Origin of the sequence: Dyella caseinilytica (assembly GCF_016865235.1) — a bacterium.
GTDB lineage: Bacteria > Pseudomonadota > Gammaproteobacteria > Xanthomonadales > Rhodanobacteraceae > Dyella_B > Dyella_B caseinilytica.
The window spans coordinates 57,672-173,014 of record NZ_CP064030.1; the positions used below are offsets into that span (position 1 = coordinate 57,672).

General features: G+C 60.0%; 98 protein-coding genes, 2 tRNA genes, 3 rRNA genes and 2 pseudogenes (1 of these 105 only partly in view). 54 read left to right on the top strand and 51 right to left on the bottom strand.

Going from position 1 to position 115,343, the window contains the following annotated elements:
• The first annotated feature begins 33 nt into the window (after positions 1-33).
• On the top strand, positions 34-1,188 hold the full coding sequence (locus ISN74_RS00235) for an aldose epimerase family protein (RefSeq protein ID WP_188796223.1): 1,155 nt from the start codon (positions 34-36) through the stop codon (positions 1,186-1,188).
• An 82-nt stretch (positions 1,189-1,270) separates the two neighbouring features.
• Here ISN74_RS00235 and ISN74_RS00240 read toward each other — a convergent pair whose 3' ends face one another.
• The 3 genes from ISN74_RS00240 to ISN74_RS00250 form a co-directional block, all read right to left on the bottom strand.
• Positions 1,271-2,065, bottom strand: coding sequence for a FadR/GntR family transcriptional regulator (locus ISN74_RS00240; RefSeq protein WP_229678907.1), 795 nt, complete (start codon positions 2,063-2,065; stop codon positions 1,271-1,273).
• A gap of 508 nt (positions 2,066-2,573) precedes the next feature.
• Entirely contained in the window at positions 2,574-2,816 is a 243-nt protein-coding gene (locus ISN74_RS00245) for a hypothetical protein (RefSeq protein WP_188796225.1), read from the bottom strand.
• Between the two features lie 17 nt (positions 2,817-2,833).
• Positions 2,834-3,610, bottom strand: coding sequence for a MipA/OmpV family protein (locus ISN74_RS00250; protein WP_188796227.1), 777 nt, complete (start codon positions 3,608-3,610; stop codon positions 2,834-2,836).
• A gap of 141 nt (positions 3,611-3,751) precedes the next feature.
• Here ISN74_RS00250 and ISN74_RS00255 point away from each other — a divergent pair, with 141 nt between their 5' ends.
• Complete coding sequence (locus ISN74_RS00255; protein ID WP_188796229.1) at positions 3,752-4,441, top strand: response regulator; 690 nt, start codon at positions 3,752-3,754, stop codon at positions 4,439-4,441.
• The gene (locus tag ISN74_RS00260; RefSeq protein WP_188796230.1) at positions 4,425-5,762 is read left to right on the top strand and encodes a sensor histidine kinase; all 1,338 of its coding nucleotides are present in this window, start codon (positions 4,425-4,427) and stop codon (positions 5,760-5,762) included. The genes ISN74_RS00255 and ISN74_RS00260 overlap by 17 nt, the downstream gene beginning before the upstream one ends.
• 32 nt (positions 5,763-5,794) lie before the next feature.
• Here the strand turns inward: ISN74_RS00260 and ISN74_RS00265 are convergent, their stop codons facing one another.
• The 3 genes from ISN74_RS00265 to ISN74_RS00275 all read right to left on the bottom strand — a co-directional run bounded on the left by ISN74_RS00265 (position 5,795) and on the right by ISN74_RS00275 (position 8,013).
• Positions 5,795-6,547: a class I SAM-dependent methyltransferase gene (locus ISN74_RS00265; RefSeq protein ID WP_188796232.1), complete on the bottom strand. Its 753-nt coding sequence runs from the start codon at positions 6,545-6,547 to the stop codon at positions 5,795-5,797.
• A gap of 40 nt (positions 6,548-6,587) precedes the next feature.
• Positions 6,588-7,106, bottom strand: coding sequence for a YbhB/YbcL family Raf kinase inhibitor-like protein (locus ISN74_RS00270; protein WP_203546674.1), 519 nt, complete (start codon positions 7,104-7,106; stop codon positions 6,588-6,590).
• A 97-nt stretch (positions 7,107-7,203) separates the two neighbouring features.
• A complete protein-coding gene (locus tag ISN74_RS00275) occupies positions 7,204-8,013 on the bottom strand; it encodes a helix-turn-helix transcriptional regulator (RefSeq protein WP_188796236.1) in 810 nt (269 codons plus the stop codon).
• A 463-nt stretch (positions 8,014-8,476) separates the two neighbouring features.
• Here ISN74_RS00275 and ISN74_RS00280 point away from each other — a divergent pair, with 463 nt between their 5' ends.
• Complete coding sequence (locus ISN74_RS00280; protein WP_229678909.1) at positions 8,477-9,991, top strand: carbohydrate-binding protein; 1,515 nt, start codon at positions 8,477-8,479, stop codon at positions 9,989-9,991.
• Between the two features lie 127 nt (positions 9,992-10,118).
• Here ISN74_RS00280 and ISN74_RS00285 read toward each other — a convergent pair whose 3' ends face one another.
• Positions 10,119-11,303: a LysR substrate-binding domain-containing protein gene (locus ISN74_RS00285; RefSeq protein WP_268235696.1), complete on the bottom strand. Its 1,185-nt coding sequence runs from the start codon at positions 11,301-11,303 to the stop codon at positions 10,119-10,121.
• Positions 11,298-11,474, bottom strand: a pseudogene (locus ISN74_RS21205) (helix-turn-helix domain-containing protein); the annotation flags it as partial. The gene ISN74_RS00285 and the pseudogene ISN74_RS21205, both read right to left, overlap by 6 nt.
• Positions 11,475-11,569: 95 nt before the next feature.
• On the opposite strand from ISN74_RS21205, the gene ISN74_RS00290 reads away from it, so the two are divergent.
• On the top strand, positions 11,570-12,451 hold the full coding sequence (locus ISN74_RS00290) for an aldo/keto reductase family oxidoreductase (protein ID WP_188796241.1): 882 nt from the start codon (positions 11,570-11,572) through the stop codon (positions 12,449-12,451).
• A 108-nt stretch (positions 12,452-12,559) separates the two neighbouring features.
• Here the strand turns inward: ISN74_RS00290 and ISN74_RS00295 are convergent, their stop codons facing one another.
• Genes ISN74_RS00295 through ISN74_RS00305 form a run of 3 tightly spaced genes read right to left on the bottom strand, consistent with a single transcriptional unit; the run spans position 12,560 to position 14,958 of the window.
• Positions 12,560-13,330: an SDR family oxidoreductase gene (locus ISN74_RS00295; RefSeq protein ID WP_188796243.1), complete on the bottom strand. Its 771-nt coding sequence runs from the start codon at positions 13,328-13,330 to the stop codon at positions 12,560-12,562.
• Between the two features lie 31 nt (positions 13,331-13,361).
• Positions 13,362-14,231: an alpha/beta fold hydrolase gene (locus tag ISN74_RS00300; RefSeq protein ID WP_425488823.1), complete on the bottom strand. Its 870-nt coding sequence runs from the start codon at positions 14,229-14,231 to the stop codon at positions 13,362-13,364.
• Positions 14,232-14,265: 34 nt separating this feature from the next.
• Entirely contained in the window at positions 14,266-14,958 is a 693-nt protein-coding gene (locus tag ISN74_RS00305; protein WP_188796247.1) for an alpha/beta fold hydrolase, read from the bottom strand.
• Positions 14,959-15,114: 156 nt separating this feature from the next.
• Here ISN74_RS00305 and ISN74_RS00310 point away from each other — a divergent pair, with 156 nt between their 5' ends.
• Together ISN74_RS00310 and ISN74_RS00315 are read left to right on the top strand one after the other, a co-directional pair.
• Positions 15,115-15,747, top strand: a complete 633-nt coding sequence (locus ISN74_RS00310; RefSeq protein WP_188796257.1) for a CGNR zinc finger domain-containing protein — start codon at positions 15,115-15,117, stop codon at positions 15,745-15,747.
• A 184-nt stretch (positions 15,748-15,931) separates the two neighbouring features.
• Positions 15,932-16,699: a DoxX family membrane protein gene (locus tag ISN74_RS00315; protein ID WP_188796259.1), complete on the top strand. Its 768-nt coding sequence runs from the start codon at positions 15,932-15,934 to the stop codon at positions 16,697-16,699.
• A 19-nt stretch (positions 16,700-16,718) separates the two neighbouring features.
• Here ISN74_RS00315 and ISN74_RS00320 read toward each other — a convergent pair whose 3' ends face one another.
• Positions 16,719-17,234 carry a hypothetical protein gene (locus ISN74_RS00320; protein WP_188796262.1) on the bottom strand — a complete coding sequence of 172 codons (516 nt, stop codon included), beginning with the start codon at positions 17,232-17,234 and terminating at the stop codon, positions 16,719-16,721.
• Between the two features lie 243 nt (positions 17,235-17,477).
• Positions 17,478-18,035, bottom strand: coding sequence for a hypothetical protein (locus ISN74_RS00325; RefSeq protein ID WP_188796264.1), 558 nt, complete (start codon positions 18,033-18,035; stop codon positions 17,478-17,480).
• A 175-nt stretch (positions 18,036-18,210) separates the two neighbouring features.
• On the opposite strand from ISN74_RS00325, the gene ISN74_RS00330 reads away from it, so the two are divergent.
• Complete coding sequence (locus ISN74_RS00330) at positions 18,211-18,591, top strand: VOC family protein (RefSeq protein WP_188796266.1); 381 nt, start codon at positions 18,211-18,213, stop codon at positions 18,589-18,591.
• 129 nt (positions 18,592-18,720) lie between these two features.
• Positions 18,721-19,596, top strand: a complete 876-nt coding sequence (locus ISN74_RS00335) for a hypothetical protein (RefSeq protein WP_188796268.1) — start codon at positions 18,721-18,723, stop codon at positions 19,594-19,596.
• Between the two features lie 19 nt (positions 19,597-19,615).
• Here ISN74_RS00335 and ISN74_RS00340 read toward each other — a convergent pair whose 3' ends face one another.
• Both ISN74_RS00340 and ISN74_RS00345 read right to left on the bottom strand, forming a co-directional pair.
• Complete coding sequence (locus ISN74_RS00340) at positions 19,616-20,230, bottom strand: dihydrofolate reductase family protein (RefSeq protein WP_188796270.1); 615 nt, start codon at positions 20,228-20,230, stop codon at positions 19,616-19,618.
• Positions 20,231-20,361: 131 nt separating this feature from the next.
• Positions 20,362-20,709 (bottom strand): YciI family protein, encoded by a 348-nt coding sequence (locus ISN74_RS00345; protein ID WP_188796272.1) that lies wholly within the window; start codon positions 20,707-20,709, stop codon positions 20,362-20,364.
• 428 nt (positions 20,710-21,137) lie between these two features.
• Here ISN74_RS00345 and ISN74_RS00350 point away from each other — a divergent pair, with 428 nt between their 5' ends.
• Entirely contained in the window at positions 21,138-21,485 is a 348-nt protein-coding gene (locus tag ISN74_RS00350) for a hypothetical protein (RefSeq protein ID WP_188796274.1), read from the top strand.
• Between the two features lie 35 nt (positions 21,486-21,520).
• On the opposite strand, the gene ISN74_RS00355 is transcribed toward ISN74_RS00350, so the two are convergent.
• The 6 genes and pseudogenes from ISN74_RS00355 to ISN74_RS00380 all read right to left on the bottom strand — a co-directional run bounded on the left by ISN74_RS00355 (position 21,521) and on the right by ISN74_RS00380 (position 31,918).
• Positions 21,521-22,354 carry a cyclase family protein gene (locus ISN74_RS00355; protein WP_203546676.1) on the bottom strand — a complete coding sequence of 278 codons (834 nt, stop codon included), beginning with the start codon at positions 22,352-22,354 and terminating at the stop codon, positions 21,521-21,523.
• A gap of 235 nt (positions 22,355-22,589) precedes the next feature.
• Positions 22,590-28,568 (bottom strand): annotated as a pseudogene (locus ISN74_RS00360) (autotransporter-associated beta strand repeat-containing protein); the annotation flags it as partial.
• 276 nt (positions 28,569-28,844) lie between these two features.
• Complete coding sequence (locus ISN74_RS00365; RefSeq protein ID WP_188796284.1) at positions 28,845-29,657, bottom strand: sulfotransferase family protein; 813 nt, start codon at positions 29,655-29,657, stop codon at positions 28,845-28,847.
• Between the two features lie 209 nt (positions 29,658-29,866).
• The gene (locus ISN74_RS00370; RefSeq protein WP_188796286.1) at positions 29,867-30,355 is read right to left on the bottom strand and encodes a DoxX family protein; all 489 of its coding nucleotides are present in this window, start codon (positions 30,353-30,355) and stop codon (positions 29,867-29,869) included.
• A 136-nt stretch (positions 30,356-30,491) separates the two neighbouring features.
• Positions 30,492-31,187 carry an NADPH-dependent F420 reductase gene (locus tag ISN74_RS00375; protein ID WP_308420759.1) on the bottom strand — a complete coding sequence of 232 codons (696 nt, stop codon included), beginning with the start codon at positions 31,185-31,187 and terminating at the stop codon, positions 30,492-30,494.
• Entirely contained in the window at positions 31,184-31,918 is a 735-nt protein-coding gene (locus ISN74_RS00380) for an SDR family NAD(P)-dependent oxidoreductase (RefSeq protein ID WP_188796290.1), read from the bottom strand. The genes ISN74_RS00375 and ISN74_RS00380 overlap by 4 nt, the downstream gene beginning before the upstream one ends.
• Between ISN74_RS00380 and ISN74_RS00385 the strand changes: the two genes are divergently transcribed.
• The 7 genes from ISN74_RS00385 to ISN74_RS00415 all read left to right on the top strand — a co-directional run bounded on the left by ISN74_RS00385 (position 31,917) and on the right by ISN74_RS00415 (position 37,278).
• Positions 31,917-32,651, top strand: a complete 735-nt coding sequence (locus tag ISN74_RS00385) for a TetR/AcrR family transcriptional regulator (protein WP_229678911.1) — start codon at positions 31,917-31,919, stop codon at positions 32,649-32,651. The two genes, ISN74_RS00380 and ISN74_RS00385, sit on opposite strands and share 2 nt — an antisense overlap.
• Positions 32,652-32,975: 324 nt before the next feature.
• Positions 32,976-33,536 (top strand): RNA polymerase sigma factor, encoded by a 561-nt coding sequence (locus ISN74_RS00390; RefSeq protein WP_203546677.1) that lies wholly within the window; start codon positions 32,976-32,978, stop codon positions 33,534-33,536.
• A gap of 11 nt (positions 33,537-33,547) precedes the next feature.
• Positions 33,548-33,856, top strand: a complete 309-nt coding sequence (locus ISN74_RS00395) for a hypothetical protein (RefSeq protein ID WP_188796293.1) — start codon at positions 33,548-33,550, stop codon at positions 33,854-33,856.
• Positions 33,853-34,149, top strand: coding sequence for a 4Fe-4S dicluster domain-containing protein (locus tag ISN74_RS00400; protein WP_188796296.1), 297 nt, complete (start codon positions 33,853-33,855; stop codon positions 34,147-34,149). The genes ISN74_RS00395 and ISN74_RS00400 overlap by 4 nt, the downstream gene beginning before the upstream one ends.
• A 226-nt stretch (positions 34,150-34,375) precedes the next feature.
• Positions 34,376-35,419: a two-component system sensor histidine kinase NtrB gene (locus ISN74_RS00405; RefSeq protein WP_188796298.1), complete on the top strand. Its 1,044-nt coding sequence runs from the start codon at positions 34,376-34,378 to the stop codon at positions 35,417-35,419.
• Positions 35,412-36,803, top strand: coding sequence for a nitrogen regulation protein NR(I) (gene ntrC / locus ISN74_RS00410; protein ID WP_188796300.1), 1,392 nt, complete (start codon positions 35,412-35,414; stop codon positions 36,801-36,803). The genes ISN74_RS00405 and ntrC overlap by 8 nt, the downstream gene beginning before the upstream one ends.
• Before the next feature lie 25 nt (positions 36,804-36,828).
• Positions 36,829-37,278 carry a GNAT family N-acetyltransferase gene (locus tag ISN74_RS00415; protein WP_188796302.1) on the top strand — a complete coding sequence of 150 codons (450 nt, stop codon included), beginning with the start codon at positions 36,829-36,831 and terminating at the stop codon, positions 37,276-37,278.
• A gap of 45 nt (positions 37,279-37,323) precedes the next feature.
• Here the strand turns inward: ISN74_RS00415 and ISN74_RS00420 are convergent, their stop codons facing one another.
• A complete protein-coding gene (locus ISN74_RS00420) occupies positions 37,324-39,810 on the bottom strand; it encodes a sensor domain-containing protein (RefSeq protein ID WP_188796304.1) in 2,487 nt (828 codons plus the stop codon).
• Positions 39,811-39,915: 105 nt separating this feature from the next.
• Positions 39,916-41,058, bottom strand: a complete 1,143-nt coding sequence (locus ISN74_RS00425) for a hypothetical protein (RefSeq protein WP_188796306.1) — start codon at positions 41,056-41,058, stop codon at positions 39,916-39,918.
• 258 nt (positions 41,059-41,316) lie between these two features.
• Between ISN74_RS00425 and ISN74_RS00430 the strand changes: the two genes are divergently transcribed.
• Positions 41,317-42,603, top strand: coding sequence for an acetyl-CoA C-acetyltransferase (locus tag ISN74_RS00430; RefSeq protein WP_188796308.1), 1,287 nt, complete (start codon positions 41,317-41,319; stop codon positions 42,601-42,603).
• Between the two features lie 24 nt (positions 42,604-42,627).
• Positions 42,628-43,185: an energy transducer TonB gene (locus ISN74_RS00435; protein WP_188796310.1), complete on the top strand. Its 558-nt coding sequence runs from the start codon at positions 42,628-42,630 to the stop codon at positions 43,183-43,185.
• 175 nt (positions 43,186-43,360) lie between these two features.
• On the opposite strand, the gene ISN74_RS00440 is transcribed toward ISN74_RS00435, so the two are convergent.
• The 5 genes from ISN74_RS00440 to ISN74_RS00460 all read right to left on the bottom strand — a co-directional run bounded on the left by ISN74_RS00440 (position 43,361) and on the right by ISN74_RS00460 (position 48,209).
• On the bottom strand, positions 43,361-45,259 hold the full coding sequence (locus tag ISN74_RS00440) for a phospholipase D-like domain-containing protein (protein WP_188796312.1): 1,899 nt from the start codon (positions 45,257-45,259) through the stop codon (positions 43,361-43,363).
• 20 nt (positions 45,260-45,279) lie between these two features.
• Positions 45,280-45,843, bottom strand: coding sequence for a YceI family protein (locus ISN74_RS00445; RefSeq protein WP_188796314.1), 564 nt, complete (start codon positions 45,841-45,843; stop codon positions 45,280-45,282).
• Positions 45,840-46,313, bottom strand: coding sequence for a SixA phosphatase family protein (locus tag ISN74_RS00450; protein ID WP_188796316.1), 474 nt, complete (start codon positions 46,311-46,313; stop codon positions 45,840-45,842). Before ISN74_RS00450 ends, ISN74_RS00445 begins: the two co-directional genes overlap by 4 nt.
• Positions 46,314-46,422: 109 nt before the next feature.
• On the bottom strand, positions 46,423-47,055 hold the full coding sequence (locus ISN74_RS00455; protein ID WP_188796318.1) for a nucleotide-binding protein: 633 nt from the start codon (positions 47,053-47,055) through the stop codon (positions 46,423-46,425).
• 131 nt (positions 47,056-47,186) lie between these two features.
• Positions 47,187-48,209: a hypothetical protein gene (locus ISN74_RS00460; protein WP_188796320.1), complete on the bottom strand. Its 1,023-nt coding sequence runs from the start codon at positions 48,207-48,209 to the stop codon at positions 47,187-47,189.
• 172 nt (positions 48,210-48,381) lie between these two features.
• On the opposite strand from ISN74_RS00460, the gene ISN74_RS00465 reads away from it, so the two are divergent.
• The gene (locus tag ISN74_RS00465; RefSeq protein WP_188799423.1) at positions 48,382-48,564 is read left to right on the top strand and encodes an antitermination protein NusB; all 183 of its coding nucleotides are present in this window, start codon (positions 48,382-48,384) and stop codon (positions 48,562-48,564) included.
• A 94-nt stretch (positions 48,565-48,658) separates the two neighbouring features.
• Here ISN74_RS00465 and speE read toward each other — a convergent pair whose 3' ends face one another.
• Positions 48,659-49,513 (bottom strand): polyamine aminopropyltransferase, encoded by an 855-nt coding sequence (gene speE / locus ISN74_RS00470; RefSeq protein ID WP_188796322.1) that lies wholly within the window; start codon positions 49,511-49,513, stop codon positions 48,659-48,661.
• Between the two features lie 269 nt (positions 49,514-49,782).
• On the opposite strand from speE, the gene speA reads away from it, so the two are divergent.
• The 7 genes from speA to ISN74_RS00505 all read left to right on the top strand — a co-directional run bounded on the left by speA (position 49,783) and on the right by ISN74_RS00505 (position 57,483).
• On the top strand, positions 49,783-51,672 hold the full coding sequence (gene speA / locus ISN74_RS00475; protein WP_188796324.1) for a biosynthetic arginine decarboxylase: 1,890 nt from the start codon (positions 49,783-49,785) through the stop codon (positions 51,670-51,672).
• Positions 51,673-51,769: 97 nt separating this feature from the next.
• Positions 51,770-52,555 (top strand): 3-hydroxybutyrate dehydrogenase, encoded by a 786-nt coding sequence (locus ISN74_RS00480; protein ID WP_188796327.1) that lies wholly within the window; start codon positions 51,770-51,772, stop codon positions 52,553-52,555.
• A 190-nt stretch (positions 52,556-52,745) separates the two neighbouring features.
• A complete protein-coding gene (locus ISN74_RS00485) occupies positions 52,746-53,495 on the top strand; it encodes an acetoacetate decarboxylase (protein ID WP_188796329.1) in 750 nt (249 codons plus the stop codon).
• 10 nt (positions 53,496-53,505) lie between these two features.
• On the top strand, positions 53,506-54,687 hold the full coding sequence (locus ISN74_RS00490) for a DUF3734 domain-containing protein (RefSeq protein ID WP_188796331.1): 1,182 nt from the start codon (positions 53,506-53,508) through the stop codon (positions 54,685-54,687).
• Between the two features lie 26 nt (positions 54,688-54,713).
• On the top strand, positions 54,714-56,066 hold the full coding sequence (locus ISN74_RS00495; RefSeq protein WP_188796333.1) for an NCS2 family permease: 1,353 nt from the start codon (positions 54,714-54,716) through the stop codon (positions 56,064-56,066).
• 104 nt (positions 56,067-56,170) lie between these two features.
• Positions 56,171-57,034: an NAD(P)-dependent oxidoreductase gene (locus tag ISN74_RS00500; RefSeq protein ID WP_188796335.1), complete on the top strand. Its 864-nt coding sequence runs from the start codon at positions 56,171-56,173 to the stop codon at positions 57,032-57,034.
• Between the two features lie 134 nt (positions 57,035-57,168).
• On the top strand, positions 57,169-57,483 hold the full coding sequence (locus ISN74_RS00505) for a hypothetical protein (RefSeq protein ID WP_188796338.1): 315 nt from the start codon (positions 57,169-57,171) through the stop codon (positions 57,481-57,483).
• A 62-nt stretch (positions 57,484-57,545) separates the two neighbouring features.
• On the opposite strand, the gene ISN74_RS00510 is transcribed toward ISN74_RS00505, so the two are convergent.
• From ISN74_RS00510 to radC, 3 genes are all read right to left on the bottom strand, one after another.
• On the bottom strand, positions 57,546-58,265 hold the full coding sequence (locus ISN74_RS00510; RefSeq protein WP_188796340.1) for an SPOR domain-containing protein: 720 nt from the start codon (positions 58,263-58,265) through the stop codon (positions 57,546-57,548).
• Complete coding sequence (gene argS, locus ISN74_RS00515) at positions 58,265-59,953, bottom strand: arginine--tRNA ligase (protein WP_188799424.1); 1,689 nt, start codon at positions 59,951-59,953, stop codon at positions 58,265-58,267. Before argS ends, ISN74_RS00510 begins: the two co-directional genes overlap by 1 nt.
• 509 nt (positions 59,954-60,462) lie before the next feature.
• Positions 60,463-61,134, bottom strand: coding sequence for a RadC family protein (gene radC, locus ISN74_RS00520; RefSeq protein WP_188796342.1), 672 nt, complete (start codon positions 61,132-61,134; stop codon positions 60,463-60,465).
• Between the two features lie 100 nt (positions 61,135-61,234).
• Between radC and coaBC the strand changes: the two genes are divergently transcribed.
• The 3 genes from coaBC to ISN74_RS00535 are packed head-to-tail and all read left to right on the top strand — an operon-like array spanning position 61,235 to position 65,242.
• Positions 61,235-62,440 carry a bifunctional phosphopantothenoylcysteine decarboxylase/phosphopantothenate--cysteine ligase CoaBC gene (coaBC, locus tag ISN74_RS00525; RefSeq protein WP_188796344.1) on the top strand — a complete coding sequence of 402 codons (1,206 nt, stop codon included), beginning with the start codon at positions 61,235-61,237 and terminating at the stop codon, positions 62,438-62,440.
• Positions 62,437-62,892, top strand: coding sequence for a dUTP diphosphatase (gene dut, locus ISN74_RS00530; protein ID WP_188796346.1), 456 nt, complete (start codon positions 62,437-62,439; stop codon positions 62,890-62,892). Before coaBC ends, dut begins: the two co-directional genes overlap by 4 nt.
• 19 nt (positions 62,893-62,911) lie before the next feature.
• Positions 62,912-65,242 (top strand): phosphomannomutase/phosphoglucomutase, encoded by a 2,331-nt coding sequence (locus tag ISN74_RS00535; RefSeq protein WP_188796348.1) that lies wholly within the window; start codon positions 62,912-62,914, stop codon positions 65,240-65,242.
• A gap of 54 nt (positions 65,243-65,296) precedes the next feature.
• On the opposite strand, the gene ISN74_RS00540 is transcribed toward ISN74_RS00535, so the two are convergent.
• Both ISN74_RS00540 and pyrE read right to left on the bottom strand, forming a co-directional pair.
• Positions 65,297-65,947, bottom strand: coding sequence for a DUF4124 domain-containing protein (locus ISN74_RS00540; protein ID WP_188796350.1), 651 nt, complete (start codon positions 65,945-65,947; stop codon positions 65,297-65,299).
• A gap of 93 nt (positions 65,948-66,040) precedes the next feature.
• A complete protein-coding gene (gene pyrE / locus ISN74_RS00545) occupies positions 66,041-66,688 on the bottom strand; it encodes an orotate phosphoribosyltransferase (RefSeq protein WP_188796352.1) in 648 nt (215 codons plus the stop codon).
• Between the two features lie 195 nt (positions 66,689-66,883).
• Between pyrE and ISN74_RS00550 the strand changes: the two genes are divergently transcribed.
• From ISN74_RS00550 to ISN74_RS00560, 3 genes are all read left to right on the top strand, one after another.
• Positions 66,884-67,654 carry an exodeoxyribonuclease III gene (locus tag ISN74_RS00550; protein WP_188796354.1) on the top strand — a complete coding sequence of 257 codons (771 nt, stop codon included), beginning with the start codon at positions 66,884-66,886 and terminating at the stop codon, positions 67,652-67,654.
• The gene (locus tag ISN74_RS00555; protein ID WP_229678914.1) at positions 67,644-68,945 is read left to right on the top strand and encodes an AmpG family muropeptide MFS transporter; all 1,302 of its coding nucleotides are present in this window, start codon (positions 67,644-67,646) and stop codon (positions 68,943-68,945) included. Before ISN74_RS00550 ends, ISN74_RS00555 begins: the two co-directional genes overlap by 11 nt.
• 135 nt (positions 68,946-69,080) lie before the next feature.
• Positions 69,081-69,386: a hypothetical protein gene (locus tag ISN74_RS00560; RefSeq protein ID WP_188796356.1), complete on the top strand. Its 306-nt coding sequence runs from the start codon at positions 69,081-69,083 to the stop codon at positions 69,384-69,386.
• Here ISN74_RS00560 and ISN74_RS00565 read toward each other — a convergent pair whose 3' ends face one another.
• Both ISN74_RS00565 and ISN74_RS00570 read right to left on the bottom strand, forming a co-directional pair.
• Positions 69,387-70,514, bottom strand: coding sequence for an anhydro-N-acetylmuramic acid kinase (locus ISN74_RS00565; protein WP_188796359.1), 1,128 nt, complete (start codon positions 70,512-70,514; stop codon positions 69,387-69,389). It abuts the gene before it with no gap.
• A gap of 8 nt (positions 70,515-70,522) precedes the next feature.
• Positions 70,523-71,974: an OapA family protein gene (locus tag ISN74_RS00570; protein WP_188796361.1), complete on the bottom strand. Its 1,452-nt coding sequence runs from the start codon at positions 71,972-71,974 to the stop codon at positions 70,523-70,525.
• A 210-nt stretch (positions 71,975-72,184) separates the two neighbouring features.
• Here ISN74_RS00570 and tyrS point away from each other — a divergent pair, with 210 nt between their 5' ends.
• From tyrS to ISN74_RS00610, 8 genes are all read left to right on the top strand, one after another.
• Complete coding sequence (gene tyrS, locus ISN74_RS00575; RefSeq protein ID WP_188796363.1) at positions 72,185-73,396, top strand: tyrosine--tRNA ligase; 1,212 nt, start codon at positions 72,185-72,187, stop codon at positions 73,394-73,396.
• 456 nt (positions 73,397-73,852) lie between these two features.
• A 16S ribosomal RNA gene (locus ISN74_RS00580) occupies positions 73,853-75,399 on the top strand.
• Positions 75,400-75,510: 111 nt separating this feature from the next.
• Positions 75,511-75,587: transfer RNA gene (locus ISN74_RS00585), tRNA-Ile, on the top strand.
• A gap of 26 nt (positions 75,588-75,613) precedes the next feature.
• Positions 75,614-75,689 (top strand) — tRNA-Ala (locus tag ISN74_RS00590).
• Between the two features lie 219 nt (positions 75,690-75,908).
• A 23S ribosomal RNA gene (locus ISN74_RS00595) occupies positions 75,909-78,787 on the top strand.
• A 119-nt stretch (positions 78,788-78,906) separates the two neighbouring features.
• Positions 78,907-79,019 (top strand): 5S ribosomal RNA (gene rrf / locus ISN74_RS00600).
• The 16S, 23S and 5S rRNA genes sit together here with 2 tRNA genes alongside, the layout of an rRNA operon.
• 407 nt (positions 79,020-79,426) lie before the next feature.
• Positions 79,427-80,110: a rhomboid family intramembrane serine protease gene (locus ISN74_RS00605; protein WP_229678916.1), complete on the top strand. Its 684-nt coding sequence runs from the start codon at positions 79,427-79,429 to the stop codon at positions 80,108-80,110.
• A 9-nt stretch (positions 80,111-80,119) separates the two neighbouring features.
• The gene (locus tag ISN74_RS00610; protein WP_188796365.1) at positions 80,120-80,443 is read left to right on the top strand and encodes a DUF1820 family protein; all 324 of its coding nucleotides are present in this window, start codon (positions 80,120-80,122) and stop codon (positions 80,441-80,443) included.
• A 20-nt stretch (positions 80,444-80,463) separates the two neighbouring features.
• On the opposite strand, the gene ISN74_RS00615 is transcribed toward ISN74_RS00610, so the two are convergent.
• Both ISN74_RS00615 and tfpB read right to left on the bottom strand, forming a co-directional pair.
• Positions 80,464-81,195, bottom strand: a complete 732-nt coding sequence (locus ISN74_RS00615) for a glutamine amidotransferase (RefSeq protein ID WP_188796367.1) — start codon at positions 81,193-81,195, stop codon at positions 80,464-80,466.
• A gap of 28 nt (positions 81,196-81,223) precedes the next feature.
• The gene (gene tfpB, locus ISN74_RS00620) at positions 81,224-83,047 is read right to left on the bottom strand and encodes a type IV pilus assembly ATPase TfpB (RefSeq protein ID WP_188796369.1); all 1,824 of its coding nucleotides are present in this window, start codon (positions 83,045-83,047) and stop codon (positions 81,224-81,226) included.
• Positions 83,048-83,146: 99 nt separating this feature from the next.
• Here tfpB and glyQ point away from each other — a divergent pair, with 99 nt between their 5' ends.
• Positions 83,147-84,058, top strand: coding sequence for a glycine--tRNA ligase subunit alpha (gene glyQ / locus ISN74_RS00625; protein WP_188796371.1), 912 nt, complete (start codon positions 83,147-83,149; stop codon positions 84,056-84,058).
• The gene (gene glyS, locus ISN74_RS00630) at positions 84,055-86,202 is read left to right on the top strand and encodes a glycine--tRNA ligase subunit beta (protein WP_188796373.1); all 2,148 of its coding nucleotides are present in this window, start codon (positions 84,055-84,057) and stop codon (positions 86,200-86,202) included. The genes glyQ and glyS overlap by 4 nt, the downstream gene beginning before the upstream one ends.
• 171 nt (positions 86,203-86,373) lie before the next feature.
• On the opposite strand, the gene ISN74_RS00635 is transcribed toward glyS, so the two are convergent.
• Together ISN74_RS00635 and ISN74_RS00640 are read right to left on the bottom strand one after the other, a co-directional pair.
• Positions 86,374-89,226, bottom strand: coding sequence for a TonB-dependent receptor domain-containing protein (locus tag ISN74_RS00635; protein ID WP_188796375.1), 2,853 nt, complete (start codon positions 89,224-89,226; stop codon positions 86,374-86,376).
• A gap of 377 nt (positions 89,227-89,603) precedes the next feature.
• A complete protein-coding gene (locus ISN74_RS00640) occupies positions 89,604-90,191 on the bottom strand; it encodes a helix-turn-helix domain-containing protein (RefSeq protein WP_188796377.1) in 588 nt (195 codons plus the stop codon).
• A gap of 630 nt (positions 90,192-90,821) precedes the next feature.
• On the opposite strand from ISN74_RS00640, the gene ISN74_RS00645 reads away from it, so the two are divergent.
• Complete coding sequence (locus ISN74_RS00645; protein ID WP_188796379.1) at positions 90,822-91,685, top strand: YbaY family lipoprotein; 864 nt, start codon at positions 90,822-90,824, stop codon at positions 91,683-91,685.
• Between the two features lie 178 nt (positions 91,686-91,863).
• On the opposite strand, the gene ISN74_RS00650 is transcribed toward ISN74_RS00645, so the two are convergent.
• The 4 genes from ISN74_RS00650 to mnmG all read right to left on the bottom strand — a co-directional run bounded on the left by ISN74_RS00650 (position 91,864) and on the right by mnmG (position 99,368).
• Positions 91,864-93,909 carry an autotransporter outer membrane beta-barrel domain-containing protein gene (locus tag ISN74_RS00650; RefSeq protein ID WP_188796388.1) on the bottom strand — a complete coding sequence of 682 codons (2,046 nt, stop codon included), beginning with the start codon at positions 93,907-93,909 and terminating at the stop codon, positions 91,864-91,866.
• A 174-nt stretch (positions 93,910-94,083) separates the two neighbouring features.
• Positions 94,084-96,411, bottom strand: a complete 2,328-nt coding sequence (locus ISN74_RS00655) for a Tex family protein (RefSeq protein WP_188796390.1) — start codon at positions 96,409-96,411, stop codon at positions 94,084-94,086.
• A 179-nt stretch (positions 96,412-96,590) separates the two neighbouring features.
• Complete coding sequence (locus tag ISN74_RS00660; RefSeq protein WP_188796392.1) at positions 96,591-97,364, bottom strand: RDD family protein; 774 nt, start codon at positions 97,362-97,364, stop codon at positions 96,591-96,593.
• Positions 97,365-97,490: 126 nt separating this feature from the next.
• Positions 97,491-99,368: a tRNA uridine-5-carboxymethylaminomethyl(34) synthesis enzyme MnmG gene (mnmG, locus tag ISN74_RS00665; RefSeq protein ID WP_188796394.1), complete on the bottom strand. Its 1,878-nt coding sequence runs from the start codon at positions 99,366-99,368 to the stop codon at positions 97,491-97,493.
• 545 nt (positions 99,369-99,913) lie between these two features.
• Between mnmG and ISN74_RS00670 the strand changes: the two genes are divergently transcribed.
• Positions 99,914-100,099, top strand: coding sequence for a hypothetical protein (locus ISN74_RS00670; RefSeq protein WP_188796396.1), 186 nt, complete (start codon positions 99,914-99,916; stop codon positions 100,097-100,099).
• A gap of 75 nt (positions 100,100-100,174) precedes the next feature.
• Here ISN74_RS00670 and pepN read toward each other — a convergent pair whose 3' ends face one another.
• The gene (gene pepN, locus ISN74_RS00675; protein ID WP_188796398.1) at positions 100,175-102,823 is read right to left on the bottom strand and encodes an aminopeptidase N; all 2,649 of its coding nucleotides are present in this window, start codon (positions 102,821-102,823) and stop codon (positions 100,175-100,177) included.
• A gap of 65 nt (positions 102,824-102,888) precedes the next feature.
• Between pepN and ISN74_RS00680 the strand changes: the two genes are divergently transcribed.
• From ISN74_RS00680 to lptA, 7 genes are all read left to right on the top strand, one after another.
• The gene (locus ISN74_RS00680; RefSeq protein WP_188796400.1) at positions 102,889-103,896 is read left to right on the top strand and encodes an aldose 1-epimerase; all 1,008 of its coding nucleotides are present in this window, start codon (positions 102,889-102,891) and stop codon (positions 103,894-103,896) included.
• A complete protein-coding gene (locus ISN74_RS00685; RefSeq protein WP_188796402.1) occupies positions 103,893-104,843 on the top strand; it encodes a pyridoxal-phosphate dependent enzyme in 951 nt (316 codons plus the stop codon). Before ISN74_RS00680 ends, ISN74_RS00685 begins: the two co-directional genes overlap by 4 nt.
• A 224-nt stretch (positions 104,844-105,067) precedes the next feature.
• A complete protein-coding gene (locus ISN74_RS00690) occupies positions 105,068-105,985 on the top strand; it encodes a heme oxygenase-like domain-containing protein (RefSeq protein WP_203546678.1) in 918 nt (305 codons plus the stop codon).
• A gap of 200 nt (positions 105,986-106,185) precedes the next feature.
• A complete protein-coding gene (locus ISN74_RS00695; protein ID WP_188796404.1) occupies positions 106,186-106,953 on the top strand; it encodes a hypothetical protein in 768 nt (255 codons plus the stop codon).
• Positions 106,954-106,974: 21 nt separating this feature from the next.
• Positions 106,975-107,718, top strand: a complete 744-nt coding sequence (locus ISN74_RS00700) for an MHYT domain-containing protein (protein WP_188796406.1) — start codon at positions 106,975-106,977, stop codon at positions 107,716-107,718.
• A gap of 74 nt (positions 107,719-107,792) precedes the next feature.
• Positions 107,793-108,371: a DNA-3-methyladenine glycosylase I gene (locus ISN74_RS00705; protein WP_188796407.1), complete on the top strand. Its 579-nt coding sequence runs from the start codon at positions 107,793-107,795 to the stop codon at positions 108,369-108,371.
• An 88-nt stretch (positions 108,372-108,459) separates the two neighbouring features.
• On the top strand, positions 108,460-109,062 hold the full coding sequence (gene lptA, locus ISN74_RS00710; protein ID WP_188796409.1) for a lipopolysaccharide transport periplasmic protein LptA: 603 nt from the start codon (positions 108,460-108,462) through the stop codon (positions 109,060-109,062).
• Positions 109,063-109,074: 12 nt separating this feature from the next.
• Here the strand turns inward: lptA and bioC are convergent, their stop codons facing one another.
• The 5 genes from bioC to bioB are packed head-to-tail and all read right to left on the bottom strand — an operon-like array spanning position 109,075 to position 113,847.
• Positions 109,075-109,956 carry a malonyl-ACP O-methyltransferase BioC gene (gene bioC / locus ISN74_RS00715; RefSeq protein WP_188796411.1) on the bottom strand — a complete coding sequence of 294 codons (882 nt, stop codon included), beginning with the start codon at positions 109,954-109,956 and terminating at the stop codon, positions 109,075-109,077.
• Positions 109,953-110,726, bottom strand: a complete 774-nt coding sequence (gene bioH, locus ISN74_RS00720) for a pimeloyl-ACP methyl ester esterase BioH (RefSeq protein ID WP_188796413.1) — start codon at positions 110,724-110,726, stop codon at positions 109,953-109,955. The genes bioC and bioH overlap by 4 nt, the downstream gene beginning before the upstream one ends.
• Positions 110,723-111,601, bottom strand: a complete 879-nt coding sequence (locus tag ISN74_RS00725; RefSeq protein WP_188796415.1) for a sulfurtransferase — start codon at positions 111,599-111,601, stop codon at positions 110,723-110,725. Before ISN74_RS00725 ends, bioH begins: the two co-directional genes overlap by 4 nt.
• 28 nt (positions 111,602-111,629) lie before the next feature.
• Positions 111,630-112,814, bottom strand: coding sequence for an 8-amino-7-oxononanoate synthase (gene bioF / locus ISN74_RS00730; protein WP_188799427.1), 1,185 nt, complete (start codon positions 112,812-112,814; stop codon positions 111,630-111,632).
• A complete protein-coding gene (gene bioB / locus ISN74_RS00735; RefSeq protein ID WP_188796417.1) occupies positions 112,801-113,847 on the bottom strand; it encodes a biotin synthase BioB in 1,047 nt (348 codons plus the stop codon). The genes bioF and bioB overlap by 14 nt, the downstream gene beginning before the upstream one ends.
• A 142-nt stretch (positions 113,848-113,989) precedes the next feature.
• On the opposite strand from bioB, the gene ISN74_RS00740 reads away from it, so the two are divergent.
• Together ISN74_RS00740 and ISN74_RS00745 are read left to right on the top strand one after the other, a co-directional pair.
• Positions 113,990-114,196, top strand: coding sequence for a hypothetical protein (locus ISN74_RS00740; protein WP_188796419.1), 207 nt, complete (start codon positions 113,990-113,992; stop codon positions 114,194-114,196).
• A gap of 20 nt (positions 114,197-114,216) precedes the next feature.
• Complete coding sequence (locus ISN74_RS00745) at positions 114,217-114,930, top strand: ComF family protein (RefSeq protein ID WP_188796421.1); 714 nt, start codon at positions 114,217-114,219, stop codon at positions 114,928-114,930.
• 16 nt (positions 114,931-114,946) lie between these two features.
• Here the strand turns inward: ISN74_RS00745 and ubiA are convergent, their stop codons facing one another.
• On the bottom strand, positions 114,947-115,343 hold the end of the coding sequence (gene ubiA / locus ISN74_RS00750; protein WP_229679183.1) for a 4-hydroxybenzoate octaprenyltransferase. It continues 497 nt past the right edge of the window; the window shows 397 of its 894 coding nt (coding positions 498-894); the start codon falls outside the window, past its right edge — the gene reads right to left on this strand; the stop codon is at positions 114,947-114,949.

Below are 115,343 nucleotides of genomic sequence, written 5' to 3' on the forward strand. Positions count from 1 at the left end.
CTTCATGCTTGGTCTTTTAGGGGATGCATTTAGATGAAGCGCACTGTTCTGTCGGGTTCTTTCTGTATGGTCATGACGGTGTTGCCCGCGGCCAGCGTGCAGGCAGCCCAGGCCACCCGTGCATCGTTTGGCCATACGGCCGACGGCCAGGATGTCGAGATCGTGACATTGACCAACGACCGCGGACTGCAGGCGCGGGTGATGAGCTACGGCGCTTCGCTGCAATCCCTGCTGGTGCCGGACCGCAACGGCAAGCTTGCCGACATCGTGCTCGGCTACGACGCTTTGCAAGGCTATCTGGATCATCGGCAGTACTTCGGCGCCACGGTTGGCCGCTATGCAAATCGCATCGCGCACGGCAAGTTCACGCTGGATGGCAAGAACTACAGCCTGACGCTCAACGACGGGCCGAATTCACTGCACGGTGGCGCCAAGGGCCTGGATATGCAGGTCTGGAAAGTGACCGACGTCAAACAGGGGCCCAATGCGAGCGTGACCCTGGAATACGTGAGTCCCGATGGCGATCAGGGATATCCCGGTACGTTGACGGTCAAGGCGACCTACACCTTGAGCAACGACAACGAGCTCAAGATTGCCTACGTTGCCACCACTGACAAGCCGACCATCGTCAATCTTTCCAATCACACCTATTGGAACCTTGCCGGCGAAGGCAGCGGCACCGCGATGGACCAGGTGCTGACGATTCCTGGTAATGCCATCACCACGGTGGATGCGCAATCGATACCGGACGGGCACGTCGTACCGGTAGCAGGAACGCCCTACGATTTCCGCGTGGGTAAACCGATTGGCCGTGATATCGGCGATGGTCATTCGCAGCAACTGCTCTTCGGCCATGGCTACGACATGAATTGGGTGCTCAGCCACAAGGAAATCGAGGCGCGCATGGTGGCGCGCGTGATGGATCCGCATTCCGGGCGTGTGATGAGTCTGTGGTCGAGCAAGCCGGGCCTGCAGTTCTACTCAGGCAACTTCCTCGATGGCACCACTGTCGGCAAGGATCACCATATTTATCGTCAGGGCGACGCCTTCGTGCTGGAGCCGCAACTGTTTCCGGATACGCCCAATCATCCGGATTTCGGTTCCGCGCGACTGGCGCCCGGCGAGACGTATAGAAACACCATCGTCTACCGCTTCGGCACCGACAGCGGGCGCAATGACATCAAGTGAGCGCCGAGGTGCTGCGCCTATCAGTTGAGGCCGTCTCGTGTGCACGTCATGCTCAAGCGTCATGGTGGCGTGCGGGACATCCTCAGCGCGCTTTGTTACTCCGTCGCTTATGGCTCAAATTCGCCCGCGTATCTACAATCACCTTCAGCATGGCCTTCTGCGCAGCGGCTGCATCCTTGTCGCGGATCGCAGACAGCACCATGCGATGTTGCGGCAAGGAATATTTGAAATTGCTTGCCGTGTGCGCTGACATGGTGAAGTAGCTGCTGAGCGCCGACTCGATCACCGAAAACAGCGAGATCAGCAGTTCGTTCTGGGTGGCAGCGAGAATGGCTTCGTGAAAATCCAGATCGGCGCTGGTCCAGGATTCCGGATCGGGCGCCGCTTCCATGGCATCGAAGGCCGCTTGCATCCGCTTGAGCTGGACCGCCGTGCGATGGCGTGCTGCGCTGGCCGCGGCCGCCGGTTCGATGATCTCGCGCATTTCGGAAAGTTTTTCGACGAAATCCATGGTGGGCATGGAGCTGCAACGCCAGGCCAGTACATCGGCATCCAGCTGGCTCCAGAATCGTGCATCGCGCACCCGCGTGCCGACCTTCGGTCGCGCCTCCACCAAACCTTTGGCCGAAAGGACTTTCATCGCTTCGCGCAGCGACGTGCGGCTGACTTCCATCTCTTCGGCCATGCTTGCTTCGGGAGGCAGCACTTCGCCCGGCTTCAATTCCCCACTGACAATGCGCTGGCCCAGAAGCTGGACGACATGCCCATGCAGATTGCGAGCCGTCATCGGCCCAACGCCATTGCGAACCCGTCGTGCGAGCACGGAACGCACGGGCTTCACGCCATCGTCATCCCGACCGCCTCGAAAAGATGCCATCCCGTTGATCTCCTGCTGATTTCCATACCCACACGGCGAGCCAGACCGGCAAGTCGCATTGCCCATTCACGGCCTTATATAAAGCCGTTTGCCGCATGGCGACCCCGTCTGTGAGTCATGATGCCATGAATCCCGTTGGGCGACTTTTCTGCCGGGCGAGGTCAGTTTCACCCTGCCTGCGTTGTGATGGGGCGTCTGGGTCTGATTTCAGCCACTGAGTGAGGAGTTGAAGTTGGCGCATGGGCCGTCCGCGCCGCATGCGAGGTCGTGCGTCCCGACACGAAGAGGTCAGTAGGGGCCAGCGAGATGCCGACCGTTCGGCGATCGCGACGAGCGGCCGGACGCCATGGTTCCGGCAGGGAGCACCGAGCGGATCAGTTCTGCTTGATAGTCCACCGGCGCGACGCATGCCAACACGTCAGCGTTCGATCAGGCGAGGTCAGGACGGGATTTGAATAAAAACCGGCGGCGCCTTGCGCAAGAACGCAGGGCGCGGCTTTTCATCTCGTCAATGCAGGCGGGCCAACAGATCAGGTTGCTGGGGCAACAACTTTTTCGACGCCTCATCGTGCAAGGCCGCTTCCAGCAAACTGATGACCTGTTCACCCTGATCGGCGAAGACCAGTTCCAACGCTGTATGTCCGCCCAAGGTTTCGATATGGGTGTGAAACAGCCAGTCCCAAATCAACTTGCGATCGGGTTCCAGCTGCGCGGCCAAATTGAAGATGCGGCGGATGATGCCTTGGCTCATGGCTCGGAACTCTTGGTTCAGAAGATATAGCTCAGCGAGACGAAGTAACTTTCGGTGTGATCGGTGTCGACCATCGGGCTGTCTTTCACGGCATTTGGCAGAACCGTGTAACGGATACCCGCCATGGTCAGCCAGGATTGCGAAAGCTTGAAAATGGCGGTGATGCCGAAGTAGGGCGAGGAGCCGCCGCCGGCGTGATAGAAGGGCAATCCGCTACGGAATGCATCGCTGCCGCTGATCCCGTAGTAATAATTATTGATCGCGCTGGTGTTATACGTGACCCCCGCTGTCGGCGTCAGCGTCAGGCGGCCTTCTTTGATCGGGTAGCTGTAATTGGCGTCGAACACTTCACCGCCGCCATGGCCCGTGAATTCTTTTTGCGCGCTGGCCTGCAGCACGCCCCAGTCGGCGCTGTGTTTCCACGCCGCACCGGCAAGGCCGGAAATGTCGCGGTCGGAAAGTTGGCGCAGACGTGGATTGTCGGTGTCGTCGTGCTGAAAGCGATTGCCCAGTGGCGAGGCGATGATGGAAAACTCATCCGAACCGGTGTTGATCAGGCGGAAGCCCAAGGTGGCACCACGCACGTAGAACGACTTGCCTTCGTAATTGACCAGCGGCAGTGGCCAAGCCTTGTTGTTGTAATCGCGATAGGGGCTGGGGCTCCAGAAGGCGCCGATACCGAGCGTCCAGGTGCTGTTTTGCGCAGAAGTGGACTGCGCCATGGCTGCCGTGCTGAAAACCGTGCAGATCGAAGCCGCCGTCAGGCTGGCGAAACACAATGAAACTTTTGGCATGGGGATGCAGGGGAAGGGTAGTTTAAACGGTGCCCATGCTGTGGAACGCACATTGCCCCAACATTGCGTCGGCCCATGCAGGGTGGATGCTAAAGTCGGTTTTTGCCGCAGCTAAGGGGTGCCAGGAGTACCCGATTCATCATGCGCATTTTGCTGGTTGAAGACGAACCGGAAATGGCCGTTGCATTGCGTGCAGCATTGCAACGTCACGGCATGCTGACGGATATCGCGCCCAATCTGGCACAGGCAAGCGAAGCCTTACGCCAGAACGTTCACGATCTGCTGCTGCTCGATCGCCAGCTTCCCGATGGCGATGGCGCCACGCTGATCCAGCTGGCGCGCAAATGCCGCGCCGATTTGCCGGTGATCATGCTGACGGCGCGCGGTGCACTCGCCGATCGCATCGCTGGCCTTGACTTAGGTGCTGACGACTACCTCGTCAAGCCGTTTGCAGTCGAGGAATTGCTGGCACGCATTCGCGCGATATCGCGACGACCGTCGCAACTGGTACTGCCCACGGCAACCGTGGGCAATCTCACGTTCGATTTCTCCACCCACGAAGCGTTTGTCGACGACGTCTTGCTGCCACTGCCGCGGCGACAGTTGCTGGTGCTGGAAGCCCTGTTTCTGCGGCACGGCCGAACCGTCCGTCGGGAAGTACTGCAGGAGTCGGTGTATGACTTCAACGACGAAATTCAATCGAATGCCCTGGATGCACATGTGTCCAAGCTGCGTCGCGCGCTGACGGAAGCGCATGCGCGTGCAGACATTCACGTGATCCGCGGCATCGGCTATCTGCTGAAGGAACGTACCGATGATCGCGAAGAGTAAATCGCTCACCAAACAGCTGGCCTTGCGTCTGATCATCTTGCAGGCGTTGATCATCCTCGTTTTCTCCGTCGTGCTCACGTTTACGGTCTTCAGTGGAAACGTTTCCTATATTGACGAACCGGTGTCGCACACGATCCTTGACGCCGTGCATGTCAATCAGAGCGGCAATCTCGAGCTTCATGCCGACAAAAAAATGCAGAAGCTGCTGCGCGAATCACCCGAGTTGTGGTTTGTGGTGGAAGACGCGCAAGGGCATCGCCTGGAGCACGGGCAGGTGCCGGAGGTGTATCGCCCGCTGCTGCCATCGCTATACCGTTTGGTGCCGTCGGAAATCCACGAAGGCATCGCGCCGTACGACCTCACCATGCGCGTTTTTGTCGGCCCGGCATCGACAGGAAGTTTGCGTGTCATCTGTGGCGGCGCGCCTTCGACCGATATGATCGCCGTGTTCTTCGGCCTCCTCTACTATTTCGGTTGGCGCATCATCCTGCCGATGACGCTGCTGACGTTGATCATGGTGCCGTGGCTGATTCGCCGCGGCATGTCGGGGATGGCCGAGGTAGCCGCGCAGGCACAGGCGATCGATATCGATGTGCAGGGCGCACGGCTCGCCGACCAGGCGGTACCGCGCGAATTGCAGCCGCTCGTGCAGGCATTCAATGCTGCATTGGAGCGCCTCAACGAAGGTTATGATGCGCGCGATCGTTTTCTGGCCGGTGCGGCACATGAGCTGCGCGCACCGATCGCCATTCTGGAGGCACGCATTGAGACGCTGGAATCCGGCGCCACCCGAACCCGACTGCTTGCTGACGTGGCACGGCTATCCAATCTTGCCGAACAGTTGCTCGATCTGCAGCGCCTTGGCAAGCAGCAAACGGCGTTCGAGCCGCTCGATCTGGTGGCGTTGTCACGCGAAGTCACCGCCGACGTCGCGCCGCTGGTGGTGGATGCCGGTTACGAACTGGCCCTGGATGCTCCTGAAACACACGTGATGGTGATGGGTGATCGCCAGTCGCTGTCGCGCGCCTTGACCAACTTGATCCAGAACGCCATCGCGCATGGCGGTGGCTGCGGCCTGATTACGGTCGATGTAAAACGAGACGGTACGCTTGGGGTGAGCGACCAGGGCCCTGGCATTCCCGCCGAGGAACGGCTTCGCATCTTCGAGCCTTTTTATCGCCTGCGTCCCAGTAGCATGGGCGCGGGACTCGGATTGCATCTGGTGCGGGAAATCGTTGCGCTACACGGTGGATGGATCAACGTGACCGAAGCGGACGGCGGCGGCGCATACTTTCGCATGCGGCTTACGCCTGTGCCGTAGCCGCATACGCCCGTCGCAAATCCTCAAACCTTTCAAGCTTTGCTGGCGTGACAGCGAATCCGCATGTAGTCGGCCCACCACTTGCCATCGGCATCGCACATGGATGCGCGCAAAGTGTCCGCCAATGCAGCGAGACATGCAGGCCGTTCTTCTTCCGCTACCGCAGATAGCAAAGGTTGAGCAAAGGTGGTCAGCCAGGCGCGAACGTCGCCGGGTAGCAAGGTTGGCCGGGGCAGCAGCGCCACAAAGTGAACCTGAAAACCCTGCTTTTCCAGCAACGCGCGGTAGTGCTCAGGTGTGGGGAAAAACCACGGATTGGGGATGTCGACATGCCGCGCAGCAAGGGCCGCGTGCAACGCATTGACGATGGTTGCGACATTGCCGTGTCCGCCGAACTCCGCTACGAAGCGTCCGCCAGGTTTCAGTGCGCGCCAAACACCCGCGAGCACGTGCTCGGCATGCGGCATCCAGTGAAGCGCAGCATTGCTGAAAACGGCATCGAATTCGCCATGGAAGTCGAGTGACTGACCATCCATCATCCTTGCCTCGACACCAAGTGCTCTGGTGGCTTCCACCATCGGCGTGCTGCTGTCGACGCCCAGCACATCGCAGCCCATGTCCACGAGTTTGCGTGTCAGCGCGCCATCGCCGCAGCCGAGATCAAGAATTCGCTCGCCCGTGCGGGCTTCGAGCAGATCAAGAATGGACGCGCCGAGATCGGATACAAAGCGGCCGTGCTGCTGGTATGCAATGGGATCCCATTGCTGCTCGTTGTGTGAGGTCATCCCAATCCTGTGTCGCTTGAAAAAGTAAGGCGGAGGTCGTTTATCGCTGATAGCCTGCCTGAATCGAGGTGCTTCCCAATGTGTTGCCATGGATCACATAGCCGATCATGGCGGCCGAAGCATCGGTGGGCACCTCAATGTGTGCAACTTTCAGTGCGTAGACAGTGAAAACATAGCGGTGGGCCTTGTCGCCAGCGGACGGGCAGGGGCCGCCATAAGCATGCGTGCCAAAATCTGTGCGAGCCTGGATGGCGGTAGCCGGAAGTGCCTTACTGTCAACGGTGCCCGCGCCCTCGACCACGTTGTGAACAGAGGCCGGGATATCAAAAACGACCCAATGCCACCAGCCTGAACCGGTCGGTGCGTCGGGATCATAAACGGTTATCGCAAAACTCCGGGTGCCCTGCGGCTCGCCTTTCCACATCAATGCGGGTGAGATGTTCTGGCCGGAGCATCCAAAGCCATGAAGCACCTGGGCGTCCTTCAGGATTCCGTTCGGGCTGAAGGCAGGGCTGGAAACGATGAAATCCGTGGCATGCGCTGCGAAGGCAAAGGCCATGCATAACAAGGCACCAGCCAGGCGAATAAGTTTCATGAGTGGTTCCGCTCGATCACAAGGATTGAAGCGGATGGTGTCAAAACGTCGGAAGAGCGTGTTAGCCGGTTCCCGTCAAACCCTGTCCGTTTTCCTTCATCCGCGCTCTCACCACGGAGGGCGCGACTCCCCAACGTTGCTGGAAAAGAGCGGTAAAGCGGCTATGCGAATCCCAGCCACAACGCCGGGCCACCTCACCCACGGACCAATCGGTGGTCTGCAACATCGATAGTGCGGTCTCCAACCTCACTTCACGCACCAGCGCGGCGAGCGTGGTGTCGCTGGATTCGAGTCGCCGCCGCAAAGTCGATTCGCTTACATGGAATGCATCGGCCAGCGTGGCGACGCTCCAGTCACCGTGCGGGCGTTGAGCGACCAGTCGGCGAACCTTGTCGGGCCAGCTCAGTGCCCGCCCTGGTTCAAAGCGCCAACTGCGCTCCGCGAGCAAGATCAGGACCTCCATGATCCGATGGTGTAACAGTGCGGCGGAAACGCGCTTGCCGCTCGCTGGCGGCAACGTTCTCTGCATCGCTTCCAGCAGTTCGCCGTCGACGGTCACTGCCAGCGCGGCCTTGATCCGTGCGCTGCTATCTGACGCCGGTGACGCGCTGAATTCCCGGACGATGTCGTCGCCAAAGGAGAGTGCCAAAGCTTCGTACGGATGCGCGCCTTCAGGCGCATTGATGACGTCCCATTGCGTACCTTGCGCAATGAGCACGCCCTCCTGACGCCCGGCACTGAGTATGTGGTGCGCTGCCTGCAGGGTTTTCCGGCCCTTAAGCACGGCGACAAACAGGTCACCGCGTACCGTCAAGGTGCGGATCCGGTAACGCTGGGTGGCGACGATGCGAGCGCCGTGTTGAGATTCCATGTTGCGATGATGCAGTGATCAAGACGCAGAATAAAGCGGGGACAGCCATATGGCGTCTTGCGGCGCGCGAATGAGTCTTCCTTCGCGATATGCGGGCACGATAAATCCCCCGTTCACGTGCATACACATTGTGTTGATCTTTTCCGCGCAACAACATCTGTTTCTCATTCGCAAAAGTAATAAGCGCTTCCTGCGATACGCATCACGTTTCGGCGTGGGCTTTGCGGCCAGATTCACTGGACAACGTTGTCATGACGCTCGGATACTCGCCGAACATTGAGATATCGCAAACGTGTAGCACGTGATGACGTGCCTGCATGCGCGATCGTGACCGCTCTTACATGGCTTTATGAACACGCCTGCGCCGTTGCGGGCGCGGCGGACTTTTGCGCCTTACTTTCACGGGAGAAAGCATATGCCTGGAACGAATTCGACGAAGTGGTCTGCTCTGACTTTGAGTTCCTTGAGCACGGCTGTAGGTGCCGTGCTATCCACTGCTGTGCTTACAGCGGCTCCGGTGCAAGCGGTGCACGCTGAAACGGCATGTGCAGCGGCGTGGAGTTCGACTGCGATCTACACCGCGGGCAACGTCGCCAGCGAGAACGGGATCAATTACGAGGCAAATTGGTGGACGCAAGGCAACGATCCGGCTACCAACAACGGTGGGTCCGGTAGCGGTCAACCGTGGACATCGCAGGGTGCGTGCGGCGCGTCGCCGACACCGACACCGACACCAACACCAACACCAACACCAACACCAACACCAACACCAACACCAACACCAACACCAACACCAACACCAACACCAACGCCGACGCCGAGTCCGACACCAGTCACCACCGGCACGATCAACTTCCACCTGCTGCTGGGTGCAGGCACCGCGCAAGACCAACTCATGCTTGCGGGCGACAATTACACCGATCTGGTGATGTCCAACGTCATTGCTGGCGTGATGTATGGCCACCTGGTGGAGGAGTATTACCCAGGCATGCAGTTCGACAAGGATTATCTGTACGGCTCGATCCTCGGACAGTTGCTGCAGGAAAACATTGCGACGGAGTACTACGTCGATACCAGCGACTTGATCGATCCTTCGCCTGATCAGGCGGCCGTCATGGGCGTGGGTCAGGGTGGTCCCTATCAGATCAACAACTACGCCACGGATATGGTGGCTGGGTCGTATGCGCCGGCTGGTCATTCGCTGATCAATTACGTCGCGATCCAAAAAAACATCGGCTATACCATGGCGACTGCGGCCACGCAGTACAGCCAGCCGACACCGGCTTCGTTCAACAACAAGTATTACGGGCCGATGCTCACGGCGTACTTCCACTACAACGACTTCGTATCGCTGATCGTCACCGGTACCGGTGCGGATGGCTGGACCACCCCGTGGCAGCCTCAGTACGACAACGCACTGGCAAACTTCAAGACACTGCCGAACAACTTCCTCGATGTGGTGTTGAACGTCGCTTACAACCAGGGTTACTACGGTGGCCTTGTCAGCAGTTACAGCACGTTGGGAGCTACGGCGACAGCCGCCACGGTGGCGACGGTCAATTCCTATAGTTCGGTGTGGGGTGTTCAGGATACCTATCAGCAGTATCCCTATCAGGTTCGCTATTACCTGGATCAGTTCTACGACAACCCCATTCCCACCACCAGCCTGACCACGATCGTCACGCCAACGAATCACGTGGCGTTCAATGTCGCGTCACTGGAAAACACGTTCTCCAATGTCTTCCAGACCTTGGATTACGTAAACAGCTCGGGTTCTTCCGCGTATATCACGGCAACGCAAGCGCAAACGGCGTTCAACACGGCGCTGACACAAGCGGGTGTGGCAAGCACGGATACGCTGGATCTGAGCAATGCCAGCGATCGCGCCAAGATCTTCGGCTTATTGGAATACGCCATTGGCGATCTGGAAACCAACCTGGGCACGCAATTCAACGCGACAACGACTTCCCAGCTTTAAGCGAGGCGCATCGGCGGTATCGCATGTCGGCGCCATGATTTCGGTGAAATCGTGGCGCCGATATGTGCAACGTCCACCTTGAGCAAGATGTCAGGCGATAAAGGTGTGCAAGCCAGCGGTGGTGCAGCTAGGGCTCGCTGGAGAGGTTCTTGATGAAATCGACGAATGCCCGTAACGGCGCGGGCATCAGGCGCCGTTCGGGAAAATAGAGAAACGGTCCTGTAAAGCGCGGCCACCACGGTTCAAGCATGGGTTCCAGCGCGCCGCTATCCAAAAGCGGGCGAAGCCAGTCCTCAAACAGATAGATAACGCCGGTGCCAGCCACCGCCGCATCGATGATCAATTCAGTGGCGCCACCTATGCGTACGATCAAAGGACCGACGGGCTCGATTCTGATCAGCTCGCCATCACGTTCGAATTCCCATGGGGGCATCACGCCGCTGCCGAAGCGGCCACGCAGGCAAGCATGCGCGAGCAGATCGCGTGGATGTTCCGGACGGCCGTGGCGATCGAGGTAGGAGGGGGCGGCGGCCGTTGCGAATCGTTGGAACCGAGGCCCGATCGGAATCGCGATCATGTCCTGTTCCAGCCGTTCGTCGTAGCGAATGCCCGCATCGCATCCGGCCGCAAGCATGTCGACGAAGCTGTCTTCGGCAACGATTTCGACCTGAATGTCCGGATAGGCAGCGAGAAAGCGGGGCAGGATTTGCGGCAATACCAAACGTGCCGCGCTGACCGGCACGTTGAGCCGCAAGATGCCCACTGGTTTGTCACGCGCGCTGTTGACGACATCGAGCGCTGATTCCACTTCGGCCAAGGCCGGGCCAAGCCGGTCGAGCAGGCGCTTGCCAACTTCGGTCGGCACAACGCTGCGCGTGTTGCGATTGAGCAACCTCACGCCAAGCTGGCTTTCCAACCGCCGAACCGCTTCGCTCAGACCGGATGGACTCATGTTGCCTGCGCGCGCGGCATCACGAAAACCTCCGGCACGGGCGACTGCTATGAAGGCATTAAGATCACTGAGATCCGTTTCCAGCCGTTCGTCGTAGCGAATGCCCGCATCGCATCCGGCCGCAAGCATGTCGACGAAGCTGTCTTCGGCAACGATTTCGACCTGAATGTCCGGATAGGCAGCGAGAAAGCGGGGCAGGATTTGCGGCAATACCAAACGTGCCGCGCTGACCGGCACGTTGAGCCGCAAGATGCCCACTGGTTTGTCACGCGCGCTGTTGACGACATCGAGCGCTGATTCCACTTCGGCCAAGGCCGGGCCAAGCCGGTCGAGCAGGCGCTTGCCAACTTCGGTCGGCACAACGCTGCGCGTGTTGCGATTGAGCAACCTCACGCCAAGCTGGCTTTCCAACCGCCGAACCGCTTCGCTCAGACCGGATGGACTCATGTTGCCTGCGCGCGCGGCATCACGAAAACCTCCGGCACGGGCGACTGCTATGAAGGCATTAAGATCACTGAGATCCGTCGTCATTGTTCGCCATTCCGCACGGCCCGTGCGAATTGTGCTCTCTTATCGCGCGATCGAACAGCACCTACTCTTGCGGACGTCCTGTAAGGAGATCAGAAATGTCCAACATCAAACCGACCAGCACCTTTGTCCTGGGCGATCGCACGGTGAAACGGCTCGGCTATGGCGCCATGCAGCTTGCCGGTCCCGGCGTATTCGGCCCGCCCCGGGATCACGCGGCGGCCCTGGCCGTGTTGCGCCACGTTGTTGCATCCGGCGTGAACCACATCGATACCAGCGACTTCTACGGTCCGCATGTCACCAACCAGGTGATCCGCGAGGCGCTGGCTCCTTATCCGGACAACATGGTTATCGTCACGAAAATCGGTGCACGACGCGGCAGCGATGGTGCGTGGATTCCTGCCTTCGCGCGCGAGGAACTGACTCAGGCCGTGCACGACAATTTGCGCAATCTCGCACTGGATGTGCTGGAGGTGGTGAACCTGCGCATCATGATCAATCCGCATGGACCTGCTGAAGGTTCCATTGAAGCAGCGCTCACGGTGCTCGCCGATCTGCAGCGGCAAGGATTGGTGCGCCATATCGGTCTCAGCAACGTCACGGCAACCCAGATTGCAGAAGGGCGCAAGATCTGCCCGATCGTCTGCGTGCAGAATCACTACAACCTTGTGCACCGGCACGATGACGCTTTGATCGATGATCTCGCCCGCGATGGCATCGCCTACGTACCGTACTTCCCGCTTGGCGGCTTCACGCCACTGCAATCATCCGTGCTTTCCGAGGTGGCCAGCCAGCTGCATGCCACGCCGATGCAAGTAGCCATTGCATGGTTGCTGCATCGGGCGCCGAACATGCTGCTGATCCCGGGCACATCGTCCATGACTCATCTCGATGAAAATATCGCCGCTGCGAAGCTGATGCTGCCTGATGATGCGATGACTGCCTTGAACGAGCTGGGTTCTGCTGTGGCGGCACACTGATCCCTCTGCCACCTTGTTTGTGTGGCAATTGGACCTGAGCATGCTGTGCGCCCACATCCGGCGTGCAGCATGCAAGCAGGGCGAATCTGTACGTGCCATGCCGACAGGCTAGACGGATTTAACCTCTCCGCCATCCATGCGAAGCATCGATCCGGTCATCCAGCGGGCCGCAGGCGATACCAGGAAAGCCATCAGCTCAGCAATTTCCTCGGGTTGGCCGTAGCGTGCGATACCGGCGTCGCGAGGAAAGCGCTCGGTTGCTTCGGCAACCGTCATGTCATGCAAGGGCGCCCAATGCTCGAGATAGGAGCGGCGGCGTCCAGTCATGACGGGACCCGGCAGCACGCTGTTGACTTGTACGCCGTCGGTAATACCGCGATCCGAGAATGCCTTCGCCAACGCAGCAATGGCTGCGTTGATGGTACCGACCGCGGCATAAGGCGCTTTCGGAAAGATGGCCGAATTGCCCGATGTAAACACCACCGAACCTTTGGTCTGCTTGAGCGCGGGCCACGCCTGGATCGTCAATCGCCGTGCACCATGCAGCTTGAGCGCCATGCCGTCATCCCATTGCTCATCGGTCATGTCGAAAAGATCCACTTGCGGCACCGCCCCGGCGATATTGAGCAACGCATCGATGCGGCCGAATGTCGACAATGTCTTTTCAACGACGATGCTAGCCGACGATTTTTCCGCCAGGTCGAGTTCGATGATCAACGTCTTCGCGCCACCTGCCTCGACGGATTTTGCCGTCTCCAACAAGTGCTCGCGGCTCCTGGCGACAAGCACCACCGAGCTGAAATCCTTTGCCAGGCGAATCGCAGTGGCCTGACCGATACCTTGGCTTGCCCCCGTCACGATGGCAATTGACTCGGACATGTTGGTCTCCTCACGCGTGAATGGATTGACATCAATCCTGGAAAAATTCGCGGATGACGCCTGCGATCTCTTGCGCATGGGTTTCCAGCGCGAAGTGCCCGGTATCGAAGAAACGAACCTGCGCTTCGGGAATATCGCGCTTGAAGGCTTCCGCACCCGGCGGCAGGAAGAACGGGTCGTTCTTGCCCCACACGGCCAGGAAGCGCGGATGATGGCGACGGAAATACGCCTGGAAAGTCGGGTAAAGCGCGATGTTGCTCTGGTAATTCAGAAATAGATCGAGCTGAACTTCGTCCGCGCCCTTGCGCGATAGATAGTAGTTGTCGAGCGCAATGCCGTCGGGCGAAACGAGCGCCTCGTCACTGACACCATGCGTGTACTGCCAACGCGTCGATTCTGGCGCTAGAAAACCGCGCAACGCTTCACGATTCGCAGCCGAAGGGTCTTGCCAATAGGCGCGGATAGGATTCCAGCCGTCGCTCAAGCCTTCTTCGTAAGCATTGCCATTCTGCGAGATGATCCCGGTGATGCGCTCCGGATGTTTCACGGCAAGACGAAAGCCGGTTGGCGCGCCGTAATCGAAGACATAGACGGCAAACCGGTCAAAACCGACGACTTCTGTAAAGCGGTCGATGACGTTCGCGATGTTGTCAAAGCTGTAGGTGAATTGATCACGCGATGGCATGTCCGACTGACCGAATCCCGGCAGATCAGGCGCGATGATGTGGAAGTCATCGCTGAGCAACGGGATCAGGTCGCGAAACATGTGGCCGGAACTCGGAAAGCCATGCAGCAGCAATAACTTTGGTTTGTCGGGCGTGCCGGCCTCGCGGTAGAAAATGTTCAGGCCGTCGACATTGGCGTGACCATAGCGGATGGTGGACATGGTGTTTCTCCTCAAGATCGAAATGATGTGATGGGGAAGCGAGACGCAATCAGCGGTCGCTCGCACGTACGGCGTCAGTGATGACTTTTTCCACGAGCTCCGGTGCGGAGACGCTCGGCAGGTGATCGATGGGATGGGCGCTGATATGTGCATTCATGCGTTCAGCCATGAAGCGCTGAGTCTTTTCGGGAATCATGTGATCCTGCTCGGCAAGCAGGTACCAGGCCGGCACGCTTCGCCACAGCGGTTTGGCGACTGGAACGGTGATGCACGCCGGCGAAATCGGTCGCTGTGCGGCGGCGAGCGCCTTTTGTTCCTCCGGCGTCGCGTTTTGCGCGAAAGCAGTGCCGAATGCTTCGGTCGGGAGCCAGATCCATCCCTCGCTGTCCGGCGCCAGCTTCGGTGCCCGGTCATCGTGCGCGTTGCGATAGAACACATCCGCCACCGTCTCACCCTGGTCCGGAGCGAGGGCCGCGATGTAAACCAGGGCGCGTACCTTGGCATTCCCCGTGGAGGCGATCACCGCGCCGGCGTAGGCGTGACCGGCCAGCACCACTGGGCCATCGACGTGTTCCAGGGTTCTTTCCAGCGCGGCGACATCGTCGGCCAGCGACGACAATGGCAGGCGAAAAGTAACTGCCTTGATGCCTTTTGAGTGGAGCAAGTCTACGACCTTGCGCCAGCTCGACTCATCCGCCCATGCGCCATGGGCAAACACTACGGTTACGCTCTGATTGCTCATTTTTGCCTCTCCTGCGCGTCTTGGCCCGAGTCAGTGAAGGTTGCTGAGGGTTGAAATCGTCGTAACCTCCTCGACATAGTTATGAAGGTTATTTCGACAAAAGTAACTTGTCAACAACTTTCAGGCCGGTTACTGTCCTCGACAGGAGACAACCCTATGCCGCAGCCAAATCCCGCCCTTTTCCTGGCCGACTCACTCGGACTGGATTTCCTCAATTCGGTAGCCACGCCAGTGGATACCCCGGTCGACTGGCTCGATGACGGGGAGGGGTTGCTGGGTTGGCTTCACCAGGCGCGGCTGGTACCCGATGAGGTGCTTGGCTCCATCCGTGAGCGTGCGATTCCCGGAGAGCTGGATCGTTTGGCCGGCCAGGCCCGCGCGCTCCGGGAGTGGTTCCGTGGCTTCGTCCAGGAGCACAAGGGGCATCCGCTGAAGGGCGCAGATCTAAGCAAGCTTGACCCGCTCAACCAATTGCTGACGCGCGATGAGGGATATGGCGAAATCATCGCGTCAGAAAATGGCGCACCTTCCGCATTCCAGCTGTCGCGCTCGCGGCGTTGGACGTCACCAGAAACCTTGTTGCTGCCGATTGCCGAATCGATGGCGCATCTTGTGTGCGCAGAAGACTTCGCTTACGTGAAGGCTTGCGAAGGTCCTGCTTGCACTTTGTTGTTTGCCGATCACACGCGTGGACATGCACGCAGGTGGTGCAGCATGTCGCTCTGCGGTAATCGTGCCAAGCAGGCTGCGCACCGCCGCCGTGCCAAATCGGCGGCGGACAGCGTGTGACTCATCTTCTGTTCGAAGCCACGTTTGCTCGTTGTGCATCATCGGTTTGAGCACGCACGCCACGCAGGGAGATCGTGGATCTGCGCCTAAAGCCATGGATTGGCTTCATCCAACGCAAGCGATTTGGCTACCGCCATTGGGTGGCGCGGACCGTACACTGTAAACAGCGCCGGAGGACGGGCTGATGCGGATCGCAAGTACGGGGCATGCAGTCTTCGCGTTGACCATGATCGCGCTGGGCATCGTCGGCTTGATCCAGCGCGATTTCGCAGCCATATGGCCGCCCGTTCCTGCGGGCCTGCCTGCACGTGAGGTACTGGTTTATCTCTGCGCGCTTATCTCGCTGGGAACCGGCGTGGGCTTGTTCTTCCTGCGTGCCGCGGCTGCTCGCCTGCTGCTTGCCTACCTCCTGCTCTGGATGCTGTTGTTCAGAGTGCCTGGCTTGTTCCTCGCACCCGCCACGCAGGACTCTTGGTCGGGATGCGGCGAAGGTGCCGTGTATGTGGCTGGCGCCTGGGCATTGTTTGCCTGGCTTGCCACCGAATGGGACACGCAACATCTCCCGGCGTTTGCCGTTGGCGACAAAGGCGTGCGTATCTCGAGAATGCTCTACGGTATGGCCTTGATCCCTTTCGGTGCAGCCCATTTCACCTATCTTAAGGAGACCGTCGCGCTGGTTCCGCATGAGTTGCCATGGCCCACAGTGTGGGCTTGCTTCACCGGCTGCGCTTACATCGCAGCCGGTGCGGCGGTACTCACGGGCATCTATGCAAGGCCGGCTGCGATATTCTCGGCCTTGCAGATGGGTTTGTTTACCCTGCTGGTATGGGCGCCGGTTGTAGCAACAGGTCCCAACGCTTTTCAATGGAGCGAGAGTGTTGTCTCGTGGACGTTAACGGCAAGCGCCTGGGTAGTGGCAGACTCCTACCGCCACAAACCGACGATAACCTGACCCTCAAGAACCCAACACGCTATCCCGATGTGTTCTTGCTGTCCGCTGCGGGCACATTTATCGAATAGACGACGGAAGCTATTTTCCACCCATCGTTGGTATGGACCGTTGTCCAGATGATCCGGCCGTGACCGACGCTGGCCTTGTAGTCAAACGAGATTGAACCGACTTCTCCATCCGAATACATGTTGAGGTTTTCAATCTGATCGGGTGGCAACTTGATTTCGCCGGCCACTTCTTGCTTTGCGGTACTTAGAAAAGTACGCGGCACCGGTTGCTTGTTGGCAGCAGTAATGACTGCGTAAGACTTAGGAGCAATGCCGCCCATGACAGGAGCATCTCCGCTCACGTACATATCCAGTAATGCTGTGACATCCTTCCTTGCGACAGCTTGTTGATAGCGACTCCACAGTGCATGTAGCGCTGGTAAATCTTGGCCTTCTGTGGACTGGCTTGCCAGCTCAGCTCCGATGGCTTGGGTGGCGATCGATATCCCTGCAACCACTGCGAATGCCCTATACGCAATCCCCTTCATTGAATCCTTCTCCCAAAACGCACTCGACGCGGCGCGCTAAGCACTCGACCGCGGTTATCAGCGGAGAGTTCCCGTTCGTAAGCCAAAGCGAACACTGCTAGAAGTCCGAGGCCTTCAGCCGCCAGTACGAACAGTGCAGGTGCAACACAGGACGAAAGGGAGACTGCATGCTCATAAAGACAAGCATGCAAATCTACCCTTTCAAGATTGAAGTGCCGATTGCAGTCGATGGATTGCCTGTGCTTATGGCGAGGCAGGCGCCGGTGCGGATGATGCAGAAGCGGGAACAAGCTCGGAGGCGCAGTGATAGCCCTTTCCACCCTCGCCAGCAATCAGGCCGGTGGAACTCGAGCAAAAACCATGCAGGCGGCCACCCCACATTCTCCAATAACCGCGTAATACAGGGCCTTCCGATGCCAGGGTGAAATAGACGTTTGTTTTGCCATCGGATTGCGGCACAGCATGCAGAGTCACATTCATAAAAACTTGTGCCGCTTCATGCCTGCCGTCAATAACGGCGGATGCCTTGGTCCAATTTTTGACGCTCTGCCAAAGCAGATCATTGACTTGGGTTGGCAGTCGTTGCGAGTGCTGGATGTCGCGAACCTGTCCCCTGGCATCTACGATCACCAGCAAAGGCACATTCATGACTTCGCCGGACTGGATCTGACCAGCTCCATGATCAGCGGTGGCTTGAGCGGGCGCCGAGATATTTCCCGATGAGACGCCGTTCGCGGCGGCATTCATTGCGCTCGCCATCCATACTGAAAAAATCAACAAAACTACATTTGCACGGCTCATATCCCTACTCCTGCAAATGACAGATGATGGAAGATGCCCGATCTGTGTACTCCCCGTGAAACAGGCCTGTCAAGCGGTAAGGGCTCGCGTAGCATAACGTCGCGCTGAAACGTCGGCTTCCGATCCGACGCGGATTTTTTTTACATTCCCGTAACCTGATCAGGATGAGGAAGTTATGCATTATTCCCGCCTATGCGCGCTACTCATTGATTGCAATACGCCTGATATCGATAAGGCCGCCAGCTTCTGGGCCGAAGCATTAGGAAGGCCCGTCGACATGGACCATCCTGGCACGCGTGGTAACTACCGAATGTTGGAAACGCCAGACGATGAGCCCATCGTTCAAATTCAACGTGTCTCACATGAAAGCAGGGTCCATTTAGACATTGAAACCGATGACATTCCTGCCGAGGTAGCTCGCCTGGAGAAGTTGGGTGCGCAGGTGGTTGATCGTCTCGAGCGCTGGGTCGTGATGCAGGCACCCTCAGGACAGCGATTCTGCGTGGTCCGAATACAGCGGCCAGGCTTTCCAAAAAATGCCAACCGCTGGGACTGACTCACATTGATCCAAATGGGGGGGGGGCTTACGCCTTTGCTTATGTTCCTATGGCGGTTGTCTTGCAGGTATTCGTGGTTGAACGCAAGCGATCAAAGGAATTTTTGAACATTCGATCTCGGGGGAAGGATGAGCAAAAACACTTGGCTTCTAGCTGGTATCTGCGGGATCACTGCGCTTGGCGCACTTGTCTATTTAGTCGAGGGGAATGTAGCTGAGACACGCGAAGTGACGGTTATCCCGGGGACTGGGGTAAGCATGGCGCTCCCGGATGGCGTGGTGATTGCACCCCTGGGTACGATCTTTATCGATAGCCGCCACGAAGTCATGGTGGGTTTGGTGGAGGGGCCTGCGTCTAAGGGCAGTATGAATAAATACGCATTTCCAGGTGCTGGTGAATCATTTCGAAGTTCCACCATCAGTGGGGTTCTGTATAAGCGAACGCGATCTGAAGGAAAAGGCACATGGGATGGGTGGCAGCTCAATGCCTCAAGAGGTGATACATCGCTTGATCTGTTGCTCTCCTATTCTGGATCCAAGCCGGGAAAATTTGAGGAACTTAAAAAGTATCTGTCGACGGTTTCATGGAATGACCAAATACGCGATCCTGAAGTTGCGTTTGGCCTAAGGCTACATGTATCCGGACTTCGCTTAGTGCCTAGTGTGGTTGGAGCGCTCGCGTATACCCAAGACGGGAAACCCTCTCAAAATGCGCCCTATATGAATGTCTTCGCGGGTCCCTACAGCCTGAAGGGCGACATGTTGAAGTTTCACCAACTTTGCGAAAAAGATGCATCAGTCATCGCGAATGGTGAGCATGTCTCAGTTCGATACCAGTCAAGAAACCAAATGTGGGTATGCGATGCCTGGGGCCAGTCTTATACGGCTGTTCTGATGCTTCCCGATGGTTCGATCGCAAATGTCTTGGGGCAAGGAGATCCGGACGTCTTTCAGAGTGCGTTGCTCAACGCGCAAGTCATTCCACGCGTGCCTTCTAAAAAGTAGTGATGCCCGTTAGACGTGATCACGCCGGCCGATAAGTCTGCGCCATCGCGCCGAGCGGGAAGGCCTTCGAACTGACCAGCTTCAGTGGCCTCGGCGCGGGCAGGTCGGAGAAGATCGGCAGGCCTTTGCCCAACGCGATCGGATAGATCATCAGGACGTATTGATCGACCAGGTTCTGGGCGATGAGGCTACGCGCGAAGGTGGCGCCTCCAATGGCGATGATCGGCTTGCCGTCCTTAGCTTTCAGTTTGTTGATTTCGTCGGCCAGGTCGCCGCTGGCCACATAGGCTTCGGCCCAGCTTTCCGCGCCGGGTTGAAGCGTGTCGCCAGCCTGAGCCCGGGCGTCCCTGAGTCCCTTGGCGGCAGCCTCCAGGACCACCGGTCCCCGTTTTGAAAAGACCGCCTTGGGGATCTGATTCATCGCCGGCGCGAACGCCATGGTGGACGTTGGCCAAAACGGGGCCATGTCCTGAAAGGAACGGCTGCCCATGATGATCAGGCTGGCGTTCCACATGTTCTCCACCTTCCAGGTTATGGCTTCCTGGTCGCCGCTAAATACCCATTGGATGTCGCCGTCGGGGCCGCTGACAAAACCGTCGAGCGTCACAGACATCGTCAAGATCAGCTCTCTCATCGCTTTCTCCTCGCGCTGGTGCGACCCAAGGAAGGACCAGATCAATCGGTTCTGACAACTCGCTTTCGACCCGAAGCAGACACCGTCCCAACGACAAAACTCATTCAGAGGGGCTGCAGTGATTTCGACTTTTAGCCGCGACGAAGAAACGCTCGCACCTCGACGGGTGCACGGCAGGCGACCACAGCCTTGCGCCCCCAAGCCAGTGCCTCATCCATATCAGCGGCCTCCAGTATCCAAAAACCGCCAATGTGTTCCTTGGCTTCAATGTATGGGCCATCGGTAACGGCCACCTTGCCACCCGATTGCTTGCGCAGCGATTTCGCCTTGTCAGCCGACTCCAGACCACCGGCGAAGAACCTGGCGCCCGCGGTCGCCATCTCTTCGTTGAGCGCGTGGATATCGCGGATCATCGCTTCGCCTTCGAGGGACGGGTCGTAGTTTTCAGGGTGATGAATGGCAACCAGATATTGCGACATGTCTGTTCCCCTCTATCACATTCAGGTGGCCCGATTGCCGGCCTTCACTATCACGTCGAACGGCCGGAACCGAATTCGACAAAGCGTCCTAAAGATTTGTGCGTTGGCAGGCTTCAAACAACTCCCGGGGCGTCCAGGAGGCAGAGTATCTGTTTGGAGGGTGCCGACAAGGATCTTTGACCGGTTGGAAGATCGAGAGGAATCAGCTCAGGGTTGATGACATCCGGCCGAAGTGGAGACCCCGTTTTCATGGCATCCTCCTTTAGTCTTGTTTTGCGCGGCAAATACAGGAAATGGGCCTGATTGCGGTTTCAGAAGTAGGAAGTCCGCTTCCAACCCAGAGTGGATATGATTAAAAGTAACGGGTAAAACTTTCCGCAGACAGGTGGAAGTCTGCGCCGACTGACGCTCATAACAAGGAGAAGGATATGAAAACGCCAGACGAATTTGCTCGGATGATGAGTGAGAAGGATCCAAATATCGGTAAACGCCCTGAAGGATCCTTCACGATTTCACAGCCGAAGGAACAGCAGAAACTCGGCGGATTTGAGTACTTCTGGGCTGCTTTGCCGCTTTTGGTGTTGGTGATAGGTGGCGCAATTGGAGGGTTGTTCGCGGCGCTCGCGGTTACGGCCAATTTCGCGATTTTCCGATCGACGAAAAGCAGACTCTACAAATACAGCGTTAGCACCTGCGTGACGCTAGGGACGGTAATTCTTTGGTATGTGGTTGCCCTCTTGCTAATGGTGATCTTTCCGGGGTTGAAACATCACTAAACGGGAACCTATGCGTCGCTTGTTCGCTTGCTACCTCAATGTCCTTGCGAAACATCTGCTGGCACCACCGCCATGACGCGCACCGGAAATCCTTCGCCGTTCTTGACCTTGGGCCACATGGCGATGAGGACAGCGCCGGTCGCGGGTACCTCATTGAGATGGGCCATGGCTTCGATCTGGTAATGGCCGTGTTGTAGAAGCCAGGTTTCGGAATCCATATGGGGAGTCGTGTCGGTGTCGAGCGATTCGTGGCCGATCGCTGTGACGCCGCGCTGTTCGATCAAGAAGCGCACGGCGGCCAGTGACCAGGCGGGGAAGGGTGAGCGCTTGAATCGCGTCGGGTTGGTATCCCAGTCTTTAGACAGATCGGTTCGCAGCGCAGCGAACGACCCGGATGGAACGCGGCCATGACTCTTTTCCCAAGACAGAATGTCGTTGACGTTCAACGCATGATTGGGATCTTTGTGCAGCAGGCCGGTGATATCGAAAACCACCAAGGGAAGGATCATCTGGTCTAACGGAATGGCGTCGATCGTGGCGCCATGGGCATCAAAATGCGCAGGCGGATCGATATGCGTTCCATACTGACCAACCATGGAGAAGTAATTAGCCCTGAATCCATCTTTTTCGATGGTGTAGGGCTGGCCGGTCTTTGGATCTTTCGCGGGAGTGATGATCGCTTGACCGAAGCCACTCCAGACCGGCGTGCTCGCACTGAACGAATGGGTCAGATCAACGAGCTTGCTGGCATGGACGATAGCGAGAAGCTCGGTGCTCTGGTTGCCATGGACATCGCTAGCTTTTGTCTGAGCAACGACGCCCGTGCTTATCAGGGAAAATGCCAAGGCGACAATCATTCGTTGGATCACGTCAGGAACTCCTTGGAAGCTTTCTCAAAATGCCAATCGTTCAAGTTGGCGTTTTTTGTCCGTCGCCCCGGCGAAGGCCGGGGCCCAGAGCCTTTGGTTTCCAGTGATCAAAAGTCACTAGGCCCCGGCCTTCGCCGGGGCGACGATCGAGAATTTCCGGCAAGCTGCATTTTTAGAGAGCTTCTCGTGATGTTGCCGCTGTCGTGGATGCATGAAATCGGAAACCACCAAGCCATTAAAAACGCTTGGTGAATCCAACACTCAGCGCATTGTCGTGCAAGCGACTGCCGAAGAATCCCTGATAGTCCGCGTACAAACTCCATGATGCACCCGCTTCTGCCGTGATGCGTGCGCTGGCCGTACCCATGCCCCGTGCTTGGGTCGTTCCCGGTAGATCGAACACCGTGCCGTCCTGGGCGGTGACCTGCACAACCGGTGTCGCTGCGTTGTGCGTGTCGTAGCGATAGCCCAGGCTCACTTCAGGCACGTAGGTCACGCCGCCTGCCACGAAGCTGTGTTCGATCGCCATGATGGCGTAGGGTTGCAGAGAGGTATAACGGCTGCGCGTGCCATCGACCGGGAAACTTGCCGCGTCGGGGTTGGTACTGTTCAAGGTTTCGCTGAAGCCATCCAGTGTCTGCCGTTGATACAGCGCGCCGACCTTCGGCGTGAGTTGCCATGAGTCGAGTTGCAGCGGCCACGCGGCCTGCAAGGCGGCGGATTGCATGTTGCCGCCCGGTGTGGAGGTCGCCGTGCCAATGCCGCTAGCGCGATTGAAGTGGTAATCGCTATGCATCGCATCGACGACGGCCGAAAGCACCACCGGTCCTGCATCGGCATAGGCGTAGACACCGCCGTGCACATTGTCGACGCGCCCGTTGCCACCCAGCTTGTCGTTGCCATTGATCTGACCCACACCCGCCTGCAGTCCCACATGAACGATGTCGCCGACGGCGTAATCAGCACCACCAAGCAAACCGAAAGTGGTGTTGTTCGATCCATCGGCGCCTCCCAGCGAGATATTGGAACCGGTGTATTGCGCCCATGCGCCACCGTTCCCGCACGAAGCGCTGACATTCTGCATCGTGGGTGCATGGTCGGCACCGCATTGCGTATCGCGTGACAGCAGCGCAACGTCAAGCACCGAGCCCATATCCTGCTGGCCGGCGAGATCCGCGCTGCGCATCAGGTTGCCGTACAGACTGCTGTCGAGCGGCTTCACGGATAGCTGCGTCAAGACCAGATCGACATCGGTTGCGCTGTAGCTGATCTGCGAGCGGATCGATCCTGGCACGGTGCCATCGACGGTAGCGAACGTGCCGCTGACCGATCCGGCTTGTATCAAGGTGTACTTATCGGTGCCATAGGTGCCCGGCGCGAAGATTAGATCGAGCGTGCCAGCAAGGCTGGCACTGCCAGTAACCTTCAGCATCGAGGCCTGTGTCGGTGTGACGTCGAACTGCAGCGTGCCATCAGCGTTCTGGGTGTAATTGCCCTGGATGGTGAGCGTACCCACTGAGCCGCCCGGCCACACGATGCCATCGCTGGTGACATTGCCTACGATGGTGCCATGGCCGCGCAAAGTACCTCCGCCTTGCACGTCCACTGCGCCATCAATGGATGCGGTAGCGGTATTGCTGTCGCCGACTTCCAAGGTGCCAGCGCTGACCGTGGTGCCACCCGTGTAGGTGTTGGCGCCATCCAGAATCAGCGTACCTTCGCCCGTCTTGGTGAGGCTGCCGCTGCCGCTGATCACATTGCTGTAGGTGCCGTCGCTGACCTGATTGAATGCCAGTGTTGCGTTGTCGGTGATGTTGCCTTGCAAGCTAGTCGTATCGCCCTGCAGGGTGCCGGCGCTGATCATGGTGCCGCCGCTGTAGGTATTGGCGCCGGTGAGTGACAACATGCCAGTGCCAGTCTTGGTCACGCTGCCACCGCCACTGATCACGCCACCGTAAGTACCATCGCCGGCCTGATCGAACACCAGCGCTGCGTTGTTGGTGATGTTGCCTTGCAGGCTGCTCGCAGTGCCTTGCAGCGTACCGGCGCTGATGGTGGTGCCGCCGGTGTAGCTATCGGTGCCGTTCAATGTCAGCGTACCGCTGCCGTTCTTGATCAACTGGCCGGTACCGGAGATCGCGCCGCTAAAGTTGCCGTCGCTAGTTTGCGCAAACACCAGCGTGGCGTTGTTGGCGATATTGCCCTGCAGGCTCGTGGTATCGCCTTGCAGCGTACCGGCGCTGACCGTGGTGCCGCTGCTGTAGGTATTGGCGCCAGTGAGCGTCAATGTACCGGCGCCGGTCTTGACCAGGCTGCCACTGCCGCTGATCACGCTGCCGAAAGTGCCATCGCTGGCCTGATCGAACACCAGGGCTGCGTTGTCCGTGATATTGCCTTGCAGGCTACTGGAATCGCCCTGCAACGTGCCGGCACTGACGGTGGTGCCGCCGGTATAAGTATTCGCCCCGACCAATGACAGTGTGCCGGTTCCGATCTTGGTCACACTACCGCTGCCGCTGATCACGCCGTTGTAAGTGCCGTTACCGGTTTGATCGAATACCAGCGCTGCGTCGTTGACGACACTGCCTTGCAGGCTGTTCGAGTCGCCTTGCAATATGCCCGCATTGATCGTGGTGCCACCGGTATAAGTATCGGTGCCACTTAATGTCAACGTACCGCTGCCGTTCTTGATCAACGTGCCGCTGCCGGAAATCGCTCCGCTGAATGTGCCGTCACTGGTCTGCGTAAACAGCAACGTGGCGTTGTTGGTGATGTTGCCCTGCAGGCTGGTCGTATCACCCTGCAAGGTGCCTGCGTCGATGACTGTGCCGTCGCTGTAGGTATTGGCACCGCTCAGCACCAGCGTGCCGGCTCCGCTCTTCAGTAAACCGCCGGTTCCGGTAAGTGTCTGCGATACGGTGAACGTATTCGCTGCATCGTCGATATCGAAACCGCCACCCGGGCTGCCCCAGATGATCGTGCGCGCCGTTTGAGTGAACGTGGTACCCGTGATTTCAAGCGTGCCGCCCTCGAAATCCAGCGAATCGGCCGCGGCGCCCAGGTTGGCATCCGACGACACCGACAAATAGCCGCCGCTCAGCGTGGTGGTGCCGGTATAGGTATTGGTGCCGGTAAGTACCAGCGTGCCGCCGTCGGTCTTGTTGAAGCCGTCGGTACCTTGCAGCACGTTGTCGATAATCGCGGTGTCGCCGCTACTCACGCGCAATACCGGCGCGGTACCGTTCTGCTCGACCAGATCGATGGCACCACCGGTGAGGTGATAGCCATCGCTGACGAACTGCATGCCGGTGGCACTGACTTGGCCATTGGTGTCATCCACCGCGACCGTGCCCGATGTGCCGCCGAAGATCGCAAAGCCGGGTTGCGGCGACATCGGCCCGACGTACTGACCGTTGGTATTGGACCAGGTATTGGACGTGGTGCTCCACGTACCGCTGCCACCGCCCATCTGGCTTGGGCTGGCGAGGCCGTTCGCATCCCATTCGTCGAGCGTCACGCCCACGGTATCGATCAGGTTGATTTCCTTGTCGACGGTAAGAATCTGCAGGCTCATGCCGCTGGGTGGCGCAAAGCCGCCACCGGTGATGTCCAGCACGTTGGTCCAGCTGAACAGCTCGTACAAGCCCGGACCCATGCTGCCGAGATTGTTGACGTTGAGCGTGGAGCTGCCGATCGACAGGCTGCCGCCCACGACCACGTGATCGCTCTGGCCCGGTGTGCTGAAATTCGGGCCTGGCGCACCGAAATCGAAATTGAGCTGCGAGCCATCGCCGATGGTCAGATCGCCATCGATGGTCAGCGATCCGATAGCACCCGCTTCGCTAGGTGAGAGCGACGCACTATTGGAAAGCGTCACGCTGCCCAGCACGACGCCGTAGCCGCCAAGCGTGCCACCGACGACACTGACGGAACCACCCACCGCCGCCGAGGTATGCGAACTGTCGCCGACGATCAGCGTCGCACCGGATGCCACCGTGGTCAGGCCGGTGTTGGTGTTGGCGCCATCAAGGATCATTGTCCCCGCATTGATGGTTGTGCTGCCGCCGTAGGTATTGGCGCCGGTCAGTGTCACCGTACCGGTACCGCTCGTCGTCAGCGTGCCGGTGCCTGAAATCACGCCGCTGTACGTGCCGTTGGTCGTCTGGTTGAACACCAGCGTGTCATTGTCGGTGATGTTGCCTTGCAGGCTGCTGGTGGTGCCCTGCAACGTACCTTGTTCGATATCCGTGCCGCCGGAGTAGCTGTTGATGCCGGAAAGGGTGAGCGTGCCCAGGCCGGTCTTGGTCAAGAGACCGCTGCCGGTGATGTTGCCGGATATCGTCAGGTCATAATCCGTCTCCAGCTCGCTGCCAATGGAGGCGGGGTTGATGATGAAGTTGCGTGCCGTGGTGAATGCAGCGGCGATTTGCAGCGTGCCGCCATTGATCGTGACCGCGCCACTGCTGCCACCCAGGTTGGCGTCGGCGGAAACGCCCAGCAGGCCCGCATCAATAACGGTACCGCCGGTATAGGTGTTGGTACCGGAAAGCACCAGCGTACCGAAGCCATCCTTGATCACTTCGCCCGCGCCGCTGATCACATGGGAGTAGGTGCCGAGAGTGACGGGATTGAAATCCACCGATGCGCCGCTGGCAATCGTCAGATCGCCACCGAACGCACTGGGGTCGCCGGTCAGCTGACCCTGCTCGATGGTCCACGTGATACCCGTGGTGTCGGTACCGTTGAGCGTCCAGGTGCTGGTGCCAGTCTTCTCGTTGGTGGCGAAACCGGAGATCAGGCCTGGATTGAAGGTGCCATTGGTGTTCCCGCTCAGCACTAGCGTATCGCCGCCGTTAATAGTGCCGCTGGTGCTGACGATATTGCCGGTAAAGCTGGCGCCCGCTTCGATCGTCAACGTATTGCCGCCGCCGGAAAACAGCACCGAATCTGCCTGCACCGTGCCGGCGGTACCACCCTGGATGGAACCGCTGTTGGTTACCGTAGCGCCACCGGTCGCCACCACACCGGCGCCTGGCGTGCCCGTGTTGCCGGCATTGCTGCCGGTGATCGAGCCACCTGTGATCGAGCTGTTATTGGTGAGCACCGCGCCCGTGCCGAGGATGCGGACACCGGCCCCGGCGGTGCCGTTCTGTTGGGGGTAATCGGCCGCATTGGCGCTGTTCGCGGAAGCGGAGCCACCGGTGATCGAGCCGTTATTGGTCAGCTGGGCACCCGTGCCAGCGATATTCACGCCCGCACCGCCGCCGCCATAGCCGCCCGGCTCGTTGGTGCCGTCCTGGTAGGCACCCGGGTTGCCACCCGCGCCGCCGGAGATCACGCCGCCCGTGCTGTTGGTCAGCTGGGCGCCCGCGCCAAGTACCAGCAGCCCATCGCCACCGCCACCGCCACCGCCGGCATAACCGCCGTTGCCACCCGCGCCACCGCCGCCACCCAGGAGCTTGCCGCCATTAACCAGTGTCACCGTATCGGCACCCGCGTCGATGATGATGCCTGCGCCGCCGCCACCGCCGCCGCCCGGGTCGCCATTGGTGGCATTGCCATTGGACGAATTCGCTGTCGCGTCGCCACCTACGCCGCCGGTGCCGCCCTGGATGGTGATGGTGGACCCGACGGTCGGTGAGGAAATGCGATCGTTAATGAAAATACCCGCACCGCCGCCGCCGCCGCCGCCGCCAACGAGATTCTGCGCATTCACGGCGGCTGCCGCTTCGCCCGCACCGCCGTTTGCGCCGCTCACCGACGTGGCGACACCCGTCGATCCGGTCGCACCTACGCTGCCGCCGGTGCCACCACTGGCGGTAACGTTGATCGAGCTATCGGGGTTGAAAATACCTTGCGAGCCGTTGCCACCGTTGCCAGCGCTAGCCGCACTGCCGGTGCCTTCGCTGGTGTTGGTGATCCAGAGAGTCGCGTCGCCACCGCCGCCATCGCCCCAACCACCGTTCGGGCTGCGCGTCTGTCGCGCGCCGACGCCGGGCGTGCCACCGCATTGGGATGGATCAGCGGGCGTACAAGTCTGGCTCCATACGGGCGCGCTGGCACAGGCGAGCGTCAGGCCGGCCATCGCCACGGCAAGTGCGTTACGGCGCGGCACACGTGCGGCGCCGCTAACTGAAGCACCACCATCTTGGGTACACGTGAGTTCAGAGGCCACTTGCACGATAGCCAGCGACCGGTTCCACACGAGCCGATAGATGCGGTTCATTCGAATTTTCCCCTGCCGTGCGCCGTGTCGCAGGAGCGGTTTGCGACCGCGGCGGAAAATCGCGACGGATTAAGGCCGCCGATCCCCCATGCGAGACGTTCTTGCGTGCAAACGTTCGCCAGCGTATGCGCGATGCCTGTGTGCAGCTACACGCCGACGCGTATCGTGGCCCATGTCACACATGGCATCAATAACTTTTCGCAAAAAAAGCCTTGGTTCCCGACGTTTGCATAACGTTTGCGTATGACAGCGCGATGGCGCGGTTCAAACCACTTTTACACCACGGAAGTTCGCCAGCCCGTTCAGCCAGAAAGCATCGTTCTCGAAGCGCCGGAAGATATCCGGCGGCAACACCGTCGTGCGTTCTTGCGCTGCCACTTTCCTGCCAACCGCGTGCAAGCCGGGTGTGCCGGCACGCGCGTCGAACGCTTCGGCATCGAAATGTACGTTGTCGAAATCGTGCTGGAACGGCGGCTGCCCGATGAAGTCATAGACAGCTGCCATCGCCTTCGGGGGATCGCGCACCAGCGTCTCGTACTGCAGCACCATCAGATGTTGCGCATGCTCGCCATAGAACGCCTCCTTCAAGGCGTTATAGGCGTAACCCACCATACCTTCGCCATTGGCCAAGCCTTCAGCGCGACTATAGACCGTGCCTCCGGGCTGAAAATTGAAGATGGAGGAGGGGCGCAATGCGTTGTCCCGGATGACGCGTTCAAGACTGTCGATAATCCACGACACATGACGTACGCAGGCAATCACTTTCAGGCTTGGAAGGAGCCCGCACAGCATGGGCAACTTTGCACACCATGTGCGGCTGGTATCGAAGATGACATCGGCGTTGAATTCCTCACCGTAGTAATTCTCGAAAAGGCCGCGTAATACGCGTCGGCGCTGTTCGTCGGTGATGAACAGCGAAAATTCATTGCGATCGCTCATTTCACCCAGCATGACATTCGCCATGCCCGCTAACGGGCTACTCATGCCCGCATGAAATCGCGGATTCTGGCGCAGCAGTGCCGCCAACAAGGTGGAGCCGGATCGTGGCAATCCCGATATGAAATGGATAGAGCGCACGCTCTTTTCCTTGTGCTCGGATCAGGGTGCCAACCTTAATCTGTCTGCAGGTCGTTCTCTACCGTTTTATGTTCAGTCCAGTCTGCCGAGCGCAAGAGAGTGAAGGCCCGGCTTGGATTGCGGATTCAGCCGGTGACCGCACCAGCGCCACTATCTATCGCGATGAGTCGGTGCAATCACAAGTCGCAGCGCGTGACCTAAAGCCCGGATCATTTTTGTCGGCGTCGAGAAACCCAATAGGTATCTAAGGCCAATGGGCCAGCGCCACCGATACATAGAGCAATCAGACCTGCTGCATAGAGCAAATCAGTCTCGTAACCAGGCTGGCCAAAATGCGCCCCCGATGCGTCATAGGACATCAGCTTGATCGAACTGAATCCGTTCGGTAGATGCACTGTGAAAATAGCAACCAACAGCACGACGATCATCGGTAGTGTTGCAACGGGAACGAAAGCGCCCAACAAAATCAGCAGGCCACCCACGATCTCAATCACGATCGTGGCCCATCCAAGCAGATCCGCGAAGGGGACTCCTATCGCATGCAAAATCGCGATGAATGCATCCGGGCCACGAACGAGTTTTGCGTATCCGTGTTCCATGAAACCCAGGCCAAGCATTAACCGTAATGGGAGGGCATACCATTCGCGTGGCAACGGTAGTGGCGAGATGGTAAGCCTGGCGAGGAATGATGTCTTCATATCAACGCATTCGTCACTACGGCGGCACGGGTTACATGCGCATCGGAAAACGCCCCTCACAGCGCTTTCCGACGCGTGTTGGCTCAGGCCATGTGCTCGTAAATCCCGCGTTCGACAGCACGTGGTCGTACATCGATCACTGCCCCTTCTTGAACAGGTCCTGGAAGACCAAGGGTCCCCAGATCCCGTTCCGCGCCTGCACGAGCTGACCGCCTTCCGCGATCTTGCCGAGATTAACTGGCGCATAGCCGAGTTTCTCGACCAGAGCGGCGACTGTTGCCGTCGCGCTTTCATCGTCGCCCGACAGGAATACGACGCGTCGTCCGCCGTTGATGGCCGGATCTTCCGCGAGAACGCGGGCAGGCAGATGGTTAAACGCCTTGACCAATTGAGCGCCGGGTAGGGCCTGGGCTACTACCGAAGAGGAAGGAACGCCGCCCAGATCGTCGAGCGTGTTCATTACATCGATCACGATCTTGCCCTTCCAGCTTGCCTGTGCCTTCGCGACCTCTCGGTGCTGCTCGTACAGGACAGCCAGCATCACGATGTCGGCCTCGAGCGCGTCGTTCAAGGTCTTGGGAATGACTGTCGGCCCGATCGCGTTTGCCTGTGGCGCAAGCGCTTCAGGCGGATGCCTGCTTGCTACAGCCACTTCGATGCCCTTGCGGGCGAACATGCGGGCCAGCGCCTGGCCGACCGCGCCGAAACCTACAATTGCGTAACTCATGTTGTTGTTCCGATCGGTGTTGACGTGGGTTGCCCGGAATGATTCAGGCGTGATCAGCGTCTTTCGGAGTGCCAGGCACTCACACGTTTTTCGGCGCGATGTCAGATGGCTGAGAAGCCACCGTCGACAGACAAGTCCACGCCATTCACGAAGCTCGAATCGTCTGAAGCAAGAAACACCGCGGCCGCCGCAATTTCCTCAGGACGCCCCATCTTTCCCCGCGGGATCAAGGATTCGAACATTTGCTTCGCCTCCTCGGTGAGAACTTGGTCCTGCATCGGTGTAGCGATCGGCCCCGGGCTCAGCACGTTCACCCGGATATTCCTGCCCTTCAGTTCGTTGAGCCACGTGCGTGCGAACGAGCGCAACGCCGCCTTGCTCGCCGCATACACGCCGTAACCAGGAAAGCCTTTCACCGAAGCAACCGACCCGGTCATGAAGATCGATCCGCCATCGTTGAACAGCGGCAACGCCTTCTGCACCGTAAACAGCGTGCCGCGCGTATTGAGGCCGAAGGCCGCATCAAAATGCTGCTCGGTAATCTCGCCTAGTGGGACGGATTCGCCTATGCCGGCGCTCGCGTAAAGGACGTCGATCTTGCCCTTTTCCCGCTTGACCGTATCGAACAGGCGGTCGAGGTCGTCGAGATTGGCCGCGTCGCCGCGCACGCCGGTCACGTTCCGGCCGATCAGCTTGACGGCCTCATCGAGCGCTTCCTGTCTCCGCCCCGTGATGAAAACGTAGGCCCCTTCTTCGACGAACCGCTTGGCGCTCGCCAGGGCCATGCCGCTGGATCCGCCCGTGATGACTGCAACCTTACCTTCAAGCTTTCCCATGACTTTTTCACCTTTCGTCGCGTCGGACAGCGTCTCTGTTTCCATCGGGACAAGGGCGCTGTATCTTGTGGATCACCGATCCAGATCCCAATTAGAGGCATCCGGATCACTGATCCAAATATATGGATCGGTGATCCGTTTGTCAAGGCAACCCATGCGAGCCGACGCCAGAAAAAATTACAGTCATCTACTTGCAGTCGCGCGTGACGCCGTCACGGAGCACGGCATCGATGCGTCCATGCGAGATATCGCCCGCCGGGCCGATGTTGGATTGGCCACACTGCTTCGTCATTTCCCGACGCGACAAGCTTTGTTCGAAGCGCTGCTGTGTACGAATCTGGATGCATTGGCGCAGAAGGCAGACGAACTCGAAACGTCGAAGCCACCTGGCGAAGCACTCGTGTCCTGGTTTCGCGAAGGGGTGGCATTCGTCCATAGCTATCGCGGCGTTGCCGAGTTGATGGCGAGCGCCCACGCGGATCCGAACTCCGCGCTTTACGTCTCATGCGCAACGGTGCACGCAGTGGGCGCGCGACTACTGCTCCGTGCTCAGGCCGAGGGGACGGCGCGCGCCGATATGAATGGGGACGACCTGTTCGCACTGATGTCGGCGCTCGGCTGGCTCGATGGCCAACCCGCATTCGCGCCGCGGGCCGATCATCTGTTTCACCTTATCGCGAGCGCCATCCTGACAAACCCGGCGAGCAACGATGTCAAGCAGGCAGCGTGTTGAATCCATTCGGCGATTGGATGCTCAAGAGTGTTGTCAACTTGCGGGATGGCGCGCACGCGAAGGTTCTGCTGAGATGGACCGATGATCGCGTTCATAGCTTCCTCAACAGGCTGATGAGTTTGCGCTGGCGCTAAAGGATCTAGTGAATACTTAGGCGAAGTAAGACGGCGAGGTCGTTATCGACAACGACGGGCGGCGAATGCGCCGCGAAACAGGGGTCAGAGTGCACATTCGCATAATGCAAAGTGCACGCTGACCTCTGTTTTCTTCGGCTAGCCACAATATTTCCAGGCCTGACTCGTCATCACGTCTATGGACCTGCCGATGACCAACCGCCCGACGCGCGAACAAGATAGCGAAATTACGACGATCGTCGCACGCGACCAGGCGAGGCTTCGCGCTTTTATCCGAAGCCGGGTGATCAACCAGGACGAGGCGGAAGACATTCTGCATGATGTTTTCTATGAACTCGTCCAGGCCTACCGCTTGCTCGACCCGATCGAACAGGTGAGCGCGTGGCTTTTTCGGGTGGCACGAAATCGGATCATCGATCGCTTTCGCAAAAAGAAGGAAGAGCCACTGGCGGATCTGACGTCCGACCAAGAGGACGAACTTCAACTGGATATCGCGCTACCTGCACCGGACGCAAGCCCTCAAGCCGCCTACGTCAGAACAGTTCTGTTGCAACAGCTTCAGGATGCACTTGATGAATTACCTGCGAGTCAACGTGAGGTCTTTATAGCCCATGAGCTCGAAGGTCGAAGCTTCAAGGAGCTAGCGTCCGAAAGCGGCGTTGGCATCAACACCTTACTGGCCCGTAAGCGTTACGCGGTGTTGCATCTGCGCGCTCGATTGCAGCCGATTTACGATCAATTCGATATCTAAAGGAGATACCCATGCGTTTTCGCGGGCGATTTTTATTCAAGCTGCCGTTGGTCCTGGTCGCCATCGCGGTGCTGGGATGGATCGTGAAGGCCTTATGGAACTGGATCATTCCGTATCTGTTTGTCGGCACTCATCCGATCGACTATGCGCGGGCCATCGGCTTGTTGATTCTGAGCCGCATCCTGTTTGGCGGATTCCACGGACACCGCGAGCACAAACAGTGGCGTCGATGGAAACACATGACGCCCTCGGAAAGGGAACAACTTTACCGGGCTGCGACCGGGCGTCGGCACCACGATATTGCAGAGGACGGCGAATGAACCAGCGCTCCGTTGTGACCTGCAAGCAGGCACCTGGTGTGATTCGGCCCAAGGTTGATCTGACTAAGTGCGAAGGGAAGGCCGATTGCGTGGCCGTGTGTCCCGAGAGCGTATTTGAGATTCGGAAAATCGACGCGAAAGACTATGCCCAGTTGGGATTGCTACATAAATTCAAGCAGCGCGTCCACGGCATGAAGGTGGCATATACGCCTCGGGCCGATGCGTGCCTCGCTTGTGGCTTGTGCGTGACGGCATGCCCTGAGCGAGCCATCACGCTGGTTAGCACGCGGTGATGCACTTCCAGGCGGCCAGCTTTGGTGCCGACATCATGGCTGTGGGCTTACCCGATCCTTGATTTGGATTGCTGAGATCAGACGGTAAAGTTTGTAGATCAAAGGTTCTCCAAAATTTGTATAGGCACATACAAACTTTGCTGTTCCTTCCACATTTATAGGACAAGGGGTTCGGCAGGTAATCGCCCTATTTGCACCAAGCCGGCGCATTGTCCATGATGGTGCAATGAGCGATTGGCAGATTCGAGGCTGGGCGGAGCAGATGTCGACCGGGTTGGCGGTGGTCGATGGGCAGTTGCGGGTGGAGTGGATCAATCCGGCTTTGGCGGAATTGCTGGGGTTGGGCTTGCGGCATGCGCAGGGGCAGCCGCTCGCAAGCTTGCTGCGTGATGCGGGGGTGGTGGAGCAGGCGGGGCGGAGTCTGGCGGAGCAGCGTTCGGTGCAGTGCCGTGGTGTGGCGTTGCCGGATACGCAAAGTGGCGGATTGCGGGTGGATGTGGCCCTGCAGCCATTGGATGCAGGGCGTCTGTTGGTGGAAGTGCATGTGCTGGCGGAATCGGCGTCGGCGTTGTCGCCACTGTCGGCCACGCTGCGTGGCTTCGCGCATGAGGTGAAGAATCCGCTGGCCGGATTGCGTGGCGCGGCGCAGCTGCTGCACCGTCGTCTGGACGATGCGGATATGCAGGCGCTGGCCGGGATGGTGATTGCGGAAGCCGATCGGCTGACGGCGTTGGCCAATCGTCTGTTGCATCACGATGGCGCGCCGCGTCTGGGGCCGGTGAATCTGCATCAGTTGTTGGAGCGTCTAAGCGATCTGATTCTGGCGGAACCTTCACCGCCGCGTGTGCGTCACGACTACGATCCGAGCTTGCCGGATGTGAACGGCGATGCCGATCGCTTGCAGCAGGTGATGCTCAATCTCGCGCGCAACGCGGTTGAGGCCGGTGCGCGGACGCTGACGTTGCGCAGTCGCGTTGAGCACGGCGTGCGTCTGGGTGAGCGGATGTTCCGTAGCGCGCTACGGCTGGATGTGATTGACGACGGCCCGGGCGTACCTGCGGCCTTGCGCGACACGTTGTTCGAGCCATTGGTGTCCGGTCGTGCAGATGGCACGGGACTGGGCCTGGCCTTGTCGCGCGAGATCGCCCATGAACATGACGGCGAGTTGCGCTATGTCAGCCGGCCGGGTGAAACCGTGTTCTCGCTTTATCTCCCCTTGCCGCCGCGCGTGGGTGTTGCCGCATCATCTTCGGGGCGTTCCGATGGCTAAGCACGCAGATACTTCCGGCATCTGGATTGTCGATGACGACCGCGGCGTACGCTTTGTGCTCGCCGAAGCGCTGCGCGATGCTGGTCTGGCCGTGCGCGAGTTTGGCGATACGGCCAGTGTGCGTGCTGCGTTGCGCGAGTCAGTGCCCGCGTTGCTAGTGACAGACGTGCGCATGCCAGGCGAAGGTGGTTTGGCGTTACTGGACGAATTGCGTGAGCGAAATATCGGTCCAGTGATCGTGATGAGTGCTTATACGGATGTCGCGACCACCGCGGCAGCGTATCGAGCGGGCGCAGTGGATTACCTGGCCAAGCCATTCGATTTGGATCAGGCGCTGGCTGCGGTGCAAAGAGCGCTGGCCGATGCGCCGCATGCCGACACCTTGCCAGAGTCCTCCGCGCCCGTGCCGCACGCACTGCTTGGCGAAAGCGCACCGATGCGCGAGGTATTTCGTCTGATTGGGCGCGTTGCCGCCAGTGATCTTAATGTCTTGATCACGGGTGAAACCGGCACTGGCAAAGAGTTGGTGGCGCGCGCGTTGCACGACGAAAGCGCACGCCGCGGCAAGCCCTTCGTAGCCCTGAATACGGCGGCGATTCCCAGCGAATTGCTGGAAAGCGAATTGTTCGGTCATGAGGCCGGTGCGTTCACCGGCGCGACACGCCGTGTGTCCGGGCGCTTCGAGCAGGCCGAGGGTGGCACACTGTTTCTGGATGAAATCGGCGACATGCCGCTGATCCTGCAGACACGTCTGCTGCGTGTGTTGGCGGGTGGCGAGTTCTATCGTGTGGGTGGTCGCGAGTTGATTCGCTGCAACGTGCGCATTATCGCGGCCACGCATCAGGATCTCGATGCGCGTGTCACGGCAGGACAATTTCGCGCTGACTTGAAGCACCGTCTCGATGTGGTGCGCATTGATTTGCCACCGCTGCGTCAGCGCCGCAGCGATATTCCCCTGCTGGCGCAACATTTCCTGGCGAGCGCCGTCCAGGAATTGAAGCTGCCGCCGAAGCGTTTCTCCAAGGCGGCATTGAAAGCTATAGCGCAGCACGATTTTCCGGGCAATGTGCGCGAGCTGGAGAATCTGTGCCGGCGTCTGGCGGTGATCGCTTCAGGCGCGGAAATTCTGCCTGCCGATCTGGGCAAATCCACCGACGCGCCGCGTGGCGATTGGACCGATGCCTTGCGTGATTGGGCAGAACGCGCGCTTGAGCATGGTGAGGCGGATATCCATACACGCGCTCGCGAAGCACTCGATCGCGTGCTGCTGGAAGCTGCGTTGGCTGCCAACGGTGGTCATCGCCAGCACGCGGCGGCGGCGTTGGGAGTGGGACGCAATACCTTGACGCGCAAGCTGGGTGCGTCGCGGGCGCGGCGCAAGTAACGAAGAGAAGAGTGGAGTCATACACGTGTCGATAACGATTCGCCTTGCCGAACGCGCTGATGTCGCAGCCGTGGCCGAATGGAATGCCGCCATGGCCTGGGAGACGGAGCACAAGAGACTGGATCCGGATGTGCTGACGCGCGGCGTATCGGCGGTCTTCGACGAGCCGCGACGCGGGTTTTACCTCGTCGCTGAGCACGAAGGCCGTGCGGCTGGCTGCTTGTTGGTGACCTATGAATGGAGCGATTGGCGAAACGGTGATTTGTGGTGGATCCAGAGTGTCTATGTGACGCCGGACGCGCGCCGGAGTGGTGTGTTTCGCGCGATGTATGCAGATGTGACGCAGCGTGCCAAAGCGAACGGTGCGGTGGGCTTGCGGCTTTATGTGGAGACGGAGAATGCGCGAGCCCAGCGCACGTACCATGAACTTGGCATGGAGCAGTGCCACTATTTTATGTATGAGCAGATGCTTTGACGTTTGCGCGCGGTGGTGGCGCGTCAACTAAAGGGATGCTGTTTATCAGGCCGTCTGCTCAGCCAGCCGCTGCTCCAGCGACTCCGCGGGCATCGGTGCGCCGAACAGGAATCCCTGCATCTGCGAGCAACCCGCTTCGCGCAGGAACGCACTCTGCACTTCGGTTTCCACGCCTTCAGCGATCACATCCTTGTTGAGGCTGCGTGCCATGGCGATGATGGCACTGGTGATCGCGGCGGTTTCCGCATCCTGGGTGATGTCGCGTACGAAAGCGCGATCGATCTTCAGTGCGTCCACCGGGAAGTGCTTGAGATAGGAAAGGCTGCTGTAGCCGGTGCCGAAATCGTCCAGTGACAAGCGCACGCCGCGCTGGCGGATGCGCCGCAGCAGGCGGATGGTGCCATCGCCGCCGGTCATCATAGTGCGTTCGGTGAGTTCCAGTTCCAGCAGGCTGGGATCGAGGCCGGTTTCGTTGAGAATGCTATCGAGGCGTTCGTAGAAGCCGGCGTACTGGAATTGCAGCGGCGAGACGTTGACCGATACCGGAATCGCCCGTCCTTCGCGTTGCCAGCGGCGTGCCTGCAGGCAGGCTTCGCGCAGCACCCAGGTGCCGATGGAAACGATCAGACCGGTGTCTTCGGCGACCGGAATGAATTGATCGGGCACGAACAGATCCTGGCCGTCGACTTGCAGTCGCAACAAAGCTTCCGCGCCGACGATGTGGCCAAGCCGTGCATCGACCTTGGGCTGGTATTGCAGCGACAGCTCGCCGTGCACAAGCGCGTGGCGCAGCACGTTTTCGATGCGCTGGCTGGCGACGGAGCGCTGGCTCATTTCCGGCGCGTAGAAGCAGTAGCCGTGACGGCCCTGGGTTTTCACTTCATACATGGCCGCGTCGGCGGTGCGCACCAGCGTATCCGGCTCAGTAGCGTCGCGTGGGAACAGACTGATGCCGATGCTCGCGCGGATATCGAGCGGCGGCAGGTGCGGAACATGCGTTTGCGAGCAGGCATCGAGCAGGCGTTGCGCATAACCGGCGGCTTCGTCGGCATCGTCCACGCGCGGCAACAACACTACGAATTCGTCGCCGGTATAGCGGAAGGCGATATCTTCGCTGTCGCGCAGGGTGCTACGGATCTGCTGCGCGACGGCTTGCAACACCTGATCGCCGACGCCGTGACCGAGCGTGTCGTTGATGCGACGGAAATGATCCAGATCCAGATAAAGCAGCGCACATTGGCGATGCCGCTGGGTGGCCATCGCCGTAGCCTGTTCGATGCGTGCGTAAAGCAGGCTTCGGTTGGGCAGGCCGGTGAGTGTGTCGTGCTGCGCCAGCTGGATCATCTTCAGCGCCAGCGTGCGGTTCTCGCTGATGTCGTGGCAAACCAGCACGCCACCGGTCACGTTGCCGGCGTGATCATGGATCAGCGCGGCGGAATTCTCGATGGGCGTTTCGAAGCCATTGCGATGCAGGAGAATGGCGCGGCCGCTGAAGTCGACGATGGCGTTGCGTCGCATGGCCTGACGCAGCGGGTTGTCCAGCGGCTGGCGATTGTTGATGTCACGCAGGCGGAACACGTCATCCAGGGGGCTGCCCTTGGCGTCGGCGGTGGACCAGCCGGTCATGGCCTCGGCAATCGGGTTGAGCGAGGTAATGTTAAGCGAGATGTCGGTGGTGATGACGGCGTCACCGATCGAATTGAGTGTGACTTCGGCCAGCTGGCGTTCGCGGAACAGCGCTTCTTCGTATTGTTTGCGCTTGGTGATGTCCTGCACCTGGCTCACGGCATAGTTCATCGCACCGGTGTCGCTGCGGACTTGCGCCACGCTCAGCAACACATGCACGATGTGCCCATCGCGGTGGATGTAGCGCTTTTCGGTTTGAAAAGCGTCACGCTTGCCGATGTTGAGCTGCGAGGCCAGCGCTTCACTCAGTGGCAGATCGTCGGGATGGGTGATGTCACGCCAGGTCAGCGCGCGCATTTCTGAGTCGCTGTAGCCAAGCATGTCGCACAAGGCCGCGTTCACTTGCTGATAGCGCCCGCTAGGCAGGATCAATGCCATGCCGACGGCCGCGTGATGGAAGGCTTGCGAAAAGCGTTGTTCGCTTTCGCGCAACTGCTCTTCCAGCGCGTGGCGTTCGGTGATGTCGGTGAATACGGTCAGTACACCGCGTTGCCGGCCGTATTCGTCCAGGTCGGGTGTAAAGCTGCCATGCACGTAGCGGCGGCGCGGCGCGCTGAACATTTCGCCTTCATAGCTGGCGTCGCGGCCGCCCAGTGCCTGCAGCAAGGGCGCGCGTATGCGCAGGTAGCTTTCCGGATCCATGACTTCGCTGAGCGGCCGACCGGTAATTTCCTGTGGATCGATGTCAAACCAGCGGCGGTGTGCCTCGTTGGCGAACACGAAGCGTTCGTCGCGATCGATATAGCAGATCAGTGCGGGCACGCTCTGCAACACGTGCGCAAGCAGGCTCGGCCCCGGCAGCGGGGGCGGCAGATCGCCATCGATGGGGTGTGTCACCTTCGGCATGCCGTTCCGGAATCAAGGCTGTTGGGCCTGCGTCCGCACATCATGCGCCGGACCGGGTGCGATTTGCATCATGCCTGCGTGCGTTATCGGTACGACGGACGGCATTCAATGCAAGGCGGTGGCCGGTGCGCTCAACTGCCCGCCTTCGTCCAGCTGAATACGGCCCAGGGCGTGCAGATCGTTGCTCGTGCCGAAGCGGTCGGCGAGCAGGGCGATCAGCGGTCCCAATGCTGCCGGTTGCAGAGGGTAGGCGTGCGCCAGCGCGCGAGCGCGGCCCGCCGGGCCGCGTTGCGCCACGGTGATGGCGACCACACCCAAACCCGCGGCTTCGTGCGCGAACAGTGTGGGCGGGTCGTAAGCAGGGTCGACGGGTGCAAGCGTTTCGGCCAGCCAACCTTGGCCGGACTCGGTTTGGCCGTCCGACGTTTCGTGAAGGAAAAGTGAAATTCCGTGAGCCTGCAGCAGAGCGGCGTACTGGCGCAGCTCGAAAACGGCACCGGCGAATGCGTGTCCGCGCTCGGCCATGTCACCACCCTGGGTGGCCAGCCAGCGTGCAGGGGACTGCGACCAGACCTTGCCATCGGCATAGCGCAAGGCCAGACCGCGTGCGCTGAGCGTGGATTCGTTGCGATAAGGCGTGAGCATGGCCGCTTCCAGCAATTGCCACAGCGGCGCCAGATTGACGTGTTCGTATTGCACACAGGTCAGCGCAAGCACGTCGTTGCGGCTGAGATAACGCGCGTGTTCCAGCTTTACACCGAAGCAGCGCATCAGCCAGTCCGCCGTGCGTGTGCCGGTTTCGCCGCGGCCGACCAACTCCACTTCCAGGCGCTCGGACAATTCGCCAGCCAGTGATTCGGGCACCAGCAAGCTCATCGGCAATAGCCGCATGGGACCGTCGGCGTAGGCCGGATCCGGCTCCAGCGACTGCGCTGGCATGTGACCGTCGTGGCTGCCGAACGCCACCACGTTTTCCAGCTGGCTGCGAGGAATGCGACGTGCAAGTTCGTCCAGGGTGGCCCACACCGGGAAGCCGGGGCGCAACAACTCGACCGCATCGAACAAGGCGCCCGCCAGCGCGAGCCGTGCCTTCGCTACATCGGGAACCAGCTTGTGCAGATCGTCGGCAATCAGCGATGCCAGCTCGGCGGCTTCATCACGGCTGAGGCTCAGGCGTTGCGGGTGTTCGCCGGCTGACAATTCCAACGCCAGAACGATCGGTAAGGCTTGCAGCGGACCGGCTTCCACAGGACATTCCCTAAAACAAAGGCTGCAAGTGTAACAGGGTGTTGAAAAACAGCCTGTTAGTAGGGCTTTTGGCGAGCCGCATGCAAGCAGGCTTTGCGATACGGCGCGCAAGGCCAACCTATACGCAGGGAAAACACAAGCCGGAACTCTCCCACTATTCCTGTCACGCCCGCTGATTGTGAGACCGTACGGGCTTTCGCTGCGACACGCAGCGGGTTAGCCTTGCCAGACTCAAGCTGTCTCTGGACCAGTCAGGCTATGGAAAACACGCTGCAGCGCGTCGGTGTCATCGGCGGTGTGCGCATCCCGTTCTGTCGCAACAACACGGCGTACGCGGATGTGGGCAACTTCGGCATGTCGGTGAAGGTGCTGGGCGCGTTGGTCGAGCGGTTCGGGCTGCATGGCGTGGAACTGGGCGAAGTGGCAATGGGGGCGGTGATCAAGCACTCCTCCGAATGGAACCTGGCCCGCGAAGCCCTGCTGAGCTCCGGCCTGGCGCCGACTACCCCGGGCATCACCACCGCACGCGCCTGCGGTACCTCGTTGGACAACGCCATCATCATCGCCAACAAGATCGCCACCGGGCAGATCGAGGCGGGTATTGCCGGCGGTTCGGATACCACCAGCGACGTGCCGATCGTCTACAGCCAGCGCCTGCGCAAGCGCCTGCTGGCGGTCAATCGCGCCAAGACGCCGATGGAAAAGCTGAAAACCGCCTTGCGTGGGTTTTCCCTGAGCGAATTGAAGCCGTCCTTTCCGGGCGTGGCCGAGCCGCGCACCGGCATGTCGATGGGCGACCACTGCGAAAAGATGGCCAAGGAGTGGCATGTCGGCCGCCAGGATCAGGACCGGATCGCGCTGGAAAGCCATCGCAAGCTGGCTGCCGCATATGAAGCGGGCTTCTTCGAAGATCTGGTGATTCCGTTCCGTGGCTTGAAGCGGGATGGTTTCCTGCGTCCGGACACCACCATGGAAAAGCTGGCCACGCTCAAGCCTGCGTTCGACAAGACTTCGGGGCTGGGTACGCTTACTGCGGGCAACTCCACGGGTCTTTCCGATGGCGCGGCGGCTGTGCTGCTGGCGAATGAGTCGTGGGCAGCGAAGCGTGGGTTGAAGATCCAGGCCTGGCTGCGCGATGCGGAAGTATCGGCGGTGGATTTTGTGCATGGCGAAGGCCTGCTGATGGCCCCCACCGTGGCGGTGCCACGCATGCTGGCCCGGCATGGCCTGACCTTGCAGGACTTCGATTTCTACGAGATCCACGAAGCCTTTGCCGCGCAGGTGCTGTGCACGCTGCGCGCGTGGGAATCGGCCGATTACTGCAAGAACCGGCTCGGTCTCGATGCCCCGCTGGGCAGCATCGATCCGGCCAAGCTCAATGTGCATGGCTCCAGCCTTGCCGTCGGCCATCCGTTTGCAGCCACCGGCGCGCGCATCATCGCCACGCTGGGCAAGCTGCTGGAAGAGAAGGGTTCCGGCCGCGGGTTGATTTCCATTTGTACGGCTGGTGGCATGGGCGTCACCGCGATCCTTGAGCGCAACTGAGCGCCGCACCGCGACGCGTTTCTTATGCTTCGCCTGCGCACCACGACCTCGCTGAGTGTGCTTGCACTGATCATCGGTGTCGCGGGTACGCAGTGGCTGAGTGATCAGACTGGCAACCGTGCCGAGTCGCTGGCTGCGCATGGTGTCCATCATGCGGTAGTGCATCGCGCTGTTGCACAGCATGTCGTGCGTCGGGAGCATCCGGCTTCCGTGCGACGGGTGACGTATGTGAGTGCCCGTGGCCCTTCGGTGCCGTTACATGCGCCGGCTGCGACTGTCGTTCCTCGCAGCGATGCGGTCGCATGGATACCGGTATCCATGCCGGTGTCATCGATACCGTTTGCGCAGATGCGAAACCACGATGCGGGCAGCCTTGTGCTTCATCTGGTGGTTGATGGTCAGGGGCAGGTTACGCAAGCGACGTTGGCGCAATCGAGTGGCGATGCAGTGTTGGATGCGAATGCGTTGGCAATTGCGCGGCGCTGGAGGTTTGCGGTGTCGGCTGATCATCCGCAGGGGTTCAGTGGGGATTTGCCGTTGAGCTTTGGTTCGGGGGCGGCGCAGTTTGCGCAGATGCCATAGGGATTTGCGCGAATATATGCGCGGAAGACGTCTTTAGCACAACGATAGATTCCGCCTCAGCGTCATCCCGGCGAAGGCCGGGATCCATTTCCAAAGCGACCACGGATCCCGGCCTTCGCCGGGATGACGGTGAGGAAGGATGGAGTTTGCTAAAAGTGGAGATCCACACGGCATCTCAGAGAACCCCCTTAACTCCCGCCCCAAACGCCGTAATCAACCGCGTATAAAGCAGCTTCGGCGAAATGGCTACGTCCGGAAAATCGCCCACTGACTCATAGCAGCGACTGAAATCCGGATTGTTCGGTTGCATCGGCAGGCAGTTGGGTTTCAGTTGGTAGCTGGTGGCGTAGCGGAACGGCCAGATGTCGAAGAAGGGCAGCTTGGCGGAGATATCGCCGATCACCTGGCTGATCTGCCCGAGCACGGGAATGGTGGGTTTGCGTGGTGCGATGATCCAGGCATTTTGCGGTTCCGTCGCGCGCAGGATCGAGGCGCGCAGTTGGCTGGCGAAGCGCTGGTCGTAAACGATCACGCCGGCTTCGGTGTTGTAGTGGTCCGAGCGCGGATCGAAGTTGTGCGAGCCGACCATGGCGAAGCTATCGTCGACTACCAGGGATTTTGCATGCAGGCCAAAGCGGCGGCCGGCGCTGATCAGCGGCGCGGGACGGTTGCGCTTGCCGTTGCTGCCGAACAGGCCGGGGCGGCGATCGGTGCCAGGAAAGCGCTTTTTTGTGGCGCCAAGCAAGCCGGGAACGATGCTTGTTTCGTCGTCATCGTCGTCCTGGTCGATCACGTTTGCCTGTACATACGCGTCGTCGGCGAGCGGGGCGTGCGGCTTCATTTCATAGATGTCGAAGCCGTACTGAGTGAGGTAGCTCTTGCGGTGTTTATACGACACCGCATACACCGCAAAGGCATCGGTGGATGCCAGTGAATTGGTGGAGACGGTGATCTGCGGTCGCGAGGCTTCCTTGTGCAGCCTCTTGAAGATTTTCTGCGCGCGCCGGCTCATCACCAGATACGGCGTCTGCAGCACCACTTCGTGTTGCGCGTGGCCGATCAGGTGCATCAGGTTGGTGGTGAATTGCTGGGCGTCGCGCTTGTCCGGTTGTTCGGTTTTTGCGGGGCGATCGCTGAAATATTCCACCTTGCCGGTCATCAGGCTGGGGTTGATCAGGTGCTCGGTCAGCCAGTCCAGATCCTGTGCTTCGTCGACAGCATCGTTTACGCGCGCTGGATAGGCATAGTGCGGTTCCGGCCACGGTGGCGGATGAGGGTCGTCGATAATCAGTCGGTTCACATCACGCAGATGTGTCAGTGGTACGGAGCGCTTGAGGTTCCAGAACAGGTTGAAACTGGCTGCCATCTGTTGCGCAGCCGGGCCGCCGACCATGATGTCGCGATCGACGTAATTGAAATCGTTATCCCAGTTGAAATAGCGGTCCTGGTAATTGCGCCCGCCCGTGATGCCAATGCTGTTGTCCACTAGCAGCAGTTTGTTGTGCATGCGCTGGTTGAATTTCATGAAGCAGCAAACAACGCCCGCCGCGAATTCCAGCGGCGGCGTGCGCGATTTGTTGAAGGTCGGGTTGTACAGGCGCACATGCAGGTTCGGACTGACGCGCGTCAGTCGTTCGAGCAAGACAGGATCTTCGAACGAGAACAGTTGGTCGGCGAGGATGCGTACTTTCACGCCGCGCCGTGCCGCGCCAATCAGCTCGTTGAGCAAGAGCTGCCCGAGGTCGTCTTCGTCCCAGATATAGGTCTGCACATCAATGGATTGCCGTGCGGCGCGAATCAGGTTGATGCGTGCGACCAGGGCGGCTTCGCTGTCGTCGAGCAGGGTGACGACATGCTCAGGCTGTTGCGTCGTGGAATGGGCAAGGGCGTCAGTGGCGGCATCGAGCAGCGGTGAAGGGTTGGCGCAATGATCGTCGCGCTGGCACGTCGTCTGCCGATCGACGCTGGTGTCTACGACGCTGTCGGCGTGTTTGATCTGCGCACGCGTCAGCGTGCAGCCTTGCAACAAGGCGGCCAGCAATAAACCGACAACGAGACCGCAACGGAGCTGCATGCGGTCATGATAACGGCGGCTCAGCGATTTTCGGGTTGCAGGGTGATGCTCAGATTCAGGTCCACGCTATCGGAGATGGCCAGGTGATCGCTGGTCATGCCGAACGTGCTGCGCTGGAGATTCCCATGCAGCGTGATGCGGCAAGGTGTCGGGCTCAGCTGCTCGCAATGAACCGGTTGCACGGCGAACTGGATGGGCGCGGTCACGCCGCGCAAGGTCAGGTAACCGGTCAACATGCCGCCGCGATCCAGGTCGCCCTGCGCGATCGGATTGGAAACGAAATGGATGGTCGGATGGTGTCCGGCGTCGAAGAAGGACGGCGCCAGCACCCATCGACGCATGCGGGTGGAGGGCATGGCAACGCTGTCCACTGAAATGGTGGCGTCGACCACCCAGCTATCAGGATGCGGTCCGGGGACGACATCACCCATCACCTGGGTGAAATTGCCGTCGACGTGATCAAGCCAGAACAGGCGAACCTCAAAGGTGGCCTGCGAAGCGGTGGGGTCGATGCGGTAATCGGTTTCGGTGGCCGCGGCGCTGGCCGATAAGAGGACGAGCAGCGCGAGTGCAAGCCGCCTCACGGCGACCAGAAGGCATCCAGCCGGGCGCTGCCGGGTTCCAGTGCTCCATCCAGGTGGAGCACGGCCAAACCTGCGGGCGGCATGCCGCGGAATTCATCGGAACGACCTTCGACCAGCAAAGCGACCAGACGCTCGATGCCCGGGTTGTGGCCGACCAGTAGCACGGTCCTGGCATCCAGGTGCTGGTCGAGCAGGGCCAGCAGTTCGCCAGGGGTGGCGTTGTAGATCTCTTCCGAGGTCTGTATGGCGGGTATGCGATCGAACGCGGCAAGCGCCAGGGTGGCGGTCGCGCAGGTGCGTTCGGATGGCGAGGACAGCACGCGATCAGGGTGCACGCCGTGGGATTTCAGCCATTTGCCGGCATCCCGTGCCTCTTGCTCGCCGCGTCCGCTGAGCCGCCGCACGGCATCCTCCCCACCCGGTGGTGCAGGCTGGGCTTCGGCGTGTCGCAGCAGGATCAGTTCGTGCATAGGTGCTCCGCGTCGAAAAGGCTCTGGTCAGATTCTACGTAGACCGCGACAGTTTTTGGGTGGTGCCAAGGCTGGCGTTGTCCGCCAGCGCTTGTCTGGTGCGTAACGGTTAATGCTGACGTTTGATCCAGCGTAGCAGTGGTGCCCAGTCCTGTTGGTGCCCGCGTACCTGCTCGGAGCCGTAATCAAAAATGCCCTTACCCAGCGAGGTCAGCAGCACGTAGGCCTGGGTGTCGCGCAACTGTGCCACGACCGGGAACGGTGCCTGCTCGGCCAGTTGCGCGATCGCTTCCTGGCTGGCGTGCGTCCAAGGCTTAAGGCGGTTGCCGATCAACGCCACGGGCAACTTGCCGCGCTTGATCCGGCTGATGCTGCGCAGATGCTGCACGAAGTTCAGGGTGGCATGCAGGTCGAACGAAGAGGGCAGCACGGGCACCAGCAGCACGTCAGCCTTTTCCAGGTACGGTTCGAGTTCTTTCTCGTGCGAGCCGGCCGCGGTGTCGATCAGTACGCGATCGGTGTCGTCGGGCAGTTTGTCCAGCGCCCTGCGACCCCCTTCGGTGGCCAGTACGCCGGGTACGTTATCCGGGCGAAGCGTGGCCCAGCGATAGCTGGAACCCTGCGGATCGCCGTCGACGATCGCTGTGCGCTTGTTGTCCTGCGCCCAATGCGAAGCCAGCTGGGTAACCAGCGTGCTCTTGCCGCAACCGCCTTTGCTGCTTGCTACCAACACGGTAAGCATCGGTTACCCCTGATGGCGTGAGGTGGGGTCAAGGGTAGCTTTTGAGTCGTGAATAGGGAATGGGGAATCGGGAAAGCGTGGCGCGATGTACTTTTCGCCTTTCTCTACTCCCGACTCCCTATCGCCGGCTATCAATGCGGCTGCCAATCCGCCGGTGCGTCGGTGGGGATGCCGTCGTCATGCAGTGCGGCCAGCACCAGGCTCATCTGGGTGCCGCCGCTGCGGGCCAGGGACAACAGGTGCTGCGATTGCGCCTTGTCGTTCTGCGCGCGCAAAGACAGGGCGGCGAAGTTCTGTACCTGCCAGATCAGGTTGCGGCGGGCGTTCTTGGCATCTTGCTGCTGGGCCGGATCGGCGTTGAGCACTTCCCGCAGGTGCAAGCCCAGTGAGCGGGCCAGCGGACTGGAACCCCACTCGAGCAATTTGCCCAGCTTCAGGCAGTCGTCCTTGATCGAATCGTCCTTGGGTGCGTTGGCCTCGCAGTACTGGGCGGTATCACGCAGCGCCGGCTGCGGCATGGCGGCAGCAGTGCCGAACACGATCAGTGCCTGCACACCTTCCGCGCCAGCGGCGGAGTTCGGGTCCAAGGTGGCGGCTGGCGGCGGCAGGGTGCTGACCGTACCGGCCAGCGCCTGCAGGCCGACACCGCTGTAGTCGTCGTACAGCTTGGCGGCGGCGGCCTTGGCCAGATCCTGGCGCGCGTCATCCTTCTTGGACGTATTGGCGTCCTGGCTCAGCTTGAGCAGCCAGACTGCTGCGTTGTCCGGCGCTTGCTGCACCAGTTGCGCCAGGGCATTGCTGTTGGGGCAATCGCCTTGGGTTTGTGGATTGCAATCGGCCAGGCGTGCCCAGGTCACCGCGGGGCCGGCGCCGTCGGCATGCGAGGCGCGGTCGATCAGGGCGTGGAAACTGACAATCTTGGCCTGGCTCGGCAGCGGTCGCGCCAGCAGGGCAGCGGAAAGCAAGCGCAAGGGATCGGCGCTGGGTGCCAGCACGCTGACCAGGTCGCTCTGGAACGAGAGCAAGGCCTTGTTGCGGGCCTCCGCGGCGTTGACGGCACTGGGTGCGGCCTTGGCCTGTGGTTGGGCCAGGACGGTGGTCGATGCGCCAAGCAGGCAGGCGAGAGTGAGGGCAAGAGGGCGCCATCCACGCATGGGTAAAGTGCTCCGTCGTTCATAAAAGACGGCAGCATAACCGGCCCGGATTGAGGATGTTCTGAACAACTGCCGCCAGATTGTCCCTTTCATGGCTGGCTGGGTGCCTGCTCTTGCTAGGATGCCCGCTTGCCGTTGGGGTACGCAGGAGAATGCTGTGGAGTCGTTTTCGATGTTGGCCGAAGGGCATGCCCCATGGTTTGTGGGGTGGGGCACGTTGGCCTTGATCAATGCCGGTTTGGCGCAGGGCAAGAACCGAAGCGGTTTGCTGTGGTTCGTGTTGTCCCTGCTGTTTGGTCCGTTCGCCACCCTGGTACTGGTGCTGTTGCCAAAGGTGCGCGACCGGATTTTCTAGATCGGGAATCGAGAATCAGGAATGGCTAAGAGCAGAAGCGCTGCTGCGCTTCTGCTTTTGCGGTGCCTGATTCTTTCATCCCGATGTTCGGCGCTTATTGTTCGCCCAGCGCTTCGCGCATGAATTCGGGCAGCGCCAGCGCGCCCTTGTGCACGTCGGCGTTGTAGTAACGCGTGGTGAAGTTCTTGCTGAGCGCACCGCGTTCGCGGAAGCCGGCCAAGTCGCCGCCTTTGCGCGCCATGGTGCAGCTCCACCAGCCGGTGGGGTAGCACGGCTGTGGGAAGGGCAAGGTTTTCACTGCGTTGAAGCCGGCGGTACGCATGGCGGCGCGCATCGACTTGATCAGCTCAAGGTGAGCGATCGGCGATTCGCTCTGCTGCACCAGGATGCCGCCGTGACGCAGCGCCTTGTGGCAGCTTGCGTAGAAGGCTGCATTGAACAGGCCTTCGGCCGGACCGACCGGATCGGTCGAGTCGACGATGATCAGGTCCAGCGATTCCGGCTCGGCCTCGGCCATGTACTTGATGCCGTCGATGAACAGCAATTCGGCGCGCGGATCGTTGTTCGATTCGCACAGCTCCGGGAAATACTGCTCGGCCAGACGCGTCACGCGCTCATCGATTTCCACCTGCACGGCGTGCTCGACTTCCTCATGTTTGAGCACTTCGCGCAGCGTGCCGCAGTCACCGCCGCCGATGATCACCACGCGCTTGGCGCGCGCATGCGTGAACAGCGCCGGGTGAGTCATCATCTCGTGGTAGAGAAAATTGTCGCGGCTGGTCAGCATCACGCAGCCGTCGATCACCATCAGGTTGCCCCAGTCGGTGGTCTGATAGATCTCGATGGTCTGGAACGGCGTTTTCTCCGCATGAAGCGGCTTCTCCAAGCGATAACCGATGGAGGAACCGGAAGCCTGATGTGCTTCGGTGAACCAGCTGGGCTGCGACATGACGGGGAGATCCTGCAAATCGTAGTTAAAGAGACGTGATTGTAGCGGCAACCGCAGGCGGCGTCCCGGCGGAGCTGACCTCAAATTGTCGCCGTACCCCATTACAATAGGAATTCGGGCTGTCACCTCGGACGGCCCGCCAAGCCCTTCCGGCCCCGCGGCGTGCGAGGCTTCCGGCCGGTGGACTTAGCGTTCGTCAAGGCTCGCCGCTGCGACGATGTCATCCCCTGGGCCTGTCTAGCGGCCCACCAAAGAGGAGATACCGTCACATGGCGAATCCCTGGAATACCGACATCGCCCGTCACACCTACGCCGTATCCAACTGGAGCGACGGCTATGTCGATATCAATGAGTCCGGCGATATCGTGATGCGCCCGCGCGGTCCGCGCGGTCCGGCCTTTTCGCTGCCCGAGATTGTCGAGCGTGCACGCACCGAAGGCTTGCGTCTGCCGCTGCTCGTGCGTTTCCCCGACATCCTGGCCGACCGCCTGGCGCGGCTGCAGGGCGCGTTCGCCAAGGCCATTGGCGAATGGAATTATGCGGGTGGTTACACGGCCATCTATCCGATCAAGGTCAATCAGCAGCGCGGCGTGGTCGCGGAGCTGGTCGCGGCGGGTGAGCATGGCTTCGGCCTGGAAGCCGGTTCCAAGCCGGAGCTGATGGCGGTGCTGGCGATGGCGCGTCCCGGTTCCATCGTCATCTGCAACGGCTACAAGGATCGCGAATACATTCGACTGGCGCTGATCGGGCGCAAGCTGGGTCTGCGCATCCATATCGTGATCGAGAAGCCGTCGGAGCTCGAACATGTGATCGCCGAGGCGAAGGCGCTGAACGTGGAACCCCTGCTCGGTGTGCGCGTGCGCCTGGCTTCGATCGGCGCTGGCAAGTGGCAGAACACGGGCGGCGACAAGGGTAAGTTCGGCCTGTCGCCGGCGCAGATCCTGGGTCTGGTCGAGCGCCTGGACAAGGCGGGTTTGAAGCACACACTCAAGCTGCAGCATTTCCATATGGGCTCGCAGATTTCCAACGTGCGCGACATCGCCAACGGCATGCGCGAGGCCACACGCTATTTCGTGGAGCTCACCCGTCTGGGCGTGCCGCTGGAAATCGTCGACGTCGGCGGCGGCCTGGGCGTGGACTATGAAGGTTCGCGTTCGCGCAGCCACAACTCGATCAACTATTCGCTGGAACAGTACGCGGCCACCATCGTGCAGTCGCTGGCCGAGGCGGTAGAAGCGGAAGGGCTGAAGGCACCGCACATCCTCACCGAAGCCGGGCGCGCGATGACTGCGCATCACGCGGTCATGGTGGTGAACGTGAGCGAAGTTGAAGCCGTCCCTACCGGCAGTCTGCCACCCGTCGATGGAGACGAACCCACCGTGCTGCGTCATCTGCGCGAAGTGCATGACGAACTGGGTACGCGTCCGCCGCTGGAACTGTTCCACGAAGCGCAGCATCACTTGCAGGAAGGTCAAACCTTGTACGCGCTGGGTCAGCTATCGCTGGCCGATCGCGCACGTCTGGATGAGTTGTATTACGCCATCGTCAACGCAGTGCGCGCGCGGCTGTTGCCGGCCGAGCGCGCCCATCGCCAGGCGCTGGACGATCTGGACGAAAAGCTGGTCGACAAGTACTTCGTCAATTTCTCGGTGTTTGAATCGATACCGGATGTGTGGGCCATCGATCAGATCTTCCCGATTACGCCGATCGCCCGTTTGAACGAACAGCCCACGCGTCGCGGCGTGCTCGTCGACCTCACCTGCGATTCCGATGGACGTATCGACAACTACGTCGATGCCGACGGTGTGGATGTAAGCCTTCCACTTCATGCCCTCAAGGAAAACGAGGCCTATCGCCTCGGCATCTTCATGGTCGGCGCCTATCAGGAAACGCTCGGCGACATTCATAACCTCTTCGGCGATACCGATGCGGTCAATGTGCGTGTGGATAACGGTAACTACGTGTTTGCGCACAAGCGCCGGGGCGATACCACCGATTTGATGCTGGACTACGTTGGCTATGACCTTGAAGCGCTTCGCCGCAGCTATCGTGAACGCATTGCCGCTTCCAGTATAGCTGGCGAGCAAGCCGAGAGCCTGTTTGTAACATTGAATGAAGGTCTGACCGGCTATACCTACCTTTCCGAGGGCGCGCGTTAGCGACATGGCCCGGGTGCTTCGAAAGTTTTCGAGGCACCCTCGCCACCCACCAATGTGCTGCCCAACATTCCCTTTCCCCCATCCGAAGGAGTGGCACATGGCAAGTCTCGACGGCAAAGTTGCATTGATCACGGGCGCAGCAAGCGGCCTGGGCAAGGCAATCGCTGAGCTTTATGCGAAGAATGGTGCGGCCGTGGCAATCGCCGACATCAACCAGCAGGCGGCGGATGCTGCTGCGGCAGAGATCAAGGCAGCCGGCGGCAAGGCCATCGGCATCGAAATGGATGTCACCGACGAAGCGGCGGTGAACGCCGGTACGGATAAGACGGTCGAGGCTTTCGGCAGTCTCGACGTTCTGATTTCCAACGCGGGTGTGCAGATCATCAATCCGATCGACCAGTTTTCGTTTGCGGATTGGAAAAAGATGTTGGCGATCCATCTGGATGGTGGCTTCCTCACCACCAAGGCCGCGCTCAAGCACATGTACAAAGACAACCGTGGTGGCACGGTGATCTACATGGGTTCGGTGCATTCGCACGAAGCCTCCAAGCTGAAGTCCGCCTATGTCACCGCCAAGCACGGCTTGCTGGGTCTGGCGCGTACGCTGGCGAAGGAAGGCGCGCCGCATAACGTGCGCTCCCATGTGATCTGTCCTGGTTTCGTGCGCACGCCGCTGGTGGAAAAGCAGATTCCTGAGCAGGCCAAGGAACTGGGTATCAGCGAAGCGGACGTGATCAAGAACGTGATGCTGAAGGACACCGTGGACGGCGTGTTCACCACCGTCGATGACATCGCGCAGACGGCGCTGTTCCTGGCGGCATTCCCGAGTGCGGCACTGACCGGCCAGAGTTTCGTGGTCAGCCACGGTTGGTACATGCAATAAGGGTTCGCTTTGCCCCTCTGGAGCAGCCTCGTTCTTGCGTTGCCCTTTTTTGCCGTCATTCCCGCGAAGGCGGGAATCCATTTTGCTCTGATGCAAAAAGGCGAAGATGGATTTCCGCTTTCGCGGGAATGACGGCGAGGAACGGTGGGCACGGCTGTCCGGGGCAGTATCTTCAGACAAGGAAATTCAAATGAAAATCGCCGACGTCAAAGCCAATGCCTTCGCCATGCCGTTGACCAGTCCTGCGTTCCCGAAGGGACCGTACCGCTTCGTCAACCGCGAATTCCTGGTCATTACTTATCGCACCGATATGGACGCGCTGCGCGCCATGGTGCCGGAGCCGCTCGAAGTCACCGATCCGATCGTGAAATACGAGTTCATCCGCATGCCCGACTCCACCGGCTTCGGTGACTACACCGAATCGGGGCAGGTCATTCCGGTCAGTTTCCGCGGTGAGAAGGGCGGCTATGTGCATGCCATGTATCTCAACGACCATCCGCCGATTGCTGGCGGTCGTGAATTGTGGGGTTTCCCGAAGAAGCTCGCCACGCCGGTACTGGACACGGAAATCGATACGCTGGTGGGCACGCTGGATTACGGCAAGGTGCGCGTCGCCAAAGCCACCATGGGCTTCAAGCATGCCGAGGCCGATCACAAAGCTATCTTGGCGGGTTTGGCCGCGCCAAGCTTCCTGTTGAAGATCATTCCGCACGTGGACGGCACGCCGCGCATTTGCGAACTGGTGCGCTACTTCACCACCAACGTCACCTTGAAGGGTGCATGGACCGGACCGGCGTCGCTGGAACTGCATCCGCATGCGCTGGCGCCGGTGGCAGATCTGCCCGTGCTGAAGGTGGAATCGGCCGCGCATTACATCACCGATCTCACGCTCGACCTGGGGACGGTGGTTTACGATTATCTCGACGAAAAGAACGCTTAGGAGTCGACGCATGGCCGCGCAAAAAACGCCGTCAGCCAAGACCGCGACGAAGCATCCCGTGCAGGATGCGTACAAGGTCACCGCCCTGGTTCTGCAGGGTGGTGGTGCATTGGGTGCTTACCAGGCGGGCGTCTATCAGGCGCTCGATGAGGCGGGTTTGCATCCGAACTGGATTGCCGGCATTTCGATCGGTGCGTTGAACGCTGCCATCATCGCCGGTAATCCGCCGGAGCAGCGGGTCGAAAAGCTGACCGAATTCTGGGAGACGATCTGCAAATCGGCGCTATGGCCGAATCGGCCAGCGTTCCCCTGGTCGGAAAATTTCGCGTTTCCGCAGATCTTCCGTGATGGCGTCAACGCGCTGGCAGCATGGCGAGCGTTGACCGAAGGCCAGTCAGGTTTCTTCCAGCCGCGCGTGCCGCCACCGTTGCTGCAGTGGCACGGCAATCCCGGTACGGCGAGTTGGTACGACACCGCGCCGCTGCGTGAAACGCTGGAACGCCTGGCTGATTTCGATCGCATCAATCATCCGAGCTGCTTGCGCGTGTCGGTAGGTGCGGTGAATGTGCGCACCGGCAACTTCGCTTATTTCGACAATCGTCATGAAAAACTTCGGCCGGAACACTTCATGGCGTCGGGCGCATTGCCGCCCGGTTTTCCGGCGGTGGAAATCGATGGCGAGTATTACTGGGATGGCGGCATGGTTTCCAACACGCCGCTATACAAGGTGCTTACCGAGCGGCCGCATCACGATTCGCTGATCTTTCAGGTGGATTTGTGGAGCGCATCAGGCGCTTTGCCACGTGACATGGGCAGTGTGGCCGAGCGCTCGAAGGACATCCAGTTCTCCAGCCGCACGCGTCTGATCACCGAATACATGCATCAGAGCCGCGAACAGCAACGGCTATTGCACGAGTTGATGGAGCTGGTGCCGGAAGCCAAACGCACGGATCCAGCTTTTCGTCGTGCAGAGCGGTATGCGAACGGTGCACTGACCAACCTCATCCACCTGATCTATCGCGACAAGCCCTATGAAGGGCATTACAAGGATTACGAGTTCAGCGCCGCCACCATGCATGAGCACTGGCAAAGTGGTCTGACTGATATGCGGCACACGCTAACGCAACCGCATTGGCTTGATCCACCGAAGGCAGATAATCCGTTCGTGACACACGATGTGCATCGCAGCTGAGTGCTGCGGCGAGGAAGCGAGACGACATGCAAGATAACAGGGGTGAGCCGGCCGCAGCCGTGGAGCGGTTCTTCGGTGTCCGCGCGGCCGGTTCCCATGTCCGCGTGGAGGTGCTGGCTGGCATCACCACCTTCCTGACCGCGATGTACATCATCGTGGTCAACCCGGCTGTACTCGCACAGGGTGGCGTCCCGTTCTCCGCCGCACTGACAGCCACTGTGCTGGTGAGTTTCTTCGGCAGTTGTGCGATGGGCTTGTATGCGCGCAACCCTGTGTTGGTGGCGCCGGGCATGGGCATGAACGCGTTATTTGCCTTCGTGATGGTGCATGGTGGCGGCATGCCCTGGCAGACGGCGCTGGGTTGTGTGTTCTGGTCGGGCGTGATCTTCGCGTTGCTGGCATTGCTCAACGTGCGCAAGCTGGTGGTGGATGCCATCCCGGAAAATCTGCGCCATGCCGTTTCCTGCGGCATTGGGCTGTTCATCACCTTGATCGGCCTGGTCAACGCCAAGTTCATCGTCGGTGATCCGGTGACATTGGTGCATTCGGCCAAGCTCAATCCGGTGTTGCTGACTTTCCTGGCCGGGCTGGCGCTGACCGTTTTCCTGGTTGCCCGGCGCGTCAAGGGTGCACTGATGATCGGCATTGTGCTGACCACGGTACTGGCGATACCCATTGGACGCTGGTGGGGCGATGGTAGTGCCTACGGTGCGACGGCAACGTTGGTGAATTGGCAGGGCTTCGTCGCGCGGCCGGACTTTTCAGCCATCGGCCAGCTCGATCTGCTTGGTTCGCTGAAGCTGGCGTACTGGCCCTTTATCTTCGTCATGCTGTTCACGTCATTTTTCGACGCCCTGTCCACCTTCATGGCGGTGTCGGACGTGGGAAATCTGGTGGATGAGCACGGCGATCCGCGCAACATCCGTCAGTCGATGATGGTCGATGCGTTTTCGGCGCTGGTGTCGGCGCCGCTCGGTACCAGCCCGGCGAATGCGTTCATCGAATCGGCCGCCGGTATCTCGCAGGGCGGACGTACCGGATTGGTGGCGGTGGTGGCGGGGCTGTGCTTCCTCCCGTTCCTGTTCCTGTCGCCGCTGCTTTCGCTGGTGCCGGCCATTGCGACGGCACCTGCCTTGATCCTGGTCGGCGTGTTCATGATCGAGTCGATCACCCGCATTGAGTGGCATCGGTTCGACGAGGCCGTACCGGCGTTCGTGGCGATGATCCTGATCCCGCTGACCTATTCGATCACCGATGGCGTGGCATACGGATTTCTTGCGTATGCGCTGCTCAAGCTTGCGACCGGGCGTGCGCGCGAAGTAAAGCCGGCGATGTGGGTGATCGTGGCGCTGGCCATCGTGTTGCTGGCGCACCTTTGATGCGCGCTTGCCTTCCGGTGTGCAGCGCCTGGACTCGGGCCATGCGCCATACTTGGCAATAAGCACGCTCTAATTGGTACAACCGAATTACTGAAGGAAAACGCATGACCCTCAAGGCAGCATTTATCGGCCTCGGCGCCATGGGTGCGCCCATGGCAGGACATCTGAAGCAGCGGGGATTGCTGCATGCCGTGGCCAACCGCTCGCACGACAAGGCTGTTGCTCTGGCGAGCGAGCTTGGTGTTGAGGCACCCGGCAGTTTGGCGGAGCTCGCGCCGCAGTGCGATGTGATCGCGCTGTGTGTGACGGCGGATGCCGATGTCATCAACACGGTCGAGGCGCTCGCGCCGCATCTAAAACCCGGCACCATTGTGATTGATCACTCTACCGTCGCACCCAATACGGCCAAACAGGCGGCGGCACGCTTGCAAGCCGTCGGCGCGCATTTCCTCGATGCGCCCGTATCCGGCGGCGTGGAAGGTGCGAAAAACGGCAAGCTTTCCGTCATGGTTGGTGGCGACGCGGCAGTGCTGGAACGCGCGCGCCCGGTACTGGAAGCCTATGCCTTGCGCATCACCCATCTTGGCGATGTCGGCGCAGGGCAAGCGACCAAGGCAGTGAACCAGGTGCTGGTGGCGGGTATCGCGCAGGCGGTGTGTGAAGGGCTGGCGCTGGGTGAAGCGCTCGGTCTCGATCCGGAACGCTTGATCCCGACGCTGGGCGCGGGCGCGGCGGGCAACTGGTTTCTCGAAAAGCGCGGCGCCACCATGCTGAAGAACGAATTCGGGGTGGGCTTCAAGCTTGCCTTGCTGCATAAGGATCTGGGCATCGTGCGTGGCATTGCTGAAAAGGCTGGCACCTCGCGCGAAGTTATCGAGCGCTCGCTCGCTGATTACGCGGAGCTGATGAAGCAGGGGCACGGTGATGACGACATCTCCGGTTTGATCCGCCTCAAGCGTCGTCATTGATTCACGGAATGCTCACTTGTTGAGGACTATGCAGGCGCTTGCCGGACGAGGCATGGTTCGGCAGCACCTGGCTTGGCAGCTGATACAGCCAGGAGACGAAGCCCGGTACTACTCATGTAGTGAGGAGGGTATTCATGAATATCGTCAGCCTGATCATCCAGCTCGTTTCCGGTGCCATCGGTGGCAATGTCGCCGGCGCGGCGATTAAGAGCTATAGCCTCGGCACATTGGGCAATTCCATCGCGGGGATTCTTGGTGGCGCCATCGGCGGACACATTTTGAGTGCCGTGCTGGGCGCAGGAAACGGTGCGGCGGCGGCTGGTGCAGCCAGCGCAAGCATGGATCCGTCATCGATTCTGAGCAATGTCGCAGGTGGCGGCGTGGGTGGCGCCATCCTGATGATCATTGTGGGCTTGATCCGATCCAAGCTCGGCAAATCGGGCAACTGAAACGCAAAACAGACAAGGGCGCCATAGGCGCCCTTGTCGTGTCGTGCGGGAAATGCGGTGACTTAGCCGCCGGCCTTCAGGGCTATAGCGGGAATACCCGCTGCAGACAGGCGCTGCTTGGCCGATTCCAGATCGGTGGCGGAATGGAACGGTCCCAGGCGCACGCGGTGATAGGTCTGTCCACCCACGTTGACGGATTGCACATTGGCCACGAAGCCTTGCAGCGCAAGCTTGGCTTTCAAGGTTTCCGCATCGGCCGCGCTCGGGAAAGCGCCTACTTGCAACAGATAACCGGTGGGCGCTGCGGCACCCGCTGCCGGCGGTGGCGGAGCAACAGCGGAGGCCGGTGCAGCAGTAATGTTCTGCGTGACGGCCGCTGGTGCGTTGGCAGGCAACACTTGCTGCGTGGGTGCAGCCGGCTGCGCTTGTTGCTTCTGCTGTGCAGCGAGTTGCTGCTGTTGCTCGGCCTTGGCCTGCGCACTGATTTCCGAATCCGGAATGCGCACTTCCTTCTCTGACAGCACGGAATAGAAGTCGTACTGCGGCTTCTTCGGCGCGGTAGTGCCAGCAGCGGGGGCGAGGCCTTCGTCGCTGCCCGGCTGTGCCGTGGCTTCGGGATTGGGCTGCGGGCCCTTCGGCGCCATCGGTACCAGTGAGTGACGCATCAACACCACCACGACCAGGGCGCCGATCAGAATGCCGACGAGGATGCCGGCCCAGGCCGGAAACCCGCCGCTGTTGTTGCGCACGGCCTGACGGCCCTTGCCCTTGCGTGTTGCCATTACATGCTCTCCGGGGCGCTGAGGCCCAGCAAATCCAAACCGTTTTTCAGGACCTGCCGCGAGGCGATCACCAATGCCAGGCGCGCGTCACGCAGATCCTTGTCCTCCACCAGGAACTGGTAAGAGTTGTAGTAGGTATGGAACGCGTTCGCCAGTTCTCGCAACCATGTGGCGACCAGATGCGGCTCCAGGCTGGCCGCAGCGTTTTCGACCAATTCAGGATACTTGGACAGCTCCGTCAGCAGGATCTGCTCGTGTTCGCTGTCCAGGCGTGCCAGATGAGCCAGGCCATTGGGCAGATCGATGGCATAGCCCTTTTCGCCGGCCTGGCGCTGCACGCTGCACACGCGGGCGTGCGCGTATTGGATGTAGTAGACCGGGTTGTCGTTGCTTTGCGAGCGAGCCAGGTCGATGTCGAACACCAACTGTGAATCGGAGCGGCGTGCGATCAGGAAGTAGCGCGTGGCGTCGCGGCCGGCTTCGTCGATCAGGTCGCGCAGAGTGAGATAGCTGCCGGCGCGCTTGGAGATTTTCACCTCTTCGCCGCCGCGCATCACGGTGATCATCTGGTACAGCACGTAGTGCGGCCAATCCTTGGGAATCCCCAGGTCCAGCGCCTGAAGGCCGGCTTTCACGCGGGCCAGGGTGCCGTGATGGTCGGAGCCGAGCACGGTGACGGCGTGCTCGTAGCCGCGCTGCCATTTGCTCAGGTGATAGGCCACGTCCGGCACAAAATAGGTGTAGGTGCCGTCGGACTTGCGCATCACGCGGTCCTTGTCGTCACCGAAATCGGTACTGCGCAGCCACAGCGCGCCGCCTTCCTCGTAGGTATGGCCGTGGGCGACGATTTCGCGCACGGCTTCTTCCACCTTGCCGTCGGTGTAGAGCGAGGATTCCAGGAAGTAGACGTCGAAATCGACGCCGAACGCTTTCAGGTCCAGATCCTGTTCGTGGCGCAGCGCAGCGACGGCGAAACGGCGGATAGCTTCGAGGTCATCCGGATTCTTGGCGCCGGTGACGGTGTGGCCGTCGGCGGTCACGGATTCGCCGGCGAGATAGGCATTCGCCACATCGGCGATGTAGTCACCGCGATAGCCTTCTTCCGGCCAGCCGGCGTCGCCCGGTGCAATACCGCGGGCACGCGCTTGCACCGAGATGGCCAGATTCTGGATCTGCACGCCGGCATCGTTGTAATAGAACTCGCGCTTGGTGTTCCAGCCGGTGGCCTTGAGCAGGCGGCTGAGGCAATCGCCGATCACGGCGTTGCGACCATGGCCCACATGCAGCGGACCGGTTGGGTTGGCGGAGACGAACTCCACGCCTACCGTCTTGCCGGCGCCCTGTTGGTTGCGACCGTAAGCTTCGCCCTGGTCGAGAATCCGCTTCACTTCGGCGTGATACGCGCCGGCAGCCAGAAAGAAGTTGATGAAGCCCGGCCCGGCGATGTCCACCTTGCCGATCAGCTCGTTGGTCGGCAGCGCAGCAACCAGTTTTTCCGCCAAGTCGCGCGGCTTGGCGCGGGCTGGCTTGGCCAGCAGCATGGCGACATTGGCCGCGAAATCACCGTGCTCTCGGCTACGCGTGCGTTCGATCACGAAGTTCGGCAATTCGATATCGGCCGACAGGGTGCCGTCGCCCTGAAGGGTCCGGATGGCTTGGAGGACCAGTTCGCGCAGCGCTTCTTTCACAGGAGGGGGTTTGATCTTGATGGAACCGCGCATCCTAACAGACCCGTGTGGCTGGCCGCCTTTTTCCGCCGACGTGGTGGGCTTAACGGCCATCCTGTTGCGGTGCAGTGGATCGGGCTGTGGATAACTCTGTGGGGAAAGTGAAGGCTGCGTCGGCGTCTCGCGACAGAAAATCCGCGGAAACCAGCCTGTCATAGAAATAATTCAATTAAAACAATAAATTACAAGACACACTTGATGTGATGTTCAGCAATATGCGGATAAGTAGGCTCCAAGGCGTTGTGTGCATAAGTCTTGCCAAGCGAAAAATCGAGGCACGCTCGTTGCATGTCATACCTCAGTCATGATGCATCGCGACAATACCTGGGTATCACCGACGTCTCCCCCGTCGGAGCGATACGGGACTGCCGCATCCCTAATACCCTCCCCTCATGCGGCTCCCGGCGCGAACTCCCCGTTCGCGCCGTTTTTTTTGGCAGAACAAAAAATGAAGGGGGGTTGGCAGGCGCCTAGAGCAGGCCGCGTGCAGCCATCGAAACCGGTTCAGCCTGGCCGATCACCAAATGATCCAGCACTCGCACGCCCACCAGCCGCAGTGCCTGGCCCAGTTCGCGGGTAATCGTCTGGTCGGCGGCGCTGGGTTCCGCCGAGCCGCTGGGATGATTGTGAGCAAAGATCACCGCTGCCGCATTGTGACGGAGGCAGGCGCGGACGACTTCGCGTGGATGCACGCTGGCGCCGTCGATGGTCCCGCGGAAAAGCTCTTCGAAGGCCAGTACACGGTGCCGGTTATCCAGATACAGGCAGGCAAAGACCTCGTAGGGCAGGTGGCGCAGACGGGCTGACAAATAGTCGCCGCTTTCGCTTGGACTACTCAACGCCGGGCGCTCGGCCAACTGCTCAGCAAGGCTGCGTCGGGCCAATTCAAGCGCGGCAGCAATGCGCGCCCGTTTGGCGGGACCGAGCCCGTTGGCGCGAATGTCCTGATCGGGCCGTCCCAGCAGGGCTCCAAGACTGCCGGCCCGCGTCAGCAGCTCCCGCCCCAAGGCGATCGCGTCTTTGCCACGCACACCACTTCCCAACAGGACGGCCAGCAACTCCGCATCCGACAACGCAGTGCTGCCATGGGCCAGCAGTTTTTCACGGGGGCGCTCGCCTTCGGGCCAATTGCGAATACTCATACACACAGCATGGGTGCTGCGGATGCGATCGAGACAGCAGTTGCCATACATGAATCCGGTAAGCTAGCTGTCTATTCGTACGTCAGACGCCACTTACACCATGATCCTTGCCCAACGCCGCATATTGCTGGGAGTGTCGGGCGGCATCGCCGCCTACAAAGCCTGCGAGCTGGTTCGCCGCTTGCGCGACCTTGGCGCGCAGGTGCGCGTGGTCATGACGGAAAATGCGACTCGCTTCGTCACCCCCACGACCTTTCAGGCGCTCTCAGGCGAGGCGGTGCGCATCAGTCTGTGGGACGAATCTGCCGAGGCGGCGATGGGGCATATCGAACTCGCACGCTGGGCCGAACGAGTGCTGATCGCGCCCGCCAGCGCCGACCTGATGGCGCGCCTCGCGCATGGTTTTGCGAATGATTTGCTGAGCACGCTATGCCTGGCCACTGCCTCGCCGGTTTATCTGGCGCCGGCCATGAACCAGCAGATGTGGGCGAATGCTGCAACGCAGGCCAATCTGGCGACCCTGCGTGCGCGCGGCGTGCACATCCTCGGGCCTGCCGCCGGGGACCAGGCCTGTGGGGAAGTGGGTTCCGGCCGCATGCTGGAGCCGCATCAGTTGCGCGATGCGATCGCCGCGTCCTTCGGTGATCGTGTGTTGGCGGGCTTGAAGGTCGTGGTGAGTGCCGGGCCGACCTACGAAGATATCGATCCGGTGCGTTTCATCGGCAACCGCAGCTCCGGCAAGATGGGTTTTGCCGTAGCCGAAGCTGCTGCGCAGGCGGGCGCGCAGGTGACGCTGGTGGCCGGCCCGGTCAGCCTGGCGACACCGCAGGGCGTGGCAAAGCGCATCGACGTGCGCAGTGCCGCACAGATGCATGCCGCCGTGACCGAGGTGGTCGCTGGCGCTGATATCTACATCGGCGCAGCCGCTGTCGGCGACTACCGTCCCAATGCCGTAGCCGAGCACAAACTGAAAAAGCAGAATGGCCTGGACCTGACATTGCAGCTCGCCGAAAACCCGGACATTCTGGCCAGCCTTGCGGCGCAGCAAAGTCATCCGTTCCTGGTAGGTTTCGCTGCCGAAACACAGAACGTGGAGAGCTATGCGCGCGACAAACTGCAACGCAAGGGGCTGGATATGATCGCCGCCAATCAGGTTGGCGGTGGCCTGGGTTTTGAAACCGCTGACAACGCCATCACGCTCTACTGGGCTGATGGCTCCGCCGAACTGCCGCGTGCCGACAAGGCCGTGCTCGCGCGCCAGCTGATCGACCGCATCGCCAGCCGCTATAAGGCGGTGCGGGGATGATCGATGTTGAACTGAAGATTCTGGATCCGCGTCTGGGCGATACCATTCCGCTGCCGCAAGCAGCGACGATAGGCAGTGCGGGCATGGACCTGCGCGCCGTGCTGGACGCGCCGCTCACCCTGGCGCCGGGTGAGAGTTCGCTGGTGCCCAGCGGCATGGCGATCCACATCGGCGATCCGGGTTGGTGCGCGTTGATCGTGCCGCGTTCTGGCTTGGGTCATAAGCACGGGCTGGTCATGGGCAACCTCGTCGGCGTGATCGATGCGGATTACCAGGGCCCGCTGATGATTTCCTGCTGGAACCGCGGCATGCAGCCTTACACCATCGGGGTGGGTGAGCGCATTGCACAGTTGCTGCTGGTGCCGGTCGGGCAGGCACGCTTGCGCATCGTCGACGAATTCGTGCCATCGGAAAGGGGCGAGGGCGGATTCGGATCTACCGGAAAACACTGAGCGACTTGGGGGCTGGGGCATGGCGATAAACGACGCACGAGCGCGTTTGTCAGGGATGCACATTGAATGGGGGCGATTGCTGCTGCTGGCCGGTGGCACATTGCTGTTGGCGTTCGGCGTTTTTTGCGCCTGGCAAACCTTGCTGATTGCCGATCAGGGTGGCGCGATCGAACAAGTCCATGCGGCGCAGGATCGGGCCGTGCAAGCCATGGCGACGGATATTGCGCAGCAGCGCGCCGAAGTCACCACGGCCATAGCCGGTGTCGATACCAGCAACCTTGCGACGAATCCGGCGGATGTGTTGGCGGCACTGAAGCAGCGCTTGCCGCAGGCATTGAATGTGGAGTTGTACAGCGCCGGTCTGGATGAGGTGCTGCACGCCAACTACCACACCTTCGGTTACGCGAAGGCAGCGCAATTGATGGCTGCACCCGATGCGGAAGGCGACCCTCCGGCGCAGGCGCAGCTCAAAGGCGTCAATGATCGCCGCCTGACCCTGGTGGAGCCACTTGGCTCTGCGCAGAAGCCGCTGGCGTGGATTTGGGTCGAACTGCCATTCGCGCCGATCGGCCAGCGTTTCAATGACATTCCGGTCGACAGTGGCCGGCTGCAGTTGTACCAAAGCGCCGATCACGGTGAGAACCTGCAAATGATGGCTCGCGGCAGCACAGCGGCCATTGATGCAGAACCGGTTGGCAAGCCTGTTCCCGGCAGCAACTTCAATATCGTGGCGGTGCTGCCCGGGGCCTACATTTTGTTGCCGCAATCGGTGCTGTTGGCCGTATTGCTGACCTTGCTCGGCCTGGGCGGTGGCGCGGGGCTGTTCTGGTTGTTTGCACAAGCCTCCAGGCGAGGTGTTGTTTCAGTTGAGGAAGAGCCGCCGGCTATGGAGGACATCCAGCCCGCTCCCCAGCCCGTGAAGCCGGTGGTGCGTCCTGTTGCCAAGCCCGCGCCGGTGCCCGCCCCCGTGTCAGTGGATCCGGCGATTTTCCGTGCGTATGACATCCGCGGCGTGGTCGGCAAGAGCCTCACGGCCGAAGTTGCCAAGCTGCTTGGCCAGTCGATCGGCATGCTGATGCGCGAGAAAGGCCTGCACGAAATGGTGGTCGGGCGTGATGGCCGTCTGTCCGGTCCCGAACTGGCTGGCGCCCTGTCCGATGGTTTGCGCGCAGCGGGTGTCGACGTGATCGACGTGGGTGCGGTGCCCACGCCCGTGGTGTACTACGCCGCTTATCGCTTCAATACCGGCTGCGGGGTCGCGGTCACCGGCAGTCACAATCCGCCCGACTACAACGGTTTCAAGATCGTGGTGGGTGGCGAGACGCTTTCGGAGGGCGCGATCCAGGATCTCTACCAGCGCATCACCAAGGGCGCACTCGATAGTGATGGCAAGGGCAGCTTGCGTCATGTGGACGTGGTGCCGGATTACATCGAGCGCATCACCTCGGATGTCCAGACCGAGCGATCGCTCAAGCTGGTGGTCGATTGTGGCAATGGCATTCCAGGGGCCGTCGCGCCGCAGGTACTGGAAGGCATCGGCTGCGAAGTGATTCCGTTGTATTGCGACGTGGATGGCAATTTCCCGAATCACCATCCCGATCCTTCCGATCCACACAATCTTGAAGATCTGATTCTTTCGGTCAAACAGACCGGCGCGGACCTGGGTCTTGCGTTCGACGGTGATGGCGATCGCCTGGGCGTCGTTACACGTAATGGGGAAATCATCTTCCCGGATCGCACGCTGATGTTGTTTGCGCGCGACGTGCTGTCACGCCAGCCCGGTGCCACGATCATCTATGACGTGAAATGCACCGGCCATCTCAGAGGCCAGATTCTCGACGCGGGCGGTAGCCCATTGATGTGGCGCACCGGGCATTCGCTGATCAAGGCCAAGATGCGCGAAACCGGTGCCGAACTGGCTGGCGAGATGAGCGGCCATTTCTTCTTCAAAGAACGCTGGTACGGCTTCGACGACGGCATCTACGCCGGCGCGCGCCTGTTGGAAATTCTGGCCGGCGATCACGAAGGCCGCACGCCGGAACAGATTTTCGCGACTTGCCCGAAAGGCGTTTCCACGCCCGAGCTCAAGGTTGAGATGGCCGAAGGCGAGCACTATCGCTTCATCGAGAAATTCCGCGAAAAAGCCAATTTCGGCGACGCAACCCTGATCACCATCGATGGCGTACGCGCTGACTGGCCGGATGGCTGGGGCCTGGTGCGTCCCTCAAACACCACACCGATCCTGGTGCTGCGGTTCGATGCGGATAACGAAGAAGCGCTCAACCGCATCAAGGGCACGTTCCGTCAGCAGTTGCTGGCGGTGGATCCGAATTTGAAACTGCCGTTCTAGTACTTGTTGTGCATATACCCGCGCGGCCTTTGAGCCGCGCGTACCCGCTGGTTATCAATAACCCCGATCCGCCTTCTCGTCCGCTCTCAGTTCGCGATAGTGCTGCAGATCCCGTGCCTGCTGCTGCACCGTGGCTTCGCGGCCTGCCTGCTGGCGCTGTAGCAGGGCGCGCTCGTTGGCAACCACGTTACGCTGTGTGGCAATCTGGTCGTTCAGGAACTTCGGCACGGGTTGCTTGGCGCGTTCGTCGTCGGCGGCGCGATTGAGCAAATCGGTAAGGGCGGCATCCTGGCTGTGCAGATTCGCCCGCGTGGTATTCATCTGTTCATCGAGGGTTTCCAGCACTTGCTGCTGTTGAGCCTTCAACGAATCTTCGTCGGGATAGGTGTTCAGCAATTGCAGGTCGTTGCGCTTTTGCCTGTCGATCGCCTGCTGCTGGGCGGCTTGTTCCGCGGCTTGCTTATCGGCTGCGGCGCGTTCGGCGGGCGATAGCTGCCGCCCCACGTGCTGCACGGTCATGCCGTCGTTGTTGATGATGTCGTAGCCGAACTTCACCGCATCGTCGGTGAGGCTGTCACTGTAGTGCGCCAGGCCGCTGGCGTCGACCCAGCGATAATGGACGCTGGCACTATGGCTCTGGGCCTCGGCCGTACCGGCCAGACCGAGTGACAAGGCAATGGACACAATGAGCACAAGTCGACGCATGATCCCCCTCCTCAACGCAGTATAGCCGGGAGGTTTGACGGCTGAACGGCAGGTATGCGCCAGCGTGACTGAATTCACTGCAACGACGTCGATTTAGTCGCGCACGCCGTAGCGTTCGCGGTAGGCGAGCATCCGCTGGTAGTCCGCGGCGAGGTCTGCCCGCTCGCCCGCATAGGTCAGTACATCGTTGAAGCCCGTGATGGCCACGACCGGAATGCCGTAGTCGCGCCGCACTTCCTGCGCGGCCGAAAGCTCACCCTGGCCACGCTCCTGCCGGTCCAGTGCAATCAGCACGCCGGCGGGCGTGGCGCCCTGGGCGCGGATCAGTGCCAGCGATTCACGCACGGCGGTGCCAGCGGTCATCACGTCGTCAACGATCAGAACGCGACCCTTGATCGGGGCGCCGACCAGCACACCACCTTCGCCGTGATCCTTCGCTTCCTTGCGGTTGTATGCCCAAGGCAGGTCGCGGCCATGTTCGTCGGCCAATGCCATAGCCGTGGCGGCCGCGAGCGCGATGCCCTTGTAGGCAGGGCCGAACAGCATGTCCACTTCCAGCCCGGAGTTCACCACGGCAGCGGCATAGGCGCGACCCAGGCGGGCCAGTGCAGCGCCGGAGTCGATCCTGCCCATGTTGAAGAAATAGGGACTCAGGCGGCCGGATTTGAGTGTGAATTCGCCAAAACGCAGCACATCGCGCTGCAGGGTCAGTTCGATGAATTCGCGCTGGTAGTCATGCATGGCGGTTTCTTGCGAGCAGATAAAGTGGCCATGTTACAAGTTTTGTTCGACGGCAGCTCGGGAATAACGGATGCAGCGCGCTTTACAACAACGAAGCTGGCCAATCACGGTGAGGCCAGGGCGGGCATGAAAAAAGCGCCTATCCATGTCACCCGCGCGTGATTGCTATCATGGCCAGAGACACAAGGAACGCCCATGCGCATTATAAGCCTGAACGCCAACGGCATCCGCTCCGCCGCGAACAAAGGAGTCTTCGACTGGCTGCACAAGCAGAAGGCGGATGTGGTTTGCCTGCAGGAGACCAAGGCGCAGGAGGATCAGCTCACTGATCCGATGTTCCGTCCCGACGGGCACCACTGCTTCTATCGCGACGCCACCAGCAAGAAGGGCTACAGCGGCGTGGCGATTTACGCCAAGCGCGAACCGGACAAGGTGCTGACCGAACTTGGCTGGGACGAATTTGATAACGAGGGTCGTTACATCGAGGCGCGCTTCGGCAATCTGAGCGTGGTGTCGTTGTACGTGCCCTCGGGTTCGTCGGGTGACGAGCGGCAGCAATTCAAGTTCAAGGCGATGGAGTGGATCACGCCGATCTTCGACAAGTGGCTCAAGAGCAAGCGCGACTACGTTATCTGCGGCGATTGGAACATTGTTCATACCAAGGACGACATCAAGAACTGGACTTCGAACCAGAAAAATTCCGGCTGCTTGCCGGAAGAACGTGCTTGGTTGGACCTGCTGTTCAAGAAAAAGGGCTGGGTGGACAGCTTTCGCGCACTGAAGCCCGAAGCGGTGGAATACACCTGGTGGTCCAATCGCGGACGTGCCCGCGAGAACAACGTGGGTTGGCGCATCGATTACCAGGTGGTGACGCCGTCGCTGCGCGATCGCCTCAAACACTGCTCGATCTATCGCGACGAACGTTTCTCCGACCACGCGCCGTACACGGTCGATTATGCCGACTGAGTCCGGATCGCCGGCCTCGCACAAGTCATCTATCTGGCAAGCGTTCTCGCAGCCTGCCGCATGGACCATGTGCCTGCTCGGGTTTTCCTCCGGACTGCCGTTTCTGTTGGTGTCTTACACGTTGTCGTTCTGGCTGAAACAAAACGACATCGTACTGAAGGACATCACGATGATCGCCAGCGCCGGCATGACTTACGCGTTCAAGTTCGTATGGGCGCCGTTGCTGGACCACTGGCGGCTGCCGCTGCTTACTCGCCTGGGACAGCGTCGTGGATGGTTGCTGCTTGCTCAGCTCGGCGTGATAGCCGGCTTGTTGGCGATGGCTGCGCTGACACCGCATCAATTGCCGATGTTCGTGGCGGTGACGCTGCTCGTCGCCTTCATGGGAGCCACACAGGATATCGCTATTGATGCATACCGCATCGAAATCGCGCCGCCCTCGGCGCAGGGTGCCCTTGTTGCGACTTATTCGCTCGGTTACCGGCTCGGTCTGCTGGTTTCCGGCGCGCTCGCCTTGATCTTGGCTGACCATATTGGTTGGGCACAGATCTACGTGTTGATGGCGACGGGGATGGTGATTCCAGTGATTACTACCTTAAAGATGCGCGAGCCCGCGGTGCTTCGTCTTTCGCCGTCGTCATGGCGGGAAGCCATGCGTGAGAGCGTGATTGATCCGTTCGCTGATTTCTTCCGGCGCTACGGTTGGGCCATCGCCCTGTTGACCTTGCTCTTCATCCTGCTGTTCAAGATTCCGGAGCAGGCGATCATCGGTGGTGTGATGGGTCCGTTTTATCGCGACATGGGCTTTTCCAATACCGAAATCGGCGCAGTCACCAAGATTTACGGCATCTGGATCGGCATCGTTGGTGCATTCGCCGGCGGCGCGGCGGTAGCGCGCTGGGGGGCTTGGCGATCTCTCGGCGGATGCATTGTGCTCGGCGCGATCAGTAATTTGCTTTATCTGTTACTGGTCGCTCATCCAGGTCATCTGGCCATGCTGACCTTGGCCATTTCCGGGCAGAACTTCTTCGAAGCCATGCTCGGGCCGCCGACCGTCGCGTTTCTTTCCATGCTGGTGAATCGCCAGCACACAGCAACACAGTATGCATTGCTGAGTTCACTGGTGAACTTGTCCGGCAAGGTACTTGGGTTCTTCGCCGGCAGCATCGTGACCCTGATGGGCTACGGTGGGTATTTCATCATCACCGTGTTCTCGGTAATACCGGCGATGCTGCTCTTCGCCTGCCTGTGGAGGCGCTTCAGCAAGGAAGATCTCGCGCTTTCCGGCTGAACGAAAACTGGCTCGCAAACACGTTCACACCCCGAGTGCGAACTGGCCCACGAATCGCTGCGATGCCCATTGCGGGCGTCCACGCGGTTGGCGAGGATCGGCACACAGGGGCTACGTGGCACGGAGTGGAGCCATATGCCGGATATCATGATCCGTCACATCGATCGACTGATGGCAGAGCGCATCAAAGTGCTGGCCAAAGAACGCCAGTGGTCGATCAACGACGTAGTGCTGCAGGCATTGCGGCATGGGTTGGGCGTCTCGGAAAGCAACAACTTGCTCGCCGAGAACCTGCGCGAATCGCGGGATCTGTCGGACGCGGTCGGACATTGGGATGCCGGCGAACGAGCGGCTTTCCAGGAAGCGATGCAGGCGCTCACGGTCGCGCGGTCGGAGCAATTGGCTCCACTGAATCGCCCGGTCAGCGAACTGCTTGAGTGATCAATGGGACGCGCGCGGTGCCGGATAGACGGCACCCAGTACGCGTGGACCGCGTGCGCCTGTCACCGCCGGCAGATTGCCCGGCAACCCGAGCAGCCGTTGTCTTGCCAGCCAGGCGAAGGCGGTAGCTTCCAGATAATCGGGATCGACACCGTACACCGCAGTACTGTTTAACGCACGCGGCTGCAGCTGTTCGCGCAAACGCTGCACCAGTGCGCCGTTGTGTACGCCGCCACCACAGAGCAATACGTCCGTTGCATCGCGAGCATGTCGATGGATCGATTCCGCCACGCTTCGCGCCGTGAGTTCCAGCAGCGTCGCCTGAACATCAGCGGGCGATAGCGAGAAGCCATCGAGCTGCGCATCCAGCCAGCCAAGGTGGAAATGCTCGCGTCCGGTGCTTTTGGGTGGTGGCAAGGCGAAGTACGGATCGCTCAGCAGGCGTGTGAGCAAGGCTTCATCGATACGGCCGCTTGCAGCGAACGCGCCGTCACGATCAAACGCTTCGCCGCGGTGACGCAGACACCAGGCGTCCATCAGTCCGTTGGCCGGGCCGGTGTCGAAGCCGGAGACGTGGCCGTTGGCGGCAAGTACCGTGATATTGGCGATGCCACCAAGGTTGAGCACGACACGCGTGTGATCGGGATGGGCGAGCAGCATGGTATGCACGGCAGGCAGCAGCGGCGCGCCTTGGCCGGCGGCGGCTACGTCGGCGCGGCGAAAATCGGCAACCACATCAATGCCACAACGCTCGGCGATCACGCTGGCGTCGCCAATTTGCAAGGTAAAGGGATGTTCGCCGCTAGGGCGGTGACGAATCGTCTGGCCGTGTGAGCCGATCGCGCGCACGTTTGCGGCAGGTGTATCGCTTCGTGCGAGTAGCTGCCCGACAGCCTCAGCAAATATCTGGCCGATCGCCACATCGAGCCGGCCGTAAGCGTCGAGATCGAGCCGGATCTCGTCCTGGGCGACACTTAGGATTTGTGCACGCAACGCATCGGGCCACGGATGCGTAAGCGCATGCACTAACTGCGGACGATCCTGCTCGAAACGCACCAGCGCGGCATCGATGCCGTCAGCGCTGGTGCCGGAGATCAGCCCGATGTAGAGCCCCGACGCGTCCTCCATACGCCGGCTCAATCGTCGCTGCGCGTGGTGGATTGGGCACGCGCGAGTTTGTAGTTGTTGTCGATTTCCATCAGGCGCGCCAACTGAGGTTTCACCACGCCGGCCTGGAACTGCGCCATCTGCGGTCCGGGCAGCGGCTCGGGCTTGGGCAGGGTGACGGTTTGCGGATTGCGCTGCACGCCATCGACACGGAATTCATAGTGCAGGTGCGGGCCGGTGGCGAGACCGGTCATGCCGACATAGCCGATGATGTCACCCTGGCGCACGTGCTGGCCGATACGCTCAGTGGCGAAGCGCGACATATGCCCGTAGGCCGTGCTGATGTGCGAATCGTGCTGGATGATGACGAAGTTGCCGTAGCCGTTCATCCAACCGCGGAACTTGATCACGCCATCACCGGCCGCATGGATCGGCGTGCCGGTCGGCGCAGCGTAGTCCACGCCCTTATGCGCGCGCATCAGACCCAGGATCGGATGCATGCGCGCAGCGCTGAAAGGCGAGGAAATGCGGGTGAAATCCACCGGAATGCGCAGGAAGGATTTTTGCAGCGGGCGGCCGTCTTCGCTGAACCAGCCGATGCTGCCGTCGGCGCGCTTGAAGCGATAAGCGGTATAGCGGTGGCCTTGATTGACGAATTCCGCGGCGACGATATCGCCTTCGCGCAGATAGTTGCCGTCGCGATAGACCGTGTCATAAATAACAGTAAAGCTGTCGCCCACGCGCAAATCCTGCACGAAGTCGACGTCGTATTTGAAGAGATCGGCCAGCTTGATCACCATCGCATTGCTCAGGCCAGCCTTGTTGGCGGCGGCAAACAGCGAATCATCGATCACGCCATGGGCGATCTGTTCGCGCGTATCCACGGTGCGTGCAACGGTCGTGACGTCTGGTGTGGCGCCGTCGAGACGAATGATGGCGCGGGTGGATTCATCCTTATCGAAACGAATGCCTTCCAGGTTTCCTTGGCGGCCGATCAGGAAATCGAATTCCTCGCCCGGCTGGATGTGATGGAGCGCGGCCTTCGCATCGCCGGCGTTGTCGACCACGTGTTGAAGATCGGTAAGGCTCAGCCCTTGGCTCTGGAAAATATCGGAAAGAGTCTGTCCGGGATGGACCTGCACGACGCGCCAGTCTTCGACCGTCGGTGCCTTGAACGTAGGGGCTTCGATCTTCGGCAGGGCAAGTGGCAGCAAGGTGTGCTCAACCGGCGGGGTGGCGAGCGGCTTCATCGCTGTCGCCCAGGCCGGAATCAGAAGGCCGGAAAGCACCGTGATCAACAACGCCGTCGCCGCCAACATCCAGCGTTCGCGATGCCAATGAATAGGCGGCTGCTCGCCTCCGGTCTGTCGGTTGAACGACCAGTGGGCGCAGTGCTGATAGAAGTGAGAGTGGCGATGCTGTGCCTTGCGGCGGATGGCCTGTTTGCGTGCGATGCGCGCGTCTTGCTTACCGGTGGTCATCACATGAGACCTTATTCTTCTTAATCATTCCGACCACACCCCTGCGGTACAAAGTATCAATTGCCGCGTACCATAACGACCTTGTGCAAATCGCGTCAACGCCTTTTCCATCAAGGGTTTGCGTGATCTTTCCGGTTAACGCACAATTAACGCCCAAGAGGGCGGCCATCACTTTATTGGCTGCCTAGACAACCATTCCACGAGGACGACATGAGCGAGCTTGAGCAGGCGCTGGCTACCATTGCGCGCGGCGCTGACGAGATCATCAAGCAGGAAGAACTGGCCGCACGGCTCAAGCTAGGCCGCCCCCTGCGCATCAAGGCGGGTTTCGACCCGACCGCGCCGGATCTGCACCTGGGGCACACCGTACTGCTCAATAAAATGCGCCAGTTCCAGGACCTGGGGCACACGGTGATCTTCCTGATCGGCGATTTCACGGGGATGATCGGCGACCCCACCGGCAAGAACGTCACGCGTAAGCCATTGACTCGCGAGGATGTGTTGGCCAACGCAGAGACCTACGCCGAGCAGGTCTACAAGGTATTGGACCGGGAAAAAACCGAGCTGCGCTTCAATTCCGAATGGTTCGGCCAGATGACTGCGGCCGACATGATCCGGCTCGCCGCCCAGCACACCGTGGCGCGCATGCTCGAGCGCGACGATTTCGCCAAGCGCTACGCCGCGCAGCAACCCATCGCCATTCATGAGTTCCTCTATCCGCTGGTGCAGGGCTACGACTCGGTGGCGCTCAAGTGCGACGTTGAGCTCGGTGGCACCGACCAGAAGTTCAACCTGTTGATGGGGCGCGCCCTGCAGGAACATCACGGGCAGCCTCCGCAGATCGTGCTGACCATGCCTCTGCTCGAGGGGCTGGATGGTGTCAACAAGATGTCCAAGTCGCTGGGCAACTACATTGGCATCAACGAGCCGGCCATCGACATCGTCACCAAGACGCTGAAGATTGGCGACGATCTCATGTGGCGCTGGTTTGAACTGCTCAGTTTCGAGACCTCACTAGACGACATCGTCCGCATGAAGCAGGAGGTGGCGAGCGGCGCACTCAATCCGCGCGACGCCAAGCTGAAGCTGGCGCGCGAACTGGCCACGCGGTTCCACAACGCTGACGAAGCCGAGAAAGCGATTGCCGGCTGGCATGCGGTCGTGCGCGGCGAGGGTGACACCAGTCTGTTGCCACTCACGGAAATTGCCGTGCCTGTCGAGGGTCTGCGTTTGCCTGCGCTATTGACGGCGGCTGGCCTGACGCCAAGCAACGCCGAAGCGAATCGAAAACTCAAAGAACGTGCCGTGCGCATTGATGCTGAAGTGGTCGACGATGCGCAGCGTGTGTTCACGCCAGGCTTCGAAGGCGTGCTGCAGATCGGCAAGCGCAACTTCGCGCGCGTGTTGCTGACGCAGGCATAAGTCGTTCGCGACGACGCAACGTCGTCGCGATGTGTTCGTTCGAAAATAAGTTTCGCGTTAGAACAACGTCTTACGCGAATCGCGAAAAAAAATTAAAAAATTGCTTGCCAAAGGATGGGGGCGTGCCTAAGATTCGCCTCCCCGCCGCTGGCAACGCGCTTCGACGGCAACACCAACAAGCAAAATTATTTCGCTGAAGGTGTTGACGGACTGAAGGGACGATGTAGAATGGGCGGCTCACCCGGAACGAAACGTTCACGGGACGACCTAAAGAAAGGGTCGTAAGTGATTGATCTTTGACAGTGTGCGCAGGTGACTTGTGTGGGCGTCTTGCGTTGGAAGGGAAACCTGTCCAATAAATGCAAGCGTCTAACCTAAGAGTCAATTCAAAAGCTTGACGTTTTAAGGTTAGGGTAAACGCTTCAGAAAGATAGATGACTTCGGTCATCGAAAACTTAAGTGAAGAGTTTGATCCTGGCTCAGATTGAACGCTGGCGGCATGCCTAACACATGCAAGTCGAACGGCAGCACAGTCGTAGCAATACGATGGGTGGCGAGTGGCGGACGGGTGAGGAATACATCGGGATTTGCCCAGACGTGGGGGATAACGTAGGGAAACTTACGCTAATACCGCATACGTCCTACGGGAGAAAGCGGGGGATCAGCAATGACCTCGCGCGGTTGGATGAACCGATGTCTGATTAGCTAGTTGGTGAGGTAATGGCTCACCAAGGCGACGATCAGTAGCTGGTCTGAGAGGATGATCAGCCACACTGGGACTGAGACACGGCCCAGACTCCTACGGGAGGCAGCAGTGGGGAATATTGGACAATGGGCGCAAGCCTGATCCAGCAATGCCGCGTGTGTGAAGAAGGCCTTCGGGTTGTAAAGCACTTTTATCAGGAGCGAAATACCACGGGCTAATACCCTATGGGGCTGACGGTACCTGAGGAATAAGCACCGGCTAACTTCGTGCCAGCAGCCGCGGTAATACGAAGGGTGCAAGCGTTAATCGGAATTACTGGGCGTAAAGCGTGCGTAGGCGGTGATTTAAGTCTGCTGTGAAATCCCCGGGCTCAACCTGGGAATGGCAGTGGATACTGGATCGCTAGAGTGTGATAGAGGATGGTGGAATTCCCGGTGTAGCGGTGAAATGCGTAGAGATCGGGAGGAACATCAGTGGCGAAGGCGGCCATCTGGATCAACACTGACGCTGAGGCACGAAAGCGTGGGGAGCAAACAGGATTAGATACCCTGGTAGTCCACGCCCTAAACGATGCGAACTGGATGTTGGTCTCAACTCGGAGATCAGTGTCGAAGCTAACGCGTTAAGTTCGCCGCCTGGGGAGTACGGTCGCAAGACTGAAACTCAAAGGAATTGACGGGGGCCCGCACAAGCGGTGGAGTATGTGGTTTAATTCGATGCAACGCGAAGAACCTTACCTGGCCTTGACATGTCTGGAATTCTGCAGAGATGCGGAAGTGCCTTCGGGAACCAGAACACAGGTGCTGCATGGCTGTCGTCAGCTCGTGTCGTGAGATGTTGGGTTAAGTCCCGCAACGAGCGCAACCCTTGTCCTTAGTTGCCAGCACGTAATGGTGGGAACTCTAAGGAGACTGCCGGTGACAAACCGGAGGAAGGTGGGGATGACGTCAAGTCATCATGGCCCTTACGGCCAGGGCTACACACGTACTACAATGGTCGGTACAGAGGGTTGCAATACCGCGAGGTGGAGCCAATCCCAGAAAGCCGATCCCAGTCCGGATCGAAGTCTGCAACTCGACTTCGTGAAGTCGGAATCGCTAGTAATCGCAGATCAGCTATGCTGCGGTGAATACGTTCCCGGGCCTTGTACACACCGCCCGTCACACCATGGGAGTGAGTTGCTCCAGAAGCCGTTAGCCTAACCGCAAGGAGGGCGACGACCACGGAGTGGTTCATGACTGGGGTGAAGTCGTAACAAGGTAGCCGTATCGGAAGGTGCGGCTGGATCACCTCCTTTCGAGAACGACAGATCCTCCTCCGCAAGACGTCCACACAAGACACCTGCACATCCGCACGCTTACGGCGTGAAAAAGCGACCTCCGCAAGGAGGGCGTTTTAATAGCTTTATGGGTCTGTAGCTCAGGTGGTTAGAGCGCACCCCTGATAAGGGTGAGGCCGGTGGTTCGAGTCCACCTAGACCCACCACTATTGGGAAGCCGACCCGGACTTACGGGGCCATAGCTCAGCTGGGAGAGCACCTGCTTTGCAAGCAGGGGGTCGTCGGTTCGATCCCGACTGGCTCCACCAGTATGACCAAGCGGATGTGTAGCGCACACAAAGAGATTAGAAACGAGCTGGCGCTGAGGCCAGTATCGTGTTCTTTGAAAATGTAAACGAGTGACAAGCGTCTTGGTTTGAAACCAAACCGAGATGTGTCGTTGAGGCAACGACGAATGCGTTGTTTGGCGAAATCCCAAGGTTCCTGAGGAGGAACGGGAATAGCCCTGAGGCGACTTGGGGTTATATGGTCAAGCGACTAAGCGTATACGGTGGATGCCTTGGCAGTCAGAGGCGATGAAGGACGTGGCAGCCTGCGAAAAGTGTCGGGGAGCTGGCAACAAGCTTTGATCCGGCAATGTCCGAATGGGGAAACCCACTCCGTAAGGAGTATCGCTACGTGAATACATAGCGTAGCGAAGCGAACCCGGGGAACTGAAATATCTAAGTACCCGGAGGAAAAGAAATCAACCGAGATTCCCTGAGTAGCGACGAGCGAACGGGGAGCAGCCCAAAAGTGCTGTATGTGTTAGCCGAATGGTCTGGAAAGGCCGGCCGTAGCGGGTGATAGCCCCGTAGGCGAAAATGCACATGGCATGAAATTGAGTAAGGCGAGGCACGAGAAACCTTGTCTGAACATGGGGGGACCATCCTCCAAGGCTAAATACTCCTGACTGACCGATAGCGAACTAGTACCGTGAGGGAAAGGCGAAAAGAACCCCGGAGAGGGGAGTGAAATAGACCCTGAAACCGTATACGTACAAGCAGTGGAAGCCCGCAAGGGTGACTGCGTACCTTTTGTATAATGGGTCAGCGACTTACTGTCAGTGGCAAGCTTAACCGTCTAGGGGAGGCGAAGGGAAACCGAGTCTGAATAGGGCGCATAGTCTCTGGCAGTAGACCCGAAACCACGTGATCTATCCTTGGCCAGGTTGAAGGTGCGGTAACACGCACTGGAGGACCGAACCCACATCTGTTGCAATAGATGGGGATGAGCTGAGGATAGGAGTGAAAGGCTAAACAAACGTGGAGATAGCTGGTTCTCCTCGAAAGCTATTTAGGTAGCGCCTCGGACGAATCTTCCTGGGGGTAGAGCACTGTTATGGCTAGCGGGTCATCGCGACTTAGCAAACCATGGCAAACTCCGAATACCAGGACAGACTATCCGGGAGACACACGGCGGGTGCTAACGTCCGTCGTGAAAAGGGAAACAACCCAGACCCGCAGCTAAGGTCCCCAAGTTATAGCTAAGTGGAAAACGATGTGGAAAGGCATAGACAGCCAGGAGGTTGGCTTAGAAGCAGCCACCCTTTAAAGAAAGCGTAATAGCTCACTGGTCGAGTCGGTCTGCGCGGAAGATTTAACGGGGCTAAGCTATACACCGAAGCTCGGGGTGCACACTTTGTGTGCGCGGTAGAGGAGCGTTCTGTACGCCTGTGAAGGTGGGTTGAGAAGCCTGCTGGAGGTATCAGAAGTGCGAATGCTGACATGAGTAACGATAATGCGGGTGAAAAGCCCGCACGCCGAAAGCCCAAGGTTTCCTCGCGCAACGTTCATCGGCGCAGGGTGAGTCGGCCCCTAAGGCGAGGCAGAAATGCGTAGTCGATGGGAAGCTGGTTAATATTCCAGCACTTGACTGTAGTGCGATGTGGGGACGGAGAAGGTTAGGTCTACCGGGCGTTGGTTGTCCCGGGGAAAGGAGGTAGGCGGTGATCTTAGGCAAATCCGGGATCACATACGCCGAGCACTGAGACGAGCCCTTATTGGGCGAAGTGACTGAGACCACGCTTCCAGGAAAAGCCACTAAGCTTCAGCTACAGCAAACCGTACCGTAAACCGACACTGGTAGGCAGGGTGAGAATCCCAAGGCGCTTGAGAGAACTCGGGTGAAGGAACTAGGCAAAATGGCACCGTAACTTCGGGAGAAGGTGCGCCCGCCGGTGTGGTCACATGCGTGACTGAGCACTAGCGGGTCGCAGTAACCTGGCCGCTGCGACTGTTTATCAAAAACACAGCACTCTGCAAACACGAAAGTGGACGTATAGGGTGTGACGCCTGCCCGGTGCTGGAAGGTTAATTGATGGGGTCAGCCGCAAGGCGAAGCTCTTGATCGAAGCCCCAGTAAACGGCGGCCGTAACTATAACGGTCCTAAGGTAGCGAAATTCCTTGTCGGGTAAGTTCCGACCTGCACGAATGGCGTAACGACAGCGGCGCTGTCTCCACCCGAGACTCAGTGAAATTGAAATCGCTGTGAAGATGCAGCGTTCCCGCGGCAAGACGGAAAGACCCCGTGAACCTTTACTATAGCTTTACACTGAACGTTGAGTTCTTCTGTGTAGGATAGGTGGGAGGCTATGAAACCGAGACGCTAGTTTCGGTGGAGCCAACCTTGAAATACCACCCTGAAGTGCTTGACGTTCTAACCTAGGTCCGTAATCCGGATCGGGGACCGTGTATGGTGGGTAGTTTGACTGGGGCGGTCTCCTCCCAAAGCGTAACGGAGGAGCACGAAGGTACGCTCAGCGCGGTCGGACATCGCGCACTGTGTGCAAAGGCATAAGCGTGCTTGACTGCGAGATCGACGGATCAAGCAGGTACGAAAGTAGGTCTTAGTGATCCGGTGGTTCTGTATGGAAGGGCCATCGCTCAACGGATAAAAGGTACTCCGGGGATAACAGGCTGATACCGCCCAAGAGTTCATATCGACGGCGGTGTTTGGCACCTCGATGTCGGCTCATCACATCCTGGGGCTGTAGTCGGTCCCAAGGGTATGGCTGTTCGCCATTTAAAGTGGTACGCGAGCTGGGTTCAGAACGTCGTGAGACAGTTCGGTCCCTATCTGTCGTGGGCGTTGGAGATTTGAGGGGGGCTGCTCCTAGTACGAGAGGACCGGAGTGGACGTTCCGCTGGTGTTCGGGTTGTCATGCCAATGGCATTGCCCGGTAGCTATGAACGGAAGTGATAACCGCTGAAAGCATCTAAGCGGGAAGCACGCCCCAAGATGAGATCTCCCGAGAATTTAATTCTCCTAAAGGCCCCATCTAGACTAGGTGGTTGATAGGTGCGGTGTGGACGTGCAGCAATGCATTGAGCTAACGCATACTAATGAGCCGTGCGGCTTGACCATATAACCCCAAGACGCTTCGTGGCATTGTCCAACGAACCATCTCGAGACATTTCACCAGACGCTTGTCACTCGTTTACCCCTCTTGAAGCCGGCGCTGCCAGCGCTGCTTCAACCCTTTCCCTGGCGGCTATAGCGCTGTGGCCCCACCCGATCCCATCCCGAACTCGGAAGTGAAACGCAGCTGCGCCGATGGTAGTGTGGATTTCCATGCAAGAGTAGGTCACCGCCAGGGGCTTTATCCTAAAACGCCTTCCCACCCGGGAAGGCGTTTTGCTTTGGGCGTCGCCGCGCATCCGCACCTGCAACACCTCGACAACACCGCATCCCATCGTCCCGGCGCAGGCCGGGACCCTGTGCCTTCGACGCTATCCTTTAAGTCGCTAGGTCCCGGCCTGCGCCGGGACGACGGGATGGCGAAGCACGCCGCAGTCATCGGTCATGCCAGCGCCTGCTCGCCATCGCGTAATGCATCAGCTATCGCACTTACACAGCCGTCGGCCTGAGCACTTCAATTGCGATACGATGCTTCACACGAAACAGCTGGAAAGTGAGGCCGAAAGAACGGAACGAAGGCTCGCTTATCGCCTATGATGCGCCACCGAATCAGCTCAATCGACGCATTTGCCGAGGAGAAGAGCCGTGTTCGTCAATGTTGAAACCAGGCGTCAACCGCGTTTGCACTGGGCAGCAGGGCTGCTGATTACCGTTTGCGTCATTACTTTTGTGGTTCTCGCGCTGATGGATGCACCGCAGCGCAATACGTTTCTGCTGGAATGGGGAACTGTTCCGGCCAACATTTTCGATACGCATCAGCCGATTTGGCAGCAATTGCGCGATCCAGCCTTGCTGCGTCTCTTCACAGCACTGTTCATTCACGTCGCTTGGCTGCATCTGCTAAGCAACCTGCTGTTCTTGATGATTTTCGGCATACCCGCGGAGCGGGCTCTGGGATCGGTCCGCTTTCTGGTGCTGTTTCTACTGGGCGGCGTGGTGGCCAATTTTGCCGGAGCCGTTTCACTGGCAGGGGAGGCTAGGCCGATTATCGGGTGCAGTGGCGCTGTGTCCGCCGTGCTCGGTGCTTACGTTTCACTATTCCCGCGTGCACGGTTGGGATTGGTTCTGCCGCTGGGCTTCTTTCTGGAATTTGTGCGCGTGCCGGCCTTTCTGTTGATCGGTATTTGGGCCCTGCTCCAGCTGCTCTTCAGCTACGTCGGCCCCGGCTACGGCGGCTACGCGTGGTGGACTCACTTGGCGGGCTTCCTGTTCGGGGTGGTGTTTGCCTTGATGTCACGCGGCGCGATCATGCGTCGCATGCGCCGGTAAAATAAGGCTATGCGTAATAAGAAACTCTACAAAGTCACCTTCCTCCATCTAGGCAAGTGCTACGAGCTTTACGCGCAGCATGTTGCATCGAGCGGCCTATGGGGATTCACGGAAGTTGGCGACCTGCAGTTTGAGCCTGCTGGCGAAGGTTTGTTGGTGGATCCCACCGAGGAACGCTTACGCGAAGAATTCAAGGATACGCGGGTGCTGCATTTGCCGATGCAGTCCATCGTGCGCATTGAGGAAGTCGAACGCAAAGGCGCATTGGTGATCCGCGACGCGGCGGATGGTCAGAAGGTCACGCCGTTTCCGATGCCGCCACGTCCGCGCTGAGTAGGGGTGTTACACGCGTCTTAGCGCGCACTGCGGCTGAATCCATGATGCCGCGAAAACGTCTTTAACAGACGGCGCGCCAAAGGCGTGGCGGCGACCTGTCGGAATGTATGCTGCGGATCGAAGCCCTCACGGCGCATGTCGTGATGCTTGCGGCGGATATACGCACGCATGATGTCGGCATTGAATTCCGGGTGGAACTGCGTGCTGACCGCGTTGCGCCCATAACGGAGCAAATGATGCGGGTCGCGCTCGGACCGTGCCAATATGTGCGCGCCCTTGGGAATTTCCAGAACGCTTTGCTCATGCGTCGCATGCGCACGGAATGTCGTCTCTTGCATGTGTCCGGTCAGCGAATCCTGCGCAGCTTCAGGCAGCAACTCGATCGGCACGGTTCCAATCTCGCGTCCGCCGGGTAGATAGTCGACACGACCTCCCAATGCGTGGGACATAAGCTGATGGCCATAGCACACGCCGATCAAGGGCAAGTCGATGTCCATCGCGTTGCGGATCCAGCCCGCGGTGTTTTCGCTCCACGAGGCTCGCTCGGTCACCATGGCGGCTGAGCCAGTGATCAACGCGCCTGCTACGTCAGCCGGAGGCGGCAGATGTTCGCCGGCGGCAACATCGATCACCTGCACTTGATGCGGCTCCAAGCGAGCCGCGAGCCGGAACCAATCAGGAAAGTCACCGTGACGGGCGCGGATGTTGTCGGGGGCTTGTCCGGTACGAATGATCAGAAAGGGCTTCATAGAACGGTTGGGTAAATCAGGCAAAACGTTAAAGTGGAGTATCTTCGATGTGCTCGACAGGTGGCAGTACCGTCAACACTTCCTGGACAGTCGTCACGCCACGCGCCACTTGATCGGCTGCCGAGATGCGTAATGGACGCATACCTTCGACTAATGCAGCCTGACCGAAACGGATCAGATCGAGCTGCGCGCCGATCATGCCGCGCAGACGCGGACTCAGCTGCATCATTTCATAGATGCCGGTGCGTCCGAGAAAACCGGTATTGCGGCATTCCAGGCAACCCGCCGGCTTGAACACCCGCTCAGGTACCGGAATCGACCAGCCGTGCGTCAACACGGTCCATTCATGCGGATCCTGCTGCGCTTCCGTCTTGCAGTGCGGACACAAGGTGCGCACGAGTCGCTGTGCGACCACGCCGCTCACCGTCGATTGGATCAGGTAATGCGGCACGCCAAGATCGAGCAGTCGCGTGATCGCGCTCGGCGCATCGTTGGTATGCAGCGTGGATAGCACCAGATGCCCGGTCAGCGACGCCTGCACCGCCATTTGTGCGGTTTCCAGATCGCGAATTTCGCCGACCATGATGATGTCCGGATCCTGACGCAGCAGCGTACGCACGCCCGCAGCGAAATCCAGGTCGATCGAGGGCTGCACCTGCATCTGGTTGAATTCGGGCGAGACCATTTCGATCGGGTCTTCCACCGTGCAGACGTTGATGTCCGGTGTGGCCAGATGTTTCAGCGTCGAATAGAGCGTGGTGGTTTTGCCAGAACCCGTAGGACCCGTCACCAGCACGATGCCGTGTGGACGCTCCACCAGTCCGCGCCACAACGCATCTTCGGTCGGCGAGAAACCCAATTGCGAAAAGTCTTTGGCGACGATGTCCGGATCGAAAATACGCATCACCATCTTTTCGCCGAAAGCGGTCGGCATGCTGGAGATACGCAGTTCCACCTCGCGCCCGGATGTCGCGCGGGTCTTGATGCGGCCGTCTTGCGGACGACGCTTTTCCGCCACGTCCATGCGCGAAAGAATCTTGATACGCGAGGTGACGGCAGTCATCACCGGTGGCGGCAGCTCAAACACCTTGTGCATCAAGCCATCAATGCGAAAGCGCATCAAGCCGGCTTCGCGGCGCGGCTCCAGATGGATATCCGAAGCGCGTTGTTCGAACGCGTATTGCAGCAGCCAGTCGACGATGTGCACCACATGGCGATCGTCAGCACCCACCTCTCCGGCCTTGCCCAGTTCCAGCAACTGTTCGAAGTTGAGCAAGGTGCTGGTGTCGTAACCGCTCTGGTTCTTGGCATCCCTGGCCAGCTGGATCGAGCGCTGGACACCATAGAACTCCTGCAAATAGCGATTGATGTCGATCGGGCTGGAGACGACCCGGTGTACGTCCCGGCGCAACATGTGGGACAGATCCTTGGCCCAGGTGTTGTCGAACGGCTCGGCCGTCGCGAACGTCACTTCGCCTGTGGCCACCGCCACCGGCAGGATGCGATGGCGCTGGGCATAGGCGTGGCTGACCACCTGAGTCACGGCAGCCACATTGATCTTCATCGGATCGATCTTGAGATAGGGTATGCCGGCCTGGCCGGCGAGCCACTCGGTCAAACCTTCGAGGCTGAGCGGACGGCCCGGATCGCGCTGGTTGCTGAGCTTGGCGTTGGCAATGATCACCAGCGGGTTCAGCTCTACGCTGCTGCGGCCCGCCTGATGGCCCAGTCGCAGCTGCTTGGCATCGTCAGCCAGAAGATGGCCATCGACCACCAGAGCAGCTAGCACATCATCCAGGGCCAGCCGGCCGCGGCGGCCAAGCATGGAGGCGATTTGTTGAGTTGCAGCCATATGCGGAGATCCCCCGAATGGGCATCGATCGCCGGGAAAAACGGCGAAATGATGCGCTGCGGCTATACTAACGCGCTTTACACTTAGGTTAGGAAAGCAATGTCCGCACCTACCTTCCAGGATGTGATCCAGACCCTCAACCGCTACTGGGCGAAGCAGGGTTGCGTGCTGTTGCAGCCCCTCGATACCGAGGTCGGCGCTGGCACGTTCCACCCCGCCACGTTCCTGCGTGCGCTGGGGCCTGAGCCGTGGGCCGCTGCCTACGTGCAGCCCTCGCGTCGCCCCACTGACGGCCGTTACGGCGAAAACCCCAATCGCCTGCAGCATTACTACCAGTACCAGGTGGTGATGAAGCCGAACCCTGACAATATCCTGGAGCTCTACATCGGCTCGCTGAAGGAGCTCGGCCTCGATCCGCAGGTGCACGACCTGCGCTTCGTGGAAGACAACTGGGAATCACCCACCCTGGGCGCCTGGGGACTGGGTTGGGAGGTGTGGCTCAACGGCATGGAAGTCACCCAGTTCACCTACTTCCAGCAGGCAGGTGGCCTGGAGTGCAGGCCGGTGACCGGCGAGATCACCTACGGTCTCGAGCGCCTGACGATGTACCTGCAGAACGTGGACAACGTCTACGATCTGATCTGGACCGAAAACCCACACGGCAAGATCACCTACGGCGACGTGTTCCACCAGAACGAAGTGGAGCAGAGCACCTACAACTTCGAACATGCCAATGTGGCCGAGTTGTTGCGCTGGTTCGACGTGTGCGAAAGCGAAGCCAACAAGCTGATCGCGGCGGGATTGCCATTGCCTGCTTACGAGCAGGTTATGAAAGCCAGCCATACCTTCAATTTGCTGGACGCTCGCCGCGCCATCAGTGTCACCGAGCGGCAGCGCTACATTTTGCGCGTACGTACCTTGTCGCGTGGTGTGGCCGAAGCCTATGTGTCACAACGTGAAAAACTCGGTTTCCCGGGTCTGAAGAACAAGAAAAAGGAGCAGGCTGCATGAGCGCCGCCAAGTCATTGCTCATCGAACTGGGCACGGAAGAGTTGCCGCCGAAGGCGCTTGATGAACTGGGTGCCGCATTCCTGCGTGGCGTCTGCGACGGTTTGAGCAAGCGTGGCGTTGTCGCGTCACTGGAACAGGCGAAGGTATACGTTACGCCGCGCCGTTTGGCCGTCTATATCCCTGATGTCGCTGTCTCGCAGCCGGAGCAGTCGCTGGAGCGCCGTGGCCCTGCCGTCAATGCGGCGATGGATGCCGATGGCAATCCCAGCAAGGCTTTGCTTGGCTTCGCGCAATCGTGTGGCGTCAGCGTCGAGCAATTGGAAAAGCTGGAAACCGACAAGGGTGCGTGGTTCGTCTCCCGCACGGTGAAACCCGGTCAGCCGGTCGCGTCACTGCTTCCTGACATTGTCGATGAAGCACTCAAGGGATTGCCGATTCCCAAGCCGATGCACTGGTCCGATCACGAGTACACCTTCGTACGTCCGGTGCATTGGCTGGTGATCCTGCACGGCTCCGATATCGTCGACGGCGAGGTGCTGGGTTTGCGCAGTGGACGCCAGTCGCGCGGCCACCGCTTCATGCATCCGCAGCCGGTACACGTGGCCGATGCCGATAGCTGGTTGGATGCGATGCGCATGTCGAAGGTGCTGGCCGATCCGGCTGAACGTCGCCAGCGTATTCGCGAGGAAGTCGCGCACGCCGCCAAGCAGACCGGTGGCGAACCGCGTTTGGACGATGCACTGTTGAATGAGATCGCCAATCTCACCGAATGGCCGGTTGCCATCGCGTGCACATTCGAGCACGAATTCCTCAGCGTGCCACCGGAAGCTCTGGTGACCACGATGGAAGCGAACCAGAAATTCGTACCGGTGTTCGATGCACACGGCGTGCTGACCCAGCACTTCATCGGCATCGCCAACATCGACAGCAAGCAGCCCGGCGAAATTCGCAAAGGCTACGAGCGTGTGATCCGTCCGCGTTTTGCCGATGCGAAGTTCTTCTGGGATGAAGACCTTAAAACGCCGCTTGCGAGCTATCAGGGAGCGTTGAAGAACGTTACCTATCAGCAGTCGCTGGGCAGCTTGTGGGACAAGAGCGTGCGCGTCGCCGAACTCGCTCGTGTTATCGCCAATCGCGTTGACGTCGATGCCGGGCAAGCAACGCGCGCAGCCAGTCTTGCCAAATGTGATCTGCTCACGCGCATGGTTGGCGAGTTCCCGGAACTGCAAGGCGTGATGGGCCGCTATTACGCACAGCACGACAAGGAGTCCGACGAAGTCGCTCATGCGCTGGACAGTGTGTATCAACCTCGCTTTGCCGGTGACACGATTGCCGCAGGCAAGGTTGGACAAGTACTTGCCGTCGCAGAACGTGTCGATACTTTGACCGGCATCTTTGCGGTCGGCATGAAGCCGAGCGGCAACAAGGATCCGTTTGCACTGCGCCGAGCGGCATTAGGTCTGGCGCGTACGCTGATTGAAGGCGGCCTCGATCTCGATCACAAGGCGTTGTTTGCCGAAGCGCTGGAACTGCTGCCCGATGCGGCGCTCGCCGCCGGCATCAAGCCGGGCAAGGATGGCAAGGTGCCTGCGTTCGATGCGGGGCAACGTCGTACCGCACTCGTGTCCGAACTCAGTGATTTCGTGCTTGAGCGCCTGCGCGGTTACTACGCTGAAAAAGGATTCACCATCGAGCAGTACGAAGCCGTGCTGGCTGTTGTGCCGATCAGCCTGGTTGACTTCGATCATCGCTTGCGTGCAGTGGTTGAATTCGGGCGTCGTCCGGAAGCCGCGAGTCTGGCGAGCGCCAATAAGCGCGTGGCGAATATCCTGCGCAAGCAGCAGGAAGAGCACGGTACGGAAAGCATCGGCAGCCATGTCGATCCATCTCATTTCGAGGCAGATGCGGAGCGTGCGCTGGCACAAGCCTTGGAGGCCGCGCAATCGGATAACGCTACGGCTTTGCAGCATCGCGATTACACCGCGGTGCTTGCGCGTCTGGCCCAATTGCAGGCGCCGGTGGATGCATTCTTCGATGATGTGCTGGTGAACGCCGAGAATCCCGCAGTGCGTGCTAACCGGCTTGCTCTGCTGGGACGTCTGAAAGCGCAGTTCACGGCCATTGCGGATATTGCACGGCTGTAATCGAAGACATGGAGACATGAGTGAAGAGGTGTAAGTCGTGGTAATAGAACGAAGACGCGCTGCATTCACACCTCAGCTTCATTCCTGATTTCTGCGCTTGCGCAAGCAAGAAAAGAAAAAGGCGATCCGAAGGATCGCCTTTTTTTCTGAACGTATCAAACTCTTGAATGCTTAGAACTTCTGACTGTACTGCACGTAGAAATAACGATCGATGTCGAATTGCGGGTTGTACGGCGGACTGCCGGAACCAGCAAAGGACACGTTGTAGTAGTACGGCCCCTTCTTGTTGAAGATGTTGTTCACACCCACCGAAAGCGTGCCGTCCCAAGGTGTTTTGTAACGGAATTGGGCATCGTTGAAAGTTGCCGAACCCTTCTGGGCCATGCCTTGGCCGGGGTCGACCGGATTGGGGTAATCCGGATTGTTGCATTCGACGCCGACATCCCAGCAGCTGTCCTTGAGGCCCGAGTAGTAGCGTACCGTCCAGCTCGCTCCAAATTGTTTGTAGTCCCAATCCAGCTGCACGTTGGTATGGACGCGATACAGTGCTTGCGTGCCGTTCATCCAGCCAGCCAGGTTCTTGGTCAGCGAACCTGGACCATTACTGGTTTGGTACGTGCTCAGGTAGTTGCCGTCCAAGCCCACGCGGAATTGGCCAAACGGCGTCGACGGCAAGCGATAGTGAATGCCAAAGTCAAAGCCGCTGGTGTTGATGGCACCAAGGTTCACCGGGCCTTCGCGTAGTGACGTAATCAAACCGGAACTATCGCGAGTGATGTTGCTGCAGTAGTTGGGCAGGTTGTCGACGTAGCAATAGTTCAGAACATCACTGGCACCGAGATACGTGATCGCTTGCTTCAAGCGGATGTCGTAATAGTCCACCGACATATCCAGACCATCGACGTAGTGTGGGCTGTAGACCAGGCCCATCGTGCGGGTGCTGGAGGTTTCCGGCTTCAGATTCGGATTGGAGCCCAGCGTGAAAGGAATGGTCGTCTGCCCGCCGCCGGGTCCGACCGGGCCTGATTGACTGACCTGACGATAGTTCGCCGGTACGTGACCGGCCGCACAAGACGCCGCTATGCTCGGATTGCTGGCCGCAGCACCGTAGGCGCTGTCGCAGGGATCGAGGAACGTTTCAAAGCTCTGTGCATCACCGCCATAAAGATCCTGTAGTGCCGGAGCACGGAAGCCCTTGGCATAGGTGCCGCGTACCAGCAGGTCCGTGATGGGCCGCCAACGCACGCTGTATTTATTGTTGGTGGTGCTGCCAAAGTTGCTGTAGTGCGAATAGCGGCTGGCGACATTGATGCCCAGTTCCTGCGCACCGGGCAGATCGCGCAACACGGGTACGTCCAGTTCCAGGTACGCTTCATTCACATCATAGCGACCGCTGCTGGGATCGCTGGCGAGATTGGTGGTCAGGCCCGCCGAGTCCGGACCGTAAGGGTTGAAGTAGCCTTTTTCGCGACGATGTTCCAAACCACCCGCGACATTGACCGTGCCCGCTGGCAGATCGAAGAGACCACCACCGGTGTTGATCGTGATGTCGTCGGTCTGGCTTTGCTGGCGAGCAACACCCACGGAGTTGAGGTAATTCAACTGCGAGGAAGAGGTAAAGCCCGGGCCCGCAAGCACATTCCACGGTGTGCAGCCGGCAGCGCGCGCGGCCGCGTTGGCGCAGGCCAACTGCCCATCGATCATGGTGGTGGGGCCAATCGCATTGAGCAGATTCGGCAAATACAGGTTGCCGGTGGTGATCTGCCGGATCTTGGTCTGGGAGAACGTGTAGTTGGCGTCCCAGCTCCAATCGTGATTGAGGAAGTTGAAATACCCTTGGGCGCCCACGTCCAGGTGCGCCAGTCGGGAATTAGCCCACGTAATGCGCGGCAACTCGACGGTACGACGTGAGAACGTGGTTTCATCACCCGGGAACGGGTTGTAGGCGTTATTCGGATCGATGACCACGTTGGCGGTATTGATCGCTGCCGTTGAAAGCGGATAGCCGGCCAGCTGACTACTGGTGTCACGCGTGCTGTACGTGGCGGTACCGCTCAGCGTGATGTCGTCGGTCAGCTTGTAGCGTTCCTGCGCGAACACGGTTTTCAGCTTGGAGCCGGCGCGGAACGTCATGTCCTGGCTGGAGTTGTACAGATCGGACGGATCACCCTCGTACAGGTGGTAGCTGTTGATGTTTCCAGTGCCGGCATTGCCATGATTGATGACGTATTGATCGCCGGTGGCCGGGTCGGTCACACGGCCCCACGGGCCCATGCCCAGACCATCGTCGGGATGCCGCGGACCATAGGCATAACGGGTAATGTCGCGTGAGCGATCCCATATCGCCGATTCGTCCTGATAGGAAGCGCCGATGATGGTGGACGATTTCGCGGTGCTGTGGCCCCAGGTGAAGTCTGCATTTTTCTGCTGACCATCGCCCTTTTGGTTGGAGCCGTAATACACATTGGCTTCGGCGCCTTCGAACTTCTCGCGGGTGATGATGTTGACCACGCCGGCAATCGCATCGGAGCCATAGACGGACGACGCACCATCCTTCAGTACATCGATGCGCTCAATCATCGAAACCGGAATGGTGGACAGGTCGGTCAATCCGGAAAGGCTGGAGCTCCAGCGATGGCCATTGACCAGTACCAGCGTGCGGTTGGAACCCAAATAGCGGATATCGACATACCGACCGCCCACATCCATGCCGCTGCTCAGCGTGTCCTGCGGGGTGATATCGGGCGTACCGGCAGAAGGCAGCCGCGCCAGCACGTCGTTGAGGTTGGTCAGGCCGGTTGCCTGAATCTGCTGACGGGTCATCGTGTACACCGGCTGCGACGTTTCTACATCCACGCTGCGGATGTGCGAGCCAGTCACGGTCACGGTATCCAGGTCCTTGGCCTTTTTCGCGTCGGCCTGGTCACTCTGGGACGTCGGCGTGGTGTCCTGCGCGGAAACGGCCCAGGAATGCAGCATGAGTGCCGTCGCAATGGCGGCGGCCAGCATGGTCTTCTGTTTCATCAAACACCCTCCAAACAGGCCGCCAGCCGTTGCATCTCCCTTCTCTGGCGCCCTGAAACTGTGGAAATGGCCTTCTGCGCATGAACTGTCCTGCGCAGCAGTGCCGCTGCATCGCCAGCCCCTGAGGAAGGCGATGTGATTTCCAAGTTAAGGCAAGTTTGTACGAAAACGCAATATATAGCGTAAGTTTAAAGACAGATTTACGTAGAAGTTTACGTATTCCTGTTTTTAAGCAAGAACTTACGTTTCTGCCGCGCAAGTACCTGTTTGAGGGCAAATCTGAACAAGAAGACGGCTTGAGGAGAGGTGCGACGTGAGCACAAAAAACGGCGGCCCGTGAAGGCCGCCGTTTTGAACACGCTAAAAAGAATGATCGATCAGGCTGGCATGCGAGCCAGCAAGCGGTTGTTTTTCAGCCGCTCGGCAAGCCGGTGATTGAACGCAACCATGGCCGTGGCATCCACATCGGTGCCGCCTGGGCCAAGGATGTCGTAGAGCTCCACCAGCATGTCGGAATTTTCCGCCAGCGTAAGGCTGCTGTCGGCCAAATCCAGTTCGGATTGCAGGATGTGCAACGCGGTGTTGAGCCGCTGCGCATCCATACTGGCGCCGCTGGATTCCAGCGAATCGGCGGCGATACGCAGCTTCGAGCGGTGACGCTGCGGACTGGCCGTTTCGGCTGAGGTGGTAGCGTTGTCATCCGGTACTAGCGCGTTCGGATCGATTTGCATCGAGCCCTCGCCAGCGACCAGCCACACCAGGGAAATGCCCATCGTGCGAGCAAGCGTGACGCAGCGTGCGCGCGAGGGATCGGTGTTGCCATCTCGCCAACTGCGCACGACGCCTTCTGAAAAGCCGCACATGCGTGCGATTTCCGTGACACTGCCGACGCGTTGGATCAGCACTTTGATGCGATCGGCAAACGTCGAGGTGGGTTGGAGATGGGTATTAGGAGGCAGATTCATCGCAAATTTCCGCAGTAATCAGGGGCGCCTGCTGGCAGATTCTTACTGGAATGCCTTGCACGTACCTGTGTAGCAAGTGTTGGAGAGGGGATGCTTGACACCTTTTCCGGCAAGATCTCGTGAAAAGTTGCGAAAAAAGCGCCAAAGATTGTCCTCCGGCGCATAAACGCGTCAGCTACCCCCCGGTTGACACGTAAGGGCCTTGAGCAGGGCAAGAAACTGCGGGCCGCCTGTCCAACCGGCTTGCGAGCGACAACCAGAAGATTTCGCGGATCGAAGGCGGCCATCAGTGAGGCCTGGAGTGCGGTTTCCCCTGCACCAGCACCAAGGAATAGGGTCTTTCATCCAAGCTGACACGCTCAATCGGGCCTCGCTGGCTGCGTCGAAGGATGTTTCTGATGATGCGTAAGTCGACCAGAAGCAGCCGTAACGTGTGATTTCCAGGCGCTGTTTCGTGGGTTCTAAAAATAAACTCAATAAATACATACGTATGCGTATGGATTTTTGGCCCGGTTGACTTTTACACACCCCATGTTTGGGCTATTCTCTGAGGCTCCCCCGCGATTGTCCGCTGCGTGTGCGTAGGCAGGCATTTCGTTCGATTCGATCCATACCTGAGGTTCCAATTCCATGCGCAGCGTTGTTTGGTCGCTGATGACAGTGGCAGCGGTTGCACTGGCCGGCTGCAACAATTCCTCCAATCCGTCGTCTTCGACTGACACGGATGGCCAGTCGGCCGCGACGCAGGCGGCTGCGGCCAATAGCGTTTCCGGCACCATCACCCTCCGTGGCGGCATCACGCCGTCCAGCCAGGACAACCTGGTGATCAGCCTGGTCGACGTCACCTCGCAGGGTTCCGCCCCGCTGGCGACCAAGACCATCGCCCCGGCTACCACGTTTCCGCTGCAGTTCGAGCTGAACTTCAATACGGCCAATGTCGCGCCGAACGATCTGTACATCGTGCAGGTCGAACTGACCGACGGCGATCGCCACTACAGCATGCCGATCCAGGCACCCGTACTGACCAAGGGCAACCCGACCGCCAACGTCGCGATCGAGCTGGCTCCCGAGCAGACCGCGTCGGAGAAGTTGCTGGCTGCTTTCCAGGGCCTGCAGAAACAGATCGGCGGCATGAAGCGCTCGTCCGGCACCAAGCTCGAGCCGAATGCTTCGCGCGCCTGGCAGGTGTTCCGTGACGGCACCGAAGTGAAGTTCATCCGCGAGCTGGTTGATTACGGCGACAAGGGCTTCACCAGCACCGACTACGCCTACAAAGACGGTAAGCCGTGGGTGGTCCAGCAACAGAAGAAGGCCAACCAGGGCGCCAAGCCCACGTCGACGGATACCGCCGGCTGGGGTGACGATGGCTCGCTGGTGCTGAAGACGCACGACGCCGGTGGCACCACCGAAGCGCTGAGCGACAGCGATGCCGGCAACCTCCAGCAGCAGGCCAAGGACGTCCTGAATCTCGCTACGGGCGGCAAGGGCAAGTAAGCCGCGCTGCGCCCGATAAGCAAGTCGCATAAAAAAAGCCGTCCGCATTGCGGACGGCTTTTTTGTTACCTATAGAAATTTTGGGAGAGCCTGAAAAATTCGCGCTGGATTTTTCAGGCTCAGGCTTGCGGACATCCATACAGCGAGAAGCTCTGTATAAATCAGAGCTTCTCCTGGCTCAGAAGGCGAACTTCATGCCCAGGTTGATGGCGTTGTAGCGTTGGGCGCTGTCACTGAAGTGACCGTTGTAGGCGATCCAGCCGGACAGGGTCGGGGTGAACTGCGTGCTCAATCCGACATTGGCCGAGCCCCAGTTCTTGTCCGGCGTGAAGCCGGCCATTTCGAAGCTGCCATTCATGCTGTTGAGGCCTGCCGTCACCATGTCGGTGCTCGCGCGGCTGTCGTGGTTCCAGCCCAGTTCTACGTACGGCGACAAATCCATCGAGTTGTACTGCCAGTGGCCCTGCAAGCGCCAGCCGAGCGTGCTGATCAAGGCATTGCGTTCCTGGCGGCCGTACCACATGGCCGTCGCATCGTTGCCGCTCTCGTTGTAACCATCGATACGGATGCTCTGGTACTCGAAGTTACCAAACGGACCGGTCTTGAAGTTGCCGACATCGAACCAGTAGCCACCATGCAGGCCCAGACCGAAGTAGGAGCCATCGGTCTTGCCGGCTTCGTTCGTGCGGTCGTTACCGATCATGAAGACGCGATTGACGTTGGTGTAACTGGCTTGGCCGAAATCACCATAAACGCCTGCGTAGGCGCCCGCGTCGTGCCAGGTCAGGTAGCCGAGGCCGGTGATGGCCTGCAGGTCATAACCGCCGCCTCCGCTGACATCGGCATAGTGTTCGCCGACGCCCAGTGCCGCACCCGCAGAGATGTAGTCACTGGCATGCACATCCACGCCGACGGTCAGGTCGACGTTGTTGCTGGTGGTTTTCGGTGCACCGGCGCTCTGGTCAAACTGCTGGTTCGAGTAGCTGACGCTGGCGAATGCACGCGTCGGGCTGCCGAAGTTGTCCGCCATCATCTGCGTACGTACGGCGGACGTTTGCGTGGTGACGGCGGCAAGCGGCGCTTCCTGCAGCAAGGAAATCTGCTGAGGCGCAGCGAGTTCGGACAACACAACCTGTGCCAGCATCTTGTCCGCGGCGGTGGTGGGATGCACGCCGTCTGCAAACAGGTAGCTGTTGTTGGTGCCCGGCGCATAGGTGTACGGCAAGCCGGAGCCCTGCGGGCCGCATTCCACCGAGCTGGAGCCAACACCGCACGCTGGTACCGTGACGTTGGTGAAACCGTAGGCGGCCGGGTTGGCGATCACTTGGCTGAGCAGCGCAAAGGTGTTCACCGGAATGATGCCCACACCAAGCTTGCCGATACCGGCATTGAGCTGATTGTTATAGATGATGCTGAGCGTGGTCAGTGCGCTGGCTGCGGTAGCGCCCTCTTCGGTCGCCTCAGGTGTCAGGCCGATATTCGGCAGGTTGAACACGACGATGTTTTTCGCGCCAGCGCCCTGCAACGCAGCGAGCAACTTCACTTCTTGCTGCGCGGCGGTGGCGACATTCACTGTTGCCTCTGCCTGGGTCTGCAGGCTGGCGACGCCGGCCTTTGCAGCCACGGCTGCTTCGACCTGCTGTGTCACGGTGGGCGTGATCTGCGCCGTGAAGGCAGCAATGGCCGCCGGCGAATTGGGAATCAGGTTGTTAGTGATGGCTGCCGTGACTTCGCTCTGAATCGTTTCCTGGACGAGCGCAGGCACTGCGGCAGCCGCACCCGCGGCGGTCGCGGCGTAGAAAATGTCGTTCGCGCCACCCCACATCGTGTACAGCGAGCGGCTGTTGATGGTGGGACCGCTGGCCAGATAGGTGTCGACCTGAGTGGTGATGGTCGGTACTGTCGACGGCGTGCCAGGCGAATTATTGAGGATGCCCGCGCCACCCCAGGCGTAGTCGGTGCCGCCTGCGAGCGAAGCTGTGAGCGAATAGCCCAATCCCGCCGCCACGTTCTGCACCGTCACGTTGCCGGGATTGGTGGTGAATTTCAGGGGTGGCTGGATATTCGGATCGGTCGCCAGCGAGATGTTGCCGCCGTCGCTAAGGCTGTCGCCAAAGGCGATGACATTGCTGAAGGTCGAATTCGGATTTCCGGTGGCGTGGGCAACGCTCACGAGGCCAAGTGCCAACGCCACGGCGCCTGCAATCTTGCGCGGGTAAAGCATGGGGTGTTGCTCCTGCGTTTGTTATAGTTAGGTTACGTTAATGCATGCCATACGTCAGCGCATGCTGCGCCGCAAACAAACGATTGTTCGCAAAAATGCCAGGGAGGCGATGAGCTCGCCTCCGCACACGATTTGGTAGGTAGATCAAGCACTTCAGCGCTTGATCTGGGCTGCTCAGCGCTTCAGGGCGCGCGACATCGCGTCGGCGAAAGCACTGTTGGCGGGCGCCGCCGATGGCTTCGGGGCGCTGGCGCCAGGGCGCGGGCCGCGGTTATCCCGTGAGCCGGGACGGCCATCGTTGCCGCCAGTTGGCTTTCCGCCGCGAGCCTGTCCCGGCTCGTCATCCAGACGCATGGACAGACCAATGCGCTGGCGCGGGATATCCACTTCCATCACTTTCACCTTGACGATGTCGCCGGCCTTTACGGCATCACGTGGATCTTTGACGAAGGTGTGCGACAACGCGGAGACGTGGACCAAGCCGTCCTGATGCACGCCGATATCGACGAATGCGCCGAACGCGGCCACGTTGGTGACGCGGCCTTCGAGGATCATGCCGGGCTTGAGATCCTTCAGATCCTCGACGCCTTCCGCAAAACTCGGAGCAACGAACTCGGGACGCGGATCGCGGCCGGGCTTTTCCAGTTCTTTGAGAATGTCGCGCACCGTCGGCACGCCGAAACGTTCATCGGTGTATTGCTCGGCTTTCAGGCCGCGCAGGAAGGTCATGTCGCCGATGATGTTTTTCACTTCGCGGCCGCATTGCGCAATGATGCGTTCGACCACCGGATACGCTTCCGGGTGCACCGCGCTGGCATCCAGCGGATTGTCGCCGTTGGGAACGCGCAGGAAGCCTGCGCATTGCTCGAACGCCTTGTCTCCCAGGCGCGGCACTTTCAGCAATGCTTTGCGATTGGCGAACGGGCCATTGGCGTCGCGATGCTTCACCACGTTTTCCGCCACGCTGGGCGTAAGACCTGCTACGCGCGAAAGCAGCGCGGCGGAAGCCGTGTTCACGTCAACGCCGACGGCGTTGACGCAGTCTTCCACTTTCGCATCCAGCGCGCGCGCCAGTTTTACTTGATTGACGTCGTGTTGGTATTGGCCGACGCCGATGGCCTTCGGCTCGATCTTCACCAGCTCAGCCAGCGGATCTTGCAAGCGGCGTGCGATCGAAACGGCACCACGCAGGCTCACGTCGAGGTCCGGAAATTCCTTGGCCGCTGTTTCGGAGGCCGAATACACCGAGGCGCCGGCTTCGCTGACCACGATCTTGGAAAGTGCCAGATCAGCGTGCTTCTTGATCAGCTCACCGGCAAGCTTGTCGGTTTCGCGCGAAGCGGTGCCGTTGCCAATGGCAATCAGGTTCACGCCGTGCTGCTTGCTCAGCACAGCCAGGCGAGCAAGCGATTGATCCCATTGCTTGCGCGGTTCGTGCGGATAAATCGTATCGGTAGCGAGCAACTTGCCGGTGGCGTCGACCACCGCCACTTTCACGCCGGTGCGAATGCCTGGATCCAGGCCCATCACCGTTTTTGCGCCTGCTGGCGCGGCCAGCATCAGATCTTTCAGGTTGTCGCCGAAGACGCGAATGGCTTCGTCTTCTGCGCCTTCGCGCACGCGACCAAACAGATCCAGCGTGAGATGCAAATGCAATTTCACTCGCCATGTAAGACGCACCGTCTCACGCAACCATGCATCGGCAGGGCGGCCGCGATCGATGATGTTGGCGTGTGCGGCAACGCGCCCTTCGCCTTCCATGTGTCCCTGCTCGGCTTCGGCAGTTGGCATGAGTTCGAGTTCGATCACGCCTTCGTTTCGCGCGCGCATCAACGCCAGCAGACGATGCGAGGGGATCTTGCCGATCGCTTCCATGTGATCGAAATAGTCGCGGAACTTCGCGCCTTCCTGTTCCTTGCCTTCCACCAACTTGGCGCGGATCTGGCCTTTCTCCCACAGCCAGTCGCGCAATTCGCCGAGCAGTTGCGCATCTTCGGCAATGCTTTCCATCAGGATCGCACGCGCGCCATCGAGCGCGGCGCGCACATCGGGCACACCCTTCTCGGCGTCGATAAACTTTTCGGCAGATGCTTCCGGTGTTTGCGTGGGATCTTCGCGCAAGCCCAGCGCAAGCGGCTCAAGTCCGGCTTCACGCGCAATTTGCGCCTTGGTACGGCGCTTGGGTTTGTAGGGCAGGTAAAGATCTTCCAGTCGCGCCTTGGTGTCGGCGGTAAGAATGTCGCCCTTCAGCGCATCGGTGAGCTTGCCTTGTTCGGTGATGCTGGCAAGGATCGCTTCGCGGCGTTCTTCCAATTCGCGCAGGTAGCGCAGACGTTCTTCCAGCAGGCGTAGCTGCGTGTCGTCGAGACCGCCGGTGGCTTCCTTGCGGTAGCGCGCGATGAACGGCACGGTGGCGCCGCCGTCGAGCAGATCCACGGCAGCGTGTACCTGTTCCGGTTTGGCGGCGATGTCCTGGGCGATGCGTTGTTCGATACTGAGCATGAGACTGAAGAAAATCCTTAGTTTTCGTGTTGCGGCGAGCGCGCCGTTGAAAATGGAACGCTCAAGTACATGATGATATCAAGTGGCGTCTGAAAGACATGCCTGAAACACAAGTACGCAGCATGGCAAAAAAAGACGGCGCGATTCCATAAGGAATGCGCCGTCCATATGCGATGGATTCAGGCGTCGAAGCGGCCGTGATCTGAGCCCGATTGCGGCCGTTGTGGCCGTTGCGGTGGTTGCTCCTGCGCGCTGCCATTGAGCACCAGTGTGCTGGCCATCAGATCATGCAGACCTTGCTTACGCTGGGTCCAGGCGATGGCGAGGTAGCAGATGATCGGGATCAGGCCAAAGATCAGCCCCAAAACCCGGACAACATTGCGGGCGGCAGCACGGCCGATGCTGATGCGCTGTCCGTTCAAGTCCGTCACGCGCAGGCGCAAGGCCAGCTTGCCGGGCGTTGCCTGAAATTTCGATGCTTCAAATAGCACGTAATACACAAAGGTCATGCCGAGCGAGGCGATTTGAGAGCTTTCCGTCGCTTCGCCGTATTGACGGAAGGCCTCGGCCATATCGCTACCCGCTTGCACTTGTTCCATCAGATGCCGATAGGCCTCCATACCGCCAAGCAGATACATCGCGATCATCGACGGAATCATCAGCACGATGATATCGATGATCCAGGCACCGAAGCGCTGCCAGAAGCCGGCGTAGTGGAACGCCGCTACGCCAGCGGATGGCTGCGGTGGAGGCGGCGGGGCGTACATGTCTGGAGCGGGTGGCGGGGTGGGCTTTTCCAGTGGAAACAGCACCGATAGCGGCTGCCAGTCGGCCAGACCGTCGTACCAGCCAAGATCCTCGCGACTGAGCTGGCCGCTACGCAGCCATTCCTTGATCTGTTCTTCCTGATAGGGGCCGTGGCGTTCGCCCTGCCGACCGATCCAGACTTCCATGGGGTGCTCCTCGCTAAGCAGGAGCGCATGATGCCATTTGGTGGACGGGAATAGGGGATTGGGAATCGGAGTGTGCGCTTGGGCCAGTTTGTGGCAAGCCACCCACCCTATTCCCCATTTCCGTCTTCAGGCCGCGTCGCGCCGCTTCAGATGAACCAGCAGCAAGGAAATCGCGGCCGGGGTTACGCCGCTGATACGTGCCGCCTGGCCGATGGTCGCCGGAAGGCTGCGCTTGAGCTTCAACAGCACTTCGGCAGATAAGCCTCGTACTTTGTCGTAATCGAAACCGCTCGGGATGCTGGTGTTTTCATGACGGCGCTGGCGCTCGATTTCCTCGCGCTGGCGCTCGAGATAGCCGGCGTACTTGGTCTGTACCTCGACTTGCGCAGCCACATCCTCGCGTTCCACCGACGGACCGAGTTCAGGGACAGAGGCCAGCTTGGCGTAATCCAATTCCGGACGGCGCAGCAGATCCAGCGCGTTGGTCTCACGACTCACTGCCACGCCAAGATGACGTTCGACGGCCGCGCCGAGCGTGTTGTTCGGCGCGGCCCACAATGCACCGAGGCGTTGTACTTCCCGTTCGACGGCGTCGCGTTTCGTGCGCAACGCATCGAAACGCTGCTGCGGTACCACGCCCAGCCGGTGACCCGTTTCCGTCAGGCGCAGGTCGGCATTGTCCTCACGCAGATGCAAGCGGTATTCGGCGCGCGAGGTGAACATGCGGTAGGGCTCGATCGTGCCGTTACTGGTCAGATCGTCGATCAGCACGCCGATGTACGCCTCATCGCGCCGCGGATACCACGGTGCCTTGTCTTGTACCGCCAGCGCGGCGTTCATGCCGGCGATCAGCCCCTGCGCTGCCGCTTCCTCGTAGCCGGTGGTGCCGTTGATCTGCCCGGCAAAGTACAGGCCCGGAATGGTCTTGGTCTCCAACCACGGATGCAGGCCGCGCGGATCGAAATAGTCGTACTCGATCGCGTAACCGGGGCGGGTGATGTGCGCCTTCTCGAAGCCCTTGATCGAATGCACCAGATCCAGCTGCACATCGAAGGGCAGCGAGGTGGAAATGCCGTTCGGGTAGATCTCGAAGTTCTCCAGTCCTTCCGGCTCGATGAAGATCTGGTGCGAGTTCTTTTCGGCGAAGCGCACCACCTTGTCTTCGATCGACGGGCAATAGCGCGGACCGACGCCCTCGATCTGACCGGTGTAAAGCGGTGAGCGGTCCAGCGCGCCCCGGATGATCTCGTGTGTACGTTCGCTGGTATGGGTGATCCAGCAGCTGACTTGGCGCGGATGGTCAGCGCGTGAGCCCAGGTAGGAGAACACCGGCGCGGGATCGTCGCCCGGCTGTTCGTCCAGATGGCTGAAGTCGATGCTGCGCATATCGATGCGCGGCGGGGTGCCGGTCTTCAGGCGATCGGCCGCCACCGGCAGCTCGCGCAGGCGCTGGGCCAGGGTGGTGGCAGGTGGGTCACCCGCGCGGCCGCCGGCGTACTGGGCCGGGCCGATATGGATTTTGCCGGCCAGGAAGGTGCCCGCCGTGAGCACAATGGACCTGGCGCGGAAGGAAAGGCCCATTTGCGTCACTACGCCGATGACACGGCCATTCTCGATCAACAGATCGTCTACCGCCTGCTGGAACAGGTCCAGGTTGGGCTGGGTTTCGACCACTCGACGGATGGCGGCCTTGTATAGCGCTCGGTCCGCCTGACAGCGCGTAGCGCGCACCGCGGGTCCCTTGGAGGCGTTCAGCGTCCGCCACTGGATGCCGGCGCGATCCGCCGCCTGCGCCATGGCGCCGCCCAGCGCATCGATTTCCTTGACCAGGTGGCCCTTGCCGATACCGCCGATGGCTGGATTGCAGCTCATCTGGCCGATCGTCTCGATGTTGTGGCTCAGCAGCAGCGTGCGCGCACCACAGCGCGCCGAAGCCAGCGCAGCTTCAGTGCCGGCATGGCCGCCGCCGATCACGATCACGTCGTAGGAGCTGGGGTGGAGCATCGGATGGTCCAAAACACTGCGATAGACAAAGGCTTATGGTAACGCGAGCCATGCCGTAGGGTATGTACTACGGAACGCTGGCATGTTTTCTGCTTTCAGATCCACCGCACTCTCACGGGCAGATGCCGCGCGACACGCGCGCTGAGATAGGACGACAGGGGTCCATTCGCGTACCGGGATAGGAAGCAAGACGGCGCCCTTCGGGGCGCCGTCGTTTTTTATGCGATCTCGATCCGTATGGGAGAGAGATCTGGCGCCCGGCGGTCTCAGGAACAGGGGGAATCCAGGATGACCGTATTGCCGGGCGCCAGAAACTGATGATTCTGCGGGCTACGCGGCCTGGCCGCTCCCCCGTCTGCGTGGTGGGGATCATCGCCCCGTACGCGTGAACATGGGGTGACTGAAACGCAAATTTATGCCGGTAAACGGCACCTGCTGACGCAGAAGGTCACAGTGTGATTTGGCGCAGAAATATAGCGTGATTTGCATCACAGTCTGGCACGCCTGTTGCAGCACTTCGGTGCAAGCCAATCCGAGGAAGTGTCATGGACAACAGTAACGAGTTCGCACCGGTGTACTTGCGGCATGACCTGATGATCGAGATCGGTCGTCTTGAAATGGCGATGGACCATTTGGTCGAGCGCGATCCTGTCCAGCAGCAACAGCTGCGTCCGCGATTGCAGACGCGTATGAGTCATCTGCTTTGCGAGCTGGACCATCTACCCGCCTGACCAAGGCCCGCCATTGCTTGCCGCCCCGCAACGGCGACCTGAATAAGGTCGCCGTTTGCGTTTACGGCAATCCAATCAGTGCTGCAAAACGTTGCCGATGATCTCGCTGAGGTTGCGTGATAGGCCTTCACGCCCAGCAAGCCCTTGCAGCGTGGTATGCGCGGCCTCGCGGCGTACCGGTTCCAGGCGTTGCCATCCGTTGAATGCCGTGGCCAGCCGGGCCGCGATCTGTGGATTGAGTGCGTCCAGTTCTGCCAGTTGTTCTGCGAAAAACCGATAACCCAAGCCATCCGCACGATGGAAACCACTGGGATTGGCGCTTGCGAAGTTGCCGAGCAGAGAGCGTGCGCGGTTGGGATTCTTCAGCGTAAACGCCGGATCGCTTTCCAGTTGCATCACGTTGGCGAGCGCAGGTTCGCCTGGCACTTTGGCTTGCTCTGCGAACCACTTATCCAGCGCCAGCGGGTTGTCCGCATAGCGACGGCGGAAATCCGCCAGCACCGCCGCGGCTTGCGGCGCGCGATCGCGCACCAACAAGCCCAGTGCGGCAAGACGATCTGTCATGCCCGCGGCAGTTTCGTATTGGCGAGCAGCCAGCGCGTGCGCCTGATCGGTATCGACCAGTGCAAGCAGTTCGAGCACGCGGCGTTTGAGGCGGCGCTTGGCCTGGCTTGCCGCATCCAGCTGCACCTCGCTGCCCGAAGACAACATGTTGTAACGATCGAGCAACGCATTGGCGCCCAGTCGTTGGGCCAGGCGACGCTGAAGTTCCTGGCGTTGCGCGTGGATCTTTGCCGGATCCACTTCGCTCTGCCGATCAGCAAACTCGATTTCACCCGGCGGCGTGAGCAGATCGGCTAGCAACGCGTCGTCAATGGCAGGGTTTTCAAACGAAGCGGCCAGCGCATCGCACCATGCCTTGCAAGCAGCAGAATGGCCGGCACCATGCAGTGAATCGAACGCAAGCGCTGCCAGTTGCTGACCGGCCTCCCAGCGGTTGAAGCCGTCGGCGTCATGCGCCAGCAGCAAGGCAAGTTCCGTCGGTGTGTAATCGCATTCAAGCACGACGGGCGCAGAGAATCCGCGCAACAGCGAAGGCACCGGATGCGACGGCACATCGCGCAATACAAAGCGCTGCGATGCCTTGTCCACGACCACCACTTTTTCCGTTTCCACCGTCTGACCGTCCAGATGCAGCGGCAACATTCGGCCGTGTTGATCGAACAGGGCAAGTTTCACCGGAATGGGTAGCGGCAACTTTTCGGGTTGCCCCGGTGTGGCGCGCGTCAGCTGGGAAAGTGTCAACGTGTATTCGCGCCGCGCCGCATCGTATTCGCCTCTGGCGTGCAAGCGCGGTGTACCGGACTGCGCATACCAGGCCAGATAAGGTTTCAGGTCGATGTGGTTGGCATCGCCGAGCGCGGCAAGAAAGTCTTCGATGGTGGCGGCATGGCCGTCGTGGCGATCGAAATAAAGGTCCGTGCCGCGCCGGAAGCCATCCTGGCCAAGGTGTCCGGCCAGCATGCGCACCAGCTCCGATCCTTTTTCGTAGACCGTCGCGGTGTAGAAGTTATTGATCTCGCGATATTCCGCCGGACGGACAGGATGCGCCAGCGGACCGGCATCTTCCGGAAACTGCGTGCGGCGCAATAGCGAGACATCCTCGATGCGCTTGAGCGGCGCCGAATTCATGTCCGCGGAGAATTGCTGCTCGCGGAACACCGTAAGACCTTCCTTGAGCGAGAGCTGGAACCAGTCGCGGCAGGTCACGCGGTTACCGGTCCAGTTGTGGAAGTATTCGTGCGCGACCACGGCTTCCACGGCGCGATATTCCTCGTCCGTACTGCTGTCCGGATCGGCCAGCAGGTATTTCGCGTTGAAGACGTTCAGACCTTTGTTCTCCATCGCGCCCATGTTGAAATCATGCGTGGCGACGACGTGGAACACATCCAAATCGTAATTGCGTCCGTAAGCCCGCTCGTCCCAGCGCATCGAACGTTCCAGCGCATCGAGCGCGTAGTGGCAGCGGTCGATCACATTGGCTTCGGACCACATCACCAGTTCGACCTTGCGACCATCTGCCGTCACGTAATCACGCCGAATGCTTTCCAGTCGACCGGCGACCAGCGCAAACAGATAGCTGGGCTTGGGGTACGGATCGACAAAGCGTGCCCAATGGCGGCCATCGGCCAGTTCGCCCGCGCCATCGGGATTGCCACCGGCGAGCAGTACTGGAAAACGCGCCTGTTCGGCGCGCAAGGTCACGGTATAGCGGGCCAGTACGTCGGGACGGTCAGGGAAGAAGGTGATGTGCCGAAACCCTTCGGCTTCACACTGAGTCAGTAGAAAGCCGGTTTCGCGCGGGCCGGACAGATACAAGCCTTCCAGCGCCGTATTGGCCGAAGGGCGAACACGCACTCGCGTTTCCAGCATGCTGCCGTCATGTGCGCCGACGACGTCAAGCACGCTGTTTTCGTAGCGATAATCCGCCGCATCGAGCGGGCGGCCGTCGAGCGAAATGGCGAGCAGCTCCAGGTTTTCACCATCCAAGCGCAGCGGCAGCGACTGCGCGGGATCGCGGCGCAAGCTCAGGCGTGACGTGATTTCCGTTGTGTCGATCTCCAGGTCGACGTCGAGTTCGACGGTGTCCACTGTCCAGGCGGGACGGCGGTAATCGCTGAGGCGGATGGGGCTGACGGAAGCAGGGGCGTTGGCGAGAGTCATGGGAAACACAGGAAGAACAGGAATTGTCAGGCTAACATGCGGGTTTTCTCCCCCGGAACAAGCGGATGAGTGCATTCAGTATCGAAAGGACGCGGCTGGGGCCGCATGAAATTGTGGTTATCAAGGATGCCGATCGTGGTCGCACGATGCGCATTGCCCGCCGCGGAGCGACGCTGATCAGTCTTGAGCAGACGACGAATGGCATGGTGCATCAGCTTGCCGACGGCTATCGGGACAGTGCCGAACTGGACAGCCGCCCCAGCTCGCGCTTTGCCATCATGGCGCCATTCGCCAACCGCATCGATGACGCCCGCTATCGCTACGATGGCCAGACGCAAGACATGCAACCGGGCGTGGAAGGCGCGCAGCGTGCCAGTCGGCATGGTTTCGTGCGTGGTGTCGATTTCGACATCTCCACTGAGCATGTGACCCCTGACGGTGCGCACGTCACCTTCGTCACCCAGGTGATACGGCCGGGTACATTCGCCGGTTATCCGCATGCGATCGATCTCGCCGTGACCTACACGCTTGATAGCCAGGGTCTTTCGCTGCTGGTCAGCATGCGCAATGTAGGCGACACCGTCGCGCCATGTTTCTTTGGCTGGCATCCGTATTTCCACGTCGGCGACAGCGCGGTCGACACCTGGCAATTGCAGGTGCCGGCAACGCAGCTGATTCGCACCACGGCCGACTACATTCCTTTGCCCGGCGACCAGGCTTATCAGTCGCTGGACGATGCGCCGCGCGAGCTGGATTTCCGCAGCGCCAAGCCCATCGGTAGCGTGAAGATCGATAACGCCTATGCCGGCCTGCAGACGGATAAGGACGGGCGTGCGCGTACACGCTTGCGCGATCAGGCCAGTGGACTCGGTCTAAGCGTGTGGCAGGAACATGGTGTCATGCTGGTCTTTACTGCCGATACCGTGACGCGCGATGTGCGGCGCTCGGTGGCACTGGAGCCCATGGAAAGCATGGCCAATGCCTTCAATCGTCCTGATTGCGCCGACGCGATCCGTCTGGAGCCCGGTGCAGAGCGTCAATTCCGTTGTGGCGTAGAGATTGATCCAGTATGAACGTGCGGTTGCCAACCATTGAACAGATTCGCGACGCGGCCGCGCGCATCGCACCGTATGCGAACGTCACGCCGGTGCTGCGTCATCCAGCGCTCGACGCCATGATCGGCGCACAGCTGCATTTCAAATGCGAAAACTTGCAGCGTGGCGGTGCATTCAAGTTCCGCGGTGCGTGCAACGCGGTCTGGTCATTGAGTGACGAGGAAGCTGCGCATGGTGTCGTGACGCATTCGTCGGGCAATCATGGCAATGCGCTTGCCATGGCGGCTGCCACGCGCGGCATTCCCGCGCATGTGGTGGTGCCGGAAGGCGCGGTGCGCGCGAAGTTGGAAGCCATCGAGCAAGCTGGCGCCATTCTGCATCGTTGCGCGCCAACCACGGCGGCACGTGAAGCAAAAGCCGCGGAGGTGCAGCAGGCTACAGGCGCTACGCTGGTCCATCCCTATGCCAATACGCAGGTCATGGCCGGGCAAGGGACGGTCGTGCTGGAATTGCTGCAGCAAAGCCAGGGGCTGGACGCGATCATCACCCCGATTGGCGGCGGCGGCCTTTCTTCGGGCTGCTCCATTGCGGCACACGGCATCGATGGGGCGATCGCTATGTATGGCGCCGAGCCGGCTGGCGCGGACGATGCCGCGCAATCCCTGGCACGCGGCGCGCGCATCGATGCCTTCGTGCCGAACACGGTATGCGATGGCTTGCGCACGCTGATCGGCGAGCCGAACCTGACGGCCTTGCGTGAACATCGCGTGGAGATCATCACGGTCACAGATGAGGAAGCCATCGCGGCGATGAAGCTGCTATGGCAGTCGCTCAAGCTGGTGGTGGAAGTGTCGAGCGCTACGGTACTCGCCGCCGTCCTCAAGCAACGCCAGCGTTTTGCCGGACGCCGTGTCGGGCTCGTATTGACGGGCGGTAATGTGGATATCGACGCGTTGCCTTGGTGATGACCACACCTGTCCCGCTGAACAAAAGCGGGACAGGTGTGTGAAGACTCCAAAACGCGCCTGTCCAGCATCGCGATGCTGCGCACCACGCCACACGATTTAACCAGAAGTTCCAGAAAAATAGACATCCGGTTGAACTGGATGTTGGGAAAGTTTCCGCCCGCACGCCCCGTGAAGCGTCATCCGTACCACGCTTTCAGGTGTCCAACGCTGGAGGGAGTCCCATGCATTCGTCAATGACTGATCTGGACCATCCACGCAAGAAAGCCATCGCCGCCATGCGAGCGAGCCTGCCGCTGGATCTTTGGCAGAAGAACGCGCTGTTCGTGGAAAACCTGCGTCACCTGATCGGGGATCACCCCGTTGCCAGTCATCCCGCCATCGACATGCTTAATAGCGGTGAGCTGAACATGGCGTCCATGCGCATGATCCACCTGGAATACCGTCACGCCATCGTGCAGATCTTCACGGACGCGCTACTTGCCGCCCAGATGCAGGCACGCCAGTTGGAGCCCCGGCTGCGTGCAGGCGCCAAGCTGGCGCCGCGCTTCCTCATCACGCTCAACGATCTGGATGAATTCGGCTTCCGTCCGGGTGTAGATACAGAAGGCTACTATCGGGGCAATCCGGCCTATGCGCATTACCCCTTGTTCGAGCGCGTATTGGACGAATACGGCATCGATCAGGAACGGCGGCGCAACTATGTTCCGAGCCGTGTGGCCACTGGCGTACGTCGTTGCCTGGAGCGTAGCTATCGCAATTACCTCGAGGTTACCGTGCTGCTGGCGGCGGCCGAGGAAGAGGTGATTCTTTTCAGTCCACCCTTGCGCGCCGCAACGCGTGCCCTGGGCATTTCCGTTGACGATGGCTACTACTTCGTTCACGGCATCAGCGAAGACAAGACCGCTGAAGCCGCTGACGACGATCATGAAAATGATCTGTGGCTGATTCTTACCCAGGCGCTGACGCCCGATCAGTACACACGGGTGCAAGAGGTTTGCCTGCAATACTGCGATCTGTGGGATCGCTTTTGGACCTATCAGATGAATAAGGTCAGGCTGCGCCAGCGCGCGCATCCGCGGCGCCGAAGGCCGTTCACCACCAGGCAGTCGCCCGCGTCCGGAACCTATGCCGCGTACTGAAATGCGTGGCCATCAACACCGGTGTTTGGCTGGGCGGTGTCGATGACGTTTCGAAATTTCATGCACGAAACGCGCCATCTGTGATGCTGTTTGCTTTTGTGTTTGACGAAGCTTGAAGTCAATCACGCTTTGATCTTTGTGAATCGCTCATTCTCATTGCTCACAATCCGAATACCAGCATCGAGCAACAGGGGGGCCTTATGGTCGAGCTGGAAATACAGGTTCTCTCTGACCGCAGGGAGGGTTTGCTCGTCGAGCTTGGGCGAGTTGTTGTTGCCAACCATTTTTCGTTACTGCGCCAGCGCCTGACGCAGGACGGTCGCGGCGCGCGCCTGTCCATGTTGGTGCGCGGACCGGCCGAGCAGCGCTTTGTCTTGGAGGAAATGCTCGGTACGCATAGTCGCGTGTTGAGTTTCGAGGCGGCGCTGGCAGGCGAGGCGAGCATCACGCCAGCTGGATTGGAAGCGCCTCCGCAGTCGGTTCACTTGGAGGCAGCAGCGCCACCTCAGTTGCCTGTTGCTTCGCTGCCGGATGTTTCTCAGGTCGAACACATTCTGCCCAAGCTGGCGCAGGACTATCCGCAGATCTATCCATGGCTGGTCGCGCTGGAAAACAGCGTGGACGATACCGTGCGCGAATCGTCGCTGATGCTGGCGGGGCGTCGTACGGGCGCGTGGGTCTACAAGCGTGACTACGCACTCGGCGCGAAGCTCGGCTTGGCCGATGCCATTCGACGCATTGGCGTTCCCGCGTTGCGTCAGCTGGCCGACATTGAGCATCACGGTGTGCACGTACACATCCTCAACAGCCCCTTGTGCACGCCCAGTACACATTCTGGCTGCAAATTTTATGGTGGCTATCTGGAAGGGCTGCTCGGGGCATCGGTGGAGCCGAAAAAAGTATTTGTACGCCACCTGAGTTGCCGCGGCACAGGCGCTGCGCTTTGCAGTCTGGAAATTTCGCACTGAACCTTTCGATGGGAGAAATCCATGTCCATGCAAATCGACTACAACTGGCTGCTGGTGCTGTTGTCGTATGCCGTATCGGTGTTGGGTTCGTTCACCGCGCTGCAACTGGCGGTTGCCATCCCATTGGCCGAGACTCAGCGACAAAAGACCGCTGCTGTGGCGATGGCGGGCGGCGCGATGGGATTGGGGGCGATCTGGTCCATGCACTTCATCGCCATGCTTGCTTGCGACAACGGCATGGAGGTGCGGTATGACCCGTCACTCACAGCATTGTCCGCACTCGTGGCTTTCGCTGCCTGTGCCAGCGGTTTGATGCTGGTGGGGCATGGCCGTTTCGGCCGGCTCAGATTGCTGGCTGCCGGCACCTGCATGGGGCTTGGTGTCGCTTCCATGCACTACATCGGCATGGCTGCCATGCTGATGGCGGCGGAGACTCACTACGACTTCAACAAGGTCGTTGCATCGATTGCCATTGCGATCGCCGCGTCGATGGCGGCGTTGTGGCTCGCCTTCAATCTACGCGGGCCTGTGCAGATGATTGGCAGCGCGCTGGTCATGGGTGTTGCGGTATGTGGCATGCATTATACCGGCATGGCTGCGGCCAGCTTCGAGGACAATGGTGGGCAATTGCCGGATGGCTACGCTGAAGGCTTGCGCGGTGACAACCTCGGTCTGACCATCTTCGTCATCGTTGCGACCCTGCTGGTGCTCATGCTGCTGCTCCATTACTGGCGTTATCGGTATCGCTCCCGCATCAGCATCTAAGGCGACGATCACCGCGCCTCCCATCTGGCGCTATGCTGCGTTCCTCGGACGCAGGTACCAACAGGAGAGCGGCAATGGCGTCACGTATTCGCTGTCAGTGGGCAGCCGATGGTGAATTGATGCAGGCCTACCATGACACCGAATGGGGCGTGCCTTTGCACGATGATCGCGCTTTGTTCGAATTCCTCTGTCTGGAAGGCGCACAAGCGGGTCTTTCCTGGCGAACCGTATTGAACAAGCGCGACGCTTACCGCCGTGCCTTTCATGATTTCGACATCGCCCGCGTAGCAGCCTTGAAGGATCGTGAACTGGAAAAACTGCTGCTCGATCCCGGGCTGATTCGCAATCGTCTGAAGATAACCTCCACGCGCGACAACGCCAAAATCGCTTTGGCGGTGATCGACGAGCACGGCAGCCTGGATGCTTATATGTGGTCCTTCGTCGACGGCAAGCCCATTCCCAATCGTTGGCGCACCAGGGCGGCGGTGCCGGCAAGCACGCCCTTGTCCGACCGCATGAGCAAGGACCTGAAGAAGCGCGGCTTCCGGTTTGTCGGTACGACCATCTGCTACGCCTTCATGCAGGCCACCGGCATGGTCAACGACCACCTGGTGGAGTGCTTCCGGCACAAGGCCTGCGCAGCCAAGCATTAGGCGGGCTGCAAAACGGGCGCCAGCCCCCTCGCTTTGGGCCGGGTTGGCCGTAGAATGGGCACCATCGTCTGCCCAGGAGATGCGTTGCATGAAGCCGTTCCATGACTCTGGCGCTCGCCGCGGCGGTCGCGTGGTCTGGTCGTGTGTCGCGTTCATGCTGCTGCTTCCCCTGTCTTGCGCACATGCGAAGACGGGCGATCGCAACCAGCCCATGAATACCACGCAAGACTCGGTCAACGGCTTCAATGCCCCCAATACGATGACCACGCTCACCGGGCATGTGGTTGTCACGCAGGGCACCATGAAAGCTACCGGCGATGTCGCGTACATCTATCTTGATGCCGATACCCAGGTCAGCCGCATCGTGATGAAAGGTAATCCGGCGCATATCCAGCAGCTGGACGACAACGACAAACTGATGACCGGTGAAGCCCCCAACCTTGATTACGACAACATCAACGGCATTGCGGTGCTGACGCCCAACGGCGTGGTCACCCAGCAGGACACCGGCGATGCCCATGCCGACAAGCTGACTTACAACACCAACACCACGTACTTCACCGGCACGGGCAATGTCAGCATGACGTATCTGCCCAAGCCCAAGCCGGCCAAGGGCGCGCCCGCTACGCAAGGCGCTGCACAGCCGACCCCGGCGTCCGCCAGTACGGCGCCGAGCCCAGACCTTAAGTAAGCGCGAAAGCTTTCAGCGCCTGCGCGAACCGCGCAGGCTATCGATCGAGAAACTAGCCATCTCTCCACCGCCTTTCCCGCGCCGTGATTGACCGGGCGGTGGTCCCCAGGCATGCGCCGTCACCACTTCCCACGTCGCAGGAATGCGGTCGTTGATACGCATGGCTTCGTATGCTTCCAGCATGCCCTGGAAATGCCGCTTGCCAGTGAGCCCGCGCTCGCGACCGCGGTCGGCGTGCGTGGCGCCAAGTCCCTTCAGTTCACGCAACAGCGCTTTGGGTTCGCTGTAGGTAAGCGTGTAGCGATCAACATCCAGCACCGGGTCGCGCAAGCCCGCAGCGATCATCGCGTCACCCACATCATGCATGTCGAGAAAACGGCTGACATGCGAATGCTGATCGACGGATGCCCAGGCCGCGCGCAATTCACGCAAAGTGTCAGGGCCGAAGGTGGAAAACAGCAGCATACCGCCGGGTTTCAACACGCGCGCACATTCGCCGAACAGCGCCGGCAGATCGTCAATCCACTGGAAGCACAGATTGGAATGCAGCACATCGACGCTGTGATCGGGCAGCGGCAGCGCGGTGGCCTCGCCGCAAACGCGCAGAAAAGGCTTCAACCAGCCAGCGTGTGACTTGGCTGTGCGCAGCATGGGCAACGCGGTGTCGATGGCGATCACTTGCGCTTTGGCATAACGTTTCTTCAGCAGCGCGCTGCCACGGCCGGTACCCGCGCCGACATCAATCACGCGTTCGGGCTGCTGCAAATAGAATTCCAGCCGCTCAAGCAGCAATTGCTGCACTTCGCGTTGCAAAGCATCGTGTTGTTCGTAGCTGGCAGCAGCATGGCTGAAGTTCGCCCGCACGCGCTGGGGATCGACCTGAAAATCGCTCATCGAAGGGTCTCGAGCCAAGGCAGCAAGGCATCGGCGACAGCTTGGGGGTGACTCAGGAAGGGGGCATGACCTGCGTGGGCGGTGACATGAAATTCGCCCTGGCTCGCTGTGGCGGAGGCTTGCATCGCGTCCGGATGCACCAGCCGATCCAACCGCCCGGCATTCCACCAGCTGCGACCGTTATGCAGTTGCGGCAGACCCGCGCGCAGGTCGGTCTGGTCAAGAAGGCGAATACCTTCCTGCAGCACGCGCAGATCCGGCTCGCCGCGCGAGAACACCTCGGCGCGCAAGCGGCGAAGATCGCCACGCGGATCGGGGCTGCCCATGACTTCCAACGTCAGGAAGCGTTCGATGGTCGCGTGGTAGTCGGTTTCCAGATCGGTCGCCAGTTGCTGCACCAGCGCCGGGTCTCTGCCGTAGGGCCAATCGCTGGCGCTGACAAAGCGCGGCGTAGCGCAAAGCATGGCGAGTCCGAGCACATGCTGCGGAAGATTCAACGCTGCGCTGAGCGCTACGAGACCTCCCATGGACCAGCCCAGCCACGTGGCAGGTGGCGTGGCTTCCGCGATGGCTTTTGCACAGGCATGCGGTTCAAGCGGCAGGCCGCAATTGCGCGAGTAGCCGTGGCCGGGCAGATCGACCAGATACATCGTGCAATGTTCGGCGAGCACGTCGACCAACGGCGCGAAGACGCCGCCATGCATCGCCCAGCCGTGGATCATCACCAGCGGCGTTGGGCCGCTGCCGCGTACCTCGATATGCAGGCTCATGCGTGCGTTTCCCCCTCTCCCCTCTGGGGAGAGGGTTGGGGTGAGGGGAGCAAGGCTTGCGCAGAATGACAATCGAAGCCCCGCTCTGATGCTGGCGCATCGCAAGATTGGCCCCTCACCCCAACCCTCTCCCCAGAGGGGAGAGGGGGCGCAGGACTCAATGTCTTATCGACCGCTCCGCGCTCATCGAAAACGAAGCAGCCACCCTGCCAATGTGCGCCGCCGGCTTCTTCGAAATACTTCAGGATGCCGCCTTCCAACTGGTAGACGTTTTTCATGCCGATATCCTGCATGTGCAGCGCGGCCTTTTCGCAACGTATGCCACCAGTGCAATACGACACCACCGTCTTGCCTGCATAACGCGATTGATCTGCCGCCAATGCCGCAGGCAGTTCGGTAAAGCTGGCGATGCGATAGTCAACGGCCTTGGGAAACATGCCCGCATCGGTTTCGTAAGCGTTGCGGGTGTCGAGCAACACCACATCGCGGCCTGCATCATCATGTCCCTGGTCCAGCCAGCGCTTGAGCGTGGGCGCGTCGACCGCTGGCGCGCGTCCGCCCTCCGGGCGAATGGTGGGCCGGCGCAGCGTGATGATTTCCTTTTTCAGCCGTACACGCATGCGTTTGAACGGCACGCTTTCCGACAACGATTCTTTGGCCTCGAGACCGGCGAAGCGCGAATCCTCATGCAGCCATGCGATGAACGCGTCGATCGTTTCGCGCGACCCGGCCAGGAACAGATTGATCCCTTCCGGCGCGAGCAGAATGGTGCCTTTCAGCGCCAATGCTTCGCATTGCGCAAGCACACGTTCGCGCAGCACTGGCAAATCGTCCAGGCTGACGAAGCGGTAGGCAGAGATATTAAGGATCGACATAGGCAGAAGGGATGTGCTCGAACGCCCATTATACCGGGGCGGTCCCCAGGTGCAGAGACGCGAGTGCCTCCAGTAGTTGGTCCACGTGCACCTCTTCGTGTGCCGCTGACAGAGTGATGCGCAGCCGTGCCTGACCTTGAGGCACCGTAGGGGGGCGGATCGCCACGGCCAGCAGGCCCTGGGTTTCGAGTGCGCGGGAGGCTTCCAGGGTTTGCCGGGCGTCGCCGAGCAACAGTGGCTGGATGGCGGTGGGCGAAGGCATCAGCGGCAGGCCCAGCTGTGTAGCGCCATCACGGAAGCGCTTGATCAAGGCGGCCAGCTTCTCGCGGCGCCAGGACTCAGTGCGCGCCAGCGAGACAGCGCAGCGCGCAGCAGCAGCCAGGGCCGGTGGCATGGCGGTGGTGTAGATGTAAGTGCGTGCGAACTGGGTGAGGCCATCGATCAAAGCTGTGGAACCGGCGACAAAAGCGCCGCTGCAGCCCAGTGCTTTCCCGAGGGTCGCCATCAGCACCGGTACATCGTGTTGATCGAGTCCGGCTTGGGTCACGCTGCCGGCACCATCGCGACCCAGTATGCCGAGGCCGTGCGCATCGTCCACCATCAGGCTCGCGTTCTCGCGGGCGCAAAGCGTGGCCAGCTCGCGCAGCGGTGCGATATCGCCATCCATGCTGAATACGCCGTCGGTGGCGAGCAAGGCGTGGATGCTGGTGTCACTTTGCAATTGGCGCGCGGCAGCGTCGACATCGGCATGCGGATAACGCTTCAGCGCGGCACCGGCCAGCTGCGCGCCATCAAGCAGACAGGCGTGATTGAGCTTGTCCTGCACGCACAATTCGCCGCGCTGAAGCAGCGCCTGGATCACGCCAAGATTGGCCATGTAACCGGTGGAGAAGAGCAGCGCGCGTTCGCGTCCCATCCATTCGGCCAGAGCCTCTTCCAACATCGCATGCTCGCGATGATGGCCGCAGATCAGATGCGCAGAACCGCTGCCGACGCCGCTTTCATCAGCGGCTTTCTTCAAGGCAGCAATCAAGCGCGGATCTTGCGCGAGACCAAGATAATCGTTGGTGCAGAAGGCAAGCAGCCGTCGGCCGCCGCTCTCCACATAAGGTCCCTGGCTTGTATCGATGGTACGCACGCGCCGTTGCAGTTGCGCCTGCGCACGTTCGGCCGTCTGTACGGCCAAACGTTCGAGCAAGTCAGGCCGCGGCACTGCAGCCGCAACCCTGTCCACAGTCGCCAGCCGCTTCTGTTTCCATGATGTCGGCATGCACTGTGTCGGCCTCTTCGACCACTTCCAACGCATGCAGATCGAGGCGGCGGAACAGTGCGCGATCGTGCTCCACATCCGGGTTGCCGGTGGTGAGCAGCTTCTCGCCGTAGAAGATCGAATTGGCGCCGGCAAAGAAGCACAACGCCTGCACGGCGTCGTCCATCTGCTGGCGGCCTGCAGACAGGCGCACCATCGATTCGGGCATCAGGATGCGCGCGACGGCAATGGTGCGCACGAACTCGAATGGATCCAGCGCTTCCGTGCCGTGCAGCGGCGTGCCTTCCACCTGCACCAATTGGTTGATCGGCACCGACTGCGGATGTTCAGGCAGGTTGACCAGCGTCTGCAGCAGGCCAGCGCGCTGATCACGGGTTTCGCCCATGCCCACAATGCCGCCGCAGCAGGTTTTCAGGCCCGCGTGGCGCACATGGTCAAGCGTATCCAGGCGATCCTGGTATTGGCGTGTGTGGATGACTTCGCCGTAGAACTCCGGCGCGGTGTCGATGTTGTGATTGTAGTAATCGAGACCTGCTTGCTTGAGCGTCTGCGCTTGGGTGTCCGTGAGCATGCCCAGCGTGGCGCAGGTTTCCAGGCCCAGCGCCTTCACGGCAGAGACGATTTCGGCCACCTGTTCGACGTCGCGATCTTTCGGGCTGCGCCAGGCGGCGCCCATGCAGAAACGGCTGGCGCCTGCGTTCTTGGCGGCCTGGGCCCTGGCGACGACGGCATCCACCGCCATCAGTTTTTCTGCCTTGACGCCGGTGTGATAACGCGCCGCTTGCGGACAATAGCCGCAATCTTCCGGGCATCCGCCCGTCTTGATCGATAGCAGGGTGGAAACCTGCACTGCGTTCGGATCGTGGTTTTCGCGGTGCACGGTGTGCGCACGATGCAGCAACTCGTTGAAAGGCAGGGCAAACAGCGCGGCGATTTCGTCGCGCGACCAGTCATGGCGGAGAGCGGCTGCGGGCATGGGGTGGGGCTCCGTGGCGATAGGCCGCCAAGTGTGGGAGCGCCCTCTAAGACTGTCAACTCGATTCGCTGGCGAATGGTTGACGGACGCAAGGCGCTGTAGCATTTACCATCGCAAGATCATCCATCGAAGGAGTCGATTCATGAGCGCAGGTCAGGGCACTACCGGTAACGTCATCGCAGCAGTGTGCAGTTTCTTCATTCCCGGTCTGGGCCAGCTGGTGCAGGGGCGGGTGTTGAAGGCGGCCGTGATGTTTGTGCTGGCCGCGGCGCTATGGATTATCTGGATGGGTTGGATCATCCATCTTTGGTCGATTGTCGACGCGGCTATGTTCAAGCCAAACAACTGAACGGTACGGCGAGTTTGCGCATGGATGCGCCGATCCGGTTGTTGTCGGCCGTGCAGCGCTGGTTGTTGCCATGGCGCTGCTTGTTGTGCGGCGACGCGGGCGCGGAAGGCGTGGATCTATGCGCCGATTGCGCTGCAGAGCTGCCCCGCAATACCTCATGTTGTGCGCAATGCGCCTTGCCATTGCCGCTATCTGCAACACAGTGTGGACGCTGTCTGCGCAAACCGCCGCCGTGGGATGCCGCCTGGGCACCCTTTCGCTATGCGTGGCCACTTGATCGGCTGGAGACGCGCTTCAAATTCAGCCGTGATCTTGCTGCAGGCCGTGCACTGGTCAGCATGTGGCAACGTGAAAGTCCGCCTTCATGCTTGCCGCAAATGATGATCCCGGTGCCGTTGCATCGTCACCGCCTGCGTCAGCGAGGGTACAACCAAGCATGGGAGATGGTGCGTCCGCTCGCACGTTCGTTGGGTATTCCGTGCCGGAAAGATCTGTTGCAGCGTGTCCGTCATACCGAAGCGCAAACTGGTCTCGATGCGACGGAGCGTCACCGTAATCTGCGTGGTGCATTTGCATTGCAAGACACGATGGCGCTGCCATCGCATGTTGCTGTCGTCGATGATGTGTTTACTACGGGGACGACGCTTTCAGAATGCGTGCGTGTGCTCAAGCGCGCAGGTGTGTCACGTGTCGATGTCTGGGCCCTCGCACGTGCTCCCTTATCAGGGCGTTGATGCTCGTATCTTTGGCTTATCGCACCGCAAGCGCCAAGGCTATGCCGATCCATAGCGTCAACCCCAGCCAGTTGTTATGGCGGAACGCAGTAAGGCAGGCGTTGCGTTCGCGGTTGCGGATCAGCCACTGCTGCCAGCCGAACAATCCCGCCGCGATAACCACAGATAGCCAATAGGGCCAGCCAAGATGCGCGCGGGTGCCGACCATCACCATCGCCGTGACGAACGTGCCCATCAGCACACCGATGATGAGGAGATCCGCATCGCCGAACAGGATGGCGGTGGAACGTGCGCCGGCCTTGAGGTCATCCTCGCGGTCGACCATTGCGTATTCCGTGTCGTAGATCACCGACCACAGGATGTTGGCGATAAACAGTACCCAGCCGACGGGTGGCACACCGTTCTGTACGGCG

Bases quoted from the DNA above. Each gene is read 5' to 3' on its own strand.
- ISN74_RS00235 (WP_188796223.1), top strand. From the start codon at position 34: ATGAAGCGCACTGTTCTGTCGGGTTCTTTCTGTATGGTCATGACGGTG.
- ISN74_RS00240 (WP_229678907.1), bottom strand. From the start codon at position 2,065: ATGGCATCTTTTCGAGGCGGTCGGGATGACGATGGCGTGAAGCCCGTG.
- ISN74_RS00245 (WP_188796225.1), bottom strand. From the start codon at position 2,816: ATGAGCCAAGGCATCATCCGCCGCATCTTCAATTTGGCCGCGCAGCTG.
- ISN74_RS00250 (WP_188796227.1), bottom strand. From the start codon at position 3,610: ATGCCAAAAGTTTCATTGTGTTTCGCCAGCCTGACGGCGGCTTCGATC.
- ISN74_RS00255 (WP_188796229.1), top strand. From the start codon at position 3,752: ATGCGCATTTTGCTGGTTGAAGACGAACCGGAAATGGCCGTTGCATTG.
- ISN74_RS00260 (WP_188796230.1), top strand. From the start codon at position 4,425: ATGATCGCGAAGAGTAAATCGCTCACCAAACAGCTGGCCTTGCGTCTG.
- ISN74_RS00265 (WP_188796232.1), bottom strand. From the start codon at position 6,547: ATGACCTCACACAACGAGCAGCAATGGGATCCCATTGCATACCAGCAG.
- ISN74_RS00270 (WP_203546674.1), bottom strand. From the start codon at position 7,106: ATGGCCTTTGCCTTCGCAGCGCATGCCACGGATTTCATCGTTTCCAGC.
- ISN74_RS00275 (WP_188796236.1), bottom strand. From the start codon at position 8,013: ATGGAATCTCAACACGGCGCTCGCATCGTCGCCACCCAGCGTTACCGG.
- ISN74_RS00290 (WP_188796241.1), top strand. From the start codon at position 11,570: ATGTCCAACATCAAACCGACCAGCACCTTTGTCCTGGGCGATCGCACG.
- ISN74_RS00295 (WP_188796243.1), bottom strand. From the start codon at position 13,330: ATGTCCGAGTCAATTGCCATCGTGACGGGGGCAAGCCAAGGTATCGGT.
- ISN74_RS00305 (WP_188796247.1), bottom strand. From the start codon at position 14,958: ATGAGCAATCAGAGCGTAACCGTAGTGTTTGCCCATGGCGCATGGGCG.
- ISN74_RS00310 (WP_188796257.1), top strand. From the start codon at position 15,115: ATGCCGCAGCCAAATCCCGCCCTTTTCCTGGCCGACTCACTCGGACTG.
- ISN74_RS00315 (WP_188796259.1), top strand. From the start codon at position 15,932: ATGCGGATCGCAAGTACGGGGCATGCAGTCTTCGCGTTGACCATGATC.
- ISN74_RS00320 (WP_188796262.1), bottom strand. From the start codon at position 17,234: ATGAAGGGGATTGCGTATAGGGCATTCGCAGTGGTTGCAGGGATATCG.
- ISN74_RS00325 (WP_188796264.1), bottom strand. From the start codon at position 18,035: ATGAGCCGTGCAAATGTAGTTTTGTTGATTTTTTCAGTATGGATGGCG.
- ISN74_RS00330 (WP_188796266.1), top strand. From the start codon at position 18,211: ATGCATTATTCCCGCCTATGCGCGCTACTCATTGATTGCAATACGCCT.
- ISN74_RS00335 (WP_188796268.1), top strand. From the start codon at position 18,721: ATGAGCAAAAACACTTGGCTTCTAGCTGGTATCTGCGGGATCACTGCG.
- ISN74_RS00340 (WP_188796270.1), bottom strand. From the start codon at position 20,230: ATGAGAGAGCTGATCTTGACGATGTCTGTGACGCTCGACGGTTTTGTC.
- ISN74_RS00345 (WP_188796272.1), bottom strand. From the start codon at position 20,709: ATGTCGCAATATCTGGTTGCCATTCATCACCCTGAAAACTACGACCCG.
- ISN74_RS00350 (WP_188796274.1), top strand. From the start codon at position 21,138: ATGAAAACGCCAGACGAATTTGCTCGGATGATGAGTGAGAAGGATCCA.
- ISN74_RS00370 (WP_188796286.1), bottom strand. From the start codon at position 30,355: ATGAAGACATCATTCCTCGCCAGGCTTACCATCTCGCCACTACCGTTG.
- ISN74_RS00385 (WP_229678911.1), top strand. From the start codon at position 31,917: ATGACTTTTTCACCTTTCGTCGCGTCGGACAGCGTCTCTGTTTCCATC.
- ISN74_RS00380 (WP_188796290.1), bottom strand. From the start codon at position 31,918: ATGGGAAAGCTTGAAGGTAAGGTTGCAGTCATCACGGGCGGATCCAGC.
- ISN74_RS00390 (WP_203546677.1), top strand. From the start codon at position 32,976: ATGACCAACCGCCCGACGCGCGAACAAGATAGCGAAATTACGACGATC.
- ISN74_RS00395 (WP_188796293.1), top strand. From the start codon at position 33,548: ATGCGTTTTCGCGGGCGATTTTTATTCAAGCTGCCGTTGGTCCTGGTC.
- ISN74_RS00400 (WP_188796296.1), top strand. From the start codon at position 33,853: ATGAACCAGCGCTCCGTTGTGACCTGCAAGCAGGCACCTGGTGTGATT.
- ISN74_RS00405 (WP_188796298.1), top strand. From the start codon at position 34,376: ATGAGCGATTGGCAGATTCGAGGCTGGGCGGAGCAGATGTCGACCGGG.
- ntrC (WP_188796300.1), top strand. From the start codon at position 35,412: ATGGCTAAGCACGCAGATACTTCCGGCATCTGGATTGTCGATGACGAC.
- ISN74_RS00420 (WP_188796304.1), bottom strand. From the start codon at position 39,810: ATGCCGAAGGTGACACACCCCATCGATGGCGATCTGCCGCCCCCGCTG.
- ISN74_RS00430 (WP_188796308.1), top strand. From the start codon at position 41,317: ATGGAAAACACGCTGCAGCGCGTCGGTGTCATCGGCGGTGTGCGCATC.
- ISN74_RS00435 (WP_188796310.1), top strand. From the start codon at position 42,628: ATGCTTCGCCTGCGCACCACGACCTCGCTGAGTGTGCTTGCACTGATC.
- ISN74_RS00440 (WP_188796312.1), bottom strand. From the start codon at position 45,259: ATGCAGCTCCGTTGCGGTCTCGTTGTCGGTTTATTGCTGGCCGCCTTG.
- ISN74_RS00450 (WP_188796316.1), bottom strand. From the start codon at position 46,313: ATGCACGAACTGATCCTGCTGCGACACGCCGAAGCCCAGCCTGCACCA.
- ISN74_RS00455 (WP_188796318.1), bottom strand. From the start codon at position 47,055: ATGCTTACCGTGTTGGTAGCAAGCAGCAAAGGCGGTTGCGGCAAGAGC.
- ISN74_RS00460 (WP_188796320.1), bottom strand. From the start codon at position 48,209: ATGCGTGGATGGCGCCCTCTTGCCCTCACTCTCGCCTGCCTGCTTGGC.
- ISN74_RS00465 (WP_188799423.1), top strand. From the start codon at position 48,382: ATGTTGGCCGAAGGGCATGCCCCATGGTTTGTGGGGTGGGGCACGTTG.
- speE (WP_188796322.1), bottom strand. From the start codon at position 49,513: ATGTCGCAGCCCAGCTGGTTCACCGAAGCACATCAGGCTTCCGGTTCC.
- speA (WP_188796324.1), top strand. From the start codon at position 49,783: ATGGCGAATCCCTGGAATACCGACATCGCCCGTCACACCTACGCCGTA.
- ISN74_RS00480 (WP_188796327.1), top strand. From the start codon at position 51,770: ATGGCAAGTCTCGACGGCAAAGTTGCATTGATCACGGGCGCAGCAAGC.
- ISN74_RS00485 (WP_188796329.1), top strand. From the start codon at position 52,746: ATGAAAATCGCCGACGTCAAAGCCAATGCCTTCGCCATGCCGTTGACC.
- ISN74_RS00490 (WP_188796331.1), top strand. From the start codon at position 53,506: ATGGCCGCGCAAAAAACGCCGTCAGCCAAGACCGCGACGAAGCATCCC.
- ISN74_RS00495 (WP_188796333.1), top strand. From the start codon at position 54,714: ATGCAAGATAACAGGGGTGAGCCGGCCGCAGCCGTGGAGCGGTTCTTC.
- ISN74_RS00500 (WP_188796335.1), top strand. From the start codon at position 56,171: ATGACCCTCAAGGCAGCATTTATCGGCCTCGGCGCCATGGGTGCGCCC.
- ISN74_RS00505 (WP_188796338.1), top strand. From the start codon at position 57,169: ATGAATATCGTCAGCCTGATCATCCAGCTCGTTTCCGGTGCCATCGGT.
- ISN74_RS00510 (WP_188796340.1), bottom strand. From the start codon at position 58,265: ATGGCAACACGCAAGGGCAAGGGCCGTCAGGCCGTGCGCAACAACAGC.
- radC (WP_188796342.1), bottom strand. From the start codon at position 61,134: ATGAGTATTCGCAATTGGCCCGAAGGCGAGCGCCCCCGTGAAAAACTG.
- coaBC (WP_188796344.1), top strand. From the start codon at position 61,235: ATGATCCTTGCCCAACGCCGCATATTGCTGGGAGTGTCGGGCGGCATC.
- dut (WP_188796346.1), top strand. From the start codon at position 62,437: ATGATCGATGTTGAACTGAAGATTCTGGATCCGCGTCTGGGCGATACC.
- ISN74_RS00535 (WP_188796348.1), top strand. From the start codon at position 62,912: ATGGCGATAAACGACGCACGAGCGCGTTTGTCAGGGATGCACATTGAA.
- ISN74_RS00540 (WP_188796350.1), bottom strand. From the start codon at position 65,947: ATGCGTCGACTTGTGCTCATTGTGTCCATTGCCTTGTCACTCGGTCTG.
- pyrE (WP_188796352.1), bottom strand. From the start codon at position 66,688: ATGCATGACTACCAGCGCGAATTCATCGAACTGACCCTGCAGCGCGAT.
- ISN74_RS00550 (WP_188796354.1), top strand. From the start codon at position 66,884: ATGCGCATTATAAGCCTGAACGCCAACGGCATCCGCTCCGCCGCGAAC.
- ISN74_RS00555 (WP_229678914.1), top strand. From the start codon at position 67,644: ATGCCGACTGAGTCCGGATCGCCGGCCTCGCACAAGTCATCTATCTGG.
- ISN74_RS00560 (WP_188796356.1), top strand. From the start codon at position 69,081: ATGCCGGATATCATGATCCGTCACATCGATCGACTGATGGCAGAGCGC.
- ISN74_RS00565 (WP_188796359.1), bottom strand. From the start codon at position 70,514: ATGGAGGACGCGTCGGGGCTCTACATCGGGCTGATCTCCGGCACCAGC.
- ISN74_RS00570 (WP_188796361.1), bottom strand. From the start codon at position 71,974: ATGACCACCGGTAAGCAAGACGCGCGCATCGCACGCAAACAGGCCATC.
- tyrS (WP_188796363.1), top strand. From the start codon at position 72,185: ATGAGCGAGCTTGAGCAGGCGCTGGCTACCATTGCGCGCGGCGCTGAC.
- ISN74_RS00610 (WP_188796365.1), top strand. From the start codon at position 80,120: ATGCGTAATAAGAAACTCTACAAAGTCACCTTCCTCCATCTAGGCAAG.
- ISN74_RS00615 (WP_188796367.1), bottom strand. From the start codon at position 81,195: ATGAAGCCCTTTCTGATCATTCGTACCGGACAAGCCCCCGACAACATC.
- tfpB (WP_188796369.1), bottom strand. From the start codon at position 83,047: ATGGCTGCAACTCAACAAATCGCCTCCATGCTTGGCCGCCGCGGCCGG.
- glyQ (WP_188796371.1), top strand. From the start codon at position 83,147: ATGTCCGCACCTACCTTCCAGGATGTGATCCAGACCCTCAACCGCTAC.
- glyS (WP_188796373.1), top strand. From the start codon at position 84,055: ATGAGCGCCGCCAAGTCATTGCTCATCGAACTGGGCACGGAAGAGTTG.
- ISN74_RS00635 (WP_188796375.1), bottom strand. From the start codon at position 89,226: ATGAAACAGAAGACCATGCTGGCCGCCGCCATTGCGACGGCACTCATG.
- ISN74_RS00640 (WP_188796377.1), bottom strand. From the start codon at position 90,191: ATGAATCTGCCTCCTAATACCCATCTCCAACCCACCTCGACGTTTGCC.
- ISN74_RS00645 (WP_188796379.1), top strand. From the start codon at position 90,822: ATGCGCAGCGTTGTTTGGTCGCTGATGACAGTGGCAGCGGTTGCACTG.
- ISN74_RS00650 (WP_188796388.1), bottom strand. From the start codon at position 93,909: ATGCTTTACCCGCGCAAGATTGCAGGCGCCGTGGCGTTGGCACTTGGC.
- ISN74_RS00655 (WP_188796390.1), bottom strand. From the start codon at position 96,411: ATGCTCAGTATCGAACAACGCATCGCCCAGGACATCGCCGCCAAACCG.
- ISN74_RS00660 (WP_188796392.1), bottom strand. From the start codon at position 97,364: ATGGAAGTCTGGATCGGTCGGCAGGGCGAACGCCACGGCCCCTATCAG.
- mnmG (WP_188796394.1), bottom strand. From the start codon at position 99,368: ATGCTCCACCCCAGCTCCTACGACGTGATCGTGATCGGCGGCGGCCAT.
- ISN74_RS00670 (WP_188796396.1), top strand. From the start codon at position 99,914: ATGGACAACAGTAACGAGTTCGCACCGGTGTACTTGCGGCATGACCTG.
- pepN (WP_188796398.1), bottom strand. From the start codon at position 102,823: ATGACTCTCGCCAACGCCCCTGCTTCCGTCAGCCCCATCCGCCTCAGC.
- ISN74_RS00680 (WP_188796400.1), top strand. From the start codon at position 102,889: ATGAGTGCATTCAGTATCGAAAGGACGCGGCTGGGGCCGCATGAAATT.
- ISN74_RS00685 (WP_188796402.1), top strand. From the start codon at position 103,893: ATGAACGTGCGGTTGCCAACCATTGAACAGATTCGCGACGCGGCCGCG.
- ISN74_RS00690 (WP_203546678.1), top strand. From the start codon at position 105,068: ATGCATTCGTCAATGACTGATCTGGACCATCCACGCAAGAAAGCCATC.
- ISN74_RS00695 (WP_188796404.1), top strand. From the start codon at position 106,186: ATGGTCGAGCTGGAAATACAGGTTCTCTCTGACCGCAGGGAGGGTTTG.
- ISN74_RS00700 (WP_188796406.1), top strand. From the start codon at position 106,975: ATGTCCATGCAAATCGACTACAACTGGCTGCTGGTGCTGTTGTCGTAT.
- ISN74_RS00705 (WP_188796407.1), top strand. From the start codon at position 107,793: ATGGCGTCACGTATTCGCTGTCAGTGGGCAGCCGATGGTGAATTGATG.
- lptA (WP_188796409.1), top strand. From the start codon at position 108,460: ATGAAGCCGTTCCATGACTCTGGCGCTCGCCGCGGCGGTCGCGTGGTC.
- bioC (WP_188796411.1), bottom strand. From the start codon at position 109,956: ATGAGCGATTTTCAGGTCGATCCCCAGCGCGTGCGGGCGAACTTCAGC.
- bioH (WP_188796413.1), bottom strand. From the start codon at position 110,726: ATGAGCCTGCATATCGAGGTACGCGGCAGCGGCCCAACGCCGCTGGTG.
- ISN74_RS00725 (WP_188796415.1), bottom strand. From the start codon at position 111,601: ATGTCGATCCTTAATATCTCTGCCTACCGCTTCGTCAGCCTGGACGAT.
- bioB (WP_188796417.1), bottom strand. From the start codon at position 113,847: ATGCCCGCAGCCGCTCTCCGCCATGACTGGTCGCGCGACGAAATCGCC.
- ISN74_RS00740 (WP_188796419.1), top strand. From the start codon at position 113,990: ATGAGCGCAGGTCAGGGCACTACCGGTAACGTCATCGCAGCAGTGTGC.
- ISN74_RS00745 (WP_188796421.1), top strand. From the start codon at position 114,217: ATGGATGCGCCGATCCGGTTGTTGTCGGCCGTGCAGCGCTGGTTGTTG.